Source organism: Sphingopyxis sp. JAI128 (genome assembly GCF_014207235.1).
In the GTDB taxonomy this organism is placed as follows: Bacteria; Pseudomonadota; Alphaproteobacteria; order Sphingomonadales; family Sphingomonadaceae; genus Sphingopyxis.
In genome coordinates, this window is the sequence record NZ_JACHDA010000007.1 from 1 (window position 1) to 110,492 (window position 110,492).

Annotated in this window: 119 protein-coding genes (1 of these 119 running past the window's edge); 64 read left to right on the forward strand and 55 right to left on the reverse strand. The window is 65.2% G+C overall.

All coding sequences use genetic code 11. From position 1 onward, the window contains the following. Positions 1–461: 461 nt before the first annotated feature. Entirely contained in the window at positions 462–1,172 is a 711-nt protein-coding gene (locus tag HDC35_RS15935) for a LuxR C-terminal-related transcriptional regulator (RefSeq protein WP_184648381.1), read from the reverse strand. Positions 1,173–1,728: 556 nt separating this feature from the next. Here HDC35_RS15935 and HDC35_RS15940 point away from each other — a divergent pair. The 5 genes from HDC35_RS15940 to HDC35_RS15960 all read left to right on the forward strand — a co-directional run bounded on the left by HDC35_RS15940 (position 1,729) and on the right by HDC35_RS15960 (position 9,274). Continuing rightward, a complete protein-coding gene (locus tag HDC35_RS15940; protein ID WP_184648382.1) occupies positions 1,729–2,244 on the forward strand; it encodes a hypothetical protein in 516 nt (171 codons plus the stop codon). Positions 2,245–2,392: 148 nt separating this feature from the next. Continuing rightward, a complete protein-coding gene (locus tag HDC35_RS15945; protein ID WP_184648383.1) occupies positions 2,393–3,154 on the forward strand; it encodes a molecular chaperone in 762 nt (253 codons plus the stop codon). 21 nt (positions 3,155–3,175) lie between these two features. Then, on the forward strand, positions 3,176–5,848 hold the full coding sequence (locus tag HDC35_RS15950) for a fimbrial biogenesis outer membrane usher protein (protein ID WP_184648384.1): 2,673 nt from the start codon (positions 3,176–3,178) through the stop codon (positions 5,846–5,848). Continuing rightward, a complete protein-coding gene (locus tag HDC35_RS15955; protein ID WP_184648385.1) occupies positions 5,841–6,782 on the forward strand; it encodes a hypothetical protein in 942 nt (313 codons plus the stop codon). The genes HDC35_RS15950 and HDC35_RS15955 overlap by 8 nt, the downstream gene beginning before the upstream one ends. A 221-nt stretch (positions 6,783–7,003) precedes the next feature. Next, positions 7,004–9,274 carry an FdhF/YdeP family oxidoreductase gene (locus tag HDC35_RS15960; protein ID WP_184648386.1) on the forward strand — a complete coding sequence of 757 codons (2,271 nt, stop codon included), beginning with the start codon at positions 7,004–7,006 and terminating at the stop codon, positions 9,272–9,274. Here HDC35_RS15960 and HDC35_RS15965 read toward each other — a convergent pair. Together HDC35_RS15965 and fdhD are read right to left on the reverse strand one after the other, a co-directional pair. Further along, entirely contained in the window at positions 9,271–9,780 is a 510-nt protein-coding gene (locus HDC35_RS15965; RefSeq protein ID WP_184648387.1) for a molybdenum cofactor guanylyltransferase, read from the reverse strand. The genes HDC35_RS15960 and HDC35_RS15965 overlap by 4 nt on opposite strands. After that, positions 9,777–10,568 (reverse strand): formate dehydrogenase accessory sulfurtransferase FdhD, encoded by a 792-nt coding sequence (gene fdhD / locus HDC35_RS15970; RefSeq protein ID WP_184648388.1) that lies wholly within the window; start codon positions 10,566–10,568, stop codon positions 9,777–9,779. The genes HDC35_RS15965 and fdhD overlap by 4 nt, the downstream gene beginning before the upstream one ends. Positions 10,569–11,076: 508 nt before the next feature. Between fdhD and HDC35_RS15975 the strand changes: the two genes are divergently transcribed. Together HDC35_RS15975 and HDC35_RS15980 are read left to right on the forward strand one after the other, a co-directional pair. Further along, positions 11,077–11,541 carry a hypothetical protein gene (locus HDC35_RS15975; RefSeq protein ID WP_184648389.1) on the forward strand — a complete coding sequence of 155 codons (465 nt, stop codon included), beginning with the start codon at positions 11,077–11,079 and terminating at the stop codon, positions 11,539–11,541. Further along, positions 11,534–12,349, forward strand: coding sequence for a ferredoxin--NADP reductase (locus tag HDC35_RS15980; RefSeq protein ID WP_184648390.1), 816 nt, complete (start codon positions 11,534–11,536; stop codon positions 12,347–12,349). Before HDC35_RS15975 ends, HDC35_RS15980 begins: the two co-directional genes overlap by 8 nt. 12 nt (positions 12,350–12,361) lie before the next feature. Here the strand turns inward: HDC35_RS15980 and HDC35_RS15985 are convergent, their stop codons facing one another. After that, positions 12,362–13,774, reverse strand: a complete 1,413-nt coding sequence (locus HDC35_RS15985) for a M20/M25/M40 family metallo-hydrolase (protein WP_184648391.1) — start codon at positions 13,772–13,774, stop codon at positions 12,362–12,364. Positions 13,775–13,896: 122 nt separating this feature from the next. Between HDC35_RS15985 and HDC35_RS15990 the strand changes: the two genes are divergently transcribed. From HDC35_RS15990 to HDC35_RS16005, 4 genes are all read left to right on the forward strand, one after another. Beyond that, positions 13,897–14,529: a lysophospholipid acyltransferase family protein gene (locus tag HDC35_RS15990; RefSeq protein WP_311770787.1), complete on the forward strand. Its 633-nt coding sequence runs from the start codon at positions 13,897–13,899 to the stop codon at positions 14,527–14,529. Beyond that, on the forward strand, positions 14,526–15,344 hold the full coding sequence (locus tag HDC35_RS15995) for a DUF1295 domain-containing protein (protein WP_184648392.1): 819 nt from the start codon (positions 14,526–14,528) through the stop codon (positions 15,342–15,344). The genes HDC35_RS15990 and HDC35_RS15995 overlap by 4 nt, the downstream gene beginning before the upstream one ends. Beyond that, positions 15,320–15,724 carry a ribose-phosphate pyrophosphokinase gene (locus HDC35_RS16000; protein ID WP_184648393.1) on the forward strand — a complete coding sequence of 135 codons (405 nt, stop codon included), beginning with the start codon at positions 15,320–15,322 and terminating at the stop codon, positions 15,722–15,724. Before HDC35_RS15995 ends, HDC35_RS16000 begins: the two co-directional genes overlap by 25 nt. 309 nt (positions 15,725–16,033) lie before the next feature. After that, positions 16,034–16,366 carry a hypothetical protein gene (locus HDC35_RS16005; protein WP_184648394.1) on the forward strand — a complete coding sequence of 111 codons (333 nt, stop codon included), beginning with the start codon at positions 16,034–16,036 and terminating at the stop codon, positions 16,364–16,366. 43 nt (positions 16,367–16,409) lie between these two features. Here the strand turns inward: HDC35_RS16005 and HDC35_RS16010 are convergent, their stop codons facing one another. Continuing rightward, positions 16,410–17,339, reverse strand: a complete 930-nt coding sequence (locus HDC35_RS16010) for an isopenicillin N synthase family oxygenase (protein WP_184648395.1) — start codon at positions 17,337–17,339, stop codon at positions 16,410–16,412. 132 nt (positions 17,340–17,471) lie between these two features. On the opposite strand from HDC35_RS16010, the gene HDC35_RS16015 reads away from it, so the two are divergent. Next, on the forward strand, positions 17,472–17,897 hold the full coding sequence (locus HDC35_RS16015) for an EVE domain-containing protein (RefSeq protein ID WP_184648396.1): 426 nt from the start codon (positions 17,472–17,474) through the stop codon (positions 17,895–17,897). A 12-nt stretch (positions 17,898–17,909) separates the two neighbouring features. Here the strand turns inward: HDC35_RS16015 and HDC35_RS16020 are convergent, their stop codons facing one another. From HDC35_RS16020 to HDC35_RS16055, 8 genes are all read right to left on the reverse strand, one after another. Beyond that, positions 17,910–18,236: a PilZ domain-containing protein gene (locus HDC35_RS16020; RefSeq protein WP_184648397.1), complete on the reverse strand. Its 327-nt coding sequence runs from the start codon at positions 18,234–18,236 to the stop codon at positions 17,910–17,912. Positions 18,237–18,322: 86 nt separating this feature from the next. Further along, complete coding sequence (locus tag HDC35_RS16025; RefSeq protein WP_184648398.1) at positions 18,323–18,910, reverse strand: SOS response-associated peptidase family protein; 588 nt, start codon at positions 18,908–18,910, stop codon at positions 18,323–18,325. Between the two features lie 53 nt (positions 18,911–18,963). After that, positions 18,964–19,137: a hypothetical protein gene (locus HDC35_RS16030; RefSeq protein WP_184648399.1), complete on the reverse strand. Its 174-nt coding sequence runs from the start codon at positions 19,135–19,137 to the stop codon at positions 18,964–18,966. A gap of 58 nt (positions 19,138–19,195) precedes the next feature. Further along, positions 19,196–19,597, reverse strand: coding sequence for an alternative ribosome rescue aminoacyl-tRNA hydrolase ArfB (gene arfB / locus HDC35_RS16035; protein WP_184648400.1), 402 nt, complete (start codon positions 19,595–19,597; stop codon positions 19,196–19,198). Beyond that, entirely contained in the window at positions 19,590–20,273 is a 684-nt protein-coding gene (locus HDC35_RS16040) for an RluA family pseudouridine synthase (protein WP_184648401.1), read from the reverse strand. Before HDC35_RS16040 ends, arfB begins: the two co-directional genes overlap by 8 nt. A gap of 143 nt (positions 20,274–20,416) precedes the next feature. Continuing rightward, complete coding sequence (locus tag HDC35_RS16045) at positions 20,417–20,914, reverse strand: hypothetical protein (RefSeq protein ID WP_184648402.1); 498 nt, start codon at positions 20,912–20,914, stop codon at positions 20,417–20,419. Between the two features lie 241 nt (positions 20,915–21,155). Further along, positions 21,156–21,752 (reverse strand): FMN-dependent NADH-azoreductase, encoded by a 597-nt coding sequence (locus tag HDC35_RS16050; protein ID WP_184648403.1) that lies wholly within the window; start codon positions 21,750–21,752, stop codon positions 21,156–21,158. A 124-nt stretch (positions 21,753–21,876) separates the two neighbouring features. After that, positions 21,877–22,575, reverse strand: a complete 699-nt coding sequence (locus HDC35_RS16055; protein ID WP_184648404.1) for a pirin family protein — start codon at positions 22,573–22,575, stop codon at positions 21,877–21,879. Positions 22,576–22,712: 137 nt separating this feature from the next. Here HDC35_RS16055 and HDC35_RS16060 point away from each other — a divergent pair, with 137 nt between their 5' ends. Then, on the forward strand, positions 22,713–23,660 hold the full coding sequence (locus HDC35_RS16060; RefSeq protein ID WP_184648405.1) for a LysR family transcriptional regulator: 948 nt from the start codon (positions 22,713–22,715) through the stop codon (positions 23,658–23,660). A 184-nt stretch (positions 23,661–23,844) separates the two neighbouring features. Continuing rightward, positions 23,845–24,552, forward strand: coding sequence for a response regulator transcription factor CtrA (ctrA, locus tag HDC35_RS16065; protein WP_184648406.1), 708 nt, complete (start codon positions 23,845–23,847; stop codon positions 24,550–24,552). An 83-nt stretch (positions 24,553–24,635) separates the two neighbouring features. On the opposite strand, the gene HDC35_RS16070 is transcribed toward ctrA, so the two are convergent. The 5 genes from HDC35_RS16070 to HDC35_RS16090 form a co-directional block, all read right to left on the reverse strand. Then, positions 24,636–25,091, reverse strand: coding sequence for a PilZ domain-containing protein (locus HDC35_RS16070; protein WP_184648407.1), 456 nt, complete (start codon positions 25,089–25,091; stop codon positions 24,636–24,638). Between the two features lie 151 nt (positions 25,092–25,242). Then, positions 25,243–25,731 (reverse strand): GAF domain-containing protein, encoded by a 489-nt coding sequence (locus HDC35_RS16075; protein ID WP_184648408.1) that lies wholly within the window; start codon positions 25,729–25,731, stop codon positions 25,243–25,245. Further along, positions 25,731–27,887 (reverse strand): prolyl oligopeptidase family protein, encoded by a 2,157-nt coding sequence (locus HDC35_RS16080; protein WP_184648409.1) that lies wholly within the window; start codon positions 27,885–27,887, stop codon positions 25,731–25,733. The genes HDC35_RS16075 and HDC35_RS16080 overlap by 1 nt, the downstream gene beginning before the upstream one ends. A 99-nt stretch (positions 27,888–27,986) precedes the next feature. Beyond that, positions 27,987–28,577, reverse strand: coding sequence for a hypothetical protein (locus tag HDC35_RS16085; RefSeq protein WP_184648410.1), 591 nt, complete (start codon positions 28,575–28,577; stop codon positions 27,987–27,989). Positions 28,578–28,771: 194 nt separating this feature from the next. Beyond that, on the reverse strand, positions 28,772–30,949 hold the full coding sequence (locus tag HDC35_RS16090; protein WP_184648411.1) for a S9 family peptidase: 2,178 nt from the start codon (positions 30,947–30,949) through the stop codon (positions 28,772–28,774). 129 nt (positions 30,950–31,078) lie between these two features. On the opposite strand from HDC35_RS16090, the gene pip reads away from it, so the two are divergent. Further along, positions 31,079–32,170, forward strand: a complete 1,092-nt coding sequence (gene pip / locus HDC35_RS16095; protein ID WP_184648412.1) for a prolyl aminopeptidase — start codon at positions 31,079–31,081, stop codon at positions 32,168–32,170. 7 nt (positions 32,171–32,177) lie between these two features. Here pip and HDC35_RS16100 read toward each other — a convergent pair whose 3' ends face one another. Together HDC35_RS16100 and HDC35_RS16105 are read right to left on the reverse strand one after the other, a co-directional pair. After that, positions 32,178–32,981: a hypothetical protein gene (locus HDC35_RS16100; RefSeq protein ID WP_184648413.1), complete on the reverse strand. Its 804-nt coding sequence runs from the start codon at positions 32,979–32,981 to the stop codon at positions 32,178–32,180. Between the two features lie 98 nt (positions 32,982–33,079). Further along, positions 33,080–33,907: a LytTR family DNA-binding domain-containing protein gene (locus HDC35_RS16105; protein WP_184648414.1), complete on the reverse strand. Its 828-nt coding sequence runs from the start codon at positions 33,905–33,907 to the stop codon at positions 33,080–33,082. A 271-nt stretch (positions 33,908–34,178) separates the two neighbouring features. Between HDC35_RS16105 and HDC35_RS16110 the strand changes: the two genes are divergently transcribed. Continuing rightward, the gene (locus HDC35_RS16110; protein WP_184648415.1) at positions 34,179–35,147 is read left to right on the forward strand and encodes an IS1595 family transposase; all 969 of its coding nucleotides are present in this window, start codon (positions 34,179–34,181) and stop codon (positions 35,145–35,147) included. Between the two features lie 138 nt (positions 35,148–35,285). Here the strand turns inward: HDC35_RS16110 and HDC35_RS16115 are convergent, their stop codons facing one another. Next, a complete protein-coding gene (locus HDC35_RS16115; RefSeq protein WP_184648416.1) occupies positions 35,286–36,077 on the reverse strand; it encodes a DUF3800 domain-containing protein in 792 nt (263 codons plus the stop codon). A gap of 141 nt (positions 36,078–36,218) precedes the next feature. Then, positions 36,219–37,193 carry a hypothetical protein gene (locus HDC35_RS16120; RefSeq protein ID WP_184648417.1) on the reverse strand — a complete coding sequence of 325 codons (975 nt, stop codon included), beginning with the start codon at positions 37,191–37,193 and terminating at the stop codon, positions 36,219–36,221. Positions 37,194–37,533: 340 nt separating this feature from the next. On the opposite strand from HDC35_RS16120, the gene HDC35_RS16125 reads away from it, so the two are divergent. The 12 genes from HDC35_RS16125 (at position 37,534) to HDC35_RS16180 (ending at position 46,044) form a co-directional block, all read left to right on the forward strand. Continuing rightward, positions 37,534–38,109, forward strand: a complete 576-nt coding sequence (locus HDC35_RS16125) for a hypothetical protein (protein WP_184648418.1) — start codon at positions 37,534–37,536, stop codon at positions 38,107–38,109. After that, positions 38,090–39,472, forward strand: coding sequence for a DNA-packaging protein (locus HDC35_RS16130; RefSeq protein ID WP_184648419.1), 1,383 nt, complete (start codon positions 38,090–38,092; stop codon positions 39,470–39,472). Before HDC35_RS16125 ends, HDC35_RS16130 begins: the two co-directional genes overlap by 20 nt. A gap of 60 nt (positions 39,473–39,532) precedes the next feature. Then, a complete protein-coding gene (locus HDC35_RS16135) occupies positions 39,533–39,877 on the forward strand; it encodes a hypothetical protein (RefSeq protein WP_184648420.1) in 345 nt (114 codons plus the stop codon). A 110-nt stretch (positions 39,878–39,987) separates the two neighbouring features. Beyond that, positions 39,988–41,094, forward strand: a complete 1,107-nt coding sequence (locus HDC35_RS16140; protein WP_184648421.1) for a phage portal protein — start codon at positions 39,988–39,990, stop codon at positions 41,092–41,094. A gap of 94 nt (positions 41,095–41,188) precedes the next feature. Beyond that, on the forward strand, positions 41,189–41,497 hold the full coding sequence (locus HDC35_RS16145) for a DUF6127 family protein (RefSeq protein WP_184648422.1): 309 nt from the start codon (positions 41,189–41,191) through the stop codon (positions 41,495–41,497). 2 nt (positions 41,498–41,499) lie between these two features. Beyond that, positions 41,500–41,934 carry an HK97 family phage prohead protease gene (locus HDC35_RS16150; RefSeq protein WP_184648423.1) on the forward strand — a complete coding sequence of 145 codons (435 nt, stop codon included), beginning with the start codon at positions 41,500–41,502 and terminating at the stop codon, positions 41,932–41,934. Positions 41,935–41,939: 5 nt separating this feature from the next. Beyond that, positions 41,940–43,079, forward strand: coding sequence for a phage major capsid protein (locus HDC35_RS16155; protein ID WP_184648424.1), 1,140 nt, complete (start codon positions 41,940–41,942; stop codon positions 43,077–43,079). Positions 43,080–43,176: 97 nt separating this feature from the next. After that, a complete protein-coding gene (locus tag HDC35_RS16160) occupies positions 43,177–44,643 on the forward strand; it encodes a tail fiber domain-containing protein (protein ID WP_184648425.1) in 1,467 nt (488 codons plus the stop codon). Beyond that, positions 44,640–44,804 carry a hypothetical protein gene (locus tag HDC35_RS16165; protein ID WP_184648426.1) on the forward strand — a complete coding sequence of 55 codons (165 nt, stop codon included), beginning with the start codon at positions 44,640–44,642 and terminating at the stop codon, positions 44,802–44,804. Before HDC35_RS16160 ends, HDC35_RS16165 begins: the two co-directional genes overlap by 4 nt. Before the next feature lie 24 nt (positions 44,805–44,828). Continuing rightward, the gene (locus tag HDC35_RS16170) at positions 44,829–45,110 is read left to right on the forward strand and encodes a hypothetical protein (protein WP_184648427.1); all 282 of its coding nucleotides are present in this window, start codon (positions 44,829–44,831) and stop codon (positions 45,108–45,110) included. Beyond that, on the forward strand, positions 45,107–45,655 hold the full coding sequence (locus HDC35_RS16175; RefSeq protein WP_184648428.1) for a hypothetical protein: 549 nt from the start codon (positions 45,107–45,109) through the stop codon (positions 45,653–45,655). The genes HDC35_RS16170 and HDC35_RS16175 overlap by 4 nt, the downstream gene beginning before the upstream one ends. Beyond that, the gene (locus HDC35_RS16180) at positions 45,652–46,044 is read left to right on the forward strand and encodes a DUF3168 domain-containing protein (protein ID WP_184648429.1); all 393 of its coding nucleotides are present in this window, start codon (positions 45,652–45,654) and stop codon (positions 46,042–46,044) included. The genes HDC35_RS16175 and HDC35_RS16180 overlap by 4 nt, the downstream gene beginning before the upstream one ends. A gap of 226 nt (positions 46,045–46,270) precedes the next feature. Here the strand turns inward: HDC35_RS16180 and HDC35_RS16185 are convergent, their stop codons facing one another. Beyond that, entirely contained in the window at positions 46,271–46,606 is a 336-nt protein-coding gene (locus HDC35_RS16185; RefSeq protein ID WP_184648430.1) for a hypothetical protein, read from the reverse strand. A 48-nt stretch (positions 46,607–46,654) separates the two neighbouring features. On the opposite strand from HDC35_RS16185, the gene HDC35_RS16190 reads away from it, so the two are divergent. From HDC35_RS16190 to HDC35_RS16240, 11 genes are all read left to right on the forward strand, one after another. Then, a complete protein-coding gene (locus HDC35_RS16190) occupies positions 46,655–47,062 on the forward strand; it encodes a phage tail tube protein (protein ID WP_058805317.1) in 408 nt (135 codons plus the stop codon). After that, entirely contained in the window at positions 47,059–47,385 is a 327-nt protein-coding gene (locus HDC35_RS16195) for a gene transfer agent family protein (protein WP_184648431.1), read from the forward strand. The genes HDC35_RS16190 and HDC35_RS16195 overlap by 4 nt, the downstream gene beginning before the upstream one ends. A gap of 1 nt (position 47,386) precedes the next feature. After that, positions 47,387–47,590, forward strand: a complete 204-nt coding sequence (locus tag HDC35_RS16200) for a phage tail assembly chaperone (RefSeq protein WP_184648432.1) — start codon at positions 47,387–47,389, stop codon at positions 47,588–47,590. Then, on the forward strand, positions 47,583–48,164 hold the full coding sequence (locus tag HDC35_RS16205) for a tail tape measure protein (protein WP_184648433.1): 582 nt from the start codon (positions 47,583–47,585) through the stop codon (positions 48,162–48,164). The genes HDC35_RS16200 and HDC35_RS16205 overlap by 8 nt, the downstream gene beginning before the upstream one ends. Next, entirely contained in the window at positions 48,164–50,488 is a 2,325-nt protein-coding gene (locus tag HDC35_RS16210) for a DUF2460 domain-containing protein (protein WP_184648434.1), read from the forward strand. The genes HDC35_RS16205 and HDC35_RS16210 overlap by 1 nt, the downstream gene beginning before the upstream one ends. Next, positions 50,482–51,303: a DUF2163 domain-containing protein gene (locus tag HDC35_RS16215; protein ID WP_184648435.1), complete on the forward strand. Its 822-nt coding sequence runs from the start codon at positions 50,482–50,484 to the stop codon at positions 51,301–51,303. Before HDC35_RS16210 ends, HDC35_RS16215 begins: the two co-directional genes overlap by 7 nt. 49 nt (positions 51,304–51,352) lie before the next feature. Beyond that, positions 51,353–51,709: a peptidoglycan endopeptidase gene (locus HDC35_RS16220; protein ID WP_184648572.1), complete on the forward strand. Its 357-nt coding sequence runs from the start codon at positions 51,353–51,355 to the stop codon at positions 51,707–51,709. Positions 51,710–51,720: 11 nt separating this feature from the next. After that, the gene (locus HDC35_RS16225; RefSeq protein ID WP_184648436.1) at positions 51,721–53,907 is read left to right on the forward strand and encodes a phage tail protein; all 2,187 of its coding nucleotides are present in this window, start codon (positions 51,721–51,723) and stop codon (positions 53,905–53,907) included. 4 nt (positions 53,908–53,911) lie between these two features. Beyond that, on the forward strand, positions 53,912–54,364 hold the full coding sequence (locus tag HDC35_RS16230) for a DUF2793 domain-containing protein (RefSeq protein WP_184648437.1): 453 nt from the start codon (positions 53,912–53,914) through the stop codon (positions 54,362–54,364). A gap of 130 nt (positions 54,365–54,494) precedes the next feature. Next, entirely contained in the window at positions 54,495–55,607 is a 1,113-nt protein-coding gene (locus HDC35_RS16235; RefSeq protein WP_184648438.1) for an OmpA family protein, read from the forward strand. Between the two features lie 231 nt (positions 55,608–55,838). Beyond that, the gene (locus tag HDC35_RS16240) at positions 55,839–56,279 is read left to right on the forward strand and encodes a biopolymer transporter ExbD (protein ID WP_184648439.1); all 441 of its coding nucleotides are present in this window, start codon (positions 55,839–55,841) and stop codon (positions 56,277–56,279) included. A gap of 22 nt (positions 56,280–56,301) precedes the next feature. On the opposite strand, the gene HDC35_RS16245 is transcribed toward HDC35_RS16240, so the two are convergent. Continuing rightward, the gene (locus HDC35_RS16245; protein ID WP_311770788.1) at positions 56,302–56,838 is read right to left on the reverse strand and encodes a DUF1993 domain-containing protein; all 537 of its coding nucleotides are present in this window, start codon (positions 56,836–56,838) and stop codon (positions 56,302–56,304) included. Between the two features lie 25 nt (positions 56,839–56,863). Further along, positions 56,864–58,663, reverse strand: a complete 1,800-nt coding sequence (locus HDC35_RS16250; protein ID WP_184648441.1) for an ABC transporter transmembrane domain-containing protein — start codon at positions 58,661–58,663, stop codon at positions 56,864–56,866. Between the two features lie 245 nt (positions 58,664–58,908). Between HDC35_RS16250 and HDC35_RS16255 the strand changes: the two genes are divergently transcribed. After that, the gene (locus HDC35_RS16255; RefSeq protein ID WP_184648442.1) at positions 58,909–60,129 is read left to right on the forward strand and encodes a polyhydroxyalkanoate depolymerase; all 1,221 of its coding nucleotides are present in this window, start codon (positions 58,909–58,911) and stop codon (positions 60,127–60,129) included. Between the two features lie 281 nt (positions 60,130–60,410). On the opposite strand, the gene HDC35_RS16260 is transcribed toward HDC35_RS16255, so the two are convergent. Further along, a complete protein-coding gene (locus tag HDC35_RS16260; protein ID WP_184648443.1) occupies positions 60,411–60,806 on the reverse strand; it encodes a YkvA family protein in 396 nt (131 codons plus the stop codon). A 24-nt stretch (positions 60,807–60,830) separates the two neighbouring features. On the opposite strand from HDC35_RS16260, the gene HDC35_RS16265 reads away from it, so the two are divergent. Continuing rightward, positions 60,831–61,823 (forward strand): dipeptide epimerase, encoded by a 993-nt coding sequence (locus HDC35_RS16265; protein WP_184648444.1) that lies wholly within the window; start codon positions 60,831–60,833, stop codon positions 61,821–61,823. Between the two features lie 103 nt (positions 61,824–61,926). Here the strand turns inward: HDC35_RS16265 and HDC35_RS16270 are convergent, their stop codons facing one another. Together HDC35_RS16270 and HDC35_RS16275 are read right to left on the reverse strand one after the other, a co-directional pair. Further along, positions 61,927–62,391 (reverse strand): pyridoxamine 5'-phosphate oxidase family protein, encoded by a 465-nt coding sequence (locus HDC35_RS16270; protein ID WP_184648445.1) that lies wholly within the window; start codon positions 62,389–62,391, stop codon positions 61,927–61,929. Positions 62,392–62,459: 68 nt separating this feature from the next. Next, positions 62,460–62,855: a VOC family protein gene (locus HDC35_RS16275; RefSeq protein ID WP_184648446.1), complete on the reverse strand. Its 396-nt coding sequence runs from the start codon at positions 62,853–62,855 to the stop codon at positions 62,460–62,462. Positions 62,856–62,938: 83 nt separating this feature from the next. On the opposite strand from HDC35_RS16275, the gene soxR reads away from it, so the two are divergent. Then, positions 62,939–63,409 (forward strand): redox-sensitive transcriptional activator SoxR, encoded by a 471-nt coding sequence (gene soxR, locus HDC35_RS16280; RefSeq protein WP_184648447.1) that lies wholly within the window; start codon positions 62,939–62,941, stop codon positions 63,407–63,409. A gap of 460 nt (positions 63,410–63,869) precedes the next feature. Here soxR and HDC35_RS16285 read toward each other — a convergent pair whose 3' ends face one another. The 8 genes from HDC35_RS16285 to HDC35_RS16320 all read right to left on the reverse strand — a co-directional run bounded on the left by HDC35_RS16285 (position 63,870) and on the right by HDC35_RS16320 (position 70,415). After that, entirely contained in the window at positions 63,870–64,157 is a 288-nt protein-coding gene (locus tag HDC35_RS16285; protein ID WP_184648448.1) for a putative quinol monooxygenase, read from the reverse strand. 12 nt (positions 64,158–64,169) lie between these two features. Further along, positions 64,170–64,760 (reverse strand): carboxymuconolactone decarboxylase family protein, encoded by a 591-nt coding sequence (locus tag HDC35_RS16290; RefSeq protein WP_184648449.1) that lies wholly within the window; start codon positions 64,758–64,760, stop codon positions 64,170–64,172. A 1-nt stretch (position 64,761) separates the two neighbouring features. Further along, positions 64,762–65,943, reverse strand: coding sequence for an acetyl-CoA C-acyltransferase (locus HDC35_RS16295; RefSeq protein ID WP_184648450.1), 1,182 nt, complete (start codon positions 65,941–65,943; stop codon positions 64,762–64,764). Positions 65,944–66,008: 65 nt separating this feature from the next. Beyond that, positions 66,009–66,467, reverse strand: coding sequence for a MaoC family dehydratase (locus HDC35_RS16300; RefSeq protein ID WP_184648451.1), 459 nt, complete (start codon positions 66,465–66,467; stop codon positions 66,009–66,011). A gap of 78 nt (positions 66,468–66,545) precedes the next feature. Next, entirely contained in the window at positions 66,546–67,760 is a 1,215-nt protein-coding gene (locus tag HDC35_RS16305; RefSeq protein ID WP_184648452.1) for a mechanosensitive ion channel family protein, read from the reverse strand. Between the two features lie 26 nt (positions 67,761–67,786). Continuing rightward, entirely contained in the window at positions 67,787–68,797 is a 1,011-nt protein-coding gene (locus HDC35_RS16310) for a DNA topoisomerase IB (protein WP_184648453.1), read from the reverse strand. Between the two features lie 78 nt (positions 68,798–68,875). Next, positions 68,876–70,258 carry a putative O-glycosylation ligase, exosortase A system-associated gene (locus tag HDC35_RS16315; RefSeq protein ID WP_184648454.1) on the reverse strand — a complete coding sequence of 461 codons (1,383 nt, stop codon included), beginning with the start codon at positions 70,256–70,258 and terminating at the stop codon, positions 68,876–68,878. Then, positions 70,251–70,415, reverse strand: coding sequence for a hypothetical protein (locus HDC35_RS16320; RefSeq protein ID WP_184648455.1), 165 nt, complete (start codon positions 70,413–70,415; stop codon positions 70,251–70,253). Before HDC35_RS16320 ends, HDC35_RS16315 begins: the two co-directional genes overlap by 8 nt. Positions 70,416–70,746: 331 nt before the next feature. Between HDC35_RS16320 and HDC35_RS16325 the strand changes: the two genes are divergently transcribed. Then, positions 70,747–71,955 carry a TIGR04063 family PEP-CTERM/XrtA system glycosyltransferase gene (locus HDC35_RS16325; protein ID WP_184648456.1) on the forward strand — a complete coding sequence of 403 codons (1,209 nt, stop codon included), beginning with the start codon at positions 70,747–70,749 and terminating at the stop codon, positions 71,953–71,955. Positions 71,956–72,029: 74 nt separating this feature from the next. Continuing rightward, positions 72,030–72,845, forward strand: coding sequence for a hypothetical protein (locus HDC35_RS16330; RefSeq protein ID WP_260397794.1), 816 nt, complete (start codon positions 72,030–72,032; stop codon positions 72,843–72,845). Here HDC35_RS16330 and HDC35_RS16335 read toward each other — a convergent pair. Together HDC35_RS16335 and HDC35_RS16340 are read right to left on the reverse strand one after the other, a co-directional pair. Beyond that, positions 72,842–73,168, reverse strand: coding sequence for a hypothetical protein (locus HDC35_RS16335; RefSeq protein ID WP_184648458.1), 327 nt, complete (start codon positions 73,166–73,168; stop codon positions 72,842–72,844). The two genes, HDC35_RS16330 and HDC35_RS16335, sit on opposite strands and share 4 nt — an antisense overlap. Then, entirely contained in the window at positions 73,165–73,428 is a 264-nt protein-coding gene (locus HDC35_RS16340) for a hypothetical protein (protein WP_184648582.1), read from the reverse strand. Before HDC35_RS16340 ends, HDC35_RS16335 begins: the two co-directional genes overlap by 4 nt. Positions 73,429–73,564: 136 nt before the next feature. Between HDC35_RS16340 and HDC35_RS16345 the strand changes: the two genes are divergently transcribed. Then, positions 73,565–74,239, forward strand: coding sequence for a helix-turn-helix transcriptional regulator (locus HDC35_RS16345; protein ID WP_184648459.1), 675 nt, complete (start codon positions 73,565–73,567; stop codon positions 74,237–74,239). Positions 74,240–74,294: 55 nt separating this feature from the next. Here the strand turns inward: HDC35_RS16345 and HDC35_RS16350 are convergent, their stop codons facing one another. Then, entirely contained in the window at positions 74,295–74,603 is a 309-nt protein-coding gene (locus HDC35_RS16350; RefSeq protein WP_184648460.1) for a hypothetical protein, read from the reverse strand. Between the two features lie 178 nt (positions 74,604–74,781). Here HDC35_RS16350 and HDC35_RS19885 point away from each other — a divergent pair, with 178 nt between their 5' ends. Together HDC35_RS19885 and aqpZ are read left to right on the forward strand one after the other, a co-directional pair. Further along, positions 74,782–76,068: a methyl-accepting chemotaxis protein gene (locus HDC35_RS19885; protein WP_184648461.1), complete on the forward strand. Its 1,287-nt coding sequence runs from the start codon at positions 74,782–74,784 to the stop codon at positions 76,066–76,068. A 113-nt stretch (positions 76,069–76,181) separates the two neighbouring features. After that, a complete protein-coding gene (gene aqpZ / locus HDC35_RS16360) occupies positions 76,182–76,907 on the forward strand; it encodes an aquaporin Z (RefSeq protein ID WP_184648462.1) in 726 nt (241 codons plus the stop codon). Positions 76,908–76,943: 36 nt separating this feature from the next. Here aqpZ and galU read toward each other — a convergent pair whose 3' ends face one another. From galU to HDC35_RS16390, 6 genes are all read right to left on the reverse strand, one after another. Beyond that, positions 76,944–77,807, reverse strand: coding sequence for a UTP--glucose-1-phosphate uridylyltransferase GalU (gene galU / locus HDC35_RS16365; RefSeq protein WP_184648463.1), 864 nt, complete (start codon positions 77,805–77,807; stop codon positions 76,944–76,946). 61 nt (positions 77,808–77,868) lie between these two features. Next, positions 77,869–78,369, reverse strand: coding sequence for an OmpA family protein (locus tag HDC35_RS16370; RefSeq protein WP_184648464.1), 501 nt, complete (start codon positions 78,367–78,369; stop codon positions 77,869–77,871). 27 nt (positions 78,370–78,396) lie between these two features. Beyond that, positions 78,397–79,620 (reverse strand): diguanylate cyclase, encoded by a 1,224-nt coding sequence (locus HDC35_RS16375; RefSeq protein ID WP_184648465.1) that lies wholly within the window; start codon positions 79,618–79,620, stop codon positions 78,397–78,399. Beyond that, the gene (locus HDC35_RS16380; RefSeq protein ID WP_184648466.1) at positions 79,617–80,153 is read right to left on the reverse strand and encodes a YfiR family protein; all 537 of its coding nucleotides are present in this window, start codon (positions 80,151–80,153) and stop codon (positions 79,617–79,619) included. Before HDC35_RS16380 ends, HDC35_RS16375 begins: the two co-directional genes overlap by 4 nt. A gap of 138 nt (positions 80,154–80,291) precedes the next feature. Next, on the reverse strand, positions 80,292–80,828 hold the full coding sequence (gene msrA, locus HDC35_RS16385) for a peptide-methionine (S)-S-oxide reductase MsrA (RefSeq protein WP_184648467.1): 537 nt from the start codon (positions 80,826–80,828) through the stop codon (positions 80,292–80,294). A 50-nt stretch (positions 80,829–80,878) separates the two neighbouring features. Beyond that, positions 80,879–81,805: a M48 family metalloprotease gene (locus HDC35_RS16390; protein ID WP_184648468.1), complete on the reverse strand. Its 927-nt coding sequence runs from the start codon at positions 81,803–81,805 to the stop codon at positions 80,879–80,881. A gap of 103 nt (positions 81,806–81,908) precedes the next feature. On the opposite strand from HDC35_RS16390, the gene HDC35_RS16395 reads away from it, so the two are divergent. From HDC35_RS16395 to rpsI, 4 genes are all read left to right on the forward strand, one after another. Continuing rightward, positions 81,909–82,958: a COX15/CtaA family protein gene (locus tag HDC35_RS16395; RefSeq protein WP_260397795.1), complete on the forward strand. Its 1,050-nt coding sequence runs from the start codon at positions 81,909–81,911 to the stop codon at positions 82,956–82,958. Continuing rightward, complete coding sequence (locus HDC35_RS16400; RefSeq protein ID WP_184648469.1) at positions 82,955–83,752, forward strand: hypothetical protein; 798 nt, start codon at positions 82,955–82,957, stop codon at positions 83,750–83,752. Before HDC35_RS16395 ends, HDC35_RS16400 begins: the two co-directional genes overlap by 4 nt. A gap of 181 nt (positions 83,753–83,933) precedes the next feature. Beyond that, positions 83,934–84,413 carry a 50S ribosomal protein L13 gene (rplM, locus tag HDC35_RS16405; protein ID WP_184648470.1) on the forward strand — a complete coding sequence of 160 codons (480 nt, stop codon included), beginning with the start codon at positions 83,934–83,936 and terminating at the stop codon, positions 84,411–84,413. Then, on the forward strand, positions 84,413–84,910 hold the full coding sequence (rpsI, locus tag HDC35_RS16410) for a 30S ribosomal protein S9 (RefSeq protein ID WP_184648471.1): 498 nt from the start codon (positions 84,413–84,415) through the stop codon (positions 84,908–84,910). The genes rplM and rpsI overlap by 1 nt, the downstream gene beginning before the upstream one ends. Before the next feature lie 463 nt (positions 84,911–85,373). On the opposite strand, the gene HDC35_RS16415 is transcribed toward rpsI, so the two are convergent. From HDC35_RS16415 to HDC35_RS16430, 4 genes are all read right to left on the reverse strand, one after another. Next, positions 85,374–86,417, reverse strand: a complete 1,044-nt coding sequence (locus tag HDC35_RS16415; RefSeq protein WP_184648472.1) for a phosphotransferase family protein — start codon at positions 86,415–86,417, stop codon at positions 85,374–85,376. Beyond that, complete coding sequence (locus HDC35_RS16420) at positions 86,414–87,520, reverse strand: hypothetical protein (protein WP_184648473.1); 1,107 nt, start codon at positions 87,518–87,520, stop codon at positions 86,414–86,416. The genes HDC35_RS16415 and HDC35_RS16420 overlap by 4 nt, the downstream gene beginning before the upstream one ends. Before the next feature lie 65 nt (positions 87,521–87,585). Beyond that, complete coding sequence (locus HDC35_RS16425) at positions 87,586–88,434, reverse strand: metallophosphoesterase (RefSeq protein ID WP_184648474.1); 849 nt, start codon at positions 88,432–88,434, stop codon at positions 87,586–87,588. After that, positions 88,431–89,261 carry a diacylglycerol kinase family protein gene (locus HDC35_RS16430; protein ID WP_184648475.1) on the reverse strand — a complete coding sequence of 277 codons (831 nt, stop codon included), beginning with the start codon at positions 89,259–89,261 and terminating at the stop codon, positions 88,431–88,433. Before HDC35_RS16430 ends, HDC35_RS16425 begins: the two co-directional genes overlap by 4 nt. Positions 89,262–89,382: 121 nt before the next feature. Here HDC35_RS16430 and HDC35_RS16435 point away from each other — a divergent pair, with 121 nt between their 5' ends. Genes HDC35_RS16435 through HDC35_RS16445 form a run of 3 tightly spaced genes read left to right on the forward strand, consistent with a single transcriptional unit; the run spans position 89,383 to position 91,861 of the window. Beyond that, positions 89,383–90,309 (forward strand): alpha/beta hydrolase, encoded by a 927-nt coding sequence (locus tag HDC35_RS16435; protein ID WP_260397796.1) that lies wholly within the window; start codon positions 89,383–89,385, stop codon positions 90,307–90,309. After that, positions 90,306–91,100, forward strand: a complete 795-nt coding sequence (locus HDC35_RS16440; protein ID WP_184648477.1) for a nucleotidyltransferase family protein — start codon at positions 90,306–90,308, stop codon at positions 91,098–91,100. The genes HDC35_RS16435 and HDC35_RS16440 overlap by 4 nt, the downstream gene beginning before the upstream one ends. After that, entirely contained in the window at positions 91,097–91,861 is a 765-nt protein-coding gene (locus HDC35_RS16445; protein ID WP_184648478.1) for a sugar phosphate nucleotidyltransferase, read from the forward strand. Before HDC35_RS16440 ends, HDC35_RS16445 begins: the two co-directional genes overlap by 4 nt. On the opposite strand, the gene HDC35_RS16450 is transcribed toward HDC35_RS16445, so the two are convergent. The 5 genes from HDC35_RS16450 to HDC35_RS16470 are packed head-to-tail and all read right to left on the reverse strand — an operon-like array spanning position 91,849 to position 96,773. Further along, positions 91,849–92,277 (reverse strand): HIT family protein, encoded by a 429-nt coding sequence (locus HDC35_RS16450; protein ID WP_184648479.1) that lies wholly within the window; start codon positions 92,275–92,277, stop codon positions 91,849–91,851. The two genes, HDC35_RS16445 and HDC35_RS16450, sit on opposite strands and share 13 nt — an antisense overlap. Then, positions 92,274–93,377, reverse strand: a complete 1,104-nt coding sequence (locus HDC35_RS16455) for a CDP-alcohol phosphatidyltransferase family protein (protein ID WP_184648480.1) — start codon at positions 93,375–93,377, stop codon at positions 92,274–92,276. The genes HDC35_RS16450 and HDC35_RS16455 overlap by 4 nt, the downstream gene beginning before the upstream one ends. After that, the gene (locus tag HDC35_RS16460; RefSeq protein ID WP_184648481.1) at positions 93,374–94,513 is read right to left on the reverse strand and encodes a hypothetical protein; all 1,140 of its coding nucleotides are present in this window, start codon (positions 94,511–94,513) and stop codon (positions 93,374–93,376) included. The genes HDC35_RS16455 and HDC35_RS16460 overlap by 4 nt, the downstream gene beginning before the upstream one ends. Further along, entirely contained in the window at positions 94,513–95,232 is a 720-nt protein-coding gene (locus tag HDC35_RS16465; RefSeq protein ID WP_184648482.1) for an HAD-IB family phosphatase, read from the reverse strand. Before HDC35_RS16465 ends, HDC35_RS16460 begins: the two co-directional genes overlap by 1 nt. Further along, complete coding sequence (locus tag HDC35_RS16470; protein WP_184648483.1) at positions 95,229–96,773, reverse strand: lipopolysaccharide biosynthesis protein; 1,545 nt, start codon at positions 96,771–96,773, stop codon at positions 95,229–95,231. The genes HDC35_RS16465 and HDC35_RS16470 overlap by 4 nt, the downstream gene beginning before the upstream one ends. Before the next feature lie 128 nt (positions 96,774–96,901). Here HDC35_RS16470 and HDC35_RS16475 point away from each other — a divergent pair, with 128 nt between their 5' ends. Genes HDC35_RS16475 through zapE form a run of 4 tightly spaced genes read left to right on the forward strand, consistent with a single transcriptional unit; the run spans position 96,902 to position 100,285 of the window. After that, positions 96,902–97,684: a succinate dehydrogenase iron-sulfur subunit gene (locus HDC35_RS16475; RefSeq protein WP_184648484.1), complete on the forward strand. Its 783-nt coding sequence runs from the start codon at positions 96,902–96,904 to the stop codon at positions 97,682–97,684. Beyond that, complete coding sequence (locus HDC35_RS16480) at positions 97,684–98,661, forward strand: MBL fold metallo-hydrolase (RefSeq protein ID WP_184648485.1); 978 nt, start codon at positions 97,684–97,686, stop codon at positions 98,659–98,661. Before HDC35_RS16475 ends, HDC35_RS16480 begins: the two co-directional genes overlap by 1 nt. Continuing rightward, a complete protein-coding gene (locus tag HDC35_RS16485; protein WP_184648486.1) occupies positions 98,658–99,149 on the forward strand; it encodes a PaaI family thioesterase in 492 nt (163 codons plus the stop codon). The genes HDC35_RS16480 and HDC35_RS16485 overlap by 4 nt, the downstream gene beginning before the upstream one ends. Continuing rightward, positions 99,146–100,285: a cell division protein ZapE gene (gene zapE, locus HDC35_RS16490; RefSeq protein ID WP_184648487.1), complete on the forward strand. Its 1,140-nt coding sequence runs from the start codon at positions 99,146–99,148 to the stop codon at positions 100,283–100,285. The genes HDC35_RS16485 and zapE overlap by 4 nt, the downstream gene beginning before the upstream one ends. Here the strand turns inward: zapE and HDC35_RS16495 are convergent. Next, positions 100,238–101,281: a hypothetical protein gene (locus HDC35_RS16495; protein WP_184648488.1), complete on the reverse strand. Its 1,044-nt coding sequence runs from the start codon at positions 101,279–101,281 to the stop codon at positions 100,238–100,240. The two genes, zapE and HDC35_RS16495, sit on opposite strands and share 48 nt — an antisense overlap. 389 nt (positions 101,282–101,670) lie before the next feature. On the opposite strand from HDC35_RS16495, the gene mdh reads away from it, so the two are divergent. The 6 genes from mdh to HDC35_RS16525 form a co-directional block, all read left to right on the forward strand. Continuing rightward, a complete protein-coding gene (gene mdh / locus HDC35_RS16500) occupies positions 101,671–102,633 on the forward strand; it encodes a malate dehydrogenase (protein WP_184648489.1) in 963 nt (320 codons plus the stop codon). A gap of 277 nt (positions 102,634–102,910) precedes the next feature. Continuing rightward, complete coding sequence (sucD, locus tag HDC35_RS16505; RefSeq protein ID WP_058801856.1) at positions 102,911–103,801, forward strand: succinate--CoA ligase subunit alpha; 891 nt, start codon at positions 102,911–102,913, stop codon at positions 103,799–103,801. Between the two features lie 85 nt (positions 103,802–103,886). Further along, the gene (locus HDC35_RS16510) at positions 103,887–106,709 is read left to right on the forward strand and encodes a 2-oxoglutarate dehydrogenase E1 component (RefSeq protein WP_184648490.1); all 2,823 of its coding nucleotides are present in this window, start codon (positions 103,887–103,889) and stop codon (positions 106,707–106,709) included. Positions 106,710–106,741: 32 nt separating this feature from the next. Then, positions 106,742–107,992: a 2-oxoglutarate dehydrogenase complex dihydrolipoyllysine-residue succinyltransferase gene (gene odhB, locus HDC35_RS16515; RefSeq protein WP_184648491.1), complete on the forward strand. Its 1,251-nt coding sequence runs from the start codon at positions 106,742–106,744 to the stop codon at positions 107,990–107,992. 41 nt (positions 107,993–108,033) lie between these two features. Further along, positions 108,034–109,446 carry a dihydrolipoyl dehydrogenase gene (gene lpdA, locus HDC35_RS16520; RefSeq protein ID WP_184648492.1) on the forward strand — a complete coding sequence of 471 codons (1,413 nt, stop codon included), beginning with the start codon at positions 108,034–108,036 and terminating at the stop codon, positions 109,444–109,446. A 22-nt stretch (positions 109,447–109,468) separates the two neighbouring features. Then, positions 109,469–110,492: the 5' portion of an amidohydrolase gene (locus tag HDC35_RS16525; RefSeq protein ID WP_260397798.1), read on the forward strand. It continues 317 nt past the right edge of the window; the window shows 1,024 of its 1,341 coding nt (coding positions 1–1,024); its start codon is at positions 109,469–109,471; its stop codon lies beyond the right edge, outside the window.

Below are 110,492 nucleotides of genomic sequence, written 5' to 3' on the forward strand. Positions count from 1 at the left end.
GACAAATCCCCGCGACCCATGACTGCCCCCCAAAAAGCAGTCTTGAATCAGAAGAAGGCCGGTTTGGGAATCCCTTTTGTCAACACGGCCTAATTAGACGGTTTTGAGCTTTGGGTAGGACCAAGTGAGACAGATGCTGACTGGTCGGTCAGGCCATCTGAACCTCAAACAACGATCATCCAGTTCTCATCTTCATCATCTTGGGTGCACCATTCTCCATTGCTCGCTACAGCGCGATATCGCTTCCGGTGGTACGCTGCCGTCCCTCGCTTCAAACTTGGGTGTCAGCTTTGGGGTGGTTAGCCGTCACAGCCAGCTCCCCCCTCGTCACTCCGGACTTGATCCGGGGTCCATGACTTCGACGCCGCGATGGATCCCGGATCAGGTCCGGGATGACGAAGCTAAATGAGCGCTCAGAATATTGCCGAACCGGGTTCGAAAACGGACCAGCGTCCAGCATGCTATCCCACGGCGTCGGCCACGTTCTTGGTTTCCACATTGTGATATTCGACGACGTTCGTGCGATTTGTTTCGCCTCCGCTGCACAAGCCTGCTTTCGCAACCTTTACTGCGGCCTGCGTCCGGTTGGCGACATCGAGGCGATTGAGCAAAGCGCGCACGCGGACTTTCACAGTGTTGACCGACGTGCGCTCCTCGCGTGCGATTTCCTTGTTGGACATGCCCGACCCCAGGTAACGCAGCAGCCGCCACTGCGAAGCGACCAATCCAGCATTCAAAATGTCGTTGCGTTCTTCAGAAAGGACGATGTCGTCGTGGTCGTCCAGACGCACCTCATGACCATGCGCGGACAAGCCGACAAGATGAGTGAGCGCGTGGCGCGAGAGGTTCAGACCGGTCAACGACATTCGCGCCTTCAGGTCCATCAACCGTGCCAGCAGCGGCGAATTGTGCCGGTCGCTCATCAAGATCCAGTGCGATTTCCGAAACGCCTCCGCGTTGGCAGCATCGCGTTGGATATCCTCGCCGTCATTGCCCGTGTCGACATAGATCACGATATCGGGGTCGAAGTTCAGCTCATCGCGCAAATTCGATGAAAGGATCGCGGCGGCCGCGACAATCGCGCCCGAACGACAATCGATGGCATCGGTAACCGCTTCGCGTAGAAGCGTTTCGCGGCACAGGACGAGCACGGAGTAGGTCGAGTCTAACATAAAGCCCCTCAGCTTATCGATCCGGCTGGGCAAACTGCGACCCGAGAGGTTTGCGCCAGATAGTTGGAGGCGGCGCCCCTGCGCCTAAACCCCCACCACTTTGACCAATGACTTGGTCATTTGGGGGCGCCGTCTTCAAAACGAATCGGAATTGTTCGCCCCAACTTTACACTTTACGCGATGTTAACGGCGAATCAAGGTTGCACAGACAGCAGACCGAAGCCGTAGCGGGACGGCATTTCTGATTTCGGCTGTTTCGCGACGCTGACCATCAGGAATGGATTCCAGTGGCTGCACCACGCTTTGGGACAGCGCTGATATCTTAAGTTCTAAAATCCCCCCACTTGGATAAGAGCCGGCTTGCCGGCGTGCAAGCCTGCGCCATCAGCGTCCCGCAGCGAATCCCCTGTTCCGATTTCCGTACGATTCTGGCGCGTTTAACTTGCAAATTGAGAGGCAAGGTGGGGCGACCAATGACAATAAGACCCCGCGACGTCGCTTGGCTGGTTTCGGCCATGTCTCTCTTTTTGTTAAAAAATGAGGAAAGGACTTGATCATGAAAAATGCAATCTTCCTGGCAGCGCTTCCGCTCGCCCTGGCGGCGGTTCCTGCTGCGGCGCAGGATTCGGAAAGCTATGCCATCAACCTCAGCGGCTCGGTCGCCAGCAATTGCGAACTCGTCCCTGAAGGATCGGGTTCGTACAATGTCGATATGCTCGACACCGGCAACCAGGGATCGCTGACCATTCTCTATTCGTGCAACTCTCCCTACACGGTGTCGCTGACGTCCTTGAATGGCGGCATGGAGCATCAGGAAAGCAGCGGCGCGGTGAACATCGACTATGATGTCGAATCGATCGGCTTCGGCAACGCCGGCGGCGTATCGAGCGTCAATTCGGCCGCGATCACCAGCCCGACCGTCATCGGCACCAACAATGATTGGGAAAATATCCTGACCAATGGTGGCGTCCGTACCGGAAACCTCGACCTCAGCTTCGACAGCCTTTCCGAATATGCGGTTGCCGGGACGTACGAAGACACGCTGACCATCACGCTGGCAGCAAATTATTGACGGTCCCCCCGGCTTCATGGCGGACGACCCCCCATGAGGCACCCGGTGCAGGTTGGATGGGGCTTTGCTCCATCCGGCCTGTGCTGGCGTTTGCGGGATCGCCGATACGGGAGTTCATTTGGGTCCAATCATTTGGGGGGAGGCCGGTTTGTTCAGGAAAATCTTCGCGTTCATTGCGGGAGCCGCCATACTGGCGGTCGGGACGCTGGTTCCGTTGGGAGCCTATGACCTCACGCCGATTGTCGTTCAGCTGCGGCCGAGTGGCGCCGCGTCGGCCCAGCAGATGACGATTACAAATTCGCATGAACAGCCGATCGCGATCGAGGTGAAAGCGTACAAGCGCGAGCAGCTTGCCGACGGAACCGACCGGCTGGTGCTCGAAACGCAAGATATTCTCATCACGCCGCCGCAAATGGTGATTGCGCCCAAATCCAGCCAGACCTTCAAGGTTCGCTGGGTAGGCGATCCCAGCCCGGAACGCGAGCTTGCCTACCGCATCGTGACCACCCAACTGCCCATCAAATTCAAATCCCGGAAAACGGGCGACACGACCGCCAATGTGAGTCTGGCCTATCGTTACGAGGCGGCATTATATGTGACGCCGCCGGGCAAGGTTCCCGATGCGTCACTCGCTCAAATACAGGAAACGACCGACAGTAGCGGCCAGACATGGCTCGAGCTGTCGATCAAGAATGATGGTAGCGCGCGCGCGCTGATCGACAAACCCACGCTGCTATTGCATTCGGCCGGGGGGAGCAGCGTAACGCTGACCGGGGCGCAATTGGCGGAGCTTCAAAACCTCAATGTTCTGGCCGGCAGCGAGCGCAAGGTTCGCCTTCCCTGGCCAGACAACCTGCCGCGCGGCCCGGTCACCGGCGAGCTTCAGAAAACCTACACGATCTTAAAGTGAGCGGGGCGCGATGGAACGGCCATGGGCGCGCAATTCGAGCCAACAAGAACGCCATGGCGACCGGACCGGACATTCAGAGCGTCCGCAGGCGTCGTCGCAATCGCGATCGGCCTTTACGTCGGCCCGCTCCATGCTGCGGTGGCGGAGGTCGACCAGAGCATCTCTGAAGTTGGCGACGATCTGAAAGTCGATCCCGCCGATATCGCAGACGCCAGCGACGGCGACCTCGATGTCGATGCATCGACCGACGACATCTACCGCCAAGTGTTCGGCACCGAACGCCCGACGCTCGGTCTCGGCGACTATGCGGTACAGATTTCGAACATCTATGTCGGCGATTTTGCGATCTCGCCCGGCCCCGCCGACAGCGGCAGTATCGAGGCCCGTTTCGTACGCGAGACGCTGGTGCCATTGATAGTGAACGAAAAGCGCGCGGCCTTCGAGGCGCTGGCCGACAATGCGAAAATCGTAAGTTTCGATGCGCTGCGCGATGCGGGCATCCAACTGCAGTTCGACAATGCACGGCTGGTGCTGCAGATCGACATACCGAACGAAATGCGAGGCGTTTCCGACTTATATATCCGATCGATCCGCCGACGCGACGAGCTTCAACGCATACCGCAAAGTCGCGTTTCGGGCTATGTCTCCGGCCGTGTGGGGCTGACGTTCGTCGAAGACGCGACCAGCGATATCGAAGGCCATTATCGGACCGTCGCCGACGTGGATGTTGCCATGAACATCCACGGCATCGCCGCCGAAGCCGAGTTTCGCTACGATGATCGCGCGCAACGAAAATTCAGGCGCGGCGACGTGCGGCTGACCTATGACGACCGCGCTTCGCTCATCCGGTACGAGGTGGGCGATTTGACGATCGGGCGGCGTCCGTTTCAACTGGCGCCGCGAATGGCCGGGGTTTCGGCGTTTAGAAAATATACCATCAACCCCTATCTCGATATTCGCCCGTCTCCCGAACAACAGTTTCAGCTTGAACGGGATGCGCGGGTCCAGGTTTTCGTGAACGGCGTTCCCACCCGCAGCTTCGACCTGGGGAGCGGACGCTATAATCTGCGCGGTTTTCCCCTGGTTTCATCGGCGGCGAACGATGTCGAGTTGTTGATTACCTACGCCAGCGGCGAAACCGAGCGCCTGCTGTTCCCAGCCTTTTTCGATATCGACCTGCTGAAGCCGGGGTTGCTCGATTTTGCGGTGAATGCCGGGGTGCCATTTCGCGACGAAGGCGGCGTACGGCGATACGACACGGGCAATTACAACATGACCGGCTATGTCCGCTATGGGATTTCAGAGGCGCTGACCCTTGGAGCAAATTGGGAGGGCGACCGGTATTTCAGCAATGTCGGCGTGGAAACGCTCTGGGCAACCCGGTTCGGCACATTTGCTTTCAATCTCGCGACCGACGTTCGCGTTCCGGGATTGGACAGCGGACGCGCCTCGCTCCAATATCGCTGGCGCGAGGGCGATCCGGCGCGCGACCGGACAATCGATGCGTCGCTGACGATGACGGGGCGCAATTTCCGGACCCTCAACAATATTACCGGCGGCGATTTTGTCGCCAAGCTGGCGCGGTTCCGGATCAGCCAGCGCGTGAGTACGCGCGGCCGCGCCCAAATATACGGAGCCTATGAAGACTATCGCGGTTTTCGCGACAGCTACAGCGTCGGCGTCAACTATCTCCATCAATTTCGCTTCGGCAACCTGTCGGGAAGCGTCGAGTATCGACGTACATCGGAGAAATCGGGACTGGGTTTCAGCGTGGGGATGACCATACCCTTCGGGCGCGCGTCGCTGACGGCATCGTTCGACAGCCAGGACAATAATGCGCGCGTTTTCTATAATCAGGTCGGGGCGAATGGCATCGGCAGCATGTCGCTCAACGCGGCCATCGAACGGCGCGATGGCGCCGACCGACAATTTGTCCGCGCATCCTATTTCGGCAACCGGTTCGAGGCCACAGCCGAACAGACGGCGCGCAACTATTTCTCGGATGGCGGCCGCGACCTGCGGAGCGACCTGACTTTCGGTACGGCGCTGGTGATGGCCGACGGCCATTTCGCACTCAGTCGGCCAGTCACCAACAGCTTTGCGATATTCGACGCCGACAGCGCTGCGGGTGATCATCAATTGTTCGTTGAGCCGCGGGTCGGTTTCGGTTCGGCCGATGTGACCTATTCGGGGAAGAGCGGCGCGCTGGGTCCAGCGGTGGTCACAACACTTACCCCCTATTTCAATCGCGCGATCCAGGTCGACGCCCCCGATGCGCCGGCCGGCAGCTCACTGGGCGGCGAAGTGTTCGTTCTTAATCCCGGCTATCGCAGCGGCTATTATATTACGGTCGGCAATGACCGGAATGTCTCGATCGTCGGCAATTTGACCGACCGTGATGGCGATGTCCTTGCGTATGTCGCGGGAGAGGCGGTGCTGCTCGACGGGAATGCGGAGAGCGCGGAACCCGATGCCGACACGCATATTCCGTTGTTCACCAACGCGGCAGGGCGGTTTTTCGTCGAAGGGGTCGAAGCGGGAAAAAGCTATCGACTTATGATCGATGTCGACGGGCGGACGATCAGCGCAACCGTAGCCGTACCTGAAGATGCCGAAGGAATTTTCCGGCTCGATACGCCGATCCGCTTTGACATGGACGCGGCCCGCCGCAGCGAGGAGAATGAAAATGAATAATCGATCTTGGGGCCCTTTGGCGATTATCGCATTGTTCGCGGCCAGCGGCGACGCGGCGCGCGCGCAGGATGTCATCGATGGAAGCGGGGGGCCGTGCCGCCTCGATCTAAGCCTGGCGGGCGGCGTCGATTGGTTGGGACCAGTCGGCCGCGGTTACGACATATTTTCCAAAGCCGAATCCTATGAAAGCGTCACGGTCGAAATTCGGCATAGCGGGGCAGCCTGCCGCTTTTTCCTGACGGGTTTTGACCGGTCGGCGGGTGGCAGGCCTTCCCTTGCCAACGGATCGAATGAACTTGTCTATGACGTGCTGCCGACCGCAAACGGTCCCTCGCTCTTGAGCCCCGACTATTTCGGGTCGCAACAATCGAGGATCGAGGGAATGTTTCCCGCGGGTTCGAGCGTGCAAGTCGTCGCATTGCTCGTCGCGATCCCTGCCGGGCAAATCGTCCGTAGCGGGCGCTATCAGGGACAGGCGATGCTGCGTCTCTTTTCGGATATCGAAGGCAACCCTCAACTCCAGGGGGAAGCTCCGTTGACGATCACGACGCGCGTGCCGTCCGCACTCGTGGTCAATTCCCCGGATTTCGGCGGCGGGGCACGCGAGACCAATATCGACCTAGGCGATTTGAACGGCGCTGCGGAGCGCGAGGTGCAATTCGAGATGCGAGCCAACGCTGACGTCAATATGAGTTTTCATTCGGCAAGCGGCGGCGTCCTCTCGCATGCGAATGGCGCGCCCGGCGTTCGGTACGAAGTTCTGGTTCGCGGCGCACCCGTCGATATCGCATCGCGCGACATGGTGATGTTGCCGTTCCGACCCGACGGGCTGGATTATGATATTCCGGTGCAATTTCGCGTTCCAGGTCAAGGCGCAAGCCGCGCCGCCGGTCAATATCACGACACCTTGACGATCACATTCAATGTACCGTGACCGACGCGGAACGGGATAGGCGCCATTTGCTGCCAGTCGGGCAATTGCCCGCTATCGGCCGCTGACCCTGGCTCGCGGCGGAACGTCCGCTCTCCGTGGGAGAAGGCGGGTTGGGAGAAGGCGGGCGGCTGGGCGGATCATGTCGGCCAAGTCGAGGCCGGTTCCATATTTTACCGGTAGCGATGGAAATGCCGGGGCGGCTATGCTTTACTCGGCGCGCAATGGCCGAGCAGACACCCCGGTACAAGACCTATGACAGCCCCGCCGGCGGTTGGGGCGCGGCGGCGGCGACCGCGAAGGTACTGATGGAGCAGAGCGTCGTCGGCAAGGGCTCGCGCGCGCTGCTCGCGATGAACCAGCCCGGCGGCTTCAAATGCCCGAGCTGCGCCTTTCCCGACGCGACCTGCACCAAGAAGCTCGAATTCTGCGAAAATGGCGCGAAGGCGCTCGCGCACGAGGCGACCAAATTCCGCGTGACGCGGGACTTCTTCGCGCAGCATAGCGTCGCCGAGTTGATGGAACGGTCGGACTATTGGCTCGAAATGCAGGGCCGGCTGACCGAGCCGATGCGCTATGACGCGGCGACAGATCATTATGTGCCGGTGAGTTGGAACGACGCCTTTGCGCTGATCGGCGAGCATCTGCGCGCGCTCGATGATCCGAATCAGGCCGAATTCTACACGTCGGGCCGCACCGCGAACGAGACCGCCTTCCTCTATTCGATCTTCGTGCGCGAATATGGCACCAACAATTTCCCCGACTGTTCGAACATGTGCCACGAACCGACGAGCCGCGGGCTGCCGCACTCGATCGGGGTCGGCAAGGGCACGGTGATCCTCGACGATTTCGAGCATGCCGAGGCCATTTTCCTGATCGGGCACAACGCCGGCACAAATGCGCCGCGGATGATGACCCCGCTGGTCGAGGCCCGGGGACGCGGGGTGCCGATCGTCGCGGTCAACCCGATGCCCGAGCGCGCGCTGATCAAGTTCACCGAGCCGCAGGACATCGTCCAGATGGCGACCTTCGGTTCGACCGACATCACCAGCGAATTCGTGCATATCAAGGTCGGCGGCGATCTCGCGCTGCTGAAGGGCATGATGAAGATATTGTTCGAGCGCGAGGCCGCGGGCGAAACGGTGCTCGACCATGATTTCATCGCCGAACATACGTCGGGGTTCGATGCGCTGCGCGCCGATATCGAGGCGCTGGACTGGCCCGACCTTGTTGCAGCGGCGGGGATCGACGAGTCGCAGATCCGACGCTGCGCCGAAATCTATATCCGTTCGAACGCGACGCTCATCTGCTACGGCATGGGCGTGACGCAGCATCAGCGGGGGTCGGAGCTCGTCCAGCAGATCGCGAACCTGCTACTGCTCAAGGGCAATTTCGGCAAACCCGGCGCGGGCATTTCGCCGATCCGCGGCCATTCGAACGTGCAGGGCGACCGCACCGTCGGGATCGACGAAAAGCCGGGGGAGGAATATCTCGACCGCGTCCGCGACGTGTTCGGTTTCGAACCGCCGCGCGGCGAGGGCCATCATGCCGTCGAATCGGTGGAGGCGATGCTCGCGGGCACGGCCAAGGTCTTCATCGGGCTCGGCGGCAATTTCGTCCGGGCGGTGCCCGACACCGACCGTTCCTATGCCGCGATGCGAAAGCTCGACCTCACCGTCGGCATCGCGACCAAGCTCAACCGCGGGCACCTCGTCCATGGCAGGGACGCGCTGATCCTCCCCGTCGTCGCGCGCTCCGAACGGATCGAAACCGCGAAGGGCGAGCAGTTCGTGACGATCGAGGATTCGATGTCGAACGTCACCGCCTCGCGCGGCGTGCTCGACCCCGCGAGCCCGCACCTGCTGCCCGAGACCGAGATCGTCTGCCGCATGGCGATGGCGGCGCTGCCCGACAGCAAGGTCGACTGGGCGCGCTATATCGACGATTATGGCCTGATCCGCGACAAGATCGCCGAGGTCTATCCCGCGCTCTACGAGGGATTTTCGGAACGCATCAAGGCGCCGATGGGGTTTCACCTCGACATACCGCCGCGCCGCCGCGTCTGGGCAACGCCGAACGGCAAGGCGAATTTCCTCCTGCTGCCGGGGCTTGCGGTCAATGCGCCGGTCGCCGATCCCGACATGCTGCGGCTCGCCACCGTACGTTCGCACGACCAGTTCAACACGACGATCTATAGCTATAACGACCGATATCGCGGCGTGTATAACGACCGGATGGTGCTGTTCATGAACGCCGACGACATCGCGGCGCGCGGGCTGGAGGCAGGCGCGAAGGTCGCGCTCGAAACGATCGGAACCGACGGCATCGCGCGGCGCGTCGACGGGCTCACGATCATCGACTATCCGATGTCGCGCGGATCGGTCGCCGGCTATTATCCCGAACTCAACCCGTTGATGCCGCTTGGCCTCTACGACAAGACAAGCGGCTGCCCCGCGGCGAAGTCGACTCCGGTGCGCGTCGTCGCGATGCGCTAGCCCGACAGCCGGGCGAGGTCGGCGGGACTGTTGATATTGGGCGGCACGAAATCGCACGTCACCGCGCGCGCGCCGATCCGCCGGGCAAAGGCGCGCACCGCCAGGTCGCGTTCGTCCTCCAGCATCGCCTGCAGCGTCGCCAGCGCCGGAACCGGCCACAGCCCGATCACCGGCTGGCTGTCCAGAAAGGCGGGCGCGGGTTCGAGCAGCGCGCGGAGGTCGGCGGGCAGGCGCACGCAATCGACCGATATCGTCAGCAATTGATCGAAGCCTCCCTCCGCCGCGTGGCCAAGTGCGCCCGCAAAGGCGCCGAGCGGTCCCATGTCGGGGCGCGGCCAGTCGGCAATCCCGCCGTCGCGGCCGACGATGACCAGCGCGTCACAGTGCAGGGCCAGCGCCGCCAGCGCATGGTCGAGCAATGTTCGCCCGTCCAGCGTCGCGAGCGCCTTGTCCGACCCGAAGCGGCGCGACCGCCCGCCCGCAAGCACCGCGCCGAGCGTCCTCATCCGATCATCCCGTGCGGGTCGCTTACGACCAGCGCCGAATCCGTCCGCGCCAGCGCGACGAGCGTCAGTCCCGCCGCCGCCCCGCGCTCCGCCGCAAGGCTCGTCGGCGCCGAAATGGTGACGAGCATCGGGCACCCCGCGCGCACCGTCTTTTCGACGAGTTCGTAACTGCATCGCGCCGACAAGAGGATAAAGCCCGCCCCCGGATCGACACCCGCGCGCGCCAGCGCGCCGATCAATTTATCGAGCGCATTGTGCCGCCCGACGTCCTCGCGCACGAGCCGGATCGCGCCGTCGGGCGAACAGAAAGCCGCGGCATGGACCGCGCCCGTCGCGCGGGCGAGCGGCTGGTGATCGCCGAGCGCCGCCAGCGCCGCCGCGATGGCGGCGCGGTCCGTGGCGATCCGGGCCGTGACGGCGGGCAGGGGGCGCAGCACCTCCTCGATATTCTCGATCCCGCAGAGGCCGCAGCTGCTCTCGCTCACCCGCTTGCGCGCGCGGTCCAGCGCGATGGCGTTCCGTTCGGGCGGCAGCCATATGCGCAGCGCCCAGCCGCCCTCGACAGGATGGATATCGACGCGGCCGATCTGGCCCGGCGCCTCGATCAGTCCCTCGCCGAGTGCGAAACCGACCGCATAATCCTCGAGATCGGCGGGGGTCGCCATCATCACCGCATAGCCGATGCCGCCGACCTCGACCGACACCGGCGCCTCGACGGCGATGCTCCGCGTCAGCTCCGCATCGCCGGGTTCGGCAAGGCCCAGGCGGCGGAGGGGGAAGGCGATCATTTCGCTGCTCATGCCTGCACGATAGCCCATCGGTATCGGCTTGTCGCGACCGCGTCGCGGCTGTGGCAGCATGGGGGCGGGCTTGCCGCCGCCTGCGACGCTGTCCAAAAGTCAGTAAAAGTCAGCCCTGTGCGCCGCCCGATTGGCGGCCGCGGGGATGCGGGGCGCGCCCGGCCGCGATCACATGAAAGAGCCGGAATGAAGGCTGGCATAGCCGGATATTGTAGGAAAGGCCTTTTTGCAGACGCCGGCTTTGGGCTGGATTCCAGCCGCTCCCCTTTTCCGTTCGCATCGAGCGAAGTCGAGACACCCGTCGCTGTGGCGCCTGGCCCGATGGGCATCGCGACCTTGCTCGATGCGAACGGGTTAGGGAGGAGCGGCGGTCGATAGCTGTCTTCCTCCAGAAGCGCGCCCCATCCTGTTCGGGCGGAATCTTTAATTGCAAATGACTCGCAATAACATATAAGCGCGCCCGCGCCGCGTCGTGCGTGCGCTGGAAAGGGATGCAATGTACGCCTTTGTCGATCGACCGGTCGAAAGCCTCTGCAACGGCGGGCGTTTCCTGCTGTGGGCGATGCGCGCGTGGGTTTCGGCGGCCGAGCGCGGCCAATGTCCGCCGGAGAGACTTTACCGCGGGTTTTCTGCGGTCGAGGCGCTGGGCGCGCTGCCCGATTTCCATATCGCGATGGCGCTGCTTGCCGGCGATGCGGTGGAAACGCTGGCGCTCGCGCCGATGCCATGCCTCCAGATTTCAGAGGATGAAGCAATTCTGCTTGGACTCTGGCGCGATTTTTCGCTTGAGAGCACCGCAAATGCCCATGCGACGCTGGCCCTGCTGGCCGCGGAACACCGCGTCGGCGCGATCGCGAGGGCTATGGGCGCCGCGGCCCATCGGCTGATCGCAGCGGGATTCGACATGCCGTCCCTCGCGGCCGGCACCACGACATATCAGGAAAGTCCAAGTGATGAGTGACCGTATTGCCGAAGCCGCAAAGCTCGCCCCCTCCGCCTCGCTGACGGTCGAAGAGGTGCGTTCGGTGCGCCACTGGAACGAGCATCTGTTCAGTTTCACCATCACGCGTCCGCCCAGCTTTCGTTTCCGTTCGGGCGAGTTCGTGATGATCGGCCTGCCCGGCGAGGGGCGCCCGCTGCTGCGCGCCTATTCGATCGCCAGCCCCGCTTATGCCGACGAGCTGGAATTCCTGTCGATCAAGGTGCCCGACGGCCCGCTGACCTCGCGGCTCCAGCTGATCCAGCCGGGCGACCCCGTCTATCTCGGCCGCAAGCCGACAGGGACGCTCGTCGCCGACGCGCTGCTGCCGGGCAAGCGGCTGTTCATGCTCTCGACCGGCACCGGGCTCGCGCCCTTCCTCAGCCTGGCGCGCGACCCGGACATCTATGAGCGGTTCAACCAGATCGTCATCGTGCATTGCGTGCGGCAAGTCAGCGACCTGGCCTTCCGCGACGAGCTGGAAAGCCAGCTCGCGGGCGATCCGCTGGTGCAGGACCAGGCGTTGCTGCAATTTCATTATCTGCCGACGGTGACGCGCGAGCCGTTCCGGACGACGGGTCGTATCGACGCGCTGATCGACGATGGGTCGCTCTTTGGCCACCCGCTCACCGGACCGACCGAGCTCGATCCCGAAAGCGACCGCATCATGATGTGCGGCAGCATGGCAATGATCCGCGACTTGCAGGCCCGCTTCGAGGAACTGGGCTTCAAGGAAGGGTCGAACGCGTCGCCGGGCGATTTCGTGATCGAGCGCGCATTCGTGGGCTGAGACCAGATCCCGTCAAGGCTTGTCGGCGTAGGCCTTCACCAGATCGAACATATAGTCGCGCCCGACATAGACCGAGCGGACTTCCATGCGTTCGTTGAGGCCGTGCGCGCCATTGCCATCGGGGTCGCCCCACATGCCGGGGATGCCATAGGTCGGGATGCCGACCGCGCCGAGGAAGGTGGCGTCGGTATAGCCGTTCGCCATCGACGGGATGACCTTCAGCCCCGGCCAATATTCGTCGACGAGTGTTTGCATCGGGCCGATGATTTTCGGGTCGAGCGGCGGCGCGGGCGGCGCGGGACGCTTGGGGGGCAATTGAGTGATCGTCACGCCGGGGTTGCCGATCACGCGCGCGAGTTCGTCCCGGATCGATTCGATGCTGTGCCCTGGAAATATGCGGCAGTTGATGTTCGCGCCCGCGCGCTGCGGCAGGGCGTTGGGGGCGTGGCCGCCGTCGAGCAGGGTCGCGACGCAGGTGGTGCGCAAATTGCTGTGGAGGAACGGGTCCTTGCCCACGATTGCCTCGGCCGCCTTGTCGGCGGGGTTTTTCGACAGCGCCACCATCGCCGCGCCCGTTTCGTCGCCGCGTGCCGCACCCGCTTCGGCAAAGAAGCGCCGCGTCGTGTCGGTCATCTCGACGGGGAATTCATGTTCCTCGATCTTGGTGATCGCGCGCGCGAGTTCGTAGATCGCATTGTCGGGCACCGGCGCCGAGCTGTGGCCGCCGGGGTTGCGCGTTTCGAGGCGGAAATTGGCGAAGGTCTTTTCGCCGACCTGCACCGACTGTCCCAGCATCTTGCCCTTGCCGTCGCTGTCGCCGCCGCCGCCTTCGTTCAAGGCAAATTCGGCGTCGATCAATTCGCGCCTGTTCGCGGCGAGCCATTCGACTCCGTTGAACGCGCCGTTGGTTTCCTCGCCGCAGGTCAGCGCCATCTTCACGGCGCGTTTGGGCTTGTAGCCCGCCTGCTGGAAGCGGATGAGCGTATCGACCCACACCGCCGCCTGCGCCTTGTCGTCGGCGGTGCCGCGACCATAGAAATAGCCATTTTCCTCGACCATCACAAAGGGATCGCGTTCCCAGTCGGCGCGCTTCGCCTCGACGACGTCGATATGCGCGACGAGCAGGATCGGCTTCGCGGTCTTGCTAGTGCCCGGATAGATGGCGACAAGGCCGCCTTCCTTCGGATTTTCGGGGGTCGCGAAGAGGGTAAGCTGGCTGCCGGGAATGCCCGCCGCCTTCAGCCGCGCCGCCATGCGTTCGGCGGCCAGCGTGCAGCTGCCCGACGACAGCGTCGTGTTGGTTTCGACCAGTTCCTTGTAGATTTCGCGAAAGGCAAGCTGGTCGGGGCGCGGCTGGACCTCGGCGGCGGTCGCGGGCGCCGCAAGCAGCAAGGCGGACGTCAGCAGCGCGGAAAATTTCCTCATCGATATTCCCCCATTTGGTTGTTGCTAGGGAGCAGAAAGATGGCGCTGCGGCAAGCCGCGATGCGCGCCCCCTTGCGCAGCGAAGGGCTTTGGCCCAATCCGGGCGGGGGAGAGGAGCCACAGTGACCAAGATCGATGACGACCCGCCGGGGTTGGTGGCGCGCGGCGTGCGCCGGTTGTTGCTCCTGCTCTACCGGATGCGCGGATGGAAGGCCGAAGGCGTCGTGCCCGAGCCGCGGCGGTTCGTGCTGATCGCCGCGCCGCACACGAGCAATTGGGACTTCGTCAATTTCCTGGGGCTCGCCGGCGACCTTGGGCTGAAACCGCATTTCATGGGGAAATTGTCGCTGTTCCGTTGGCCGCTCGCGCGGTTCATGAAACAGATGGGCGGCATCGCCATCGACCGGCGCGGCGGGACCAATGTCGTGCAGCAGATGGTCGATGAGTTCGCGCGGCGCGCCGAATTCATTCTGACCGTCGCGCCCGAAGGGACGCGCGGCAAGACGAAGAAATGGCGCACCGGATTCTACCAGATCGCAATGGCGGCGAAGGTGCCGATGGTCGTCGGCATCATGGATTATGGACGCAAGACCGGCGGGCTCGGCCCATCGATCTGGCCCAGCGGCGACTTTCGCGCCGACATGTTGAAGGTGCTGGAAATCTACAAGGGCTGCATCCCCAAATTTCCCGAGCGCGCCGTGCAGTCGATCGATGATATAGTCGGAGCCGACGAGGAACGGGATATGCGCGCATGAGTGACGTCCTATTGCTGCTTGCGACCAATTTCGCCGGATTGATCGGCGTCATCCTGATCCTGTGGGGTATCGCGGTCGTCATCCGCGACGTGTCGTTCATCGATGCCTTCTGGGCGTTCGGCATGGTGCTGCTCGCATGGGGCGCTGCATGGCAGGCGGGGTTCGACGCGCCGCATGCGACGCTGCTGCTGGGCCTCACGACCTTGTGGGGGCTGAGGCTCGCGGTCCACCTGACCCTACGCTGGGCGCGCGAAGGCGAGGATCCGCGCTACCGCAAGATCCTCGCGCACACGATGGAGAAGCGGAAATGGAGCTGGGCGAAGGCGGCGCTGCTCACCGTGTTTCTGACGCAGGCGCCGCTGCTGTTCGTCACCTGCCTGCCCGCGCAGATCGGCATCTGGGCGAGCGCCCGTGCGCCGCTGGAAAGCGTGGGGATCATCGGCTGGGTCGGCGCTGCCGCCGCGCTGATCGGCATCGCGTTCGAAAGCATCGGCGATGCGCAGCTCGATGCGTTTCGCAAGAATCCGGCGAACAAGGGCCGGGTGCTCGACACCGGCCTGTGGCGCTACACGCGCCACCCCAATTATTTCGGCGACGCGCTGGCCTGGTGGGGCATCTGGCTCGTCGTCCTCGACCTTGGCTCGGGGCCGGCGCTCGCGAGCCTGATCGGGCCGGTCTTCCTGACCTTCACGCTCACCAAATGGTCGGGCAAGGCGTTGCTGGAGAAGGGACTGCACAAGACGCGGCCAGATTATGCCGCCTATGTCGCGCGAACGTCCGGATTCATCCCATGGCCGCCAAAGACCAAGGCTTAGGTGGCGAGGAACGCCCCGCCGACGTATCGGCGCTGGGCGACGCGCCGCGCATCCGCGCGATCCTGACCGCGGCTGCGCGCGAGGGGCGCAGCGTCAGCTATTCGGAGCTGCTCGGCGATTTGGGCTTTCGTTTCACCCGGCCCAAGATGCGCGCGGTCTGCCGCACGCTCGAGGAGGTCGACCGCCTCTGCGCGCTGGACGGCGAACCCGACATGGCGGTGCTGGTGGTGCGCGAAAGCGACCGGCTGCCCGGACAGGGCTGGTGGGTTGGCGGAACGGCGCTTTTGCTTGGCTATGACGGGCCGTGGGAGGGCGCCGCGGCGGCACGGTTCATTCGCGAGCAACAGCAGGCGGTGTTCGATTATTGGGCGGGGCGATAGGCCGCTTCCGACGGGTTGCGGAGGTTCGAGGAACGCGCATCTGTCGCGACAATAATCGCTTGTTATCAATTCCTCGCTTAAACTGACTCGATGTGCGAGCCCACGTCCTCATTCCAGCGAGAAACTCCCGAATGGAAGGTCTGTCGGCACCTAATCCGGCTACTGTTAGAGCTGGATAACAACACACTTGAGGCTTTTGACGATGACGGCCGCTTGGGGTTCTATTCGGAGTTCAGCCACGATCAGAGCCCAATGAATTTTCTTGTCGACCTAGGAGTATTGGAGGGTGGTTGGGTTCGATGGAGATTAATGGAGCCGGACTTCGACCGTTGCGCTGATATACTGCATCAGTCGGCACCGTTTGATGGTGTTCTTCGCGCGTTGGTTTCGACAACGATTTACAATAATCTTCTGTCAGAAACGCCTCAGCCGTTCGAGCTACCCTTGGGTGCTCCATCATTTGGGAAACCCATAATCGGTCCGATTTTGGATAATTTGAAATCGCTAATGAGCGAGCTTGTCACGCTCGGATATGCGCGCCGAATTAATGGGCAAAATAGGGATGGTGAGCTCTATTGGTGGACGGCCCGGATGGAGCCTGCATTAATCGCTAATTATGCGCGCGGCTGGAATACGAACTGAACCGGCCCCAACGGCAGCTTCCCACCCCAAAGCGGAAATTAGCTTATTTCTTCAGCCCGATCTCACGTAGCCGTTCCTGCAGATAGTCGTCGGCGGTGATCGGCGTCGGGTAGAGGTTGGGATGTGCGGCGTCGATGCAGCTTTCGAGCGTCTCGATCGGATAGTCCGAACGGAAATGCAGGAAGAAGGGCATCGAGTAACGCGCGACGCTGGCGCGGCCTTCGTCGGGGTTGCGGACGCGGTGCGTGGTCGAGGGCAGCTTGTTGTTGGTCAGCCGCTGGAGCATGTCGCCGACATTGACCGCCATCGCGCCCGGCGGCGGCGAGACGGGAAGCCAGCTGCCGTCCTTGTCGAGGATTTCGAGGCCCGCTTCCTCGGCGCCAAGCAGCAGGGTGATCGTGTTGATATCCTCATGCGCTTCGGCGCGGATGCCCTTCGCGGGGGCTTCGACCGGCGGGTAATGGAGCAGGCGCATCACGCTGTTGCCGTCCTTCACCGTGTCGTCGAAGAAATCGGGGGCGAGGCCGAGGTAGCGCGCGATGCCCGAGAGCAGGCGCCCGCCCACACGGTCGAATTCGGCGAAGAGCTTGTCATAGGCGGTGCGAAAGCCCGCGACCTCGGCTGGCCAGACATTGTTCGGCTGCTGCGCGGCGAGAGGGTGGCCGGGGGGCAGGTCGCGGCCGACGTGCCAGAACTCCTTGAGGTCGACTTCCTTCGCGCCCTTGGCGATTTCGGTTCCGAAGGGGGTATAGCCGCGCGCGCCGCCGCCGCCGGGGATGTGATAGGCGCGCTTGACCTCCTCGGGCAGCGCGAAAAATTCCTTCGCCTTGGCCCAGGCTTCGTCGATCAGACGGGGGTCGATGCCATGGTCGGTGATCATCGCGAAGCCGAAGCGTTCGAACGATGCCCCGAAATCCCTCGCGAACTGGTCGGCGGGAAGCGACATCGAAATGACGGGTACGGCAGCGGTCATGAAAAATGCATCCATTCGATAAGGGCGGCACCCTTCGGGGCGCATATGAGTCGCGATTTAGGCGCTGCGGCGCGCGGGTTAAAGGGAAAAAGGCGGTTTCGCCACGTGCGTGGCTCGGCTAAGCCCGTGGCCATGGCAAAGCAATATTGGCTGATGAAATCCGAACCCGACGCTTATGCGTGGGACCAGCTTGTGCGTGAAGGCAAGGGCATGTGGGACGGCGTGCGCAACCACACCGCGAAGCTCAACATGATGGCGATGAAGAAGGGCGACGAGGCGCTCTTCTATCACAGCAATATCGGCAAGGAATGCGTCGGGATCATGGAGATCGTCGAGGAGCATTCGCCCGACCCGACCGCCGACGAGGGATCGCCCTGGGTGATCGTGCGCGTCGCCCCCGTGCGTGCGCTCAAGCATCCGGTGACGCTCGCGGCGATCAAGGCCGATCCCAAGCTCGCCGACATGGATCTGATCCGGCAATCGCGGCTGTCAGTCGGGCGCGTCACCCCCGCCGAGTGGAAACATATATTGAAAAAGTCGGAAAAGCCCGCGGACTGAACCCGCTCGCGCTTATTTCGCCAGCTTGGCCTTGAGATGGTCGGCGACCGAGGCGTGCAGCGGATTGACGAACTCGCAGCCGTAATTGTTGCCGTCCTGGCGGCGCACGACGGCCTGGACCGGTTGCAGCCCCGGCAGGTTCACCCAGATATGCTTGCCGATCGCCTGGCGCGAAAAGGTGAACATGCGAAAGCCGTTCGCCGACAGGTCGAACAGTTCGGCATCGAACGGATTGGAGCCGGCTTCGCGAAAGCGGGCGCGTCCGTCGATCGACGCGCGTTCGTCGCGTCGCGCCGACGCGGGCGCTTTCGTGGTTTCGAGGGTGCGATTTCCCAACATTCCTATGGTCCCGGCAATGCTCTTGATTCGCCCGTTCTTACGCCGCCGTTGGTTACCCCAAAGTGAAGGAATATGGTGAAATTCTCCTATAGCGGCGGCAGGTCGCCGACCGCCATCAAATGGCTGGGAAAGGGGACGACAAGCTGGGCCGCATCGCGCCATTCGGCAGTCAGCCAGCGCTCATGATCCTCGTCATGCAGGATCAGCGGCATCGCGCCGGGACCGAGGCGATCGAGCAGGCCGTTCGGATCGGTCGTCAGCATTGCGAAGCCCGGCCAATCTTCATTCTGGCGCTGGATGCCGGCGAAGGCGAATATCGCCCGGCCCGTAACCGATGCCCAGCGCTGGCGCCGCGCCCCCGCCGGTCCCGACCACAGGGCAAAGCTTGTCGCCGGGATCAGGCAACGCAGTTCGGGATGGCGCAGCGTGCCGATCCAGAAGGGGCTCGCGAGGTTGCGGACGGTGGCGACGGGCTCGACGCCCTGCGGCGGGGGCGGGACCCCCCACAGTTTCGGCCGCAGGTAGCGGCGCGAGCCGCCGCGGCTGTCGGGGACGATGACCGGGGCGGGACGCCCGGGCGCGACATAGTCGCCCGTCCACGGATCGTCGCCCGCATCGACGCCAAAGGCCGCAGCGACCGCGCGCGCCGGGGCATCGAGACGATAGAGGTTCATGCGGCTTGATCGCCGCGCGGCATCGGGCTGTCAATCGGCGCGGCGCGGCGGTTTTACTTGTCCCAGGGAGACTTGTCGGAGTCCGGTTCGGTTTCGCTGAAGCTGCCGCCTTCGGCGGCGCGGTCGGCCGCGACCATCACGCCCGCGCCCATCATGCTGCACCCGACAAAGCCGAGGATCGTCAGGCATCCGAGGCCCATCAGGATCGATTTCACCACTTCGGCCATCGCGCTGCTCCGTCGTTGTTCCGGCGGCAGGGATAAGAGGCGTGTGTGAAAATCGCGTTTACTGATCGGTCCTTACGCGGCCGCGGCCCGCCTTGATGCTGCTGCGCGCTTTCTTGCTATCGACGCGGCGGGCCTTGGCGGCCTTGCTCGGCTTGGTCTTGATTCGCTTTTCGGGACGCACGAGCGCGGCATCGATCAGCTCGTTCAGCCGCGCGCGGGCGTCGGCGCGGTTCGCTTCCTGGGTGCGGAAGCTGCGCGCAAGGATGACAAGCTCGCCCGCCGCGGTCATCCTGCTTCCCGCAAGCATCTTGAGGCGGCGATAGGCGTCGGGCGCGAGGCCGAGCGCGAACACATCGACGCGCAGCTGGCACGCGGTCGCGACTTTGTTGACGTTCTGGCCGCCCGGACCCGACCCGGCGAGAAACTTCTCGCTGATCGCGCTCTCGGGGATATCAGCCACGCGTGGGCTCCGCTCCCTCCGGCGCGGCAAAGCCCAGCGCGACGAAGCGGTCGGGGAAGGGAGCCTCGGCAATTACTGGCGGCTTGACGTCACGTTTTACCACCAGCCGTTCGGCGTGGAGCAGGGTGCGGGTTTTGGTGCCGCCGCGGCCATAGACGGGGTCGCCGACCAGCGGAAAGCCCAGCCCTTCGAGCGCGTGGACGCGCAGCTGGTGGGTGCGGCCGGTTTCGGGGCGAAAGCGCAGCAGGCTGCGGCCATCGACGACGCTCAGCTTTTCCCAATGCGAAATCGACGGTTTGCCTTTCGGGTCGCCGACCATCCGCCAGCCTTCCTCGGCGGTCGACACCTTGCTCAGAGGCAGGTTGATCGTGCCGCTGTCCGCATCGGGCACACCATCGACGATCGCGAGATATTGTTTTTCCACTTCGCGATCCTCGAACGCGCGGGTGAAACGCCCATGCGCCTTGGGATTGCGCGCCAGCAGCAGGCAGCCCGAGGTGTCGCGGTCGAGCCGATGGACCGCGAGCGGCCAGCGCTTGAAGCCGAACCGCAGGCTGTCGAGATGGTTTTCGAGGCTGAGGCTGCCGTCGCGCGGCGCGTCGACGGGAAGCCCCGCGGGCTTGTCGATGACGAGCGCCTCGCCGTCGAGGAAAAGGACATGATCTGAAAGGAGCATGGCGCGCTATAGGCGGGCCCGCGTTCAGTCGAAAGCGTAAACGTCGAACGTCGCGGAATCGGGGGTCGGCGATGCCTTGGCGGCTTAGGGGTGGTTAGCGGACATTCGTCTGTCGGTTTACGTTTGCGACCGCATCATCGATTTTAGCCATTTTTGACGTCGCAACGATAATCGTAGCGATTGGACAATTTATTGGTTGCGCCCTCATAATAGATAAACGCCGCTTTCTCATCCCAGTCGAGAATGCCGTTCTCATTTAGCGTGGCAATCCGCAGATCCTTCGTTTCGTTCGGGTAGCGAGCTCGATAGAGATGAAGCCCTCGCACTTTGTTCGTGGGCAACAGAAATACAGCACCCTCCAACCGTTGAGCGCCGCCTTCATACGTGGCTGTGCCGCTAGCATGCCAAAGTTCAGTCCCATCTTGTAAATATTTGCCAGTCAATCCTGCCTTAAAATCAACTTCCCTCGGTCTGTCCTTTGAATTTGGAATCGGGACCGAATGACCTTGTTGCAGCGCATTGAAAACGCAATGTAATTGGGCAGTTTCTGAGGCTGGTGAGGGTGGAAAAAGGTATCTCCCTCCCCAAAAAATCAACACCACGATTGCACCTAAGATCACGTATCTTGACAGTGCTTTCACCCTATAATTCCTCGAAGCTATCGCGCAGATATTTTAAACGAGACAGAGATTCCCCGATGTCCTTATCATGGCGTTGGATTTGGATGTCCACTATTGGTCGCTAATTGACATCGCGCTACGCGCTCAGCGGCGGTTCGCCCCTGCAACCAACCCGGCGGGAACGGTCCACGCCGGGCTGGAGCCACGCGCCGTCACTCGCGAGCCATGCGAAAGGAAAGGGCTCGGGAGACGGCGCCTCGGTTCAGGCTGCCTGCTTCAGTTCGCCGATCGCGGCGGTTGCGCGATTGAGCGCTTCGCCGTCCATCATCTGCCGATCGGCGGCGATGATCGTGACGTCGGTGAGGCCGACGAACCCGAGGACATGACGCAGATAGCCGGTCGCGAAATCATAATCGCTGCCGACCGGCACGCCGCCTGAGGCGACGACCAGATAGACCTTTTTGCCCTTCAGCAGGCCTTCGGGTCCGGTTTCGGTGTAGCGGAAGGTGCGGCGGGCGCGGGCGATCAGGTCGATCCAGGCCTTCAGCGAAGCGGGGATCGCGAAATTATAGACGGGCACGCCGATGACGATCATGTCGGCGGCTTCGAGTTCGGCGATCAGTTCGTCCGAGCCGGCGAGCAGCGCCTTTTGTTCGTCGCTGCGATCGGCTTCGTCGGTGAAATTGGCGCCGACCCAGCCTTCGGTGAGCAGCGCGGGCGGGGTGAGCGCGAGGTCGCGGTGCACGACATTGGCGCCATAGCCCTGCGAAATCAGCTGGTCGACAAGTTGGGCCGACAGCTGGCGCGTGGTCGAACCATCGTTGCGGGCGCTGGCATCGATACGAAGAATATTGGTCATGGCATTACTCCTTGGCTTTGACGGGAGGGGAGAGGCAGGGTGCCGCGAGCCATCCGTTTCCGGGGAGGCTCGCGGCGGGGTGGCCGCCGCCGGGGGAGGGGGAGGGCGGCGGCCCGGGGGCTGTTTAGAGGCTGTCCACGAGCACCAGTTCGGCATCGTCGATGGCCTCGACCTTGATCGTGCCGACATCGCGGAGCGCGATGCCGTCGCGAGGGTCGGCGTCCGCGCCATTGACCCGGATGCGTCCCTTGGCGGCGACGAGATAGGCGTGGCGTCCGCCTTCGAGGTCGTAGGAGACGCTCTCGCCGGCGTTTACCGTCGCCGCGGCGACGCGGGCGTTGGCGCGGATCGGCAGTGCATCATCGTCGCCCTCGATCCCGCTTGCGAGCGTCACGAACTGGCCCGAGCGATCATTCTTGGGAAACTGGCGCGCGCCCCAGCCGGGATTGCCGCCGTCCCGGTCGGGCATGATCCAGATCTGGAACAGCGTCGTTTCCTCATCCTCGAGGTTGAACTCGCTGTGCGTGACGCCGGTGCCCGCGCTCATCACCTGGACGTCGCCCGCTGCGGTGCGGCCGCTGTTGCCCATGCTGTCGCGGTGCGTGATCGCCCCGGTGCGGACATAGGTAATGATCTCCATGTCGCGGTGCGGGTGCGGCGGGAAACCCGACTGGGCGGCGATGGCGTCGTCGTTCCAGACGCGCAGCGCGCCCCAGCCCATCCGGTCGGGCTCGTAATAATTGGCGAAAGAAAAATGATGACGGGCGTCGAGCCAGCCATGGTCGGCGTGGCCCAGCGTGTCGAATTTGCGAATGTCGATCATCGGCCTTGTCCTTTCTTTGGTAGCCGCCCTGAGCCTTGGAGCCTGGCGGCGTTCATCTGTTGAAGACAAAATAGGCGCTTGGATCGTTTCGAAAATAGCGTAGATGGAAAACCATCGTTTCCAATCATGAGGTGTTCGTGGCGCTTCCCGATTATGAAGGCTGGGCCTGTTTCGTGGCCGTCGCCGATGGTGGCAGCTTTACCGCGGCGGCCGCCGCGCTCGGCCTGTCGAAGGCGAGCGTGTCGAAGGCGGTGACGCGGCTCGAGGCGTCGCTGGGTATCACGCTGCTGCACCGGAGCTCGCGCGTCGTCGCCGTGTCGACCGCGGGCGCGGGGCTGCTCGACGAGGCGCGGGCGATGGTCGCCGCGGCGACCGCGGCGACCGAGGCGGCGCGCGGCGACCGCGTCGACCTGGCGGGGCCGATCCGCCTCGCCGCGCCGATGAGCTTCGGGATCAAGGTGCTCGGCCCGCCCCTGGCAGCGTTCCTCGAACGGCATCCGGCGGTCGAGATCGAGGTGCTGCTGAGCGACGCGCGCAACGATCCGGTGGCCGAGGGGATCGACCTGACGCTGCGCATATCGCCGCTCGCCGATTCGAGCCTGCTCGCCCGCACGATCGCGCCGGTGACGGCGTCGGTGATCGCGAGCCCGGCCTATCTGGAGAAGCATGGAGAGCCGAAGCATCCGCTCGACCTCGCCGGCCACCGGCTGATCGGCTATGGTCACCGCCAGCGCGCGATGCCCCTCCATTTCCATCGCAAGGACGAGGAGGCGACCGTGCTGCCCACGGGGCCGCTGTTCGCAAACAACGGCGATGTCATGGTTCCGTTGATCGTCGCCGGGGTCGGGATTGCGGTGCTGCCGGACTTCATCGCCGCCGAAGCGCTGGCCTCGGGCGCGGTCGTCCCGATCCTGACCGACTGGTCGCTGCCGCAGTCGCACCTCCACTTGCTGTCGCCGCCGTCGCGGCTGCGTCCGGCGCGCGTCCGCGCGCTGTCGGACCATCTGGTCGATACGCTGAAAACGTCCTGTACCGGGGCACACGACCGATATCTGGCGCTTCACCATGATCCCAAAATGCCCTGACCGACTGTTGCAAATAGAGCGCGACTCGCGGACTTCTGCGGGTTAAATCAAAATTAACCTTTTCCCTTCATTAGTTTCGTGGTTAATGTTCCGGCAGTCCTGCAACGGGGGTTGATCGGTGACATCCCTGATAGTCATGCGATCGGTTCGCGGGATTATCGTGGGAACAATCAAGGGGTGCCCAATGCGCGTACTGCTGATCGAGGACGAGCCGACGACCGCGAAAGCGATCGACACGATGCTCACGACCGAAGGCTTCAACGTCTATACCACCGATCTGGGTGAGGAAGGCTTGGACCTGGGTAAGCTCTATGATTACGACATCATCCTGCTCGACCTGAACCTGCCCGACATGCACGGCTATGACGTGTTGAAAAAGCTCCGCACCGCCAAGGTGCAGACGCCGGTGCTGATCCTGTCGGGCGTTTCGGAAATGGATTCGAAGGTGCGCTCGTTCGGCTTTGGCGCCGACGATTATGTCACCAAGCCGTTCCACCGCGACGAACTGGTCGCCCGCATCCACGCGGTCGTCCGCCGCTCGAAAGGCCACAGCCAGAGCGTGATCAAGACGGGCAAGCTGGCGGTCAACCTCGACACCAAGACGGTCGAGGTCGATACCACGCGCGTACATCTGACCGGCAAGGAATATCAGATGCTCGAGCTGCTGAGCCTCCGCAAGGGCACGACGCTGACCAAGGAAATGTTCCTCAACCACCTTTACGGCGGGATGGACGAGCCCGAACTGAAGATCATCGACGTCTTCATCTGCAAGCTGCGCAAGAAACTCGCGCTGGCTTGCGGCGGCGAAAATTATATCGAAACGGTCTGGGGCCGCGGTTACGTCCTTCGCGATATCGACGACGAAGGCAATGAGGTGCGCCGCGTCGCCTGACGCGGAACATTTCACATAAGCTTACCGAGGGAAGCCGGCGCGGAGCGATCCGCGCCGGTTTTCCTTTGCGGGCCGTTGGTGTGCTACTGCGTCTTGTCGCGCCAGACGCTACGCCCGAAATGCGCGGGCTGTGCCGCGCCGAGGACAAGGCCCGGCCGACGCGCCGCGGCGGTCGGGGGCGGAATGATTTCGAATCCCGAAGCGACGGCATGCGATGCGGGCACGGCGCCGCCGTGCGCGGCGCGCAGCAGGCTGGTGTCGATCACGCGGTCGGTCTCGATCCCGAATTTCTTGTCGACGACCCAACGCACCGTGCCGAGCATCGGGTCGTGACCGGGCAGGAACAGGGTGATCCGTTCGCCGATATGCAAGAACGCGGGTCCCTGGCCGCCGATGCCGGTTTCGGAGACGTTGCGGATCGTGATGTCGAATTGCCCAAGTCGCGAGCAGGCGAGCGCCGCCTTCACCAGCCGCGACTGGCGCGGCTGACGCTTGTCGGAAGGGGGGGGAGAGGCCTGGGAAGCCTCGGGATTCGACATGCGCGACTCATCTCTGTCGCCCGACCCCCACGTCGACCGATTATTATGGTCCCGGTCCAACCGTAACCGGAGAAGGTAAATTTTCGTTATAAACGTTCGGTGACGATTGGGGCGCGGCGCGCTTTTGCGGCGCTGCCGCAATGCCGCCAGCCTATCCCGCGAGCGCGCTCGCGATCCGCGCGACGAGCGCCTCGGCGCCTGCCTGGTCGGCGGCGGTGAAGCGCGCGGGGCGCGGGCTGTCGAGGTCGAGCACGCCGACCAGCCGGTCGTCGGCGATCACCGGTACCACCAGTTCGCTGCGGCTGTCGGCGTCGCATGCGATATGCCCCGGAAAGGCGTGGACATCGTCGACGCGCTGGGTCGCGCGCAGCCGCGCGGCGGCGCCGCACACCCCTTTTTCGAGCGGGATGCGGATGCACGCCGCCTTGCCCTGAAACGGGCCCAGCACCAGTTCCGCCCCGTCGAACCGATAGAATCCCGCCCAGTTGAGGTCGGGGATTGCCTGCCAGACCAGCGCCGCGACATTCGCCATATTGGCGATGCCATCGGGCTCGCCCGCGACGAGCGCCGCCGCGGCGTCGCCCGCCTCGGCCCATAGTTCCGCGGGGTCGGTCGCGGCGAAGGAGAGGGCATAGCTCATTATTCGACGACCAGCCCGGTCCATTTGGCCGCAAACGCATATTTGTCGGCGGCCTCCGCGATGATCTTGTCGGTCGGCTTGCCGCTGCCGTGGCCGGCCCGCGTTTCGACGCGGATCAAATGCGGCTTGTCGCCCGCCTTCGCATGCTGGAGCGCGGCGGTATATTTGAAGCTGTGCCCCGGCACGACGCGGTCGTCGGTGTCGGCGGTGGTCACCAGCACCGCGGGATAGGCCGTGCCGTCCTTGATATTATGATAGGGCGAATAGGCGAGCAGGTTCTTGAAATCGGCTTCCTTCGACGGATAGCCATAATCGTCGACCCAATAGCGGCCCGCGGTGAAGCGGTCGAAGCGCAGCATGTCCATCACGCCAACCGCGGGCAGCGCCGCGGCGAACAGGTCGGGGCGCTGGTTGGTCACCGCGCCGACGAGCAGGCCGCCGTTCGACCCGCCCTCGATCGCGATCTGTCCCTTGCCCGCGATCCCCTCGGCGATCAGATATTCGCCCGCGGCGATGAAATCGTCGAAAACATTCTGCTTCTTGTCGAGCCGGCCCGCATCGTGCCACGCCTTGCCATATTCGCCGCCGCCGCGCAGATTCGCGATGGCGAGTACGCCGCCCTTGTCGACCCAGGCGAGCCGCGTGGGGGAGAAGCCCGGGGTCATCGACACGTTGAAGCCGCCATAGCCATAGAGCAGCGTCGGCGATCCCTTGCTGCGGTCGAGCCCCTTTTTCATCACGACGAACATCGGTACCTGGGTGCCGTCCTTCGATTTGTAGAATCGCTGCTCGACGCTGAAGTCATCGGGTTTGAAGGTCAGCTTGGGCTCGGCGAAAATCTCGCTCTTGCCCGTCGCGGTGTCGAAGCGGTAGATCGTCGTCGGCCGCGCGTAGCTGGAGAAGGCATAGAAGGTTTCGGGATCGCTCGACTTGCCGCCGAAGCCCGAGGCCGAACCGATGTCGGAGAGGTTGATCTTCGCCACCGGCTTGCCGTCGAGCGCGACCATGCGCGCCTCCGACTTGGCATCGCCGAGGTAGGAAAGGATGATGCGGTCGCCGACGCGCGACGCCCCGACCAGCGTGTCGGCGTTTTCTGCGACCAGCTGGGTCAGCTCGGCCGGATTCTTGATATCCATCGACACCAGCCGCTGGCGCGGCGCCCTCTTGTTGGTGAGGAAGGTGAATCGCGTGCCCGCGTTGGTCACATATTCCCAATTATTCGCGAAATCGTCGACCAGCGTGATCGGCTTTCCGGCACGCTTGCCAAGTGGATAGAGGGTGAGGCCATAGCGTTCGTCGGTGCCTTCGGAGCCGACAACGAGCAGATATTCGCCATCGTCGGTGACCACCGCGCTGTTGTTGAGCTTGGGTTTGTCGGGGGTGGCGTGGATCAGCACGTCTTCGCTCTGCGGCGTGCCGAGCTTGTGGAAATAGACGCTGTGATTTTCGTTGAGCGACTGGAAGGCTTCGCCCTCCTTTGGCTCGGGGAAGCGCGAATAATAGAAGCCGCTGCCGTCCTTCGCCCAGTCGAGCGCCGAGAATTTGACCCAGCGGATCATGTCGGGCAGGTCGCTTCCGGTCGCGACGTCCATCACACGCACGACGCGCCAGTCGGTGCCGCCGTCCTGCACCGAATAGAGGAGATATTTGCCGTCCTCCGACGGGGTCCATTCGGCGAGGGCGGTGGCACCGTCCTTGGCCCACAGATTCGGGTCGATGAGGATGCGCCCCTCGCCCTTCAGCCCTTCGCGGACATAAAGCACCGACTGCGGCTGCAGCCCGTCGTTGCGGCTGTAGAAATAGCGGTTGCCTGCCTTGGTCGGCAGGCCGAAGCGTTCATAATTGTAAAGCTCGGTCATCCGCGCCTTGAACGCGTCGCGACCGGGCAGCGTGTCGAGATAGGCGTCGGTGACCTTGTTCTGCGCCGCGACCCAGTCGGCGACCTTCGGATTGACGCGGACGTCGTCCTCGAGCCAGCGATAGGGATCGGCGACGTCGACGCCGAACTGCGGATCGACCGTATCGCCGCGCGGCGAGTCGGGATAGGCGATCGCAGGCGAGGTCGCCGATGCAGCGGCTTCAGCCGCCTGCGCAGCCGCCGGAGTCATGAAAAGGGCGACCAGCGCAAGCGGCGCGGACAGGGCTTTACGGGACATGGCAAGGCGATCCTCATGTGTCTGCGGAGAAATTATCGTGCGCCGATATGTAAGCATCGGCATGCGGCGGGCAAGGGGATTCGAGCCACCCCACCCGGCCTAGCTGCGTTGGGTGGCGATCCCCAGCCGGGCGAAATCGGCTTCGGTCTCGGCCAACGCGAGCATGCCGCTGCAAGCCCGCGCGCCCGGCGCGGGGCGGTGGCCGCTCCGAAACCGGCGCAACAGCGCGAGCGCCGCCAGCGTCGGGACATAGGGGCCGCGATTGCCGTCGGCGCGTAGCGTCCACCGCGCTTCGGCCGGATTGTTGCGGCTGTCGCGTCCGCCGACCAAGATATCCATCGCGCCGATGTCGCTGCCGAAGGGAATCAGTGTTTTTGCAACCGCGAGCAATGGCCGCGAGGCGGGGCGCAGGCTGGCGACCCAGCCAAGGCGGACGGGAATTGCGAGCAGGGCGAGGCCGAGATGCAGAATGGATAATTCCATGCCGGCGAAAAATTCCGCGCTGTCCCGCGGGTGGTAACGCCGGACGAGAAGATCCTGTTCGGGCGTGTCGCAGACGCTGGCCCAGCGCGTACCGACGCCCGGCATCCGCCAGCGGTGGAGCAGTCCCCAGCCGGGGACGTCGGTCCAGCGCCCGGCGCGCCAGACCCGGACCGGATGCCCGACATAGGACAGGATCGCGTGCACCACGGCGAGCCCGCGCGGGGCGCGGTTGCCGGGGAAGATGCCGATCCGGATGCGATCTATGCCTTGCCAGCCATCGGTCAGCGCGAGATATGAACCGCGCGGCGAAAACCGGGGCTCAGTTCATAGACCAAGCTTGCATTCCGTTCACAAGCTCAACGTCAGCTCACCACCGCCAAGCCGACGCGCGCCGGGGCACGCTATTTCGCCGCCGCATTCCCGGCCGGGCGCTTCCAGCCAGTCTTGTATTTTTCGAACCATGCGAGGATTGCCGAGGCCTTGGCGGCCGATTGCGAGGGGCGGGCGGCGATGCCGCCGTGGCTGGCGCCGGGCACCTCGACCAGGGCCGTCGGCACGCCGCGAAGGCGCAGTGCCGTGTAATATTGTTCGGATTCGCTGACCGGGGTGCGATAATCCTCGGCACCGACGACGACCATCGTCGGGGTCTCGACATTGCCGACCAGCGACAGCGGCGACAGCGACCAGTAGAGTTCGGGCTTTTCCCACGGCTGGGCGCCGAGCCAATAACGGCCGAAGAAGGCGGGGCCGTCGGCGGTCAGCGCCTGCGTCGTCCAGTTGATCACCGGCTTTTGCGTCACCGCCGCCTTGAACCGGTTGGTCTTCCCCACGATCCAGCTGGTGAGTACGCCGCCGCCCGACCCGCCGGTAACGAACAGCGCGTCGGGATCGGCGATGCCGAGGGCGATCGCGCGGTCGACGATCGAGATGAGGTCGAAATAATCATTGCCCGGATAGGCCTTGTCGATCTCTTGCGCGAAGGCCTCGCCATAGCTTGTCGAGCCGCGCGGGTTCGCAGAGAGCACGGCATATCCGGCGGCGGCGTAAAGCTGGTTGTCGGTCGAGAAATGCGGGCCGTAGGCAGTGAAGGGGCCACCGTGGATTTCGAGGATCAGCGGTACGCGCTGGCCCTCGACATAGCCGGGCGGGAGCGTCAGCCAGCCCTCGATCGTCTTGCCGTCGTGGCTGGAGGCGGTCGTGATCTTGCGCACCTCGCCGAGTGATTTCACCTCGCGCAGGCTGCGGTTGAGGTCGGTGAGGATGCGCGCGTCGCCGCCGCGCGCGAGCTGGACTTCGGCGGGGCGCGCCCAGGTGCCGCCGGTGAATGCGACCGCGCCGCCATCGGAAACGGTAAAGCTGCCGCCCGTATAAGGACGGTCCATCGCGCCGCCCGACAGCCCCTTGGCGACATCGCGGACAGCGCCGTCGAGGCCGATCCGTGCGACCTTCGTCTCGCCATGGTCGTCATATTGGGCATAAAGCGCGCGGCCATCGGCCGCCCACTGGATCGCATCGACGCTATAGTCCCAATTTTCGGCGATGGCGCGGCGGCCTGAGCCGTCGCGGTTCATCACATAGAGATTGGTGTTTTCATAAGCGCGGCCGGCATCGTCGAAGCCGAGATATGCGATCTTGCCGCCGTCGGGCGAGACAAGCGGATTGGCGTCGGGGCCATTGCGACCGGTGAGCGCGATGATGGTGCCGCGGGCGACGTCGAGCGCGTATATTTCGCTTTCGACCGGATCGCTTTCCCAGTCGGGCTGGCGGTTCGCGCTGAAATAGAGGGTGCGGCCATCGCGCGACCAGCTCAAGGGGCCGCCGTCATGATAGGGACCGAAGGTCAGCTGGCGCGGCGCGCCGCCGGTCGCGGGGACGAGGAAGATTTTTTCGAACCCCGGTTCGATATAGCCCTGCCCGTCGGCGCGGTAGGTGAGGAGGTCGCGAACCTCGAGCGGGTCGGCCCATTTCGCGCCCTCGGGCTTGTTTGCGGGGGCGCTGCCGAATTTCGGCCCGTCGTCCTTGACGAGCATCGTATAGGCGATCGAACGCCCGTCGGGCGACCAGGCGAGGCTCGACGGGCTGGTGGGCAGGCCGGTCAGGCGCACCGCTTCGCCACTGACTGTCCAGCGCACCCACAGCTGCGCGCTGCCGCCCTCGGTCGAGACATAGGCGAGGCGCTTGCCATCGGGCGACCAGCGCGGCGCGAACGCGTCGCCAGCGCGGGCGGCGACGGGCGTTTCCGCACCGGTCGCGGTGTCGATCAGCCAGATCGTGCTGACCGCGCGGTCGGTCATGATGTCGTTCGAGCGGCGGACATAAGCGATGTGGCGGCCGTCGGGGGCGATCTGTGGATCGGCGGCGATTGAAAGGTCAAAGAGATCGGCGCCGGTGAGGCGGCGTTCGGGGCCGGTGCGCGCGCTGCCCACGGCGGAGGCGGACATCGGGGCGGGGGAGGGCGTGGGCGCGGCGGCAGCGGGGTCCGATACGGGCGCGGTCTCGGGCGCCTCCTCCTGCTGTGCGCGGAGCGGCTGCGCCGCGAAGGCGAGAATGGCGGCTGAGAACAAGGCCGTTTTGCGCATGACATGCTTCCCCATTTTTCCGAAGTGCAGGGTCTGGACATTCGGGTGCGGGCGGTCAACTACCGATGGTTCGAGGAGTTGAGGTAGTCCGCGCGCGGGCGAATGAAGGGCGGCAGAAAGACTATGAACATGGATTTTTCGCAGTTGCAGGCGTCGAGCAAGATCGGCGACGACTGGGTCTATCCGCAGCCGCCCTGCCTGAATTTCGGCTGGCTGGAGGTCGATCGCGATCCGGCGCACCGGATTTACTGGGAAGAATATGGCAATCCCGACGGTGAGCCGGTGATGTTCCTGCACGGTGGCCCCGGCGGCGCCTGCGCCCCCGTGATGGCGCGATTCTTCGATCCCAAACGCTATCGCGTAATCCTGTTCGACCAGCGCGGTTGCGGCAAGAGCGAACCCAATGTCGCGACGGCCGGCCCGTCGGTGGCTTTAGCCAAGAACAGCACCGCCGACCTGATCGGCGATATCGAGAAACTGCGCGACAGGCTGGAGATTGCGGGGCCGATGCATGTGTTCGGGGGGAGTTGGGGGAGTACGCTCGCGATGGCCTATGCGATCGCGCACCCAGATCATACCGCGAGCCTGATCCTGCGCGGCATCTTTCTCGGCGCGGCGGAGGACCTGCGCTACCTTTATCAGGGCAATGCCGCGACGTGGGACAAGGATCCATACGGGCTGACCGAACCCGGTGCCTATATGAAATATCCGGACGAATGGGCGGCGCTGCTGTCGGTGCTGACCCCTGACGAACGCCGCGACGTGATGACATCCTATAAGACGATCTTCGACCATGTGCCCGCGAACGCGGCCGAAAAGGAGCGGCAGCAGCGCGCCGCGCTGATTTGGTCGTTGTGGGAGGGGGTGATTTCGAACATGATCCCCGAAACCGCCGACACGGGCAAGTTCGGCGAGGCCGATTTCGCGCTGTGTTTCGCGCAGATCGAGGCGCATTATTTCGCCAACGCGCTGTTCCTGCCGGCCGGGCATTTTTTCGACCATATCGACATTTTGGCATCGATCCCGGTGCATATCGTCCATGGGCGGTTCGACGAGGTGTGCCCGCTGGCGCAGGCGTCGAGGCTGGTCGCGGCGCTGACCGAAGCGGGCGCCGCGCCCGCGACCTATGTCGTGACCAACGCGGGACACAGCGCGATGGAGCGCGAGAATGCGCTGGCGCTGACCGCGATCATGGACGGGCTGCCGCCGATCGCCCTCTGACCCGCGGTCACCGCGCCTGACCGGACGCCGCGGGAGATCGTCGCGGCGCGCCGAGCGGCAGGCCCGCCGCCGGGCCCTGCCGCCGGAACCATTGCCCCGCGTCGATCACGCGGCGCGGCGCGGCCTTGCGCAGCGCGGCGTCGAGCAGCGCGCGATTTTTATAGCTGCCGATCACCATCACCCGCTTGCCGGGATGCGCGCGGACCGCCGCGAGCGCGCGGCCGGTCATGAAATCGTCCCAGCGCGCCTGCGCCTGCGCGAAGGCGGGGCCCGCGAGCGCGAAGCGCGCCGACTGCACGCCATCGGCGAGCGCGGCGGTCGTCGCATCCTGCACCTGCGCGGCGCCTTGCCAATAGGCGAGGAGGAAGGCGTCGACATCGGCCGCGAGGCGCGACAGCGCGGCGGCGCCGCCCGGATCGCGCCGTCGCATGGCGTCGAAGGCGGCGCCGGCTTCGCCCGAAATCGCCCCGAACAGCGCGCCGTCGGGCTCCATCGCCACCGTTTCGACCTCCATCGCTGCGAGCAGCGGCCAGATCACCGCCGGATATTCGGGGCGGCCAGGGGTCGCCGTGCGCCCGGCGAGTTCGTCGGCGCGGACCTCGAGGACGAGCACATCGGGGGCGAAGGCGCGGATCGCGGCGCCGAGATCGTCATAGCCGAACGCGGGCTCGCGCGGGTGGAGATCGTGGAGCGCGCCGACGACGAGCACCGCGTCTTTTGGCGGCGCGGGGGGCGGGGCGGCGGACGCCGGCCGCACGATGGCGGCCAGGATGGGACCGGCGAGCAAGGCGAATATATAGGCGGGGCGCATGGCGATAACCCTTTGCTGTGGCGTCCGCCGCATGGGGCATGCCGCGGTGCGCAAGCGAGGGTCGATCGGCAAGCGGGACCGCCGCTTCGCCAAGCGGGTCAGAGCGCAAGATGCGCGGCGACGTTTTCGCGATAGCGGCGGCTGAGGCGCAGCGTCTGCCCAGTGCAAAGCAGCAGGCTGGCATCGCCGCGGCCGAGGCGGCGCACCTCGCGCACCCGGTCGAGCCGCACGATCGCGCCGCGATGGACGCGCGCGAATTCGGCGCCGGGCAGTTCGGTGGCGAGCGCCGCGAGCGACCGGTCGGTGAGCAGGCTGCGTTCGCCCGCATGGACCTCGGCATAGTCGCCGGCCGCCGCGATCCAATCGATTTCGGCGAGCGGCACGCGGTGCAACCCGCCCGAAACGCGAATCCACAGCCCGTCGTCGCCCGCCGGTGTGGAGGCGGCCGCGGCGGCGGGCGTCGGCGCGCGCAGGCGGCGGCGCAGATGCGCGGCGGCGACCAGCGCCAGATAGGCAAAGGCGGCCTTGTCGACATTGGCGAGCAGTACCGGTTCGACCATGGCCCATCGGGTCGGGGCCTGCGCGCCGTAGATGGGCCGGAAGAGGAGGACGAAGAGCGCGACGTGCAGCGCGGTCGCGAGCGGATAACCCAAAATCCAGAGCGCCGCAGCGGCCCGGCGCGGCAGCCGTGCCGCGAGCAGCGCGTCGGCGGTCTTGAGCAGCAGCGGCGTCAGCAGCGCCCAGACCGAAAAGATCGCCGCCGTGTAGCCGAGCGTCGGCCACCAGTCCTGCGGCCGCCCGCGGTAAGCGGCGAAAACCTGTCCCTGCGCCGCGCTGGCGAGCGTGACGAGAGCCCAGAGCAGCGCGCCGGCGCCAATCGCGACGAGGCGCGCATCGGGTGTTCTTGCCTTGCCATCGTCGGTCATGCGCCGGTCATCCCGTTCGATCGGCGGGGCGCCCGTCGCGCCGGTCCGCCGGAAACCACGCCGCGCGGGACCGGCATGCGGGCCATCCCGAGCGCCTTTGCAGCCATAGAAGGGATGAATGCATGAGGAAAGGGGCAGGTCAGGGTGAAAATCACCATATAGGTTATTTCTATTGACATCGTCACGCTGTTATGGCACAAGTGTCGCGATTATGTAGTTTACAAACCCAACCGAAAGGGCTATAGAATGTGCATCAACGGAGCACATCACCATGTCGGTTCTTTCTTCCCCCTATTTCCATGACGAAGCCAAGGCTTTCGAGCATCTGGAAAGCATCGTTTGGGCTGACGGAGTTGTCTGCCCGCATTGCGGCGTGGTGGGTGGTCGGGTCTATGACCTGTCGGGCGTTCGCGGCAAGCCAACCCTGAAAAGCCCCGAGGGCGCGCTCCGTCACGGCCTCAAGAAATGTGGTGAGTGCCGCAAGCAGTTCACGGTGAAGGTGGGCACCGTGTTTGAACATGCCCGCATGCCGCTCCACAAGATGCTACAGGCCGTCCACCTGATTGCGTCGAGCAAGAAGGGTATCAGCGCCCACCAGCTTGGCCGCATCCTTGAGGTCCAGTACAAGACCGCTTGGTTCCTTGCCCACCGCATCCGCGAAGCCATGCGTTCGGGCGACCTCGCTGCCCCGTTCGGTTCTGGCGGTGGCGCTGTCGAGGTCGATGAAACCTATTTCGGCACCAAGGAAGGCCGTCGCGGCGCCAAGGCTGGCACGGCTCACAAGTTCGGCGTCATCGCCCTTGTGGACCGCGAGAGCGGCACCATGCGCTCGTTCACCTTTGACAAGTTCCGCGCCGACGAGGTTCACCCCATCGTCCTGAATAACATCGCCCGCGAAGCCCGTTTGATGACCGACGAAGCCAAGATGTATAAGAAGATTGGCCGCGAGTTCGCCGAGCATGGCACGACGCTCCACGGCGCTCGCCAGTATGTCGATTACAAGGATCGCACGATCCACACCAACACCGTTGAAGGTGCGTTCTCGATTTTCAAGCGCGGCATGAAGGGCGTCTATCAGCATTGCGGCGAACAGCATCTGCACCGCTACCTTGCAGAGTTCGAGTTCCGCTATAACACCCGTCAGGCGAACGGCATTGATGATCGCGGTCGGGCTGTTGCAGCGGTGCGGGGCATCGTTGGCAAGCGTCTGACGTATAGGAGTCCTGACGTCGAAGCGTAGAAAGTGATTCACTTTCAGTTGCTTGCAATGATGCCTAACGCCTTGACTTTCAGCACCATTTGACCTATATGGTGATTATTCCGCAAGGATGTAGATGGTACACTAATCCATCGAACGGGGCTGACGGCCCCGTTTTTGTTATGGGAGGTATTTCATCCCGTAGCCGTTCCTAGTCCCATCCCAGCTACGATCGTATTTGCGATCCCAAAGCAGGTCGCCGAACCGAGCCGAAAATGGCTTGCGAGGGGTGTCCTTATCCCGCAACAGCATAACTCTGTCGAAGCTTGGTTTCGCGTATAGATCGGCGATCTGAAGGCCGGTATTGTTGTGCTTCTTTTCGCGAAACTCGATGTCGAACGTCGTGAGTCGTGCCTTGAACCGCTCAGGGTCTTTCACAAATTGCGTTCCATTGGTGCAGGCTTCTGCGAAGTGCTTCGCCAGCGCTTTGTTCTTTTTGTCCTTCCGGCTTTCGGCGTAAACGTCGCCTCTACCGTTCACCCTCTCTAGGTACTGGACGTACTTCTCGGCCAGCACCTCCGCGCAATAGAGATAAGGTTCTTTCAACTGCCAATGTTGCTTACGAAGCATCGCGTGCTTGTCGATCACCACGGTGATGACTGTATGGGGAAGGGCGTCGAGATACGCGAACAGCCGGTCCTGAAACAAGGCCATCGTGGCGCCGTCCTTTAGACACTCAAAGTCGCCTTTTGCAGATAAAAAGTCGCTGCGATGAAGGACTGCCGGAGCCGCGTCGGGATCGGCGCGCGGGAAAAATTGGTGCTTGATCGCGTTGAGTTCAGGCGTCGCGTTGGCCGCAACGTCTGTGTGTGATATAACCACACCGGTAACCGCCAAATGCTGGTGATCCGGCAGGTGACAGCTAATAATATCGTCGGTGCCGCATTCATCGACATACATGCGATAGAGCATTCGGAAGTAGAGCCATGAACAGCCCAAAGAGTCAAATTGACAAGTTCAAGGAAGCTGCGCGCGACCTTGAGACTGACGATGATCCCAAGCGCTTTGACGAGCGCCTAGGGAAGCTGGTGAAGCATAAGCCGGTGACGAGACCTACTGAGACGTCAACTGGGCAGGGGTAAGCGCCTCTATCGCTAGTTGGGCAACGGATGGTGCTAGGTCGCCACTCTTAACCTTGGCCTGTAGGTATCCGGCAAATTTGCCGCCCTCGATGTAGTGGTCCTGCAACCACTCGCGGTAAGCCCCAAGGGCGCTAAGCGGGTAGCACCATGATTCTTGCGGGTTTGACTTGGCCTGAGGATGATCTGCGGGATAATTGTGAGGATACTTGATCCGGTCGCCGAAATCCGTCTCTAGGCCGTTCTCGCTCCAGAATTTGCCCCAATGGATTCCGATAGAAATATCAACGACGGTTTTCTCGCCGATCTGTGCGCCAGCAACGATAAGCTCATAAATGATGGTGTGGGCCTCATTGAAAACGTGAAAATAGCCGCGTGGGGCAGACTGATAATTGAGCGCTATCCGGTCATGCCACTTTTTGAAACGATCGGCACCTGTAGGATCATAGCCGACTTGGCTATAAATCATGTCCCTTAGCTTCGACCCGGCCAACAGGCGGAAATTGCGGCGCGCCTGCTCTTGGACGTTCGCGCCAGCGTCCATCGCATAGTATTCGAGGATCGCGAGGCAGACTTCCGCCGGATAACAAAAGTGGGCTTTCCCGCCGTGAACGATCTCGACGTGAGCGGTTTCAGCGACGAGATTGGACTCGTCGAGAATGGCCTTAATCTTCTTAATTCGAGGCTTTAGGTCTGACTCATTCCATTGTGAGCTGATCGTGCCGATATGGGCGTTCTCAACGCCGCAAAGCACCGCCAACCCGCGCTGGTTCAAATATGGGGTGCCGTTTGACAAGACGCCCATGCCTACGTCGCCAAAATCACCGGCCTTCTCGATGCCAAGGGCCAAAACCCCCTGCTTTGAGGTGATTTCCATTTGTGTCGATTTGGCTGCTAAGACATTGATCTTAATGCCAGAAGGGGTGATTTCCTTTGGTCCGTTTGTCAATTCATCGCTCCTGTTCCCGCACGTCTAAATTAGGGCCTGTGGCAGGGGAGTCCAGTCGTGTCTAAATCCGATCCGGCGACTATACAGCGCCGCCCATACGATCCGATGGGCCATGAACCATATCGGTTAAAATATCTTGACAAAGCGTGACGCTGCGTGTAGAGATTTCTACATCATGGCGAATCGCGTCCACCGTAAGGGACGCTCGTCAGTCAAGATGCTTGTGGGTTTGCAAACTACATAAACGCCACAAGTGTCACATCATGAAGAATTGCGATTCGGGCCGGCGCCCTTCCGTTTGCGGGAGGGTGTTCCGGCCCGAATGTTTTTGGAGGTGGCGATGGACGATGAGATCGGACCGCAGTGTAACGGGCCGCTTCAGATCAAGAAGACCAAGGCGAACGGATGGACCAAGGCGCGCCGCGCGGCGTTCCTGGCCGAGCTTGCCATGTCGTGCAACGTCCGCCGCGCCCATGGCGTGGCGGAGATGGCGCAGGGGAGTGCGTACCGGCTCCGTCGCCGCGATCCCCTGTTCGCGCGGCAATGGCAGGAAGCGCTGGAACTCGGTTACGAGCGGCTCGAAATGGCGCTGGTGCGCCGCGCGCTCGAAGCCGTCGACGAACTGGCGCTGGATGACGAGGGCAAGGAGCTGGTCGAGAAGATGACGGTCGCGCAGGCGATCACGCTGCTCCGCCAGCATCGTGCGAGCGTCGAGCGCGGCGCCGCCGTCGGACGCCGGTCACAGCCGCGCGAGGTGGCGACGCAGGAAGAAACCGACGCGGTGCTGTTCAAGCGGATCGCCATGGTGCTCCGCCAGCGGGCGCGACGCGCCGGGGAGGGCGGCGTCGCCGCGCTGCCGCCGCCCGGCGGCGACAAAGGCAAAGGGGACGCGCCCGATGCGCCGGCTGGCCGATGAGCTGAGCTCCGCCGCGATCGATGCGACCGATGCGTGGTCGCGCCGGATACGGACCGACGATTTCTGGGCATGGTGGGAGACGCTGACCGAGGCCGAGCGGCGGAACGTCCTGCGCGGGCTGAACGCTGCGCAAAAGCGCGAGTTCATCCGCCGCTGGTATGGATTCGAGAATGACGGCCAGCGCGAACCGCAGGGCGACTGGCGCGTCTGGTTGATCCAGGCGGGCCGCGGGTTCGGCAAGACGCGCGCGGGTTCGGAGTGGGTGAGCCAGGTTGCGCGCGATATCCCGGATGCCCGGATCGCGCTGGTGGCAGCAACGCATGCCGACGGCGTGCGCGTGATGATCGAGGGACCGAGCGGGCTGATCGCGGTGGCGCGCGACCATGAGCCGGCGCGCTGGGTCCGCGAACGGCGCGAGCTGCGTTTTGCGAGCGGCGCGGTGGCGACACTCTATTCGGCCGAGGCGGGCGAGGAGCTGCGCGGCCCCGAACATCATGTGGCGTGGTGCGACGAGCTGGCGAAATGGCGGCGCGGCGAGGCGGCGTGGGACAATCTGATGCTGGGAATGCGGCTCGGCGAACGGCCGCGCACATTGGTCACGACGACGCCGCGCAGCAATGCGGTGATGCGGCGGATCAAGGCGGTGCCGGGGATCGCGGAGACATTCGGCCGGACGCGCGACAATGTGCACCTGCCCGACAATTTCGTCGAGGCGATGCTGCTGAGTTACGGCGGGACGCGCCTTGGACGGCAGGAGCTCGATGGCGAATTGCTCGAGGATGTCGAGGGCGCGCTGTGGACGCGGGGGCTGATCGAGCGGTGCCGGGTTGGCGCGGACGCAACGGCCAAGCCGGTGCGCGTCGTGATCGGGGTCGATCCGCCCGCGACGAGCCGCGGCGACGCGTGCGGGATCGTGGTGGCGGCGCTGCTGCGCGACGGGAGGCTGGCGGTGGTCGAGGATGCGAGCGTCGAGAACCCGCCGCCCGCGGTGTGGGCGCAGGCGGTTGCGAGCGCGGCGGCGCGCTGGGGCGCCGACCGTGTGGTCGCCGAGAGCAATATGGGCGGCGAGATGGTCGAGAACACGCTGCGGCAGGCCGAGCTGACGCTGCCGGTGGTGCCGGTGCATGCGAGCGTCGGTAAGGCGCGCCGCGCCGAGCCGGTCGCGATCGCCTATGAGCGCGGGCGGGTGGTGCATGCGGGGGCGTTTGCGGCGCTGGAAGACCAGCTTTGCGGGTTGCAGGTGGGCGGCGGCTATGCGGGGCCGGGGCGCTCGCCCGATCGGGCGGATGCGTGCGTCTGGGCGCTGGCGGAACTGCTGGACGGGTTGAAGAGGGGGCGGGAGCCGGGAGTAAGGCGGGTTTGAGCTTTGCGGTTCCGGACGTTCAAGTTTACACGTGCGAAACGTCGATTTTGGGGGCAAGCGATGAAGTGCCTAAGCGTCGGAGAGAGTGTTTCAATCGAAGACGGCGTTGCGCAAATCGCTTTTGACCTTAGCGGCTCGCCTGCTGCCTACCTCATCATCTCAAGGCCGTGCGATCCAAGCGCGGCCGACGAGTTTTTCGGTCACGATCACTATCTGGAGATCAAGGACCAGCGTTACGGGAGCTACGGGCCAATTAGCGCGCTTGAGATCAGCGGCGCGTCCGGCTTTCGCATTCGCTTCAAGCACGATGTTCCGGATTTGAAGGATGAACTCTTTATCATCACGAGCGCCCCGATGTCGGACGCAATCATAGACCAACTGCGAGCTTTGGAACGTTCTGAATGAAGCGGGCGGCATATAGTTCCGAAAGAGTAGAATAGGCACGCCCCGGGTCGAGCCCGGGGTGACGTCAATTTAGAAGCGCGACGTCGCGGGCGCGATTGCAGGAGATCATCATGAACTGGTTTGGCCGCAAGGCCGCGCAGGGTGCTGCGCGGCCCGCTTTGTCGCGTGTCTATGGGAGCTGGTCGGCGCCTGCCCCGCTGAGCTGGGAGGCGCAGGTTCGCGAGGGCTATTTGTCCAATGCGATCGTGCAGCGGGCGGTGCGGCTTGTTGCCGAGGCCGCGGGATCGGCGCCGGTGGTGGCGAGCGATCCGGCGCTGGGCGCGCTCGTTGCGGCGACGTCGGGCGGGCAGGGGCTGGTCGAGACGCTGGCGTCGCAGCTGCTGCTCCACGGCAATGGCTATGTGCAGATACTGACCGATGGCGCGGGCGCGCCGGCGGAACTGTTCGCGCTGCGCCCCGAGCGGGTGACGGTCGAGGCCGACGCGCGCGGGTGGCCGGTGGCTTATCAGTACAAGGCCGGCGGGTCGGCGGCGGTGCTGCCCGCCGAGGATGGCGCGGGACGCGTCGCGGTCGTGCATGTGAAGGCGCTGCATCCGCTCGACGATCATTACGGCGCGGGGTGCCTGGGCGCAGCATCGGGCGCGATCGCGGCGCATAATGCCGCGGCGAAGTGGAATGCGGCGCTGCTGGAGAATGCGGCGCGGCCTTCGGGAGCGCTGGTGCACGATCCGGGCGACAAGGGGATGCCGTTGTCGGCCGAACAGGTCGACCGGCTGCGCGAGGAGCTGGCCGAGAGTTTTGCGGGCGGGACGAATGCGGGGCGGCCGTTGCTGCTGGAGGGCGGTTTGAAGTGGCAGGCCTTGTCGCTGTCGCCCGCCGAGATGGATTTCCTGGCGCTGAAGGATTCGAGCGCGCGCGAGATTGCGATGGCGTTCGGGGTGCCGCCGATGCTGCTCGGACTGCCGGGGGATGCGACCTATGCCAATTATCGCGAGGCGAACCGCGCGCTGTGGCGGCTGACGGTGCTGCCGCTCTGCGCGAAGATTTTGGGTGCGATTTCGCAAGGGTTGAGCGGGTGGTTCGATGGCGCCGAGCTGCGCGTCGACCTCGACCGGGTGCCGGCGCTGGTCGAGGACCGGATGGCGCTGTGGCGCGAGGTGTCGGGCGCGGGCTGGCTGACGGCGGACGAGAAGAAGGCGCTTTTGGGGGTGGGGTAGCCTGCGTCGTCACCCCGGACTTGAACCGGGGGCCATGACTTCGGCGCAGCTGTGGATCCCGGATCAAGGCCGGGATGACGAAGGAGTTACATAAATGGATGAAGACGAGGCGCTGGCGCGGTTGATCGCGCTGGCGGGGACGGGCGCGCCCGATGCGGCGCTGCTGCGCGCAGTCGTCGAGGAAGCGAGCGAACTGGGCGCGCGGCGCGCGCTGGCGCGGCTGGGGCTCGCCGACGAAGCGGCGCGCGACGATGTGAGCGATTTGCGCCAGCTGCTCGGCGCCTGGCGCGATGCGAAGAAGAGCGCGTGGAAGGCCGTGGTCGACTGGGCGGTGCGGTGCGGGCTGGCGCTTGTCGTGGTCGGGTTGGCGGTGAAGCTGGGACTGCCGGGGCTGCTGAAGTGAGCATGGCGGCGGAACAGGCCCTCGCCCGACCGCTCCCGCAAGCGGGAGGGGGTATCCGCTTTGGCGGTTACGCCTCGGTGTTCGACCGGGAGGATCGGGGCGGCGACATTGTGCGCGCGGGGGCGTTTGCCGCGAGTTTGCGCGAACGGCGCGTCGTGCCCTTGCTGTGGCAGCACCGGCCGGGGGCGGTGGTCGGTTCGATCGAGACATTGGCGGAAGATGCGCGGGGCTTACGCGTCGTGGCGCGGGTGACGCATCCGGTCGCGGCGAAGCTGGTCGCGCAGGGCGCGCTGACGGGGCTGAGCTTCGGGTATCGCGTGCGCGGCGCGCGGGGGGAGAGGCCGCGCGAACTGACGGCGCTCGACCTTGCCGAGGTGAGCTTGGTGGCGGCGCCGATGCAGCCGCTGGCGCGGGTGATTCAGGTGGTGAAGGAGTGACGGATATGGACGATATGGAAGTGAAGGCGGATGCGCTCGAGGGGGCATTCGATGCCGTGCTGGCGGCCGAGGCGGTCGACGAGTTGAAGGCGTCGGTGGCGGCGCTGAAGGCACAGGTCGAGCGCCAAGCCGTGACGGCGTCGCGCTTGCCGCTCGACGGGGCGAAGGCGGCCGATCCGGCGCGTGATGCCTTTGTCGAGCGATATCTGCGGCGCGGGATCGATGCCGGCGTCGAGATGAAGAGCCTGTCGGGGGCGAGCGGCGGCGAGGGCGGCTATGCGGTACCGCGCGAAATCGACGGCAGCATCGCCGCGACGCTGAAGGCGCTGTCGCCGATCCGGTCGATCGCGACGGTCGTGCAGACGGGGACGAGCGGCTATCGCAAGCTGGTCGCGACCGGATCGATGGGCGCGGGCTGGGTCGGCGAGAGTGCGGCGCGGCCCGAGACGGCGACGCGCGGCTTTGCCGAGATCGCGCCGCCGTCGGGCGAGCTTTACGCCAATCCGGCGGCGAGCCAGTCGATGCTCGACGATGCGATGTTCGATGTCGAGGCCTGGCTGGCCGAGGAGCTGGGGCGTGAATTCGCGGTCGCGGAAGGGGCGGCCTTCGTGACCGGCAACGGGACGAACCGGCCCAAGGGCTTTTTGACCTATGCGACGACGAACGAGGCCGACAGCGCGCGCGCGTTCGGGACGCTCCAGCATCTGGCGACCGGGACGGCGGGCGCCTTTCCCGCGTCGAACCCGCAGGACAAGCTGGTCGAGCTGGTCCATTCGCTGAAGGCGCCATACCGGCAGGGGGCGTGCTGGGTGATGAATAGCGACACGCTCGCCCGCATCCGCAAGTTCAAGACGAGCGACGGTGCCTTTATCTGGCAGCCGGGATTGGTCGAGGGGCAGGCGGCGACCTTGCTGGGTTACCCGGTGGTCGAAGCCGAGGATATGCCCGACGTCGCCGCGAACAGCCTGTCGATCGCCTTCGGCAATTTCGGCGCCGGATATCTGATCGCCGACCGCGGCGAGACGCGCATCTTGCGCGATCCGTTCAGCAACAAGCCCTTCGTGCATTTCTATGCAACAAAAAGGGTCGGCGGTGCGATCATCGATTCACAGGCCATCAAGCTGATGAAATTCGCCGCCGCCTAAATAGCCGGCGCGAGGGGCGCCCGGCCTTGCTCCCCCCCTTTCGGGCGGGCCGGGCGTCTATTTTTCCCCATTAGGATCAGGAAAGGATGGCGTTGCCATGCCGACCCCCTTTTTCGCCGACCTGGTACGCGAGCTGTGCCAGGAGGGCGGGACCGGACCGTTGACCCCGAACGGCGCGGTCCCCGGACATCGCCGCTTTGCCGGCACCGTGCCGCCCGGCACGTCGTTTCATTATGCCGTGGCGGGCATCGCCCATCCCGACGAATGGGAGGTCGGTTTGGGGCAGATCGACGGCGGCGGGCGACTGGTGCGGCAGAGCGTGTCGGCATCGTCGAACGGCGGTTCGCCGGTCGATTTCGCCGTCGGGCTGAAGACCCTCGCGCTGACCGTCGGTGCCGGGTGGTTCGCGAGCAGCGACACCGCCGCGGCGACAGCGAGCGCGAGCCTTGCGGCGCTTGGCATAGCGGTCGCGGGCAAGCAGCCGCTGTCCACCGGGCACGACCCCGCGTCCACGGGGGCCGAGGGCGACACGCTGACGGTGCGGCGCGGCGCCGGCTGGGTGAATATTCCGCTGACCGCACTGGCCTATCGCGATGCGGGCGGGACGGTCGTCGCGGGCGCCGCGCTGGGCGGGACGCCGGGAAGCGCCGCCGCCCCGTCCTTGAGCTTTGCCGCCGATCCGAACACCGGGCTGTTCAACCCCGAGGCCGATACGATCGGCTTTGCGGCGGGGGGCGCCGAACGGGCGCGGCTGACCGCGACGGGGCTGGGGATCGGCGGCACCGCGGCGCACGCAATGCATTTGCGCGGCGCGACGCCGACGACCTGCATCGAGGCGACGACCACCACCGGCACCGCGATCGGGGCGAAGGGCCCGCGGCTGCTGTTTCAGAGCAACAGCAATACCATAGGGAATGGCGGCGAGATCGTTTTTGCCGCGACCGGCGATACCGACGTCGAGCGCTGGGCCGCGATTTCGGGACATATCCTTACCAACACCGCGAGCGGCGCCTTTGGCGACCTGATCCTCGCGACGAAAGCGGCGGCGACCGATACGGTGCTGTCGCCGCGGCTGGTGATCCAGGCGTCGGGCGTCGTCCGGCCGGGAACCGACAATGCGCAAAACCTGGCCGCGGCATCCTATCGCTGGAACAACAGCTATTTCGGAGCCAGCCCGACGGTGACGTCCGACGCCCGCGAAAAAAGCTGGCAGGGGGCGGCGGACGCGCGCGAACTGCGCGCCGCCAGCCGCATCGCGGCGGAACTGGGCTTTTATCAATGGAACGATGCGATCGCCGAAAAGGGGGCGGGTGCGGCGCGGCGTCATTTCGGCGTGCGCGCGCAGACGGTGTGGGCGATCATGGCTGACGAGGGGCTGATCGACGCGATCGGCGCCGACGGCCGGCCGGGTACGACGCCCTATGCCTTTCTATGCTGGGACGAATGGACGGACGCGGCGGGCGGCGAAGGCGGCGACCGGTTCGGTATCCGCCCCGATCAGCTCGCCCTGTTCCTGATCGCCGCGCAGGAGCAGCGGCTGGCGGCGCTGGAGATGGCCGCATGATTACCGGGGCGGCGCTTGCGTCGCGGGCCATCGGCGACACCGCGCGGCGCGACCTTGCGAGCGAATGGGGCGGGCCCGAGCCGGGCGGCGAACGCAGCCCGTCGCAGCGCCGGCAGGTCGTCCGCGAGGCGGGCCGGCGCGTGACCGTGCGCAAACCCTGAACAAGGAGCGAGAAAGGAGCGGCGATGGCGATGATGGTGAAAGACCCCGGCGCGCGGATCGATTTCGAATTCGACTGGCACACCGCCTATCCCGGCGGTCAGGCGGTGGTCGCGAGCGACTGGGCGGTCGTGCCCGACGAAGCCGGCGGCGTCGTCGTGCCCGCGTCGGCGCATGACCTGTCGCAGGCGACGGCGACGCTGGCCGGCGGGATCGCGGGCCATGTCTACCGGATCACCAACCGGGTGACGATGAGCGACGGTCAGGTCGACGAACGATCGGTGACGATGCGGGTGGAGGAACGATGATGGCGACGAGTCCGATCCCCGGCGATGTGCCGGTGAGTCTGAACGAAGCGCGCGGCTGGTTGCGGCTGGGGCCGAGCATCGAGGATGCCGTGGTCGCGCAGCTGCTGCGCGCCGCGACGGGAATCTGCGAAGCCTATATCGGCCAATGGCTGATCGTGCGGACGGCGGAGGAGACGCTGCCGCTCCGCAGCGGCACGGCGCGCCCGACGGCGCGGCCGGTGATCGCGGCCGAGACCGTGACATTGCTGACGCGGGAAGGCGGCGAGACGGTGCTGGGCGCGGCGGATTACAAGTTGATACGCGAAGCGGGCGGCGCGGTGCAGCTGGTCGTCGCGGCGCCGGGCGAAGCCGATCGGGTACGGATCGCCTATCGCGCCGGGCTGGCGGACGGGGTCAACGCGGTTCCCGAGGCGATCCGGCAGGGGATCGTCCGCATGACACAGCATCTGTACGATGCGCGCGACGGCACGGGCGCGACGCCGCCCGCCGTGATCGCGGCGCTGTGGCAGCCGTGGCGTAGGCTGAGCCTGGGAGGCACGCGATGACCGGCGCCGAACGGGCGGTGCGCGCGAAGGCGCTGGCGCTGCTGACACAGGATGCCGAGCTGGCGGGGCTGGTGCATGGCATATTCGATGGCGTGCCGGCGCGGGCGAGCGCGCCCTATGTCAGCGTCGGCGCGGCCGAGGGCCGCGACTGGGGCACCAAGGACCGACCCGGGCGTGAAATAGGCCTGACGCTGGCGCTGGTCGGCGCGGGAAGCGGCATCGACGACTGCGCGGCGGCGCGGATCGAAGCGGTCGCCATGGGCCTGCGCGGCGCGGCGGACGAGTGGACGGTGGTCGGCGTGCGGACGATCCGGACGCGTTTCGGCTTTGCCCGCGACGGGGGGTGGCGGCACGAACTGGTGGTGCGGTGCCGATGCCTGGCTGGTTAGGGTGAGGTGGGTGACGCATGACCGGTTTCGACCGGTTGCGGACGTTCGATCCTCGCTGTGCCGCAGGCATGGGGAGGATATTCCACCCATCGTCATCCCGGACTTGATCCGGGATCCATCGCGGCGTCGAAGTCATGGACCCCCGATCAAGTCCGGGGTGACGAGGGGAAGCTGACTGTGACGGCTACCCACCCCAAAAGCGACGGGACGGGTGTCCAGCGCGGCCTCACTCGCCGGGAAGCGAGTTGTTTGCTTTGTAATCCTTGAACTTGTCGGTGAAATTGGCGTGATAATCGTCGACCTGCATGTCGGCATCCTCGGTCGCGACCTTTTCGGAATCGCCGCCCGAGCGGCCGAGCGCGATCACCGCCTTGTGAAAGGCGTCGCGTTCGGCGGTGCAGGCCGCCTTGAGCGCCAGTTCATATTCCGCCTCTTCCATCTTGGCTTCGAGCGACGCCTTCATGTGGTCGCGCAGGCATTTGGTGAAAGCGGCGCGCGTCGTGTCGACCGCGGCGGCCGGCGCCGGCGCCATGGCGGCCAGAAGCAATGTGGTGATCAGCATCCCGCGACTCCCCGTTACGCATGATTTTCTGTCCGAGGAGATTAGACGATGGCAATTGAAAATGGGAGCGCTTTTCTGCTCAAGGTCGGCGACGGCGGCGCCCCGCCGACCTATCAAACGGTGGCGGGATTGCGCACGACGCAATTGTCGGTGAACGGTGAGGCGGTCAACGTCACGACCAAGGATTCGGCCGGGTGGCGCGAGTTGTTGCCGGGCGCCGGCGTGCGGTCGGTTTCGGTGAGCGCGGCGGGCATTTTTACCGGGTCCGACGCCGAGGTGCGGCTGCGCGGCCACGCGCTAGCGGGTACGATCGACGATTATGAGCTGAGCTTTGAAAGCGGCGAGCGGATGCGCGGACGCTTCCTGGTCACGCGGCTGGACTATGCCGGCGATTATAACGGCGAGCGCAATTACACGCTGAACCTGGAATCGAGCGGCGCGGTGGCAAGCCTGTGAGCGCCCCGGCGAAAACGGGGGCCAATGCGCTGCGCGGCGAGGCGGAGCTGCGCGTCGGTGGATCGGTGCACGTCCTGCGCCCGAGTTTTGCCGCGCTGGTCGCGGCGGAAGCCGAGTTGGGGCCGCTGTTCGCGCTGGTCGAGCGCGCGGCCGACGGGCGGCTGGCGCTGGGCGAGCTGGCCGCGCTGTTCTGGCATTGCGTCCGGGACCGGCCCGAGGCGCTGACGCGCGACGCGCTGGGCGAGGCGATCGTGCAGCAGGGGCTGGCGGCAGCGACCCCCGCGCTGCGCCTGTTGCTGGGACAGATCTTGCAGGGACGCTGAGATGGAAGGCGATCGACTGGGCCCGGCGGCTGTCCGGCTGGCGGGCGTGATGGCGCGCGTCGCTGGCTGGCGGCCCGGAGAGTTCTGGGCGGCGACGCCGGCCGATGTGCGCGCGGCGCTGGGCGGGTGGGTCGAGGCGGACGATGCGGCGGGTTTCGACGGCGCCGCGCTGGCGGCGATGATGGAGAGGTTTCCCGATGGGTGACGAGGTCGATGACATGCTGGTTTCGGTGCGCGCCGATACGGGAGCGTTCCGGCGCGAGGTCGCCGCGCTGCGCAGCGAGCTGGAAGGATCGCTGGGGTCCGCCGCCGATGCCGGCGGCCGCGCGATCGAACGCGCGCTGACGCGGGCGATCGTCAGTGGCAAGATGGGGTTCGAGGATCTGAAGCGGCTCGCGCTGTCGGTGATGTCCGACATCGCGCGCGCGGCGATTTCGGCCGGCATCGGTGCGGCGATGGGCGGGGGCGGCGCGAGCGGCGGCGGGGGTGGTTTGCTGTCGCTCGGCGCCTCGATCGCGCAGGCGCTGTTCGGCGCGCCGGGGCGCGCGACCGGCGGGCCGGTGAGCGCGGGGCGCGCCTATCGCGTCGGCGAGCGCGGGCCCGAGCTGTTCGTGCCGACCGCGAGCGGACGGATCGAGACGGGGGGCGGCCAGCCGCGCAACATCGCGATCACGGTGAATGTGCATGGGCAGACGGGAAGCGAGCCGCAACGGCTGGCGCAAACGGGCCGGCAGCTGGCGCGCGCGGTGCGGCGCGCGGTCGCGAGCGGAGACGATTGATGGGTTGGGCGCTGCTCGCGGCGGCCGAGCCGCATCATCGCCAGGGTTGGCTCAAACGATTCGACCCGCGGTTCTGGACAGTCGATTTCGCGCGGCCGATGATGGCGAGCGTGACGTCGGACGCGCCGGCTTCGCTGCGCGTCGAGGCGGTCTTTTACCGGAAGGAGGATCTGGCGGGACTGATCTGGGAAAGCGAGGATCGCTGGGACCATCCCTTGCTTGCTTATGAAACGCGCCGCGATTTCCGGCACACGCAGCTGAGCTTTCGCTGGCGGTCGGGCGGGGTGAAGCCGCTCGATGCGCTGCATGGGCCGACGTTGACGATCGAGGGACGCGATGCGGCGGGGAACCCGCGCGCCTGGTATGTGCGGCTCTGGAACTATGCCCACGGGACGGCCGAGGATGCGGTCGTCAGCCTCGATTTCGACGCGCTGGACGGCGGGTATCTGTTGCCCGGCGAGGCCGACCCGGTGTGGGCGGGCGATATCGACCGGATGTTCGTCTCGCTGGTGCCGCCCGCCTATGACGGCGGTACGGGATCGCTGGCGGCGGCGGTCGAGGGCTGGGCCGAAATGAGCGATATCGCCGCGTCGGGGTCGGGATCGGTGCTGGCGATCGGCGATGTCGCGATGCCCGAGCATGGCGTGGGGATCGCGAGCGGTTATGACGACAGCTATCACCTGACCCCGGCGCGGCTGGTGCGGCAGGTGATCCAGCTCGGTTACCGCGGCGACATCGTCCATTATGTCGGGATGAGCCATTATATGCGGCTGGCCCTAGCGGGCGGCGAGTTGCGCGCGGACGTCGCGGGCGGCGCGATCAATAGGCCCTGCGCGGCGTGGCATGCGGGCTTCGCGGCGGCGTGCCGCGGCGCGGGGCTGGGAGTGATCTGGTCGCTCTCCTACGAATTGTTCGATGCCTATTGCCCCGGCGCGTGGAAACAGCGCGCGAGCGACGGTGCGCCGGCGCTGACCGGGTGGGACCCGCCGTCGGCGCTGCTGTCGCCCGCGAATGCGGGGGCGATGGGATATTTGCAGCTGGTCGCACGGGCGTTCGTCGCGATCGGCGTCGCGGCAGGCCTGCCGTCGAAATTCCAGGTGGGCGAGCCCTGGTGGTGGATCGCATCCGGGGGGCGCATCTGTGCCTATGACGCGGCAACGACGGCGACGCTGGGGGCTGCGAGCGTGGCGATCGCGGATGTGCGCGGTGCGCTCGACGCGCCGCAGCTCGCGATGCTCGACGCGCTGGGAGCGCTGCTGGCGGCGTCGACCGAGGCGCTGGTCGCGGCGGCGCGCGACGAAGCCGGCGAGGCGGGGCTGGTCAGCCATTTGCTCGTTTACCTTCCGACCGTGCTCGACCCGGCGGCGCCCGCGGTGCGCCGCGCCAATGTGCCGACGGGATGGGCGGCGCCCGCATTCGACGTGCTGCAGCTGGAGGATTATGACTGGGTGACCGGCGGGCGCGGTGCCGAGACGGCGGGTGCGCGGGCCGCGATGGCCGCGCGACTGGGCTATCCGATTGAGGATCAGCAGTATTTTTCCGGCTTCGTGCTGCTGCCCGAACAGCGGGGGCAGTGGGCGGCGATCGCCGAGGCCGCCGATGCGGTGCGGCGCGCGGGGGCCGCGCGCATCTTTATCTGGGCGTTGCCGCAGGTGGCGCGCGACGGGTTCGTGACCTTTGACGGGGAGGGCGAAGTGCAGGCTTTCGATCCGGTAGATTTCCCGATCGCGATCGGGCGCGAGGCGGTGGTCGTGACCGAATTTTCGACGCAGATCGTGGGGTCGCCCGCGGGACACGAGCAGCGCGCGAGCGAATGGGCCGAGGCGCGGATGCGGTACGATGCGGGACCGGGGGTCCGGTCCGAAGCCGATGTGCGGGCGCTGACCGATTTCTTTCGAGCGCGGCGCGGGGCGGCGCGCGCTTTCCGTTTCCGCGACCCGTTCGACAGCAGTTCGGCCGTCGATAACGGACCGCCGACGGCGGCCGACCAGATGCTTGGCACCGGCGACGGGGTGCGGCGGCAATTCGCGCTGGTCAAATATTATGGCAGCGGCGACGCGGAGCATCGGCGCAGCATTCGCCTGCCGGTCGCCGCGAGCGTGCGCGTGTCGGTCGACGGGATCGAGACGGCGGCGTTCCTTGTGACGGGCGAGGGCGAGATATCGCTCGACGTCGCGCCCGCACCGGGGGCGGCGGTCCGCGCGGGCTTCCTGTACGACGTGCCGGTGCGCTTTGCCGAGGACCGGCTGGAGACGAGCCGCGCGACTTTCCTGGCGGGCGAGGTGGCGAGCGTGCCGCTGGTCGAAGTGCGTGCGCCATGGTGATGGAGCGCGCGCCCGACTGGCTGCGCGACGAGCTGGTCACGCTGGCCTGGTGCTGGCGGCTGGCGCGGCGCGACGGGGTGACGATCGGGCTGACCTCGCACGACCGCGATCTGACGATGGGCGGCCTGCTGTATCGCGCGGCGCCGGGGATGAAGCCGTCGGCACTGGAGACGAGCGACAGCCTCGATGCGGCGACGATGGATCTGGAAGGCGCGGTGACGAGCGATGCGATTGCGGCGCGCGACCTCGACGCCGGGCGCTGGGACGGCGCCGAGCTCGAGCTGTTCGTCACCGACTGGAGCGCGCCGGACGTGGCGCCGGTGACGGTCGCGCGGGGATCGCTGGGCGCGATCGAACGGCGCGGGGCGGCTTTCGCGGCGGAGTTGCAGGGGGTGACGCGGCTGCTCGACCGGCCGGTGTGCCCCGCGACCTCGCCGTCGTGCCGGGCGATGCTGGGCGACCGGGCATGCCGCGTCGACCTGGCGCCGCGCACGCATATGCGGCGCGCGACGGCGGTCGATGGACGGATGGTGACGCTCGACGCGCCGGCCCCGGGGATCGCGTTCGGCGAGCTGATGTGGATGGAGGGCGGCAACTGCGGGCTCGCGAGCCCGGTGATCGCGGCCGAAGGCGCGGTGCTGCATCTGGCGGAGGTCCCGCCCTTTGCGCCGGCGGGGCCGGTGCGCGTGCGGCTGATCGAGGGATGCGACAAGCAGCTGGCGACGTGCCGCGACCGTTTTGCCAACGCGGTCAATTTTCGCGGCGAGGCGCACCTGCCGGGAAACGACCTGTTGACGCGCTATCCCGGTGGATGATGCGCGCTGCGACCTTTTGGCGAGACGGGCCTTTGCGGCCGCGCGGGGGATGATCGGCGTGCGGTTCCGGCCGCAGGGACGCGATCCCGCGACCGGGCTCGATTGCGTCGGGCTGGTCTGGGCCGCCTATGCGGCGGCGGGGTGCCCGCTCGACGCGCCGCGCGACTATCCGCTGCGCGGGTGGTGCCGGGAACGGATAGTCGCGGCGCTGGAGGCGGCGGGGTTCCGGATGGTGTCCGATGCGCGCGACGGCGATGCGGCGTTGATCGCGCTGCCCGCGGGTCAGTTCCATCTCGGTCTGATCGGGTGCGGACGGATGGTGCATGCGCACGCCGGGCTGCGGCGGGTGGTCGAAACGCCCGTGGATGCGCAGCTGCTCGCCGCGGCGCGCTGGCGGCTTTCTTGAAGGGAACGACAATGGCGACCTTGGTGCTGACGGTGGTCGGCGGAATAGTTGGCGGGCCGGTCGGCGCCGCGGTGGGTGCGGCGATCGGCCAGCAGGTCGATGCCGCGGTCTTCAAACCCAAGGGGCGCGAGGGGCCGCGGCTGGCCGACCTGAAAGTCCAGGCGTCGACCTATGGCCAGCAGATACCGCAATTGTTCGGGACGATGCGCGTCGCGGGGAGCGTCATCTGGGCGACCGACCTGATCGAACGCCGCGACAAGCGCGGCGGCGGCAAGGGGCGGCCGTCGGTGACCGAATATAGCTATGCCGTGTCGCTGGCGGTCGCGCTGTCGTCGCGACCCATTCGCGCGATCCGGCGGATCTGGGCCGACGGCAACCTGCTGCGCGGATCGAGCGGGACATTCCACGAGCGATGTACATTCCGCTGGTATGCCGGAAGCGAGGACCAACCGGTCGATCCGCTGATCGCGTCTGCGACCGGCATCGGATCGGCGAGTGCGTTCCGCGGGCTGGCCTATGCGGTTTTCGAGGAACTGGAGCTGGGCGGTTTCGGTAACCGGATTCCGTCGCTGACCTTCGAGATTGAGGCCGATGCCGGCGAGATCGACGCCGGGACGATCGGCGACCGGCTGCTCGGTGAAACAGGACGTTGCGGCGGAGCGTGGCGCTTTGCCGGCTATGCGGCATCGGGCGACCGCGCCCGAGATGCGCTGGCGCCGCTGTTCGATGCCGACCAGACCGGGCTGGTGTCGGGCCCCGATGCATGGCGCCTTGCGCCCGTCGCGCTGGCCGGCGTGCCGTTGGCGCTGGACGATTTTAGCGAAGCGCGGCGCGTCGAGGCAGCGATCGACCGGACCCAACAGACGCGTATGCCGCTGTCGGCGCTTCCGGGAACGATCCGGCTGCGTCACTATGAGCCCGGCCGCGATTACCAGCTGGGACAGCAGTCGAGCGCGGTCGCTGGCGGCGGGCTGCGCGAGGAACGGATCGACCTGCCCGCGGTGTTGCCGGCGGGGTCGGCGCGTGCGCTGGCGCTGGCGTTGGCGCGCGCGGCCGCCGACGGGCGCGAGACGATGATCTGGCGCGCCGACCTGGCGGCGCTGGCGCTGGCGGTCGGGCAGGTCGTGACGCTGGCGGACGGCAGCGGCTGGCGACTGGCCGGGCGGACCGTCCGGGGCAGCGAGCTTTTGCTCGAACTGAAGCGCCATCAACCGCTGCCTGCCCTAGACCTGCCCGCTGCTCACGGCGTTCCGGTCGCGGCGCCCGACTGGCCCGATGCCGTCGGCACGGTCCGCCTGTTCGACCTGCCCAATATCGCCATGCCGGCGGCGTCGGCGCCGCATATCCTGATCGCGGGGGGCGGCAGCAACGACGGCTGGCGCGGCGCCGACTGCTGGTTCGTGCCGGCGGCGGGCGCCGAACCGATCCCGGTCGGCTCGATCCGCCCGGCGGTTGCGCTGGGCGAGCTCGCCGAACCGCTTGCGGCGGCCAGCGATTGCCTGTTCGACATGGAGAATGCGGCGGTGGTTACCCTCGTCAATCCGGCGATGACGCTCGAATCGGTGGGCGACGCTGCGTTGCTGGGCGGGGCGAACCGCGCGATGATCGGCGGCGAGCTGATGCAATTCGGTATCGCCGAAGCCGTATCGCCGGGTGTGTGGCGCCTGTCGCGCCTGCTTCGCGGCCGCGCCGGAACCGCAGACGAAATGGCGCATGCGGCCGGAGATGCCTTTGTGCTGCTCGACGATTCGGCGTCTTTGGCGTTGCCCGCCGAACTGGCCCGATGGGCCGAGGGCGGCGACGCGACGCTGCAATGGATGCCGCGCGGCGGCGGTGCGTTGGCGGAGATCCCGGTGCCCGCCGCGGGACGGGCGCTCCGGCCGTTGGCACCCGTCCACGGCCGGGTCCGGGCCAATGGCGCGGGCGGGGTGACGATCGACTGGATCCGGCGTAGCCGCGCCGATGCGGGATGGCGCGACCATGTCGACCAGGCGCCGGGGGAGACGCGCGACGCCTGGCGCATCGCGCTGTCGCCCGCCGTGCCCGGGATCGGCCCGTGGGAGAGCGCGTCGTCCGCGTTGACCATCGATGCGGGCGACCTTGCGATGCTGCCGCCCGGATGCACGATCGATATCCGCCAGGCCGGCGACCTCGCCTTGTCGCCGCCCCTGTCCTTGCCGTTGACCTTAGAAGGATAAAGCCATGACCGACATGCCGGCCACGCCGCGCCTTGCGTTACCGCTGCTCGCCGTCGCGCAGGCGCAGAAGGAAGTTACGCACAATGAAGCGCTCGTCCTGCTCGACGCGCTGGTCCACGCCGCCGTGCTGGACGGGCCGCTCGCCGATCCGCCAGCCGATCCCGCCGAAGGACAATGCTGGATCGTCGGTTCCGATCCGACCGGCGCATGGTCGGGGCAGGCCACGGCGATCGCGTTCTGGAGTGCCGGTGGGTGGCGGTTCGCGGCGCCGCGGGCAGGCATGCGCGTGACGCGCCTGGCCGACGGCGCGCGGCTTCGATTCGAGGGCAGCCTGTGGACCGGACCCGCGACGATCGCGGCGCCCGCTGGCGGCTCGACAATAGATTCCGAAGCGCGTAACGTGATCGGTGCGTTGATTCTGCAACTCGAAGCGCAGGGTCTTCTGATTTCAGGCTGAATTTTCCGCCGTTTGGTATCGCGAGTGCGACTTTTTGGCAACAGATTGACGATTTGTTAGCTTGCACGGAACCAAAGCGGCGAGTAGGACGTCTGCCGAGACGTATATCTCAATTGAAAGGGGAATTATTATGAGGAAGCTTGCCGTCGCTGTGGCGTTGGCCTCCACCACCCTTGCGTCGCCGGTTCTGGCGCGCGACAACTCTTGGTATGTCGGAGTTGGTGCGGGCGTGATGATCGTCGAGGACATGGATCTCGACATCGGCACATTCGATAATGCCGGTACGCTCGACCATCGCGTCGGCTACGATGCCGAAGGCACCGTCGGTTATGACTTCGGCGGTTTCCGTGCGGAAGTCGAAGTCGGCTATCGCGAAGCCGACATCCAGTCGGGCAGCTTTAGCGCTCCTGGCATTCCGACCAATGCTGGCGGCACTGGCGTCTTCACTGGCTCGACCCCGCTCAACGGCGACACGAATGTCCTGAGCTTCATGGTCAACGGCCTGCTCGATTTCGGTGATGATGATGGCCTGCAGGGCTTCGTCGGCGGTGGTGTCGGTGTTGCCCGCGTGTCGGTCGAACCCGTTTTCGCCGGTCCGTTCCTTGACGATTCGGACACGGGCTTCGCCTGGCAGGCGATCGCCGGTGTCCGTGCTCCGCTGACCCGTAACTGGGACGTTGGCCTGAAGTATCGCTTCTTCAACGCCGACAACCTCGACCTGGTTGGCCAGAATGGCGACTATTCGGGTCGCTTCCGTTCGCACTCGCTGCTCGGTACGCTGACGTACAACTTCGGTGGCGCCGATCCCGAGCCGGTCGTGGCACCGCCGCCTCCGCCGCCGCCTCCGCCGCCGCCCCCGCCGCCCCCGCCGCCTCCGCCGGAAGTGGTGTGTGCGCCCGGACCGTACATCGTGTATTTCGACTGGGATCAGTCGAACATCACGCCGGAAGCGGCTTCGACGCTCGACAACGCGATCAGCGCCTACAACCGTGGCTGCACGGGTACGCAGGTCATGCTCGCCGGTCACGCCGACCGTTCGGGTTCGGCGACGTACAACGTCGGCCTGTCGAACCGTCGCAACGACGCAGTTCGCAGCTATCTGACCGCTCGCGGTATCTCGGATGGCTCGATCAGCGCGCAGGGCTTCGGCGAAACCCGTCCGGCCGTTGCAACCGCCGATGGCGTCCGCAACGACCAGAACCGTCGCGTGGAAATCACTTACGGTCCGAACTCGGGCATGTAAGAGCGGTTTCCATCCCGACAGGGACGGAACGAAAAAGAGGGGCGGTACCGCAAGGTACCGCCCTTTCTTTATGCGTGCGCTGTCGTCGGTGCCGACCGGCGCGAATTCGGATTTCGCTTGCTCATCGCTAAAGATGTTATACCATAACGTTGAGGGTGCGAGATGGTCTCGAACCCTCTTCCGGGGCGGATGCCCGGCGCATACGGGCATCCCTTTGCGGGGAGAGTGACGATGCAAAGACGCCGTAGCCTGTTCCATCGCAGCATTTTCCGGTCCGACCCCAGCGGCGGGCCCGATATCAATACGACGCCGCTGATCGACGTCATGCTGGTCATGCTGGTGATGTTTATCATTACCATCCCGCGGCCCACGCATAGCGTCGATGTGACTTTGCCGGGCGAGCCGCCGGCGAACAGCCGGATACTCCAAGAAAATCATGTGACCATCGACACCGCCGACGTAATCCGCTGGAACGACGAGGCGGTCGATCTGGCCCAGCTGGGCCTATTGGTCAAACAGGCGGCCGAGCGACCCGAGCCGGCAGCGATCCTGCTCGAACCCGAGGCGCAGGCGCGCTATCTGCGTGTCGACGAAGCGATCGGGGCGATCCGGCGCAACGGCGGGACCAAGCTCGCCTTTCCCGGCATCCACCAATATCGCGGACTGATCTGACGCGGGCGGCGCCCTCGGCCGATCAGGCGGCCGGGGCCGTGCCGGCGCGCAGGTAGCGCATCATATAGCCGACATAATCGGCCTTGCCGAGCGGGACGCCCATATGACGCATGATCGCGTAGGCCGTCGTGCGGTGGAAGAAGAACTGCGGCTGGGCCCAATCGCGGACATAGTCGAAGGCGCGCATGTCGAAGGTCATGCCATTGGGCAGCGTAAAGCTGACCATATGATCGGGATCGCTGCCCATGGCGTCGCGGTCGACCGTTTCGAGAATGGCGAGCGTCGCCGCGATCTGATCCTGCATTCCGGCGAAACCGGGCGCATCCTCGGCAAAGTCCGGGATGTCGAGCCCGGCGAGCCGCGCGAGCGGTTGCAGAGCCTGCGCGCAGCTGAAGCGGACCTGCGATGCGAGCGGGAACATGTCGGGGGCAAGCCGCGCGACGGCGAACTGCAATTCACCCACGGCATTTTCCTCGCCCCAGGTGCGCGCGCGCGCCAATTCGCCGGAGAGCGCGTTGAGGCCATTCTGCCACGCCGGTACGGTCAGGTCGTAAAGCATCGTCATATCCTTCGGTGGGTGGATGTCAGGCTGCGGCGAGACTGTCCTGGAACTGGAGCCGCGCGAGGCGCGCGTAAAGGCCGTCGGCGGCGACGAGCTCGTCATGCTTGCCTTCTTCGACGATCCGGCCCTCGTCCATCACGACGATGCGATCGGCGGCGCGGACTGTAGCGAGCCGGTGGGCGATGACGATCGTCGTGCGATCGTGCATCAGCGATTCGAGCGCATCCTGCACGAGCTTTTCGGACTCGGCATCGAGCGCCGAGGTCGCTTCGTCGAGCAACAGGAGCGGCGCGCGGCGCAGCAGCGCGCGGGCGATCGCGACGCGCTGTCGCTGGCCGCCCGACAGGCGGGCGCCGCCTTCGCCCATGAAGGTGTCGAGCCCCTGCGGCAGCTTGCGCAGAAACTCCTCCGCATTGGCGGCGCGCGCGGCCGCCCACAGATCGTCGTCGGTCGCATCCCAATTGCCGTAGCGCAAATTGTCGCGCGCCGAGGCGGCGAAGATCACCGTTTCCTGCGGCACCATCGCGATGCGCGTGCGAATGTCGGCGGGATCGGCATCGGTGAGCGGTACGCCGTCGAGGCGGACCTGCCCGCGCTGCGGATCGTAGAAGCGCTCGGCGAGCTGGAAGAGCGTCGATTTGCCAGCACCCGAGGGACCGACGATGGCCACTGTCTCGCGCGGACGGATCGCGAGGCTGAAATCGTGAAGCGCGGGCGCGTCGGGGCGGGTCGGATAATGGAATTCGACGTTCGCAAACTCGAGCGTCCCGACCGGCGGTTCGGGGAAGCGGCTCGGGTTGGCTGGCGGCGCGATCGTCGCTTCGGCGTTCAGCAATTCGCTCAGTCGTTCGGCCGCGCCGGCGGCGCGGAGAAGGTCGCCATAGACTTCGGTCAGCGCGCCGAAAGCGCCCGCGACGAGCCCCCCGGTAAGAACGAAGGCGGCGATGGTGCCGCCGGTGATCGTCCCTTGCGCGACCCCTTCGGCACCGTACCAGAGCAGGGTGGTAATCGCGCCGAACAGCAGGCCGATCACCGTCGCGGTGATGATCGCGCGCAGGCGGATCCGGCGTTTGGCGGTCGCGAAATTGGCCTCGACCGCCGCGGCGAAACGGTCGGCCTCGCGTGCCTCCTGCCCGAAGGCCTGGACGATCTTCATTGCCCCCATCTGTTCGGCGGTCGTTGCGCCGATATCGGCGACACGATCCTGACTGGTCCGCGAGACCTTCTGGAGCCGCCGCCCCAAGAGGACGATCGGGAGGATGATGACGGGGATGCCGAGCAGGATGCCCGCGGTGAGCCCCGGCGACAGGCTGAACAGATAGATGATGCCGCCGATCCCCATGACGGTGTTGCGCAAGGCCACCGAAACGGTGGTGCCGACGACCTGTTCGATGATTGCGGTATCCGAGGTCATCCGCGAGGCGATTTCGGACGGACGGTTTTCCTCGAAAAAACCGGGGGCGAGGCGCAGCAGGTTCCGTTGGACCGCCTGCCGGATGTCGGCGACGGTGCGCTCGCCGAGCCAGCTGACGAAATAGAAGCGCAGCGCCGTGGCGAGCGCAAGCGCGACGCAGATGGCGTAGAAAAGCCGGAAATGCGGTGCGACGTCGCCGCCGCCGGCGATGAAGCCGCTGTCGATCATCGCCTTGAACTGCCAGGGGATGGCGAGCGTCGCGAGCGCCGCGATGCCGAGCGCGATCGCGGCAATCACCAGTTGCAGCGGATAGCGGCTGGCATAATGCCACACCATGCGCAGGCTGCCGAGCTTGCGGCGGGGTTCGGCGGAGGCTTTCGCGTCGGAAAGATCGGGTTGGCTAGCCATCGCATCGGCCCTAGCAGCGCCGACCCTCGCGCTCAACGACGCAGAATGCGGCCTGGCTTCACGCGCTTTGAAGCAGCGCTGCAAGGGGGAGAGGCCATTACGCCGCGCCCCGCGACAATTATTCGCTTTCGTTACGCCCCGCAGCGATTTTGATGCATTGCACAATAAAATCGAGCCCCTAGACTGCCGGTCAAGGTGCCGGTGCCGACAGAGCGCCGCCGGGTTACGCAAGGAACGATCTGAAAATGCTGTATCACGCGTTTGACATGCAGAAAAATTGGCTTGCAGGCGCAAGTGCGCTCGCGACCGCGGGCGCCCAGGTCATGCAGCATCCGGCGAATCCGCTGGGTTATTTCAGTGGCAGCCCGATGTTCGCCTCCGCGCTCGAAGTCTTTGCGCATGCGGCGGCGCCGCGCGGCAAGCCCGGGTTCGAACTGTACGAGACCGTTGTCAATGGCGAGACGGTGCGCGTCACCGAGGCAATCGAGGCGCGCAAGCCGTTCGGCCAGCTCAAGCATTTCAAGCACAAGGGAACGAAGGATGCGCCCAAGTTGCTGATCGTTGCGCCGATGTCGGGCCATTATGCGACGCTGCTGCGCGGGACGGTCGAGCGGATGCTGCCCGACCATGATGTGTGGATCACCGATTGGCGCGATGCGCGCAACGTCCCGCTGGAAGCCGGCAAGTTCGACCTCGACGATTATGTCGACTATCTGATCGCGTGGCTCGAGCATATCGGGCCCGGCGCGCATATGCTGGCGGTGTGCCAGCCGTCGGTGCCCAGCCTCGCCGCCGCGGCGGTGATGGCCGCCGACAAGCATAAGTGCCGTCCAAGAACGCTCACGATGATGGGCGGGCCGATCGACACGCGCAAGGCGCCGACCGCGGTCAACGACCATGCGACGACGCGGCCCTATGCCTGGTTCCAGGAAAATGTGATCGCGACCGTTCCGGCCTGGTATCCGGGAGCCGGACGCCGCGTCTATCCCGGCTTCCTGCAGCTCGCCGGTTTCATGTCGATGAACCTTGGCAACCATATGATGAGCCATTGGGAGATGTTCAAACATCTGGTCGACGGCGATGGCGAGAGCGCCGACAAAACCAAGGAATTCTATGACGAATATCGCGCGGTGTGCGACATGACGGCGGAATTCTACCTCCAGACGGTCGATGTCGTGTTCCAGCGGCATTTGTTGCCCAAGGGCGAGATGACGCATCGCGGCCAGCCGGTCGATGTCGGCGCGATCGAGGATATCGCGATCCTCGCGATCGAGGGCGAGCGCGACGATATTTCGGGGATCGGCCAGACCAAGGCGGCGCTGACGATCGCCAAGGCGCTGCCCGCCGACAAGAAGAAATATCTGATGGCGAAGGGCGTCGGCCATTACGGCATTTTCAACGGTCGCAAATGGCGCGAGGAGATCGCGCCGCTGGTCGAGAAATGGATTCGCAGCAACGGTGGGTAAGGGCGGTCGTCCGAGGCATTGTCATTACGGACTTGAGCCGGGACGACGAAGGTCTGAAAGCGACGGGTAGCGGTCCTTAATCCTCCCTGTGCCGCAGGCATGGGGAGGTGGCAGCCCGCAGGGCTGACGGAGGGGCTAACGCGGCCCCTCCACCACTCGCTACGCGAGCGGTCCCCCTCCCCATCGCTGCGCGACAGGGAGGATTTGAGGTCGCTGACGAGTAATCGCGATCCTTTATTTCATGAGCAACGTCCGCTCCCCATCCCTAAGCGGCCGCGCCTTCAGTGCATGGGCGCGACCCTGACGCTCCAATAGACGATATACAGGATCGCCGCCCATGCGAGCAGAACCATTGCCATGCCGATCCGGCTCGACGGGCGTTCGCTCGCCGCTTCGGCCGCGGCGTGGAGTTCGCTCCATAGCACGCGCGGGATCAGGCGGCGGATCAAGACCAAGCCGGCGGGAACGAGGATCAGGTCGTCGATCCAGCCGAGCACCGGGATGAAATCGGGGACGAGGTCTATCGGCGAGAGCGCATAGGCGGCCACCGCGAGCGCGAGCAGCCGCGCGAGCCAGGGCGTGCGCGGGTCGCGGGCGGCGAGCCAGGCGGCGTGCGCCTCGATCGCGAGGCGGCGGCCGAGATCGGCGATATGTTCGGAAAGGGATTTACCCGGCATGGCCGACAGTCTTACTGGTCTGTCATGGCTATCCAACTGAAAAGCGCACGCGTCGAGCGTTGGCCCGTTGCGGGAAGCTTCGTCATCAGTCGCGGCGCCAAGGAGCATGTCGACGTCGTCGTCGCTCAAATCGAGGGCGAAGGCGAGGTCGGTCGCGGCGAGGGAACGCCGGTTTATTATCTGGGCGAGGATGCGACCGGATGTCGCGACGAGATTCTGCGAGTCGCGCCCTTCATCGAGGACATGGGCGCCGCCGAGGCGCGCGCGGCGGTGCAGGAAATGATGGCGGCGGGCGCGGCGCGCAACGCGCTCGACTGCGCGCTGTGGGACCTCGAGGCGAAGCAACGGGGCATGCGGCTGTGGCAACTCGCGGGGTGCGACGGCGCGCCGACCGCCCGGGTGACTGCCTTTACCATTTCGCTCGGCACCCCCGGCGCCATGGCCGAGCAGGCCGCCACTGCGGCAGCCGACGGATATCGGCTGCTGAAGGTCAAGCTGACGGGGGAGGGGGACCGGCTGCGTATCGCCGGCGTCCGCAAGGGCGCGCCCGACGCGCGGCTGATTGTCGACGCGAACGAAAGCTGGGGCGACGTCGATATCTTGAGCGAGGCCGAGGCACTCGCAGACATGGGTGTCGAGATGATCGAACAGCCGGTGCCGGTCGGCGCCGATGCGCTGCTCGATCCGATCTACGCGCCAATCCCCTTCATCGCCGACGAAAGCTGTCAAACCGCCACCGACGTCGCGCGGATCGGCGCCTTTTACGACGGGGTGAACATCAAGCTCGACAAGGCGGGCGGGCTGACCGAGGCGATGCGCCTTGCCGATGCAGCAGACGCGGCGGGGCTGTCCATCATGGTCGGGTGCATGCTGTGCACGAGCCTGGCGATCGCGCCGGCGTTCGTGCTTGCGCAGCGCGCACGCTGGGTCGACCTTGACGGTCCCGCGCTGCTCGAGCGCGACCGCGAGGGCGGGTTCGAGTTTCGCGAAGGGCGAATCGGGCCGCCGGTGGACTGACGGTGAGATCCGTTCGCATTGAGCGAAGTCGACATGCCTATCGGCCGTGTACGACTTCAGCGTGTCTGAACTTCGCTCGACACAAACGGATTTTCCGATTTTTTCAGAGCGCGACTTCGGCGTGCTTGCCGAGCTCGCCTTCCTTCATCGTCCATCCGGTTGCGAGCTTGAACATCCCCTTGATGCCGGGCTCGGCGGTCCAAATTTCGGCACTGTCGAGGTCGAAGCGGAGCAGGACGAGCTTCGGATCGTCCTTGCCGCCTTCGTACCAGGCCGCGATGCCGTTGTTCCACAGCTTGTCGAGCACCGCAGGGTCGGTTTCGCGGCGCAGCGTGCCCGCGATACAGGCGAAAAGGTCGTGACCCTTCGACGCGAATTGCGCCATGGCGGGCCCGCCGCCCGCGAGGCGGTTGTCGGCCGAAGTAAAGAACCAGACTGCGCTGTTAGCGTCCTTGTCCAGCTGTACGTTCATCGGAATATGATGGTCGCGCTCGCCCGTCGCGCCGAGCATGACGTAGGGGCTGTCGGCCAAGGCTTTCCAAAATTGCTGTTTGATATCGTCGCTCATCGAAAGGCTCCATTTCCGTTATCCCCCGATGACCCATCAACGCCGGAGTGCCGCACTCGTTGCCCCGTTCAGCGCCGGCGCGGCTCGGCATAGCTGACGACTTCATATTCGATGCCGTCGGGATCGAAGAAATAGAAGCGGCGGCCGGGTTCGTAATCGCCATGGTTGAAGGGCGTCAGGCCCACGGCTTTTACGCGCATCTCGATCGTGTCGAGATCGTCGACCTGCACCCCGACATGGTTGAGCGGCTCGCCCTTCGGATAGCGGGCGTCCCGATGCTCGCCGTCGGGGACGGTGTAGAGCGCGACATAGGCGGAATCGCTGCCGAGGTGGATCGTGCGCCCGCCGTCGCGCGCGGGGCCGCGCCAGCGTTCGTGCCAGCCAAAGATCGCCGAGAGGATTCCGGCGGTGCGATCGGGGTCGCTGACCGTCAGATTCACATGCTCGATGAAGGGATGCGTCACCTTGTTTCTCCTGATTCGCGTTGACGCGCGGTTTATGAAAGCTCAAGTCAGGTAGAGGTCAAGCGCAAGCAGGAGCGAAGACGATGCATCGGACCGACCTGATCGCGATCGGCGAACTCGCGGCGCGAACGGGCGTCGCGGTGTCGGCGATCCGTTTCTATGAGGCGAAGGGGCTGGTCGAGGCCTTGCGCACGCGCGGCGGGCAGCGGCGCTTCCTGCGCGCCGACATACGGCGCGTGTCATTCATCCTGATCGCGCAGCAACTAGGGCTCAGCCTTGAGGAGATCGCCGCCGAACTGGCGCGGTTGCCCGCCGGCCGAACGCCGAACGGCGCCGACTGGACGCGGATCAGCACGGGCCTGCGGGTGCGGATCGATGGTCAGATCGCGGCGCTTGAATGCACGCGCGAACTGCTCGACAATTGCATCGGCTGCGGCTGCCTTTCCCTCAAGAAATGCGGGCTGTATAATTGCGGCGACAAAGCGGCGCAGCGCGGGGCGGGGCCGCGTTATGTGCTGGGCGACCGGGCGGCAGAGATTGCAGAGGTGGGATGAGTAGAGTGTCGGCTTTGGGGTGGGGAGCCGTCACAGTCAGCCCCCCCCTCGTCACTCCGGACTTGATCCGGGGTCCATGACTTCGACGCCGCGACGGATCCCGGATCAAGTCCCAGATGACGATGAAATAAAGGATCGCGATTATTCGTCAGCGACCTCAAATCCTCCCTGTCGCGCAGCGATGGGGAGGGGGACCGCTCCGAAGCGAGGGGTAGAGGGGCCGCAGCGCCGCGCCATTTGCCCCTCCGTCAGCGCTTCGCGCTGCCACCTCCCCATGGCTTCGCCACAGGGAGGATCTTATGACAACTACCGGTCGTTCTCAGCCTTTCGTCACCCCAGACATGATCCGGGGTCGATCCGCCCTATCCCGCGCGCGCTGAGCAAGCGGTCTTGGATCCCGGTTCAAGTTCGGGATGACGAGCGTACAGGCTTGCAATCGCCCGCTTCCGCGCGTTTCTTCTCAAACCCCGCTCAGTTTCTCGATCTCCGGCGCCCCCGCCAGGCACGGACCCAGTTTCGCGCCCAGGCTGCGAAAATGATCCGACGCGCGATGGGCTTCAACTGCCGCCTCGTCGTCATAACATTCCAGCACCTTGTACACGCCCGCTTCGCCCGTGCGGAACAGCTTGTAATAGCTGTTGCCCGGTTCGTTCGCGGCGACGGCGGGCGCCAGTTCGGCGAACACGCCCTCGAATTCCGCTTCCTTGCCGGGCTGGACGCGCAGCGTGGCGATGATACCGATGGTCATGTTTCTGTCTCCTTAAAGCTGTTTGCGAAGATCGGGGTCGACGTCCCAGCCATCCTCGACCTGGACGCCGAAGCTGTTGAGGATCATCGATACCTGGGTATATTGGCCGACGGTCATGACGAGGTCCATGCGGCCCTTGTCGCCGAGCGGCGCGAGTGCGGCCCAGCTGGCGTTGGTCACGAAATGGTTGGTGGTAAGCTCGTCGGTCGCGCGGAGCATCGCGCGGTCGAGTTCGGTCCAGTCCTCTGCATCGGGACCGGCCTTGATGCGCGCGATCTCGTCTTCGGTCAGGCCGCAGTCGAGCCCGATGCGCTTGTGCTGCGTCCACTCATAGCCCGAGCGGCAGTTGTAGCCGGTGCGCAGGATGACGAGTTCGCGGTCCCGAGGAGACAGCGCATTGCGCCGCGACAGGATATAATTGCCCCAGCCGAGGAAGGCGGTGAGCGCCTTGGGCGCATGGGCAAGGGTGCGGAAGATGTTGAGAATCTTGCCGCCCCCGACCTTGCCCCCATCGGAGGCAAGGAAGGGTTCGAGCGCGACGCGCTGGTCGGCATCGAGCCGGTCCAAATCGACCGGCTCGATACGCGGTTTGTCCAGGCGCAAATCAGAAGACCTCGAACAGACCCGCCGCGCCCTGACCGCCGCCGATGCACATCGTGACGACGGCATATTTCACGCCGCGACGCTTGCCTTCGATCAGCGCGTGGCCGACGCAGCGCGAGCCGGTCATGCCGAAGGGGTGGCCGATCGAGATCGAGCCGCCGTTGACGTTGAGCAGATCGTTCGGGATGCCGAGCTTGTCGCGGCAGTAGAGCACCTGCACCGCGAAAGCTTCGTTGAGTTCCCAGAGGCCGATGTCGTCCATCTTGAGCTCGAAGCGTTCCAGCAGCTTCGGAATCGCGAAGACGGGGCCGATACCCATTTCGTCGGGTTCGGTGCCCGCGACCGCCATGCCGACATAGCGGCCGAGCGGCTGGAGCCCCCGTTTCTCGGCGACCTTGGCTTCCATCACGACGCACGCCGACGAACCGTCGGCAAGCTGGCTGGCGTTGCCCGCGGTGATCGTGTGGCCTTCGCCCATCACGGGCTTGAGGCTCGACAGCCCTTCGAGCGTCGTGTCGGGACGGTTGCACTCGTCCTTGTCGGCGACGACGTCCTTGAAGCTGACTTCCTTGGTTTCCTTGTTCACGACCGCCATCGTCGCCTTGCAGGCGACGATCTCGTCGTCATATTTGCCCGCGGCCTGAGCAGCGGCAGTGCGTTGCTGTGACTGGAGCGAATATTCGTCCTGCGCTTCGCGGCTGATATTGTAACGCTTGGCGACGACCTCGGCCGTGCCGATCATCGGCATATAGGTATCCTTGTGCATCGCGATCAGCTCGGCGTCGGTCTCGATGAACACCTTGCCGCTGCCGCTGACTTTCGAGATCGACTCGATGCCGCCGGCGACCGCGATGTCCTGGCGGTCGACGATGATCTGCTTTGCGGCGGTCGCGATCGTCATCAGGCCCGACGAACATTGGCGGTCGATCGACATGCCGGGGACGGTGACGGGCAGGCCGGCGCGCAGCGCGACGAGGCGGCCGATGTTCATCGTCTGCGAGCCCTGCTGCATCGCGGCGCCAAAGAGGACATCGTCGATCTCGCCGCCTTCGAGGCCGGCACGCTCGACCGCCGCGCGGACCGAATGGGCGCCCAGCGTCGGGGCGAGGGTGTTGTTGAACGAGCCGCGCGCCGCCTTGGTCAGCGGGGTACGGGCGGTGGAGACGATAACGGCGTCACGCATGATAGGAGTCCTTCTTTCTGAATCCGGTTATCTTAACGGGGGAGGTCGGCCGGTAAACTTATGCTTTAGACGAAGAACTGGCTGATCCATTCGGCGATCAGCGCGGGTTTTTCCTCACCTTCGATCTCGATCGTCACTTCGTTGGTCTGTTGCCACTGGCCGGGGCGTTTTTCTTCGAGCTCGAGCAGCTTCACATGGCTGCGCACGCGCTTGCCCGAGCGTACGGGGGCGAGGAAGCGGACCTTGTTGCCGCCATAGTTCACGCCCATCTTGACGCCCGCGATCTTCGGGCCGTCGGTCTTCTGGCCGAGCATCGGGATCAGCGACAGCGTCAGAAAGCCGTGCGCGATCGTGCCGCCGAAGGGCGTGAGCTTGGCCTTTTCCTCGTCGATATGAATGAACTGATGGTCGCCCGTCGCGTCGGCGAATTTGTCGATCATCGCCTGATCGACGAGCACCCATTCGGATGTGCCCAGATGCTCACCGACCTTGGCTTGCAGGTCCTGCGGCGTGATGGTGGCCATATCTGATCCCCTCCAATACTGGTTCGGGGCGCGTTCTAGGCCTCTCTTGCCGCGTTGCACAAGGGCCAAGGGCTTTAGCTAAGGCGCCGTAGCGTCAGCCTTCGGCGGCTTTGGCGTCTTCATCGTGACGCTTTCGGCATAGGGCAGAATCATCGTTCCGTCGGGCGCCGCGGTAAACGTCGTTTGCGTCGGATAGGCGAAGTCGTAGCCCGCCTTCGTCAGTTCGTCGAAAACGCCGATGCCAATCGCGGTGCGCGCGGCGATCACCTCGTTATAATCGTCGCTGTGGATATCGGCGACGAGTTCGAAATCGAGGCTCGAAGCGCCAAAGCCGATGAAGCTCGAGCGGACGAATTCATGTTTTTCGGCTTCGACCTGCGCCCGCAGCAGCGCCGGCAGCGCGCGCAGCATGTCGGGGGTCGTCTGATAGACGACGCCGATCGCGAACTGCACGCGGCGACGGTGGAGGTGGGCGTAATTGGTGATTTCCTTCGACAGGAGGTTGGTGTTCGAAATGACGAGCAGCTCGCCGTTCACCGATCGCAGATGCGTACTTTTGAGCCCGATCCGCTCGACGGTCGCAATGCTGTTGTCATATTTGATCGTCTCGCCAACGCGGAACGGGCGGTCGAAGATGATCGAAAGCGAGGCGAAGAGGTCGGAGAAAATGCCCTGCGCGGCAAGGCCGATCGCGATGCCGCCGATGCCGAGACCGGCGATCAGGCCGGTGACGTTGACGCCCATATTGTCGAGAATGACGATCGCGGCGACCGCGAACAATGCGACACTGATGAGCAGGCGGATGATGCCCATCGCGTTTGACAGGGTTTCGTTATGGCCTTCCGCGGCGCGGCGCTGGATCAACCCGAGGACGATTTCGCGCGCCCAGATCGCGACCTGCAGCACCACCGCTATCGTAAAGATGAACTGGAGGATGTTCATGATCAGCGCCGGGGGCTGCGCATAGCCTGCCACCAGACGGATGGCGATGATCGCGAGCACGACCGACTTGGTCTTGTAGATCACGCGGCCCACGATGTCGGTCAACGTGAACTGGCCCGGCGCGGATTGTGCGCGTTTCAGCGCAAAGCTGCGCACCATCGAGAGGAAGAGGTAGATGAGGAGGCCCGCACCGACCGCGATGCCGATCTGAAGCCAGTGACTGTTTACCCACGCGACACTGGCGTCCCACCATAGGCGCAGATCCTCGAGCGGGTTGCCGCGAGACGGGCTTTTGACGGCGGGAGCCTTCGCGGCGGCGGTCGTGGCGGCGGTCAGGATAGAGAAGGTCATGGGGGCCTTAGGGGTCCTCTTGCAAGTCAGGCGGAGCGGAGCAACGCCGCGGCATCGGGCGCGCGTTCCAGATAGGTCAAAAAACCGCGTTCGTAACGCGAAAGATATCGGGTCGCGCGCGGCAGCTTGCCGGCGGCGGCGGCAAAGTCCCCGCGTTCCTGGGCCGCGGCGAGCATCGCGGGGTGGATATAGGCCTTGCGCGCGATCGCCGGCGTGTTGCCGAGGCGGTCCGCGACATGTTCGAGCACCGCTTTCAGCATCGGGGGATCGGGGGCCTCGTAAAGGAAGGCGAAGGCCTCGACGCTCGCCGACCAGGTGCGGAAATGCTTGGCGCTGAATTCGTCACCCATCGCATCGCGAATATAGGCGTTCACATCGTCGGACGCGACCGAGCAGAGCCCGCTTTCATTCTCATATTGAAAGAGATTCTGGCCGGGTAGGTCCTGCAGCCGCCGGATCAGCGTCGTCAGGCTGCGATCGCTGATCATAACGTCGCGCTTCGCCCCGCCTTTGGCGACATATTTGAGGCGGAGCGTCTTGCCCGAGAGCTTGGCGTGGCGCTGGCGCAGGGTCGTGGCTCCGAAGCTGTTGTTGGCCGCGACATATTGTTCGTTCCCGATGCGCAGCGCGGCGAGATCGAGAAGGCGCACGACCGCCGCGACGACGCGTTCGGAACAGAGCGTCCGCCGTTTAAGGTCGTCGGCGAGGCGTGCGCGAAGGAGCGGCAGGGCGTGGCCGAATGCCGCGCAGCGGTCATATTTGTCGGCTTCGCGCGCCATGCGAAATTCGGGGTGGTAGCGATATTGCTTGCGCCCGCGCGCGTCGTAACCGGTCGCGAGGATGTGGCCATTGGGCGCGGGGCAGAACCAGGCATCCTCATAGGCGGGGGGGAGCGCGATCGCGTTGAGACGGTCAATCTCGTCGCGGTCGCGGATGATTTTTCCCTTCGCATCGCGATAGCGCCAGCCCACGCCCGATCGTTCCCGACTGATGCCGGGCAAATTGTCGTCGACATGGACAAGGCGCGGGGCGGGCATGGTGCAATAGCGTTCGGGCCGGGCGGATAGTTCCCCATCGTGTCATCGCCGCCTTCGGCTCGGCGGCGATGCAGGCGATCAGTTCGGAGCGGGCACCGGGTGGCGCGCCGGAACTTGCGCGGGGCGTGCGGTCAGCGGACGCCACCCCGCTTCCTTTTCGCGGCGGCGGCAATAGGTCGAGAGCCCCATTTCGAGCGCCAGCATCATGTAGATGAAAGGCTGGAAAGCGATGCCGACGAAAAGCGAACCGACCAGATAGACGACATGACCGTGCTGGAGCGCGGTCGCCAATGGCGCGATCCATTGTTCCTCTGCGCGCCGGGTCTTGAGGTAACGCCGCCTGATCCGTTCCATCTGTACCAGCCCGGCTGTGTGCAGCAAAAGCCACAGCGCAAGGCCGGGATATCCCTGTTCGCCGAGCATTTCGAAATAGCTCGAATGATAGGCGCGCGAATGTTCCTCATAAACCGTCGCTTCGGCATTTTGCGGTGCGTCGGGGTTATAGGCGCTCGCGGCCCTTTCGACGCGGACGCTGTTCTGGATATAGGCTTCGAACCCACCGCCGAACGGATTGTCCTTCGCATAGTCCCATGTCCACATCCACACGGCGACGCGTGTCGAGGCCGACTGGTCGGACTTGTGATCGCGGATTGTTTCCATGCGCTCGGTGAAGCTTTGCGGCAGGAAGGGGATCGCCGCGACGGCGAGCAGTCCGGCACCGGCGATATAGAGGAAACGGTGCTTCACCGCGCGCAGCGACAGCACCGCGAGCACGGCAAGGCAGACGAGTCCGGTGCGCGCCTGTGTGCCGACGGGCAGCAACATGCAGGCGAAGCAGAGCGCGAAGCAGAAGAGCGAGACGCGCCAGTCGGGCGGAAATATCGTGCCGTGACGGCGGTACCACAGGATCAGCGGGATGATCGCGATGCCGACGGTCGACATGATCGATCCTTCATACAGGCCGTAATTTTCATTGAGCAACAGCTGGAGCGTCCCGTAGCCGCCACCGCCCGCCGCGGTCTTGAGTCCGCCCGCGATCGCGATCGACGCTGCCGACAGCAGCATGATCAGCGTCAGCGATTCGATGCGAAGCTTGGTGCGCAGGGTCAGCGGCAGGAAGATCGCCCAGACCAGCGCCTTCCACACCCAACTCCATTTGTCCGCTGCCTCGACCGGGAAGTCGGCCTGAATCGTCGTCAGCCAGCAGTAGAAGAGCAGGGCGATCAGCAGGAATTGCCGTCCCGACCATCGCGTGTCGCGCTTGTCGTCGACCGCCAGCCAGCCGACGATCGCGAGCCCGAAAACGATCAGCGAGATCGGGATCGAGTTGATGAGAAAATAGCTCAAACGCTGGGGCGCGACGATGTCGATGTAACAAAAGCACAGCACGAACAGGAACGGCTTGCGGAAACCGACCCCGATGAAGGCGAAGAGAAAGGCGACGAACGCAATGTCACGCATCGGCGCGGCCATCCTCTTCGGCGGATTCGGCGTCGCGGCGCTGCTGCCACAGGAGGCGCGGGCTGACCTCGCGGTCGAGATCGTCGCGATAGAGCAGGCGCCATAACGCGATTGCCATCAGGACATGCGTCAGGCCAATGGAAAAATTGTCGACCATTGGAGGTCAGGATCCATGCACGACACGATCGAGGCGTCGAAATGGCGAAGATATCGACTTCGCGTGGTCGCCGCCGATGGTGGTTCCATCTGCAAGGCCGCGCGGAGACGAAGTCGAAGCCATTTCGACGTCCTTTCGGGATTCGATCGATTTTGTCCATGGCTGCGTCAGCGCGCCTTGGAATATATTCATATGCCTGCGTCTCGCTTCCTTGCCCCGAACAAAATCGCCTCAAACCTCGGACGCGTCGTTCACGGATACTGACCTCTTCCGTTGCCTAGACTATCGGGGTTGACGCGGCGTTAAGCCTTGTCTGCGAGAGAGCAGCATAATGACCAGAATATTGCACGTCCTCGATCATAGCCTGCCCGCGCACAGCGGCTACACCTTTCGCACGCGCGCACTGATGAAGGCGCAGGTCGCGAAAGGCTGGGCGGTCGCGGGGGTCACCGGCGTACGCCACCCCGAACCCGGCGCCGACGGCGAGACGGTCGACGGGCTGACCTTTTTTCGCACGCCGCCGATCGCGCCTGCGCGCGCGCCGATCCGCGAATGGCGCGAAATCGGGGCGCTGGCGACGCGTGTCGAGGCGCTGGTCGGCGAGTGGAAACCCGACCTGTTGCACGCGCATTCGCCCGTGCTGGACGGGCTTGCGGCGCTGCGCGCCGGCAGGAAACTCGGCATCCCGGTGATCTACGAAATCCGCGCTTTCTGGGAGGATGCGGCGGTCGGCAATGGCACCGGGCGCGAAGGGAGCCTGCGTTACCGGCTGACAAGGCGGCTTGAAACCCATGCGGCCCGATCGGCCGATGCGGTGGCGGTGATTTGCGAAGGGTTGCGCGGCGACCTGATCGTGCGCGGAATCGACCCCGCCAAGATCATCGTGTCGCCGAACGGCGTGGATCTCGATCTGTTCGGCGACCCCGCGCCGCGCGACGACGCCCTGGCCAAGGCGCTGGGACTTGCAACCGGCGATGCCGTGATCGGCTATATCGGCAGTTTTTACGATTATGAGGGGATCGACGACCTGATTGCGGCGATGCCTGCGCTCGTGGCGGCAGAACCGACGGCGCGGCTCCTGCTCGTCGGAGGCGGGCCGATGGAATCCGCCCTGAAATCGCAGGCCGCCGCGTCGTCCGCTGCGGCGCATATTCATTTCGTCGGCCGTGTCCCGCACGAGGAGGTCGAGCGTTATTATTCGCTGATCGATATCCTCGCCTACCCCCGCAAGAAGATGCGGCTGACCGATCTTGTCACGCCGCTGAAACCGCTCGAGGCGATGGCGCAGGGCAAGCTGGTCGCCGCGTCCGACGTCGGTGGTCACCGCGAACTGATCGAGGACGGCGTCACGGGCAGCCTGTTCGCTCCCGACGACCCCGCGGCGATCGCCGGCGCGCTGGCGGAGTTGCTCGGCGATCGGACAATCTGGCCCGAACGAAGGCGGACAGCGCGTATTTTTGTCGAAACGCATCGTAACTGGTCATCAAACATTTTACGTTACGAGCCGGTTTACCAGCGATTGCTGCGCGGCGCCGCGTGATGCAGGGTGTCGAGGTTATTGGGCCAATGGCGGGCCCCACGGATTTGGACGATATGGACGAAAGCAGCGAAAATTTGGACAGGGCTACGGCGACCGCGCTGATGCGCGCGCTCCGCCCCGCGATACCGGCGGTGATCGGTGCCGCGGCGCTGACCTTTCTGTTCGCGGCCGTGATGCCGATGTCGTGGGTCGCGGGGATCAGCTGGAATCTCTATCTTGATCGCCTGTCCGATTTTTTTGTTCCGCCGGTCGGCAACGCCGCGCGCCTGACGCTGGCCTTTGGCATGGCCGCGGTCGCCGCCATCTTTGCGGGGCTGGTGGCCTTGCTGATCGCGCAACCCGAAGCCGCCGGCCTGTCGTCGCTGCGCCGCCGTTTCCGGTCCGGCGCCGATGATGGGGCGAGCGACGACGACGGTCTGAATATTCTGGCGCGCCGCCGCCGCGTCGACCGGCACCCCGACGACGCCCCGCGCCCGCCGATTCGCGCGGGCCGCGACCTTCCCGCAGGAGGGCTCGGTCCGCTGCGCGCGAGCGCAACCGACGAAGCGGCGCAAGCCGATCCGCTGCCGGTTCTGTCGGACGCCGAAATCGTCGACGAACTCGTGCTTGCCGACCTCGCGCCCGTCGAGGACATGGAGCCCGGCGAAGAGCCTTGGTTGCAACCTGCCGAGATCGCGCCCGGGGCGATGCCCGACCCGACCGACCATTCGCTCGGCGCGATGGTTGCCCGTCTGGAAGCCGGTCTCGCGCGGCGGCGGCTGCCGCCCGCCGCTGCGACCGCCGCCATCCCCGTTCCCGAGGAGCTTGCCGATGGCGCCCCCGAGGTCGACTTTGCTCTGGAGGCCGCGCTCGGAACCCTCCAACGGATGACGCGGCAAGCGGTCGGCTAATCCTCGACGGTCAATATTTCGATCCCCAGCATATCGGGACCGGCGCCGCATTCGACCGCGACATCGGCAACGATATGGCCGGGAAGCGTCCATTCGATCGCCGACAGCCGATCATGAAGGGCCGCTCGCGCCGTCGCGACATCACCGAGAGCGAGTGTGCAGGGGAACAGGTGGCGCGCCCCGACGAAGCTGGCACTGGCCCATGGCCTGAACGTCGAAGCACCGAGCGTCGCTCCTTGCGGGAGTTCGCGCGCCAGCAAGGTGCGAAGGCGGCGGTGCGGACAACCCGGCCGCGGGGGCCGCGCGGGGGACCAGCGCATCATACCCGTGCCTCCTTTCCGGTCCGGCGGAAGGCGCGCGATCGGCGATCGCCTTGCGGAACGACGCGGCCGGCATGGCGGTCCGCGCGCCATTTGTTCATGAAATGTTCCGTACGGCAGATCACGTCGAGCCCGGGTTCGCGTCCGCCCCGCAGATCGCTGACCAGGCGTGGGTCGTGAACGGCCGCGCGGCCGAATACGCTCGGCGGCATGGAAGATTCCTTCAGGAAAACCTCGATCCGTTGTAACAGGCTGCGCTCCATATTTTCCTCCGTCACCGCGCTCGATACCGGGCGACTCACCCGATAGGATATTTCCTATTTGAAATCGAATTTCCTACTTGTCTAGGAAAAATCCTACTGCTAGAGACGAAATAGGAAGGACCAGCCGTTCACGATCATGACCGACTCTATCGAGGACCCGCGCGCGGCGCTTGACCGCCTCTTGATCGAAAAGGGGATCGATTATGCGCGCCTGTCCGAGGTGATCGGGCGCAATCCGGCCTATATCCAGCAATATATCAAGCGCGGTTCGCCGCGCCGGCTGGCCGAACAGGATCGCGCGCGTATCGCGGCCTATCTCGGCGTGTCCGAAGCCATGCTCGGCGGTCCGGTCCAGCGCGTCGCAACCCCGGCGCGCGGGCGCGGTCCCGGCGCCGCCATGATCCTTGTGCCCAAGCTCGCAATCGGCGCGTCGGCGGGCGCGGGGGCAAGCGTCGATGGCGAACCGGTCGAGGGCGAAGTCGCGTTCGATCCCCGATGGCTGCGCGACCTTGGCGCCGACCCGCGCGCGCTCAGCATCATCCGCGTCGAGGGCGATTCGATGGCGCCGACGCTGGACGACGGTGACGATATATTGGTCGATGGCGGGGATGCGGCGGCGCGGCTGCGCGACGGCATCTACGTGCTACGCATGGACGATGTGCTGATGGTGAAGCGCGTCGCGCGCGCGCCCGGCCAAGGCCGCATTTCTGTGATCAGCGACAATCCGCACTATCGCAGTTGGGACGACCTGCCGATGGGGGCGGTGCAGTTGGTCGGACGGGTGGTGTGGACGGGCCGGCGGGTGCGCTGATTTTTCAATCCGGGCCGAACGCGGCGCACAGGATCTCGCATTTGCCGACGGGCGGCTATTGGTAGGGCGCGGCCATTTCGGCCTCGATCTCATGGTCCAGCACCTCGGCGCGCCGGCATTGTTCGGCGTTGCCGCGCTGGCATTTTTCGGTGGCCTTGTCGCGATCGCGCGACAGCTTGCCAACGCGCTCCTCGCGCTTGCGCAACTCGCGGCCGCGATTGCGGTCGGCCTCATCCTGGCTCGTGGTCGACCAGTCGGCGACCTGGCCAACGGCTTTCACCGGGGCGGTAACGACCGTCTTGACCGTACTGACGCAGCCCGAAAGTAGGGGGACGGTCAGCGCAGCGACAATGATGATACGCATTTTCTTCTCCCTCGCGGCCCGCGCTTCATCGCATAGCCGGCACGCCCTGAACAGAAGATTGCGATGGACGGTCCATCGTTTCAGCCGGTGTCACAGCTTTGAAACAATTGGTTAAATTTGCCTTTACCAACCTTGTCTAGGTCGGGGCATCCGATCCTCTGCACCGCAAAGAGACAAAATGAGCCCCGTCGACCTAGTTCTTGCCCCGTCATCCGGACACTCGGCCGCTATCGGCGTCGACGCGCAATTGTCCGAGGTGATCGATGTATTTCGGGCGGATCCCGATCTGCGTATCCTTGCGGTGCTCGACTCCGCTCGCGTGCCGGTCGGGATCGTTCGCGAACGGCGAATTCGCGAACTTTTATTCTGTCCCTACTGGTTTTCGCTGATGCAGAATCCGACGATCGGAGGCTCGATCGCGTCGATGATCGAGCCTTGCCTGACCGCCGACGTGTCCGAAACAACGGCTAACCTGCTGCGGATGGTATCCGATTCGAAGCGCCATGACGGGCTGCTGCTCGTCGATGGCGGGCGCTTCGTGGAAACGCTCGACGGGACACAACTGGCGCGGCTTGCGATGCTGCGCGAAGTGGAAGTGGCGCAGGACCGCGCTGCGCGCGCCGCGCGGGTCGACGATGCGGGGTACCGATTCCAGCAGGACATCGCTGCGTTGACCGCTACGCTTTCCGACATGGCACGCGAGGTGGAAGGCGTCGCGCTCAAATTGTCCGCGCGTGCGCAGCAGACCGGGCGCGATGCGGTGTCCGTCGCGGGCGCGACGGCGCAAACCCTGACGGGCCTGCGCGAACTCGGCGATCGCGGGCAGGCGCTGGCCGGCTCGATGGCGCAGATCGTGGAGGATGGCGCGCGCGCCCGCGCGGTGCGGCGCGAGGCGCATCTGAAGGTGAAGCAGGCCGGCGAACGCGCGGAGGCGCTGAAGGCCGCGAGCCAGTCGATCGAACATATGCTGCGGCTGATCATCGACATGGCGAGCCGCACCAACATGCTGGCGCTCAACGCCGGGATCGAGGCGGCGCACGCTGGCGATGCCGGCCGCGGCTTTGCCGTCGTTGCAGCAGAGGTGAAGTCGCTCGCCAGCCAGACGCGGATCGCGGCGAGCGACATCACCCCCTATGTGAACCGGATCCGCGAGATCGTCGAACAGGTCGCGGCGGGATTTGCCGAGGTCGAGCGTGCGATCGATGCGAATAACGGCTTTTCGGACGCCATCGACCAAGCCGTCGATGGTCAGAGCGCAACGACGCTGGTGATCGCGAGCTATGTCGAACAGGCGGTCGCCGCCGGGCGCGAGGTCGATCAGCGCGTCCAGCATATCAGCCGCGGCGCGAATGCTGTGGGCGAAGGCGCCGAATCGCTCGGGCGCTTGTCCGCCGGGCTGACGCAGGCCGCGACATCGCTGCACCGGCGCGCGCGCCATTTCGTCGAGGCGGTTGCGGTCGCTTAACCGATTTGGGGTGAAACCCTGCCCCTATTCAACGGCTTGCCGCAGGTTCGCGTCATGCTAGGATGGCGGCGTGCCGGGGGCGTCGATGGCCGCCGGCGGGGAGGAGGGTCACCATGACGAATATCCAAAAGGGTCTGGCCGAGTTCATCGGCACATTCTGGCTTGTCTTCGGCGGCTGCGGGAGCGCGGTCCTCGCCGCGGCTTTTCCCGATGTCGGGATCGGGTTGCTGGGAGTTTCGCTCGCCTTTGGCCTTACCGTGGTCACGATGGCCTATGCGATCGGGCATATTTCGGGCTGCCATCTGAACCCCGCCGTGACGGTTGGCTTGTGGGCCGGGGGGCGTTTCGAGGCGCGCGACATTCCGCTTTATGTTGCCGCACAGGTGCTCGGGGCGGTCGTGGCGGCTTTCCTGCTGTTCTACGTCGCCAGCGGCAATCCCGCATATGATCTGGCGGCCAACGGCCTTGCTGCCAATGGTTTCGATGCCGGCTCGCCCGGCGGCTACGATGTGATTTCGGCCCTCACGATCGAAATCCTGCTCACCGCTTTCTTCCTCTGGATCATCATGGGGTCGACTGACGGGCGCGCGCCGGCAGGTTTCGCTCCGCTCGCGATCGGCCTCGCGCTGACGCTGATCCATCTTATCTCGATCCCGGTGACCAACACCTCGGTCAATCCGGCGCGCAGCACCGGGCCCGCGCTGGTTGTCGGCGGGCTCGCGTTCAAGCAATTGTGGCTGTTCTGGGTTGCGCCAATCGTCGGCGGCCTTATCGGCGGCGTGCTTTACAAGACGCTCGGCGCCGACAGTTTCCCGAAACCGAATATCGAAGGCGAATGATCTTCGGCCCGGCGGGGGCTGCAGCCTCCGCCGGCCCTATTTGAGCAGGTCGACTGCAAAGGCGCGGATGTCGTCAGCCATATCGGGGCGCCCGAGCGCGACGGCGAGATTAGCCTGAATATAGCCGGCCTTCGATCCGCAGTCATAGCGGGCGCCGTCGAAGGTCACGGCGTGGAAGGGCTGCGCGCCGATCATCGTCGCCATGGCGTCGGTGAGCTGGATTTCACCCCCCGCGCCCTTTTCCTGCCGTTCAAGGACGCGCATCACTTCGGGCTGCAGGATATAGCGGCCCGAAATGATGAGGTTCGACGGGGCGTTTTCGACCTTGGGTTTCTCGACCAGCCCGGTCACTTCGGTCAGCGCGTCGTCGCGCGCGCCCGGCGCGATAACGCCGTAGCTCGAGACCTGCTCGCGCGGGACTTCGAGAACGGAGATCAGGTTTCCGCCGACGCGATGGTAGGCATCGACCATCTGCTTCATGCAGCCGGGCGATCCGTGCATAAATTCGTCGGGCAGGAAGATTGCAAAGGGTTCGTCGCCGACGATGTCGCGCGCGCACCATATCGCATGACCGAGCCCGAGCGGTTCCTGCTGGCGGACATAGGCGCAGTTGCCGGGCCCGAGCCGCGTCGGTTCGAGCACGCTCAGATCCTTGCCGCGTTCAGACATCGTTTTTTCGAGTTCGAACGCGACGTCGAAATGGTCCTCGATCGCGCTCTTGCCGCGCCCTGTGACGAAGATCATCTGCTCGATCCCCGCCTCGCGCGCTTCATCGACCGCATATTGGATCAGCGGCCGGTCGACAATCGGCAGCATTTCCTTGGGAATCGCCTTGGTCGCAGGCAGGAAGCGCGTGCCGAGGCCGGCGACGGGAAATACGGCTTTGCGGATCGGTTTCATGCGCGGGACTTAGCCGCGAATTTGGCGAAGGAAAAGAGCCGTCGCGCCGCGCTTTGCGGCCTCACTCGGGGGCCACGATCACCACGACGCGGCGGTTGTCCTGGCGCCCCTCGGGCGTCGCGTTGCTCGACAGCGGCAGCGTTTCGCCGCGGCCGATGATCTGGTCAGCGGCGAAGCGCATGCCACTGGCCTGCATAGGTTCGGCAACAGCCTGCGCGCGTGCCTGGGACAAGGTCAGGTTATAGGCCGAGGTTCCGGTCGAATCGGTATGTCCCTCCACCCGGGCCGTCGTGATGCCCACCGAAACCAGCTTGGCTGCGATGTCGCCGATCCGCCGTTGTTGTTCGGAGGGTAGGGCGCTCTCGTTAGAAGGAAAGAGCAGCCGTTCGGGCATGCTCAACGACCAGCCCAGATCGGTTTCGACGAATCCCTGCGACCGGAGCACCGCGATTTGCGCCGGGGTGAATCCGGTGGGCGCCGGTAGGCTCTGGCAGGCCGCGAGCAGGGATGCGAAGGCGGCGAGGAGAAAATAGCGGATCTTTTTGGGGAAGGGGGCAGTCACGGTGGTCTCTCCACTTTTGCACTCAAGTCATCGGGAACGGCGGGTCATCTTGTCGGCATACATGGCGGCGTCGGCCGCGGTCAGCAGGGCGATTGCGTCGTCGCCATTGTCAGGAAAGATCGCAACACCCACGCTGACTGCCGGGCGATAGGTTTCATCGCCGGGCAACAGGATCGGTTCGGCGACACTCGTGCGGATGCGGGCGGCCAGCCCGTCCGGGCGTGTTTCATCGTCCAGTTCGACGATGACGATGAATTCGTCGCCCCCGATACGCGCGGCGAAATCGTCCTTGCGCAGGGTTTCCTTGATCCGGGCCGACAGCGCGATCAGCACGGCGTCGCCGGCGGCATGGCCGAAATTGTCGTTTGCCGCCTTGAAATTGTCCGCATCGATAAACAGCAAGGCAAAGCGGACGCCGCGGGTTTCCGCGGCCTGGATACGCTGTCCCAGTTGTTCGTCGAATGCGGCGCGATTGGGCATTTGGGTCAGCGTATCGTGCGAGGCACGATGCGCGAGCATCGCGCGCTCGCTTTCCATATGACCCTGCCAGCCCTGCAATTCGTCGAGCAGCGCGTTGATGTCGCCGCCCAGCCGGTCGAGTTCGGCTATGCCGAGCGGCTGGACGCGCTTGTCGAAGCGGCGGTGCAGGCGGACGTCATGCGCGACGGTTGCGATCTCGTTGAGCGGCTTCACCAGCTCATATTCGAAGCGCCGCGCAAGGAATATCGTGCCCAAAGCGGTGATCAGCAGGCAGCCGAGCCCCGCAAGCAGGCCGATACGGACATAGTCGATCAGCGTCGAACTGTCGCCCCATACCTCGATCGTCCCGATGACCGAACCGTTGCGCTGCACCGTCACCGCAAAGGGGCGCGGAAAGAAGATGCGGGTCAGGGTCGGGGCGGGATCGGCGGCGGGCGATGTCCATTGCGTGAGCGGGCGGCCGACATCGTCGAGAACGCGCAATCGCGCGATGCCGGGGATGTGGGTCAGCGGCTCGAGCCCTTCACGGACCGCCACGGGATCGTTGAAGACCAGGGCGGGTTCGACGCCATAGGCGCCGAGCTGAGCCGCCAATTCCATGTTCCGGTCGGCATAGCCGCGCAGCGCGGTGATCCCGGCAAGCAGGATGGTAAGCCCCGAAAGCGCGACCGCAAACAGGGTAATGCCGAAGTGAAAACGGGACAGCAGTTTCTGAAGCGTCGTGCGCGCGCCGATACGTTCGACAGGACGGTTGGCGAGGGGGCCGGTCATGACTCGCCCCCACCGATCCGCAGCACGCGCGGATCGATCCGCATGGGGCCGCGCCCGATCGCGTCAAGATTGACCGAAAAGCTGAGACTTGCGGGCCTGTTCTGCAGGCAGAACATCGCGCCATAGATACAGGCAGCATCGTCGTCGGTAATCGTCAGAACCGGACGGCCGCGGACCCACGCGATCAATTGGCGGCGATCGGCGACCGGCATCCGGCCGAGGAACAATATGTCGCAATCGGTTCGCAGCATTGCCGCGTCGGCCGACAGGCGGCGCACGACCACCGATGCCGTACCGGGGGCATCGGGAGCCATGCGTTCGGTCAGTCGCGGTGAGCCGACAAGGCACATCAGCCGGCCGGTCGCCGCCGATCCATCGGGCCAGCGGGCATAGCTGACGATTCCGCCGACCATGCGGTTGACGGCACGGGTCATCCCGTCAACGTTGTCCTCGACAATCGTCTGGCTTGCGGCCTGAACCGACATCTGGGGCGTTGTGATCAACGCACCGATCAGAAACAGCGAAGCCAGCACGCGGCAGCGACCCCCAAACTGCGTTTCAGGGGCATCCTGCCCCAACGAAGCGGCGTCCGCTAGCTAAAACGATTGGAAAGTCAATGAAAAGTGACGTCATGCGGCCATATTGCCACAGTCGCTCGACGGCAGTTTTTCCTATCCGGCGCGTAACCGGTCGCCGAAACCCTTGCGCAATTTGGCGAGCTTGGGCGGGATGACTGCCATGCAATAGGGATTGCGCTGACCTTCGCCTTCCCAATAGGCTTGGTGATAATCCTCTGCCGGATACCAGTCCGATGCGTTTTCTATCGTCGTGACGATCGGAGCGGGCCAATCGGCCGCTGCGCGGTCGATGCCGGCGCGCGCCGCGTCGGCCTGCGCGGCATCGAGCGGGAACAGCGCACTGCGATATTGCGTTCCGACATCGTTGCCCTGACGGTTGAGCGTCGTCGGATCGTGCGTCGCGAAATGGACGTCGAGCAGGTCGTCATAGGAAATGACCGCGGGATCGAAGGTGATGCGGATCGCTTCGGCGTGGCCGGTGTCGCCGCCGCACACCTGTTTATAGGTCGGGTTGGCGACATGGCCGCCGATGTAACCGCTTTCGATCGCTTCGACCCCCGCGAGCGACTGGAACACGGCTTCGGTGCACCAGAAGCAGCCTCCGGCGAAAATGGCGGTCTCTCGGGTCATGGGTCGATCCTTGTTCCGGGTGAATATTCCCAGATAGGATACGCCGAGCATCATTCCAAGGGCGGCAGCGCGTCGATCAGCGGCGGGCGCGCCGCCGGCCGGACGGTGCGCGATGCACGCATCGCCGCGATCTCGGATTCGATCGCGGCGATCCGTTTACTGCGCGGGGGGTGCGTCGCCGCGCGGAGGAGCGGGCGCTTGTGCCGGTTCCAGAACCGGATCGCGGCTTCGGGATCGTAGCCGGCGTCGGCCATCAGCCATACCGCCAATCGGTCGGCCTCGAGTTCGGTCGTGCGAACCCGAGCGGCGGAACGGTCCCCGGCCAAAAAGTCGCGGTGACGAAGAATATTATGCGCAAGTTCGTGCGCGACGACCGCTGCCAGTTCGTCGTCGTCGACGATCGACCGGGCGAGCTTGAGGGTCATGCGGACCAATATCCCGTTCGCCGTGGCTTGTGCGCCGTCAAGTTCGACGCGGAAGGCGCTCGCGCAGCCCGACACCGGCGCAATGGCGTAAACGCGTCCGGTGGTGTCGGAAACCGTCCACTGCGCGGCCGGGTCGAGCGTGTAGAGCTTAGCGATCGCCGTATCGATCCGGATCGTCGAACCGGCATCGGCCGTCGCAATCGGGTCGCCGTTTATCGCGGCAATCCGCGTGCCCCGGGTCAGTCCGGCGCGATCCGCGGGCGAGCCGGGGGCGATGGCGGCTATATATGGAGCGTCGCCGTCGCCATATGTCTTGCTCGCCGCGGCGCGGTCGCCGGGCTCGAATTGGCGGAGGTCGCCGAGTATCCATCCGGGTTGCGGCGCCACTTGGGGACACCAGCGCTCGCTCGCCGTGGTCAATCGATAGCCGACGGTCGCAAGGCGCGTCTCCTGCTCGGCGAGCCCGGAATAATAATCGGCACCGCTGGCGCCCGCCGCGGGAGACGTGACAAGCAGCAGAATGGCGGACAGGGATCGAAAGGGTCGCGGCATCGCGGCGACTTATCAATGTCCGGCTTTCGAGGCCATGAATTTCCCCGAACCGGTGGTTTCCCGCCCTTGCCTATCGTCCCCCAAGCGCCGATAGGGCGGGGCAATGATGCACGATCCTGCTCCGCCTGTCCCGTCCCGCCAAAATGCCCGTCCCGCCGCGCTCGCCCGCTGGCTCTGGGCGGTCGCGCTCCTCGTGATCGTCGTGGTAGGGGTTGGCGGGATCACGCGCCTGACTGAATCCGGGCTTTCGATCACCGAATGGCGCCCCGTTTCGGGCGTGATCCCGCCGACCACCGAGGCCGGCTGGGTCGCGGAGTTCGAGAAATACAAACAGATCCCGGAATATAAGGAAATCAACGCCGGTATGACGCTGGCCGGGTTCAAGGCGATTTTCTTCTGGGAATGGCTGCACCGCATCCTCGGCCGACTGGTCGGCATGGCGCTGGTCGTGCCGTTGATCTGGTATGCCTGGCGGCGCGCCATCCCGGCAGGCTATGGACTGCGCCTGTTTGCGCTTGCCGCGCTTGTCGGGCTGCAAGGGGCGATTGGCTGGTGGATGGTCGCATCGGGGCTCGAATATCGGACCGACGTCAGCCATTTCCGCCTTGCAACGCACCTGCTGACCGCGCTGTTCCTGCTTGCGGGCCTCGTCTGGACCGCCCGCGATCTCGGCGCGCTGGCGCGCAGTTCTGCATCGCGGCCGGCGCGTCTGACCGGCCCGGCCACGGGCGTCGTCGCCATCCTGTTCGTCCAGTTGCTGCTGGGGGCATGGGTCGCGGGGCTGAACGCAGGCTATGTTGCCAGCAGTTGGCCGCTGATGAACGACCATTTCGTTCCCGAGGGGATCGACTGGACCGGAGGCGCGTGGCTCGCGCTGACCAACGATCCCTTTCTCCTTCACTTCCTGCATCGTTGGTGGTCGTGGATCGCGGCGCTGGCGTTGCTGTTGCTCGCGCGGACCTTGGCGCGGCGTGGCGCACGCGGTGAAGCGCGGCTGTTGGTCATGATCGTCACGGCGCAGATGCTGCTCGGTATCTGGACCGTCGTGTCCGGGGTTTCGATGTGGATCGCGGTGATGCACCAGGTCACGGGCGCGATCCTCGTCGCGATTACGGCGGCAGCGCTGCATCGATTGGGCCGCGCGGCGACATGACCCCAGCGGGCGCCTTGTTCGGCGCGCTGTTGCTGCTTGCGGCCGAACCCTTGCCGTCGGGCGATGCCGCTCCGACGGCGATGACCCATTTTCGTTTCGCCCCGCCGGTCGATCGGCCGATGACCTATCGCGTGACGACGCGCCGGATCGATCGCGACGGGGCGCTGATCAATTTTGCGCTCGTCTATGCCTTGCAATGGGAGCGGTTGGGACGCGGTTTCAGGCTTCAGGCCGTGTTGCAGCGGATCGATTCCGATGCCCGGCCGGAGGTCACGCGCGCGCTGACCTTGATGCTGGAACCGCTGGTCGGCCAGGAGATATCCTACCTCGTGGCGCCCGGCGGGAGCCGCGTCGATCTGGTCGATCCCGATGGTTTGTGGGAACGGGTGACCGCGCGGATCGAGGCGGCCGGGGCCGCGGGCGGGCGGAGCGAAGCGCGACAACTCGCGCAAATCGTCGCCGCGCTTCCCGAAGCCGAGCGCGACCGGCTGGCAACCGCCGACATTCGCGCGCTGATCGCCCCCGCCAACGAGGCAATTCCCACCGCGGCGGAGGGCGCCGGCGCGAGCGTTTCGATGCGGCACGATGGTTCACGCCAGACCTTTGCGAAGGTCGAACGCGAACCGGCAGCCGCCGGCGCCGCCGGGTCGCTGGAAATCGATAATTTGTGGACCGTCGATGCTGCCACCGGCCTGGTTGTCAGCGAGCATCGGCAAAGCTGGATCGTCGAACCGGATGGCAACGGGCGAAGGCTTGTCGAGGAGCGTGTGCGGGCCCTCGAACCCGCGCCCTGACTTTAAGGGTATCATGATACCCGTCAGCAAAGCCGCGCAATGCTTGACTTTCGATGCCGATTTCGTCATTGGCCCGCTCCGAAGCGCCGCTGCGTCCGTCCGGACAGGCGGCGCGGTTTGTTTGGGGCGCCCGGTGCGGTTATCGGGATGGCTCCGGTCCATATCTGTCAAGGAGCGTGCCATGAAGGCGCTGACCAAGACGACCGTTTCGGCGAATGCCGCCACGGTCGAAAAGAAATGGGTGCTGATCGACGCCGAAGGCCTTGTCGTGGGCCGGGTTGCATCGATCATCGCCAACATCCTGCGCGGCAAGCACAAGCCGTCGTTCACCCCGCACGTCGATTGCGGTGACAATGTCATCGTCATCAACGCCGAAAAGGTGGCGTTCACTGGCAACAAGCTGCAGGACAAGCGTTATTACAAGCACACCGGCTATGCCGGCGGCATCAAGGAAACGAGCCCGGCGAAAATCCTCGAAGGCCGTTTCCCCGAGCGCGTGCTGGAAAAGGCCGTCGAACGCATGATCCCGCGCGGTCCGCTCGGCCGTCAGCAGATGCGCAACCTGCGCATCTTTGCAGGCAGCGAACATCCGCATGAAGGGCAGAACCCCGAAGTGATCGACGTCGCGTCGATGAACCGCAAGAACAAGGTGGGTGCATAATGGCTGACGAACAGACCATGACCGATCTCAAGGATCTCGCCGGCGCCGTCGAAGGCACCGTCGCCGCGCCGGTTTCGACCACGCCGCTGCGCGAAAAGATCGTCGACAAGCAGGGCCGCGCCTATGCGACCGGTCGCCGCAAGGACGCCGTCGCCCGCGTGTGGCTCAAGCCCGGCACGGGCAAGATCACCATCAACGGCCGCGACCAGGAAGTCTATCTCGCGCGTCCGACGCTGCGTCTCGTCATCAACCAGCCCTTCGGTCTGACCGAACGCGTTGGCCAGTATGACGTGATCGCGACCGTCAAGGGCGGCGGCCTCTCGGGCCAGGCGGGCGCCGTGCTGCACGGCATCGCGCAGGCGCTGACCCGCTTCGAGCCGGCGCTTCGCGGCCCGGTGAAAGCGGCAGGCTTCCTGACCCGCGACAGCCGCGCGGTCGAGCGTAAGAAGTACGGCAAGGCGAAGGCCCGCCGTAGCTTCCAGTTCTCGAAGCGCTGATACACTTTTTCCGTCGACGGACGGAGAAGGAAGGGCGGTCCGGCGACGGGCCGCCCTTTTTCGTGGTTTTGGGGTGACAGGCAGCCCGTGGCGCTGTCCAAAGGTCAGGAAAGGTCAGCCTTGTGCGCCCCACGATTGGCCGCCGCGGGGATGCGGGACGCGCCCGGCCCATCACCGCGCCAACCGGCGGGCAACGCTTTTATCTACCGTCTGAAAGAGCCGGGATGAAGGCTGGCATAGCGGGATATTGTAGGAAAGGCCTTTTTTGCAGGCGTCGGACTGGGCGTGTGAGCTGCCACATCAATACTCGGCGTCCCCCGCGAAAGCGGCACTCAGGGGCGTGTCGGCCCACCCCACGCTGGGTTCCCGCTTTCACGGGCATGACAAAAGTCATAAAGATCGGGACCGCGACCAGGGGCAGAACCCGGACGGTCGCAATCGGCCATTCCAGAGGGTCCTGACACTAGAGCAGTTCCAGACTCTCCAGCGTCAGCGCCTGCCGCGCCGGGCGTTCGGCCATCACCGCGAACATCTCATCGCCTCTTGTCGTGCGCTCGACGCTCATCGAGGCGAAGACCGCCATGAAATAGCCGCTGAGTGCGCCGACCCGATAGTCGGTCCACAGGCCGGCAGCGTCGGGGGCGATGCCGCGCCGTTCGAGCGCCGCGATCCAATGGTCGAACGCCGGCCGGTCCGCCGCGGCGCGTTCGAACGGGTCGGCAATGCTCGTCCCGACGAGATAGGCGAGGTCGGTCGCGCCGCTGCCGCGCCCGAGTGTCTGCCAGTCGACGAGCCAGCAGCTCTCGCCATCGGGCGCAAACAGGATATTGTCGATCCGGAGGTCGCCATGGACGATCGTCCGCGCCGAACCCTGCCGCGCGAGATAGGAGTCGAGCCGTTCGGCGATCCCCGCGCCGAGGTCGAGCACCTCGGGTTCGAGTCGCTCCGCATAGCGTTCGCGAAAGCCGGCGTAGAGCTGTGGAAACAGCGCGCGGATCACGTCGCCATTGTCGCGCGCAAGCCAGGGCAGGTCATCGAGCCGCGGATCGTTCCATAGCAGCGCGTGCAGCCCCGCCGCGGCCTCGATGCACGGAGCGAGTCCCGTAAGCCCCAGCCCCGCCAGCTGGTCGCCCTGCCGCGCGGGCGCGAGATCGGAGAGGATGACGATGAAATCGACGTCGTCCTCGGCAATTTCGGCATGGTAACAAGCGGGGGCGGCGACCCCGCTTCCGGCGGCGAGCTCGCGATACCAGTTCACTTCCTTGACATAGGTGCCCGTAAGCTTTGCGATATGGCGGCTCGCCTCGTCGTGGCTCGGGCATTTGGCGACGACTGTGGCGGGCGCATTCACATCGCGCGTCCAGTCGAGCGTCAGACGAAAGCTGTCGCACATCTGCCCGGTGCCGACCTTGGCGGCAGTGAAACCGCGCAGCGCTTCGGCATCCTGCCCCAGCGCCTTGGCCAGCCAGGCGGGCGACATCGCCTCGGGCGCGGTCGGGAAGCTCAAGGGGCGGGGTCCATCGGCCCGGTCAGGCCGGTCGGCACATGCGGACCGACGAACAATTGTTCGAGCACGCCGATACCGCGATGCGCGGTGCCGCCGTCGACGAATTCGGCGGTCACCAGCGCCTGGATATGGATCGCCAGCGGTGTGCCCCAGCCGCGCTCGGCCTCGGCAAGCGTGTCATGTGCCACAGCGAGGTCGGGGCCATGGTCGAGGCCATGGCCCCAGACCGGATGCGTATAGCCGAGGCCGCTCATCGCGAAGACCGGCCCGCTCGGGGTGAGCGTCAGCGTGCATCCGTGCCCCAGATCGGCGGTCATGCGCGCGATGCGGCGCGTACCCGGCACCCATTGGATTGCGAAATCGGCGTCGGCGAAATGCTGCTGGGTCCCGTTCTTGCTGTTCTCGCTGTCGCGGGCGACTACGCCGCGGCGGTTCCACGGATTGCCCGCGCCGTCGTCGTTGCTGTGAAAGAAGAGCGAGCGGTCCTTGAAATTGCACGGCGTCCACAGCCAGAAGAACTGGTTGAAATTGCCCTCCGGCGGCGGCTGCGGTTCGCTGGCCCCGACGGGGCGCACGCCCCAGCTGCGGTCGCGCGTCCCGCTCCACCCGTCGCCAAGCTCGACGCGCTCGCCATCCACCGACAGCCACCCCGACCAGCTGCCATTCTGGGTCATGCGCGTATAATCCATAAACAGGCGCGTGCCGTTGCGGCGGGTGAAGCGCGGCTCCTCGATCGGGAAATGGCGGCCCATGAAGCGGAGTTTGCCCTCGACCGGACCGTCGTTCGGCGAGATATGGAGGGTCAGCACCTGGAGCGGGATGTCGATGTCGAGGGTGATCGGGCCGACAGACAGGTTGAGCCGCTCGCCGCCCGAGCGGCGGCTGGCGCGCAGATTATATTGGATGCCGTTCAGGATGACGCAGAAGCTCGCATCGGCGATGCCGAGCTGGGGATAGAACCCCATCGCCGCGGCGAAAAACACCGATCCGTCGGGGCTGTAGCCGTTGAAGAAATAGCGGTCGTAAAAGTTGCGGTCGGTCCCGGCGAACGCAATCGGTTCGCTGGTCTGGTGCAACGGAAAATCGTCGCCTCTGGTCAGCATATGTCCTCATCCCGTTTTTTCTTGCAACGTAACGGGATGCCCAAATGCGTCAATGGGGCGCGGCGTCAATGCACCGGCGGATCGACCGGCGGCACCGCGGCAACCGGGGCGACCGGCTCGCCCGGCGCGCGTGGGGGCTGCGCATCGGCCGGTATATCGGTGATCTGCATGGCGGGCGTCGGGACGTGATCGAGGTTGCGCACGCGCACATCAATGCCCGCGCCATCGACGATGAGGTCGTTGAAGCTAGGCGGGGTCGAGCGGATGCGCTGCGACAGCGTTCCCGCGCCGATCATGCGAACGGGGCCGGCCGCTGTGTCCTTCCGCAGATCGAAAGCATCGTGAACATGCCCCGTCAGTACGGCAGCGACCCCGCGCCTAGCCAGTTCGGCGAGCGCGCGCTCACCACCGCGGGTCAGCGCGCGCCCTTTCGTGCCCGCTTCGACGAGAGGATGGTGCGCGGTGACCAATATCGTCGTACCCGGCGGCTGCGTGTCGATCGCGCCAAGCGTTTTTTCCAAGGCTCGCGCTGTGACCCACCCCTTTGACCAGTCGAGCCGCCACTGCGCGCGGGCCGTGGTCTTGAGCGGGACAACCGCGACGTCCGCAAGGTCGAGCTCGCGCTCGACCAGCCGCTCGATCCCGCGAATGCGGCGATAGGGGAAGAAAAAGCGCTCGAACGGATTGAAATAGGGCAGGTCGTGATTCCCGACCTCGACGGTCACCGGCACGTCGAGCGCGCCGATCCAGTCGCATGCTGCGGCAAATTCGCGGCTGCGCGCGCGCATGGTGAGGTCGCCGGTAATCAACACCGCATCGGGGCGTTCGCGGCGCACGCAATCTTCGAACCAGGCGAGCGCGGCGCGGTCTTCGAGCCCGAAATGGAGGTCGCTGATATGGAAAAGCCGTGTCATGCCGTCGCGATGAAATCCACGGCACTGGTTCCGAGGTCGAATCGCGCGGGCGAGGCCGTTTCGCCCAGTTCGCCGTCATATTCGAGGCTGATCGGCGCGGTGCTTTCGAGGATGATCGTTTCTCCGGACGCGATTGCCTCGCTCGGCCCATCGCGAAAGTCGCCGCCGAGCCAGGCAAGGCCGTGGCGCAGCACATCCGCTGTCCCCTCGGTCAATATCCCGTCGGCGCGGATGCCGGAGGCCGTGGGGGTGAGGATGATCGCGGGGTAGGCTGCGTCATGGCCGGAAACCGCGACGCCCGGTGCGTTCGCCATCGCGTCGAGCGCTTCGGGCGCTGCGCGGCTCGCTTCGATCAACCCGTCCTGTCGCATCGTTTCGCGTACCTCGGCCCAGCGCGTCGCCGGACCCGCAACGATCGTGATATAGGCCTCGGCCGCGTCGGACCGGATCGTCGGAATGGCGGTGCGGCGACAATCGCCCTGCATTGCGTCGGACAGAATGGCCGGGGCAGGCCGGTCACCGTGCAATTTCTTCGACAGGAGATTGAGCGTGCCGCCCGGCAGCGGCAGGATCGCTCCGTCCCAACCTGCGATCTTCGTGGCGGCGGCGTTGATTGTCCCGTCTCCCGTCCACACGATCAGCAGGTCGATCCCCTGCCGCGTCAATTCCGCAGCGTCCGGTATCGCGTCGTCGGGGAGCGCGAAGACCGCAACAAGGGGCGCGCCGTGGCTGCGGCAGGTTTCGGCGAGCTCGGCAAGGACCGCGTCGTCGTGACTGCCGCTCTGGCTGTTGCAGACGAGGGCCGGGCGGGAGAAAGGACTGGTCATCACCCCGTCTTACGCGCGAACGCCAAAAAGGTCGCGGCCCTTGGGCGCAGCCGTCTTGTTCGGCGCAGCACTGCCCTGTAGGGCGCAGGGGATGGCGGGGTCGGTTTCCAAAGGACGGCGTTTGATCAAATTCCTCTTCATTGTGGTGCTGCTTGTGCTGCTGTTCGGGGGTGGCGCCAGGATGATCGTCGCGGGCGGCGCCAAATCGCTCAACATGGCCGACAAATTGCTTGGGCAGGGCGATGGCGCCCGGCTGCTGCTCGCCGACCAGCCCTATGGCCGGGGTCCGCGCCAGTCGCTCGACATCTGGGTTCCCGACAGCCTCAACGAGGGCGATCGCCTTCCGGTGGTCGTCTTCTTCTATGGCGGCGGCTGGGACAGCGGCGAACGGGGCAGCTACGGGTTCGTCGGGCGGGCGCTGGCACGGCAGGGCTTTGTCGTCGTGATCCCCGACTACCGGCTGGTGCCCAAGGCGCATTGGCCCGATTTCATCGAGGATAGTGCCGCGGCGACCGCGTGGACGCACGAGCATATCGCAAAGCTCGGCGGCGATCCCGGCCGGATCGCGCTGATGGGCCATTCGGCGGGCGCCTATAATGCCGCGATGCTCGCGCTCGACCCGCAATGGCTGCGGGCTGCGAAGAGCGACCCGTCGATCATTCGCGGCGTGGTCGGGCTAGCGGGACCCTATGATTTCCTGCCGCTCGAAAAAGGCGGCCGGGGCGACCGGGCGATGGGCAAGGTCAGGCCCGCCGAACGGACGCAGCCGATCCACTTCGCGCGCGGCGACGCGCCGCCGCTGTGGCTTGCGACCGGCGACGAGGACGAGGTGGTGCGCCCGCGCAACAGCCGGAATCTGGCCGCGGCGATCGAGCGTGCGGGCGGCTCGGCGGCGCTGCGCATCTATCCGGGCATGGGGCACACCGGCATCGTCATGGCGCTGGCCGCGCCCTTCCGGAATCGCGGGCCGGTGCTTGAAGAGGCGACCGATTTCCTGCGCGGCGTCACGGCGCGGCGCGTCGCGTCCGCGACCAAGGCCGCACAATGAACGGGCCGATTCCGGCGATCATATTGGCGGGCAGCCGCCCCGGCCCCGATCCGTTGCTGATGGACAGCAGCGTATCGACCAAGGCGCTGCTGTCCATCGCGGGGCGAGCGATGCTCGTTCATGTTGCAGCGGCGCTCCGCGCTTCGCCCGAAGTCGGTGCGATCACGGTCCTTGGGCAAAACAGCGCGGGACTCGCCGCCGAACCGGGGCTGGCGGGCTTTGCCGACCTGCATTTCGTCGATTCGGGACAGGGGATCAGCAGCTCGCTCGCCGCCGCGCTGCCGCCGGGCGACGATCCGCTGCTTGTCACGACGGCCGACAATGTGCTGCTGACGCCGAAGATGGTCGCCGAGTTCCTGCGCGGCGCCGGCGACAGCGACGTCGCGGTGGCGATGGTGGAACGCGATGTTCTGCTCGCTCGCTATCCGCAGTCGAAGCGGACCTGGCTGAAATTCCGGTCCGGCTGGTGGTCGGGCGCGAACATGTTCTACCTGCGTGGGCGCCGCGTGCTGCCCTTGCTCGATTTCTGGGGGCGCATCGAACGCGACCGCAAGAAGGGGCTGAAGATCGTCGCGGCTTTCGGGCCATGGTTGCTCGTGGGTGCGCTGCTTCGCCTTTTCACGATCCAGCAAGGCGTCGCGCGCGCCGGGCTTCGCTTCGGGCTAAAGGCGAAAATCGTGCCGATGTCCGAGCCCGAAGCGTGCATCGACGCCGACAAGCCCGCCGACATCGACCTCATCGAAGCGATATTTGCCGCGCGCCGCGAAGCGGCTATAGGCCAGCCGCTATGAGCATCGACAAAGCCATCATCCTGTCGGCCGGGCAGGGCTCGCGCCTGCTGCCGCTGACCCGCGACATCCCCAAATGCCTGATCGAGCTCAACGGCCGCAGCCTCATCAGCTGGCAGGTCGCGGCGCTCGTCGCGAACGGCATCAAGGATATTGTCGTCGTCACCGGTTTCCGTACCGAACGTGTCGAGGATCATGCGCTGCAACTCTATCGCGATACCGGCGCGCGGATCCGTACCCTGTTCAATCCCTTCTTTCAGGTCGCCGACAATCTGGGCACCTGCTGGATCGCGCGCGAGGAGATGGACCGTAATTTCATCATCCTCAACGGCGACACCATCGTCTCGGACGAGATCGTCGCGAAGCTGATCGAAGGCGCGAGCGAGCCCATCAACGTCACCGTCGACGTCAAGGCCGACTATGACGACGATGATATGAAGGTGAACCGCGACCAGGAAGGCCGCCTGCATCACATCGGCAAGCGGCTGCTGCCCCCCGACACCAATGCCGAATCGATCGGCATGCTGGCCTTCGTCGGTGACGGGCCGTCGATCTTTCGCAATCAGGTGGACCAGATGATGCGCACCCCCGACGGGGTCGAGCGCTGGTATCTGCGCGCGATCGACATCATCGCGAAGGGCAACCGTGTCGGCACCGTGTCGATCGAGGGACTCGAATGGCAGGAAGTCGACTTCCCGCAGGATGTCGAAGCTGCCGATGCGCTCACCGCGAAATGGGCCGCCGAGGGCCGCTACGCGAAATAGGGTTTGAGCCAGCCGGCGAGAGCCGCGACCTGCGCGTCGGCGAGTTTCACCGCCTGGCCCAGATCGGGCTGCCCCGGCCAGCCGGCGTCGGGCACCGTCAGGCCTGCACCCGAGCGTTCGCCCTCATAGCGGGGCAGGACGTGGAAATGAACGTGCGGGTCGACCATCATCAGCATCAGATAGTTGATCTTTGCATAGCCGACCGCTTGGCCCAGCGCGGCCTCTATCGCCGCGGTCGCGGTCTTGAGTTCGGCATGCGCTTCGGCCGGCAGGTCGCCGAACGCGGTCGCGTCCGATTTCGCCGCGAGCACCAGCGCGCCGAGCGTCGGCTGCGCGGGGCGCAGCAGCACCACCCAATGATCATATTCGGCAATCAACGTTGCCGGATGGCCGAATTTCGCGATCGTCTCGTTCATGCGTCTTCCATCCAGCTGATGATCGGGCGGCCCGACCGTTTCACCGCATAAGCCTGCACCAGGCGGACCGCATGGACGAGCAGCGAGATGACGGTCCACCACGCCAGCGCGATCAGCCCGAGATCGGGGCGTCCGGCGAGGGTCGCGAAGAAGAGGATCGCGATATTCGGGTTTCGCCGTGCGGTGATCAGGCGAAACTGGCTGTCGAACTTTTGCCAGACATGGATGTCCATGCCGAAGTCCTTGATGAACAAGCCCTCGATCACGCGCTGGAGGATATAGCCCGCGACGACAGCGAGCATCACCAGCAGGAAGGTCTGGTTCGAGAGCGCCAGCCCCCATGTGCCGAGCCCGACGCCCCAGAAATACCACCAGAAGGGCGGGTGGATCAGGTCGACGCCATGGTCGGCGACATTGCCCCATTTCGACGAGGTGATCGTGCAGCGCGCGAGCTTTCCATCAACCGTGTCGAGCACCATGAAGACGAAGCCCGCGAGCATGCCGGTCCAATAATGGCCGTAAGCAAAGAGGTAGGTAGCATAGACGCACAGGGCGGCGCCGATCGCGGTGACCATGTTCGGGGTCATGCCGATGCCCGCCGCGCCCCGCGTCAGCCACAGCGCGAGTTCGGGCCAGAGATATTTCGTCAGGGCGTCGGTGACGCCCTTATAGGCGCCGAAATAGCTTTTCCGTTCGATCTCGCGCCGCGTTTCCGGGGTCAGCCGCTGCACGAACGGACAGTCGAGCTTGCGTAGCTGGCGGTTATAGATTTGCGGGTCGGCGCGATAGTCGACGATCGTCAACGCGGCGCGATGCCCAGCAATGTCTTCGGGACGCAAGCCGCCGGTCAGATGGGCCATCACGAGCGCATCGCCGTCCATCAGGACCGTATTGGGCAGCGTCACGATATGACGCAGCCAGACCGGGTCGAAGACATAGTCGAGGTTGGCGTAGAGATGTGCGCCCGATGGCGGGGACGCGTCGGGCAAGCCTTCCGCACGGGCCAGCCGGCGCAGGCGTTCGGCGTTGGACATGCCCCAAAGCGGCGTCGGGTTGTCGCCGATCGGTGTCAAGGCGGGCGGGGCGGACGCGTCGATCATTGGCCGCTCTTATCCTTCCCGGCGCCCATTGCAAGGAAGCGCGAAATCGCTTCGGCTCCGCGCCGCGCCGCGCCGGCGGGATCGCCGCCGATCGATTCGGCCAGCCTGTCGCATTGCGCGGCCGAATAGAGCGCGTGCCGCGCGGGCGCCTGATCGAGTGCATCGGGCAATTGGGCCAGGTCGTCCAGGACGTCGCCCAGCGTCCAGAAAAGATAATCGGGATCACCGACCCAGTCGACGCGATGCGCATTGAGGAACAGGCAAGGCCGCGGAGTGCCGAGGAATTCGTAAACCTGGCTGCTGACGTCGCCAAGATAGATATCGGCGCCGCTCGTATAGCTCATGTCGAAAAGCCGGTCGGATTGCAGGTCGACCAAAATCTTGCCGGCTATGGCAAGCCGTTGCACCGCGTCGCGTGCGGCCTCGCCCGCTTCCGCAAACAGGCGGACATGCGGCGCGACCACCAGATTGTAGCGGTCCTGCGCCGCGAACCAAGCGATGATGTCGCGCCCGAACCGATCCCATGACGACAGTCCGCGATGGAAATGCGGTGCATAAAGGACGGTAGGACGACCGTTATCGAACAAGGGTTCGCGTATCTTCTGCAGTCGCGCCATGAGGTCGAGTTTCACATAACCGTTGACCGCATAATGGCCCGGGCGGATCGTCCCCGCTTTGAGCAGGCGCTGTTCGCTCTTTTCGCCGGCGACCAGCACAAAGTCGAAATGGCGGTCGCGCGGGTCGAGCATGATCGCGCGATCGCCGGCACCGTGCGGCGTGAAGATCAGGCGCGTGCGCTGCGAAAGGAAGTGGCGGACCGCGGTCGTTGTTCGTTCGGGAACCACGATTGCGTCGAATTGACGCAGGAAGCCCAGCGCCCCGAACAGGATCGGCAAGCGTGGGTGGCGAATGAGCGCGCGGTCGCGGAGCCAGCGGCTGATCCCCCTTTGCCCCAGCAACGTGACGCGCGGGGCGAAGCCCGGGTAAGCATGGACCACCTGATCGACCATGCGCAGATGGTCCGCGCTTGCGACCGCCACTTCGATCTGATGGCCATCGACCGCCATTTCGGCGGCGATGGGAAGAGCGTGGAATATCTGATGGGGTTCGCCGATGAACAGGAAAAGAATGCGCATTACCGGGCCCCAATCACCGCGTCCGCCGTGGCGTCCTCGAAATCCGCCGTTCGCCAGCCATGCAGCGCCGCGCGCCGAATAAATTTCTCGCCGCGCCCGATCAGCCAGGGTTCGTTTGCGAGCGCGAAGGTCGGGGCGTCGCTGGCGTGATCCGAATAGGCGCGAATATGGGCCGGTCCGCCTTGCGCATTGGCTTCCAGCCATTCGGCGACGCGCCGTGCCTTTTCTTCGCCATAGCAATTGGGCCCATCGAGCTCGGCCAGCCAGTTTCCGGCCGCATCGCGGCGATGCCGCGACGCGACGATTGCGTCGAAGTCGAGCGCGTCGGCGATCGCGGTGGCGTAGAATTCGGGCGCAGCCGTCGCCATGAGCAGGCGATAACCTTCGGCGCGGTCGCGTGCGATGCGCGCAGCGGCGCCGGGGGGCACATCGCGCGGTACGCGCCATGCGGCAAAATGCGCTGCCAGCCTTTCGGCGCGGGCCGGCGAGATGCTGGAGCCGAGCATCAGGCGGATGGCAGCCGGTTTGAACCGGTCGCGTCCGTAGAGGCGGAGCGCATAGCCGATCATCAGGGCTGCCAGCGCGGGCAGCCGCAGCAGGCGCCACGGCATCTCACGCCATGCCGCCCAAAGCAGGAACAGGGTAAAGGTCGGTTTGCGCAGCACCGTGCGGTCGAGATCGTAGATCGCAATGCGTGCTGAAGGTACGGTGTGGGTCATGTGCCGTCGCTTTCCACCAATCGCAATCGGCGGGCGGTTTTGCCCAGCGACGCGCGATCGGCGAATGGCAAGGCGAAACGCATCGCCAGCCAGACCGAAGCGATGGCAATCAGCACGATCAGCGGCAGCGAAAATACATCGGGCAGCCGGTCGACCAGTATCGTCAAAACCCCCGCAGCCAGGGTGATCGCGCCGGCGCGGACGGCGACCGCGGGGAACTGGGCATCGAACGGGTGAAGTTTGTCGGTAACCGCAAGCTGGAGCATCGGAATGCCCGCCATCGTAACGACCCCGATTGCGGTGGCCAAGGTGACGCCGGTCAGCGGGTCGAGATGGCCGACGATCAGCCACCCGGCACCGACTGCAAGCCCGACGCCGAAGATACTGGCGGTCAATTGCTGGCTGAAGGCGGCAACGACTTGCAGCACCGGGGCGGCGATGCCGAGGACGGCCTCTGCGGCGCGGGCGAAAAGCAGGATGACGAGGGCGGCCTGCGCGGCCTGCGCCTGTTCGCCGAACAGCCCCAGCAGCGACGCGCTGCCCGCAGCGAGGACCGCGGCGAGCGGGAGCGTGATCGCCGAGATCAGCCGCGTCGCATAGGCATAGATGTCGGCGACCTGGCGCCGGTCTTCGCGCTCGGCGCTCGCGGCGAGGGGGGCCATGACATAGACAAAGGCAATCCTGACCAGCTGGACGACGCTCGACAGCTTGCGCGCGATGGTGAACAGTCCCGCGGCGGCGGCCCCCGCAGCGCCCGGCAGCAGCAGGTTGAGGACCAGCGCGGGGGCGTCGCCGAACAGCCGTGCGATGATATTCGAAGGCAGGATCGACAGCCCCGCCCAGAAGGTGTTGCGCGCGGTCTCGGTCGCCCGGGGCACGCGCCACAGGTCGGCGAAATTATAATAGCGGGCGAGCAACCGGATGCAGAGGACCGCGGTGATTGCCAGCGAGCAGAGGTGCGCGATGAACAGGCCTTTGAGTCCCAGTCCGCCCACGAAGAACAGGCCGGCGAATATCAGGCGGATCACCTGTTCCCACACGATCCGCAGCCGGATTTCGGCACCGAAGACCATGCGCGCGCGCAGCGCAGAGGTCGCGATTTCGACAAAAGCCCATAGCGGCAGGGCCCAGACAAAGATCTGGATCGCGGGCGTGACGAGCGCGCGATCCTTTTGCGCGACGTTGAGCAGTGGGCCAAGGTCGGCGGCAAACAGCGCGATCAGCGCCGCGACGATCAGGCAGGGGCCGACGCCAAAGATTATCGCGGTGCGCAGCGCGGCCGCCGCTTCGGCATCGCTCGCCGATTGCGGCACTGTACGCTGCATCGCGCTGGTCATGCCGGTGTCGAAGATGTTTTCCAGCAGGTTGATCGTCGCCCACAGTACCGCATAGAGGCCATAGCCCGCGAGGCCGAACATCAGCACGTAAAGCGGCTGTGCGACGATCTCCACAACTGCGCCGAGCCGTGCCAATACGGTCGTGCCGAGCCCGCGCGCGACGCTGCGGCTGGTAACGGCGGGTTGGGCGGCGTCTTCGCTCATCGCTGCGCACCTAGCGGCTCACCCGCCGCGCCGCCAGCGGCTTTCGCGCATTTTGCGCGTCTTCACCCCCTTGCCGCCCACGGCAATCGGGGCTAGGCAGCGCGCAATTGCATAGGGAACCCCGCGATATGGCTCAATTCGTCCTGCCCAAGAACAGCCGCCCGCAAAAGACGGGCAAGGTCCACAAGGCCGAGGGCGCCACGGCAGTGAAGAAATTCAAAGTCTATCGCTATGATCCCGACAGCGGCCAGAATCCGCGCTTCGATACGTTCGAGATCGACACCGAAAAATGCGGCCCGATGGTGCTCGACGCGCTGATCAAGATGAAGAGCGAACAGGATTCGACGCTGACCTTCCGCCGGTCTTGCCGCGAGGGCATTTGCGGCAGCTGTTCGATGAACATGAATGGCAAGAACGGGCTCGCCTGCACGACCGCGATCGAGGATCTGAAGGGCGACGTCACGATCACCCCGCTGCCGGCGATGGATGTGATCAAGGACCTCGTCCCCGACTTCACCCATTTCTATGCGCAATATGCGTCGATCGAGCCCTGGCTGAAGACCAAGACGACGACGCCGAGTGGCAAGGAACGGCTTCAGTCGCCCGAGCAGCGCGAAAAGCTCGACGGCCTCTATGAGTGCATCCTTTGCGCCTGCTGCTCGACAAGCTGCCCCAGCTATTGGTGGAACAGCGACAAGTTTCTTGGCCCCGCGATCCTGCTTCAGGCCTATCGCTGGCTTGCCGACAGCCGCGACGAAATGACCGGCGAGCGGCTCGACGAACTCGAAGATCCGTTCCGGCTCTATCGCTGTCACACGATCATGAATTGCGCCAACGCATGTCCGAAGGGGCTGAGCCCGGCGCGCGCGATTGCCGAGATCAAGAAACTGGAAGCCGAGCGGCACGTCTGATGCGCAGGGCGCTGGCGGCACTCGCTGCGCTGGCGCTCGCCTCCTGTGCGACCCCCATCGAGCCTGGACCCGTCGCGGAACTGCCGGGCGCCGTTGCGCTTGGCGATGCGACCTGGCTCGTGCCGGGAGGGTTCGAGCCTGGCCGTTCGCCCGATGGAAACAGCGTCATTCTGAGGGGCAGTGCGGGCGCGGTCCTTGTCGATACGGGGCGTCACGCCAGCCACAGCGAAGCGGTCTCCCGCGCTCTTGGCGCACTTGACCTGCCGCTCGCCGCGATCGTCAACACGCACTGGCATCTCGACCATGTCAGCGGCAATTTGCCGCTCAAGGCAGTGCATCCGGATGTGCGGGTCTATGGAACTTCGGCGGTCGAGGGGGCGCTCACCGGCTTTCTCGCAAGCAGCGCGGCGTCGTCGCGCAAGGCGCTCGCTGCGGGCCAGATTCCTGCCGCCGCGGTTCCCGATGTCGAGGGTGACCTGCAAACGATCGGGCGCGGTTCCGAACTCCGGCCGGATATCGTCATCGACACGCCGCACGACATCGTCTTTGCCGGCCGGGCCCTGTCGTTGCGGATCGCCCATCATGCGGTGACCGAGCGCGACCTCTGGATTTACGACGTCGCGGCGCGGCGCGCGATCGTCGGCGATCTGGTCACGCTTCCCGTGCCCTTTTTCGACACGGCCTGTCCCGAAAGCTGGCTGGCGGCGCTGGGCGAGGTCGCGCGATCGGGGGCGCAGCAGATCGTGCCCGGGCACGGGCCGGTCATGGATCGGCGCGGCTTTGCACGCTGGCGTACGGCCTTTGGCGATTTTATCGCTTGCGCGCGCGGGTCACGCGCGCTTGAGAGTTGTTCGGCGGGCTGGGTTTCCGGTGCCGCCGAATGGATCGGTCAGGACAGCGCCCGCGCCAAAGCGATGGCCGATCACTATGGCGAGCGGATACGCTCGAAGAAATTGGACGGATTTTGCAAGGCATGAATGACGGGATCGAGGATCCGAAGCGCCGCGACCATTTTAGCGCCGAAGAGCTGGACGGCGGCTGGTTGAGCTGGGACCTCAAGGATCCCACGCGTTTCAATAGCTTCATCGAACCGCTGACGGTTCGTGTCGAGGCGCCGACCGAAGACGGGCGCCCGCGTGCCCGCGTGCGCATGCTGCCCGAACGCAAGCACAGCAATCTCGGCGACAATGTCCACGGCGCGGTGACCCTCGCGCTCGTCGATATCGCGCTGTTCGCGGCTTCGCACCAGTTCGGATCGCTCAACGCGGGTCATTCGGTCACGCTCGACCTGTCGACCCAGTTCGTCGGTGCGGGACGGGTCGGCGAGCCGCTTGACGCCGTTGTCGAACTTGTCCGCGAAACCGGCCGGCTGATCTTCCTGCGCGGGCTGGTCGTACAGGGCGAGGGCGACGGTCATATCGTGCTGAGTTTCGCCGGAACGATCCGCAAGGCCAGCGCGAAGTGACCACGGTTCTTGCGGCCTATGACGCCCTTGTCGCGGGGGGTGAGTTGCGTCCCGACGTCGAACAGCGTGCTGCGGCGGCGCGGCTCGATGCGTTACAGGGTGAACTGGAGGCGGTGCCCAAGCGCGGCAGCCTTCTCTGGCGTCTGGCGGGCCGCAAGCCGGCGGCGCTGCGCGGCGTCTATCTGTGGGGTGCGGTCGGCCGCGGCAAGTCGATGCTGATGGATCTGTTCTACGACCAGCTTTCGATCGAGCGGAAACGGCGCGTCCATTTCCATGCCTTCATGCTCGACGTCCATGCCCGGATGCGCGAGGTGCGGAAGAGCGAAAGCGGCGACCCGATTCCGCTCGTGGCCGAGGCGCTGGCCGAGAATGTCCGCTGTCTCGCCTTCGACGAAATGGTCGTGAACAACAGCGCCGACGCGATGATCCTGTCGCGCCTGTTCACCGCGCTGATCGACCGCGGACTGACGATGGTCGCGACATCGAACCGGCCGCCGCAGGATCTCTACAAGGATGGGCTCAACCGCGAGCATTTCCTGCCCTTCATCGCGCTGGTCGAGGATCGGCTGGACGTGATGGGGCTCAACGGCCCGACCGATTACCGGCGCGACCGGCTGGGCGATGGCGCGCGCTGGTTCGTGCCCGCCGACGATGCCGCCAGCGCGGCGCTGTCCGCTGCCTTCTTCCGCCTGACCGACTATCCGCCCGAGGATCGCGCGCATGTGCCGACGCTCGATCTCGACGTCGGCGGCGGGCGGACATTGCATGTGCCGAAGGCGCTGAAGGGCGTTGCGGTCTTTTCGTTCAAGAAATTGTGCGGCGAAGCGCGCGGGGCGTCGGACTATCTGGCGGTCGCGCGGCATTTCCACACCGTCATCCTCGTCGGCATCCCCCGCATGGGGCCGGAGAACCGCAATGAGGCGGCGCGCTTCGTGACGCTGATCGATGCGCTTTACGAATATAAGGTCAAGCTGCTTGCCAGCGCGGCGGCGGCGACCGACCAGCTTTATGTCGCAGGCGACGGCGCGTTCGAATTCGAGCGCACGGCGAGCCGCCTCGCCGAAATGCAGTCGGACGATTATCTGGCATTAGGCCATGGCCAGGAGGATGCCGCCCGCGATTTTCCCCCAGCGTGACGTGTTGGCAGTGACATAGGCGAGACTGCGGACGTAGCGCACCTCGTGGGCCAGATGGCCCACAGCCTGTTCGGCGCTACGGCGCAGAGTTCGCAAGGGGCGCGGTTCGGGCAGCCTGATCGATCCCGGTCGTGGCGGCGGTGCGGGCAGGTCGGCGAAGCCGCCGTTGGTAACGCGGCGGTCGGCGGCGACCGCCTGGCACAGCGCCTCCATCCGCGCGATCGCGAGGCGGTTGGCAACAGCGCGGTCGCGGCTCAACAGCTCGAAGCTGTGGCTGAAGGCCGAGAATTGGATCGCCTTGCTCGCCGCCGCATGATCGAGCGCGTCGCGCATTTCTTCTTCGGACATGGCGCAGAGCTGCGCCGGGCGAAAGCTGTCGGCGCGGTCCATCAGGCCGCTGACGGGGACTTCGCAAACGCCATGGTGGGTTCGCATCCCGATGTTTCCGGGGTCGAGCACGATGTCGCAACCCCGGCCGACATAGGCGCCGTTGAAGCTGCTGTCATAAGCGAAGCCAAGCGCGGCGAGCGCGCGCAGCGTGTCGTCGTTGGCGCCGAAATTGCCGGCGCGAAAGGCGACGGGATCGGGCGCGCCGGCGCGCACCAGCATATCGGCGGCAAGCCCGATGAGCTTTTTCTGCGCGCCGAGAGGGAAGTCGCCGATGTTGCGCCCATTCAGCCGCCCGACGGGGTTGAAGCGCGCGAAGGCGAGCCATTCGGTGTGGATGTGGAGCTGGACTTCGTGCCCGCGCGCGACGATCGGGGCGACGATGTCGCGCACGATCGACGGTCCGTGGACGAGTGCGGGCATCGGATCTACGAAGAAGACCCCGGTCAGACCATAGCGTTCGAGCAAGTCCATCTGGAAATGGATCCCGAAATCGCCGTCGCGGCAGCGGCCGAGGATCGAGCTTTCGAAATTGGCGCGCGCGTCAAGGCCCCGTTGATAGAGGCCCGCCGACAATTCGGTGTCGAAGCTGATGATCGCACGCGTCACGCCTTGCGCGTAACAAAGTGGAGATAAGGGAGGGTTAATGGATGATTGCGGCGTGCCGCAGCCGTCGCGGCGGCGCAATATCCCATCCTTTGGTGCAGCTTTACGACCGGCCGGTCGCAGGAGACGATATGATCGTCCCCGCGGATGGCAGCGAAGAGGGTATCACCAACCAGCCGGAATGTCGTCGGCGCGTGAGCTGTCGCGCCGCATTATTGTTATTGCGAACTATTATCAAAGAAAGGCGGTTTTTCGTTCTTTTGGCGGTTGTTTCGTTACGGGAATCGGCGTAGGGGCGTCGCCAGTCTTGGGACCGGAGCGGAGCTTTAGCCCGTGCTCCCGCCGGTCTGTGAACCAATTGCCGGGCTTGCCAGAAGGGAGTGCCGCGCGCCATGGGACGCAAGAAGATCGCTTTGATCGGAGCCGGGAATATCGGCGGAACGCTGGCGCTGCTCGCCGCGCAGAAGGAACTCGGCGATGTCGTCCTGTTCGACGTCGTCGAAGGCGTGCCGCAGGGCAAGGCGCTCGACCTGTCGCAGGTCGGCCCGATCGCGGGCTTCGACGCGAAGATCACCGGCTCGAACGACTATAAGGATATCGCGGGCGCCGACGTCATCATCGTCACCGCCGGTGTCGCCCGCAAGCCGGGCATGAGCCGCGACGATTTGCTCGGCATCAACCTCAAGGTCATGAAGGCCGTCGGCGAAGGCATCAAGGCCAACGCGCCCGACGCGTTCGTCATCTGCATCACCAACCCGCTGGACGCGATGGTCTGGGCCCTCCGTGAATTCTCGGGCCTGCCGCACAACAAGGTCGTCGGCATGGCCGGCGTGCTCGACTCGGCGCGCTTCAGCCACTTCATCGCCGACGAATTCGACGTGTCGGTGAAGGATGTGAACACCTTCGTGCTCGGCGGCCACGGCGACACGATGGTCCCCGTCGTGCGTTACTCGACCGTCAACGGCATCCCCGTTCCCGACCTCGTCAAGATGGGCCTGTCGTCGCAGGACAAGATCGACGCGATCGTCAAGCGCACGCGCGGCGGCGGCGGCGAGATCGTCGCGCTGCTCGGCACCGGCTCGGCCTTCTATGCCCCTGCTGCAAGCGGCATCGCGATGGCCGAAGCCTATCTGGGCGACCAGAAGCGCATCCTGCCTTGCGCCGCCTATGTCGACGGCCAGTACGGCCTCGACGGTCTGTACGTCGGCGTGCCGGTGCTGATCGGTGCCGGCGGCGTCGAGACGATCGTCGAAATCGAACTCGACGATGCCGACAAGGCGGGCCTGCAGGTCTCGGTCGATGCGGTCAAGGAACTGCTCGACGCTTGCAAGAACCTGGATTCGTCGCTGGCGTGAATCTGACGAGCGGTCTTTTCTCTTTATGGTGCGTTCTCTTGGGCGCAGCTCCCGGGTTGATCGCGCTCCGTTTCATAAACTGGAAAAGATCGCTCCTCATCGTCGGTATTTGGTTTCTCGCCTCGGTCGCGCTTCTTTGGCGGATCGGCTTGGGACCACATGGATATATATTATACGCTTTTGCTCTGTTCTGGCTGGGTTGTTTCGCTGGTTTTATAGCGACGCTCATCCGATGTTTTTCAGGAGCAAAAGCGCTATTGCGTAGAAAGCAAAATTCATGAGCATCCTCATCGACAAGAATACCAAGGTCATCACGCAAGGGATGACCGGCGCCACCGGCACCTTCCACACCGAACAGGCGCTTGCCTATGGCACGCAGATGGTCGGCGGCGTGACGCCGGGCAAGGGCGGCACGACGCACATCGGCCTGCCGATGTTCAACACGGTCGAAGAAGCGAAGCATGCGACGGGCGCGACCGCGTCGGTCATCTATGTGCCGCCGCCGTTCGCCGCGGACTCGATCCTTGAGGCGATCGACGCCGAGGTCGAGCTGATCGTCTGCATTACCGAGGGCATTCCGGTGCTCGACATGGTGAAGGTAAAGCGCGCGCTTTCGGGTTCGAAGTCGCGTCTGATCGGCCCGAACTGCCCCGGCGTGCTGACCCCCGAAGAGTGCAAGATCGGCATCATGCCCGGCAACATCTTCAAAAAGGGCAGCGTCGGCGTCGTCTCGCGCTCGGGCACGCTCACCTATGAAGCCGTGTTCCAGACCTCGAACGTCGGGCTCGGCCAGACCACCGCGGTGGGTATCGGCGGCGACCCGGTCAACGGCACCAACTTCATCGACGTGCTCGAGCTTTTCCTTGCTGACGAAGCGACCAAGTCGATCATCATGATCGGCGAAATCGGCGGCGACGCCGAAGAACAGGCGGCGCAGTTCCTGATCGACGAAGCGAAGCGCGGTCGCAAGAAACCGATGGCCGGCTTCATCGCGGGCCGCACCGCGCCTCCGGGGCGCCGCATGGGCCACGCCGGCGCGATCGTGTCGGGCGGCAAGGGCGACGCCGAAAGCAAGATCGCGGCGATGGAAGCGGCGGGCATCAAGGTGTCGGCGAGCCCGTCGGAACTCGGCACGACGCTCGCCGAAGTGCTGAAAGAGCGCGTCTGATTCAAGTCCCCGCCGGCGGCTGTCGTTGCTGGCGGGGATTTGATCCCCACATAAGAACCACCCCTACCTCCCCGTGGAAAAGCAGATGAACCTCGAACGACAAAGCTTCGACATCGACGAGCCGCAGGCCGGCCCCAGCTGGGCGCCGAAGAACTGGCCGCTGATCGACAGCGACGACCTGACCGCCGCGCTCGATCCGCAGCAGATGCAAGTCGCGGTGAAGGCCGCCGCCGCCAAGGCAGGTGCCGCGCTGTCGAACGCGGAGGTGGAGCGCGCGGCGGACGATTCGATCCGCGCGATGATGCTGATCCGCACCTATCGTGTTCGCGGTCATCTTGCTGCCAATCTCGATCCGCTCGGCCTCAGCCAGCGCGAGCTGCCCGCCGACCTGACCCCCGAATATCACGGTTTCATCGGCGCCGATCTGGATCGCCCGGTTTACATCGGCGGGACGCTCGGCCTCGAAAAGGCGACTATTCGCGAGATCGTCGCGATCCTGCGTGCCAATTATTGCGGCAACGTCGGCCTCGAATATATGCACATCGCCGATCTGAAGGAGCGCCAGTTCCTGCAGGAACGGATGGAAGGCGCCGACAAGATCATCGAATTTTCGGTCGAAGGCAAACGCGCCATCCTGAACAAGGTGATCGAGGCCGAGGAATGGGAAAAATTCCTCGCCAAGAAATATGTCGGTACCAAGCGCTTCGGCCTCGACGGCGGCGAATCGATGATCCCGGCGATGGAAGCGATCATCAAATATGGCGGCCAATATGGCGTGCGCGAAATCGTGTACGGCATGGCGCACCGCGGGCGACTCAACATGCTCGCGAACGTCATGGCGAAGCCGTACAAGATCATCTTCCACGAATTCGCCGGCGGCAGCGCGAACCCCGACGACATCGGCGGCTCGGGCGACGTCAAATATCACCTTGGCACCTCGACCGACCGCGAGTTCGGCGGCGCGTCGGTGCATATGTCGCTCGTCCCCAACCCCTCGCATCTCGAAGCGGTCGACCCGGTCGTGCTCGGCAAGGTGCGCGCGCAGCAGGTTGTGCGCGACGATCTTCAAAAGCATGAGCAGGTGCTGCCGGTGCTGATCCACGGTGACGCCGCGTTTGCGGGGCAGGGGATCGTCTGGGAATGCCTCGGCTTTTCGGGCATTCGCGGCTACAACACCGGCGGCTGCATCCACTTCATCGTCAACAACCAGATCGGTTTTACGACCAGCCCGCAATTCGCGCGCTCGTCGCCCTATCCGTCGGACGTGGCGAAGGGCGTGATGGCGCCGATCCTGCACGTCAACGGCGACGATCCCGAAGCGGTGACCTTTGCATGCAAGCTCGCGATCGATTTCCGCCAGCAGTTCAAGCGCGACGTCGTGATCGATATGTGGTGCTACCGCCGCTTTGGCCACAATGAGGGCGACGAGCCTTCGTTCACCCAGCCCTTGATGTACGCCAGCATCCGGAAGCATCCGCCGGTGTCGCAGCTGTGCGCCGCGAAGCTCGAAGGTGAAGGCGTGATCGACGCCGGCTGGGCGGATGCGCGCCGCGCCGAATTCGCCGCGCGGCTCGAAGGCGATTTCGAGGCGGCGAAGAGCTACAAGCCCAACAAGGCCGACTGGTTCGCCGGCCGCTGGTCGGGGCTCCACGCCCCCGCCGACCCCGAAAATGCGCGTCGCAACATTGCGACCGGGGTGTCGGAAAAACTGTTCGACGCGATCGGCCGCACGCTGACGACGATCCCCGCCGACGTCGAGGTGCACAAGACGTTGCGCCGCGTGATCGACGCGCGTGGCGCCATGTTCGCCGACAAGAGCGACGGCGAGGTGTTCGACTGGGCGACCGCCGAAAGCCTCGCCTTCGGCACCTTGCTCAGCGAAGGCTATCAGGTGCGCCTGTCGGGCCAGGATTCGGGTCGCGGGACCTTCAGCCAACGCCACGCCGTGTGGGTCGACCAGAAGAGCGAGGAAAAATATGTCCCGCTCACCACCGTTCCGCACGGCCGGTTCGAAGTGCTCGACAGCCCGCTCTCCGAATATGGCGTGCTCGGCTTCGAATATGGCTATGCGATGGCCGATCCGAAAAGCCTGGTGCTATGGGAAGCGCAGTTCGGCGATTTTGCCAACGGCGCGCAGATCATGATCGACCAGTTCATCGCGTCGGGCGAGGCGAAATGGCTGCGCGCCAACGGCCTCGTGATGCTGCTGCCTCATGGCTATGAAGGGCAGGGACCCGAACATAGCTCGGCGCGCCTCGAACGCTTCCTCCAACTGTGCGCGGGCGATAATATCCAGGTGTGCAATATTTCGACCCCGTCGAACTATTTCCACGTCCTGCGCCGCCAGATGCTGCGTCCGTTCCGCAAACCGCTGATCATCATGACGCCCAAGTCGCTGCTCCGTCACAAGCTGGCGGTGTCGCAGCGTTCGGACTTTATCGGCGACGCGCATTTCCGCCGCATCATGTCGGACCGCACGCCGCCCGAGGACAAGGACATCAAGCGTGTCGTACTCTGTTCGGGCAAGGTCGGCTATGACCTGATGGAAGCGCGCGACGCCGCGGGACTCGCCGACACCACAGTGATCCGCATCGAGCAGCTCTACCCCTTCCCCGGCGAGCCGCTGGCGGTGCGCCTGAAGCGCATGCCGAAGCTCGAAGAGGTGGTCTGGGCGCAGGAAGAGCCGCGCAACAACGGCGCTTGGTTCTTCGTCAACGAACTGATCGAGGATGCGCTGATAGAAGCGGGCAAGTCGGGCATGCGCCCGCGCTATGCCGGTCGCGCCGCCGCCGCCTCGCCCGCGACGGGACTGATGAGCCGCCACCAGACCGAACAGTCGGCGCTCGTCGCCGACGCACTCGGCCTGTCGGTTCGCGCCGAAATCCGCCGTACCAAGAACAAAGCCTGAGCCCAGAGCCTAATCCCCAAGGAACTGCACCTATGAGCACCGAAGTCAAAGTCCCCACGCTGGGCGAAAGCGTTACCGAAGCGACGATCGGCGAATGGCTGAAGAAGCCCGGCGAAGCCGTGGCGCTCGACGAGCCGATCGCGAGCCTTGAGACCGACAAGGTCGCGGTCGAAGTCCCGTCGCCCGTCGCGGGCGTGATGGGCCAGCAGCTCGCCGCGGTGGGCGACACGGTCAATGTCGGTGCGGCGATCGCGACGATCGAAGCTGGTGGTGCCGCCGCGGCTCCGGCGCCCGCCGCTGCCGCGCCTGCACCCGCACCTGCTGCGAAGGCCGAAGCCGCTGCGCCGGTGCCCGCCGCGACTGCGGCCCCGGCTGCCGAGGGCGTCGACACCGTTACGACCATGTCGCCCGCGGTTCGCCGCCTCGTGCTCGAGCATGGCGTCGACCCGACAAAGATCCAGGGCAGCGGCAAGGATGGCCGCCTGACCAAGGAAGATGTGCTTGCCGCCGCGAACAACGCGCCCGCGGCCCCTCCGGCTCCGGCGGCTGCCGCCGCCGCACCTGTCGCCAGCGGCACCCCGGGCCGTCACGAAGAGCGCGTCAAGATGACGCGCATGCGCCAGACGATCGCCAAGCGGCTGAAGTCGGCGCAGGACACTGCCGCGATGCTGACGACGTTCAACGACGTCGACATGTCGGCGGTGATGGCGACGCGCGACAAATATCGCGAAAGCTTCGAAAAGAAGCATGGCGTGCGCCTCGGCTTCATGAGCTTCTTCACCAAGGCGGTAGCACTCGCCGCGCATGACATCCCGGCGGTCAACGCACGGATCGACGGCGACGAAATCGTCTATCACGATTATCTCGACGTCTCGGTCGCGGTCAGCGCGCCGAACGGCCTCGTGGTCCCCGTCGTGCGCAACGCCGACAGCCTGTCGTTCGCCGACATCGAAAAGGCGATCGCCGACCTCGGCAAGCGCGCCAAGGAGGGCACGCTGACGATCGACGACATGACCGGCGGCACCTTCACCATCTCGAACGGCGGCGTGTTCGGCGGTCTGATGTCGACCCCGATCATCAACCCGCCGCAGTCGGCGGTGCTCGGCCTCCATCGCATCGAGGATCGCCCGGTCGTGCGAAACGGCGAGATCGTGATCCGCCCGATGATGTATCTCGCGATGAGCTACGACCATCGCCTGATCGATGGCCGCGAGGCGGTGACCTTCCTCAAGACGATCAAGGAAGCGATCGAGGATCCGACGCGCCTGCTGATCGATCTCTGACGATATTTCTCCCCGTCCCCCGAGGGGTAAAGGAACGATAAATGGCTGATTACGACTACGACGTCCTTGTCATCGGTGCCGGCCCCGGCGGTTATGTCGCGGCGATCCGCGCGGCGCAGTTGGGCCTCAAGACCGCGTGCGCCGAAGGGCGCGAGACGCTGGGCGGCACCTGCCTCAACGTCGGCTGCATCCCGTCGAAGGCGATGCTCCACGCGTCCGAATATTTCGAGGCGGCGGCCGGCGGCGCGATGGCGGCGATGGGCATCAAGGTGAAGCCCGAGCTCGACCTTGGCACCATGCACGGCCAGCGCAAGGATGCGGTCAAGGGCCTGACCGGCGGCATCGAATTCCTGTTCAAGAAGAACAAGATCGACTGGCTGAAAGGCTATGCGCAGTTCGTCTCGAAAGACAGCGTCGAGGTCGCGGGCAAGACCTATCGCGCCAAGAATATCATCATCGCGACCGGATCGTCGGTGACCCCCCTTCCCGGCGTCGAAGTCGATAACGACAAGCAGATCATCGTCGATTCGACCGGCGCGCTCGAACTCGCGAAGGTTCCCGGCCATATGGTCGTCATCGGCGGCGGCGTGATCGGGCTCGAACTCGGCAGCGTGTGGCGCCGCCTCGGCGCCAAGGTCACGGTCGTCGAATTTCTCGACCAGATCCTGCCCGGCATGGACGGCGACGTCCGCAAGGAAGCGAACAAGATTTTCAAGAAGCAGGGCGTGGAATTCAAGCTCAAGACCAAGGTCACGTCGGCTGAGGTCAAGGGCAAGAAGGCCGTGCTGACGCTCGAACCCGCTGGCGGCGGTGATGCCGAAACGCTCGAAGCCGATGTGGTTCTCGTCTCGATCGGCCGCCGTCCGAACACCGACGGCCTTGGTCTCGACAAGGCCGGCCTTGCGGTCAATCCGCGCGGCCAGATCGAAACCGACCATGATTTCGCAACGCAGGTCCCCGGCATCTGGGCGATCGGCGATGTGATTCCCGGCCCGATGCTCGCGCACAAGGCCGAGGACGAGGGCATCGCCTGCGCCGAGAATATCGCCGGGCTTACCGGTATCGTGAACCACGACGTCATCCCGTCGGTGGTCTACACCTGGCCCGAAATCGCGGGCGTCGGCCTGACCGAAGAGCAGGCTATCGAGAAGGCGGGTGGGGAAAAGGGCGCGGTCAAGGTCGGCAAGTTCCCGATGCTCGCGAACAGCCGCGCCAAGACCAATCATGAGCCCGACGGCTTTGTGAAAGTCATCGCGGACGCCAAGACCGACCGTGTGCTCGGCGTCTGGTGTATCGCGAGCGTCGCGGGCACGATGATCGCGCAGGCCGCGCAGGCGATGGAATTCGGCGCGACGTCGGAAGACATCGCCTATACCTGCCACGCGCATCCGACGCACAGCGAAGCGATCAAGGAAGCCGCGATGGCGGTGACGGGCAAACCGATTCACACCTGACGAAACGATAATGGGGGAGAATATGATGGCGAAGCACGGGCTCTGGGCAGCGGCTTCGCTGGCCCTCTCCCTCGTCGCGACCAGCGCGCAGGCGGCGCCCGATCTCGGTGCCGCCAATGCGCGGCTGACCGCGCTGCTCGACAAGAATTACCCCGCGCTGGACGCAATCTACAAGGACCTGCACCAGCACCCCGAGCTGGGGATGCAGGAGGTGCGCACGGCGGGCATGCTCGCGCAGCATCTGCGCAAGGCTGGCTTCACCGTGACCGAGAAGGTCGGCGGGACCGGAGTCGTCGGCGTGCTCAGGAATGGCGAGGGGCCGACGATCCTTGTGCGCGCCGACATGGACGCGCTGCCGATGGAGGAAAAGACCGGGCTTGCCTGGTCGAGCAAGGCGCGCGCGACCTATGAGGGCAAGGATGTGCCGGTGATGCACGCGTGCGGCCACGACACGCATGTCGCCTATCTGGTCGGCGTCGCGCAGGCCTTGAGCGCGATGCGCGATAGTTGGTCGGGCACCGTGGTTCTCATTGGCCAGCCCGCCGAAGAACCGCTGACCGGTGCGCGCGCAATGCTCGACGACGGGCTGTTCGAGCGCTTCCCGAAACCCGATTTCGGTTTTGCTGCGCATGTCACCAATCTTCCGGCCGGCGTCGTCGCGATCAAGGCGGGAGCCTCCTCGTCGGCATCGGACAGCTATTCGATCACTTTTCACGGGCGCGGCGGACACGGATCGATGCCCGCCGCAACGATCGACCCAATCCCGATCGCGGCGCGATTCGTCACCGATACGCAGGTGGTGATCAGCCGCGAGAAGGACCCGGCGGCGTTCGGCGTGCTGACGATCGGCGCGATCAACGCAGGCAGCGCGCCGAACATCATCCCCGATAGCGCGGAGGTGAAGGTCAATTTGCGTTCGCAATCGCCCGAAGTGCGAAAATTGCTCCAGGACGGCACCGCGCGCGTTGCGAAGTCGGCGGCCGCGATGGGCGGGGCGCCCGAGCCGACGATCCGCTATCTCGGCGGGACGGGCATCATGACGAATG

Coding starts and splice junctions, on each gene's coding strand:
- HDC35_RS15935 (WP_184648381.1), bottom strand. CDS start 1,172: ATGTTAGACTCGACCTACTCCGTGCTCGTCCTGTGCCGCGAAACGCTT.
- HDC35_RS15940 (WP_184648382.1), top strand. CDS start 1,729: ATGAAAAATGCAATCTTCCTGGCAGCGCTTCCGCTCGCCCTGGCGGCG.
- HDC35_RS15950 (WP_184648384.1), top strand. CDS start 3,176: ATGGGCGCGCAATTCGAGCCAACAAGAACGCCATGGCGACCGGACCGG.
- HDC35_RS15955 (WP_184648385.1), top strand. CDS start 5,841: ATGAATAATCGATCTTGGGGCCCTTTGGCGATTATCGCATTGTTCGCG.
- HDC35_RS15960 (WP_184648386.1), top strand. CDS start 7,004: ATGGCCGAGCAGACACCCCGGTACAAGACCTATGACAGCCCCGCCGGC.
- HDC35_RS15965 (WP_184648387.1), bottom strand. CDS start 9,780: ATGAGGACGCTCGGCGCGGTGCTTGCGGGCGGGCGGTCGCGCCGCTTC.
- fdhD (WP_184648388.1), bottom strand. CDS start 10,568: ATGATCGCCTTCCCCCTCCGCCGCCTGGGCCTTGCCGAACCCGGCGAT.
- HDC35_RS15975 (WP_184648389.1), top strand. CDS start 11,077: ATGTACGCCTTTGTCGATCGACCGGTCGAAAGCCTCTGCAACGGCGGG.
- HDC35_RS15980 (WP_184648390.1), top strand. CDS start 11,534: ATGAGTGACCGTATTGCCGAAGCCGCAAAGCTCGCCCCCTCCGCCTCG.
- HDC35_RS15985 (WP_184648391.1), bottom strand. CDS start 13,774: ATGAGGAAATTTTCCGCGCTGCTGACGTCCGCCTTGCTGCTTGCGGCG.
- HDC35_RS15995 (WP_184648392.1), top strand. CDS start 14,526: ATGAGTGACGTCCTATTGCTGCTTGCGACCAATTTCGCCGGATTGATC.
- HDC35_RS16000 (WP_184648393.1), top strand. CDS start 15,320: ATGGCCGCCAAAGACCAAGGCTTAGGTGGCGAGGAACGCCCCGCCGAC.
- HDC35_RS16005 (WP_184648394.1), top strand. CDS start 16,034: ATGGAGCCGGACTTCGACCGTTGCGCTGATATACTGCATCAGTCGGCA.
- HDC35_RS16010 (WP_184648395.1), bottom strand. CDS start 17,339: ATGACCGCTGCCGTACCCGTCATTTCGATGTCGCTTCCCGCCGACCAG.
- HDC35_RS16015 (WP_184648396.1), top strand. CDS start 17,472: ATGGCAAAGCAATATTGGCTGATGAAATCCGAACCCGACGCTTATGCG.
- HDC35_RS16020 (WP_184648397.1), bottom strand. CDS start 18,236: ATGTTGGGAAATCGCACCCTCGAAACCACGAAAGCGCCCGCGTCGGCG.
- HDC35_RS16025 (WP_184648398.1), bottom strand. CDS start 18,910: ATGAACCTCTATCGTCTCGATGCCCCGGCGCGCGCGGTCGCTGCGGCC.
- HDC35_RS16030 (WP_184648399.1), bottom strand. CDS start 19,137: ATGGCCGAAGTGGTGAAATCGATCCTGATGGGCCTCGGATGCCTGACG.
- HDC35_RS16040 (WP_184648401.1), bottom strand. CDS start 20,273: ATGCTCCTTTCAGATCATGTCCTTTTCCTCGACGGCGAGGCGCTCGTC.
- HDC35_RS16050 (WP_184648403.1), bottom strand. CDS start 21,752: ATGACCAATATTCTTCGTATCGATGCCAGCGCCCGCAACGATGGTTCG.
- HDC35_RS16055 (WP_184648404.1), bottom strand. CDS start 22,575: ATGATCGACATTCGCAAATTCGACACGCTGGGCCACGCCGACCATGGC.
- ctrA (WP_184648406.1), top strand. CDS start 23,845: ATGCGCGTACTGCTGATCGAGGACGAGCCGACGACCGCGAAAGCGATC.
- HDC35_RS16070 (WP_184648407.1), bottom strand. CDS start 25,091: ATGTCGAATCCCGAGGCTTCCCAGGCCTCTCCCCCCCCTTCCGACAAG.
- HDC35_RS16075 (WP_184648408.1), bottom strand. CDS start 25,731: ATGAGCTATGCCCTCTCCTTCGCCGCGACCGACCCCGCGGAACTATGG.
- HDC35_RS16080 (WP_184648409.1), bottom strand. CDS start 27,887: ATGTCCCGTAAAGCCCTGTCCGCGCCGCTTGCGCTGGTCGCCCTTTTC.
- HDC35_RS16090 (WP_184648411.1), bottom strand. CDS start 30,949: ATGCGCAAAACGGCCTTGTTCTCAGCCGCCATTCTCGCCTTCGCGGCG.
- pip (WP_184648412.1), top strand. CDS start 31,079: ATGGATTTTTCGCAGTTGCAGGCGTCGAGCAAGATCGGCGACGACTGG.
- HDC35_RS16100 (WP_184648413.1), bottom strand. CDS start 32,981: ATGCGCCCCGCCTATATATTCGCCTTGCTCGCCGGTCCCATCCTGGCC.
- HDC35_RS16105 (WP_184648414.1), bottom strand. CDS start 33,907: ATGACCGACGATGGCAAGGCAAGAACACCCGATGCGCGCCTCGTCGCG.
- HDC35_RS16110 (WP_184648415.1), top strand. CDS start 34,179: ATGTCGGTTCTTTCTTCCCCCTATTTCCATGACGAAGCCAAGGCTTTC.
- HDC35_RS16115 (WP_184648416.1), bottom strand. CDS start 36,077: ATGCTCTATCGCATGTATGTCGATGAATGCGGCACCGACGATATTATT.
- HDC35_RS16125 (WP_184648418.1), top strand. CDS start 37,534: ATGGACGATGAGATCGGACCGCAGTGTAACGGGCCGCTTCAGATCAAG.
- HDC35_RS16130 (WP_184648419.1), top strand. CDS start 38,090: ATGCGCCGGCTGGCCGATGAGCTGAGCTCCGCCGCGATCGATGCGACC.
- HDC35_RS16135 (WP_184648420.1), top strand. CDS start 39,533: ATGAAGTGCCTAAGCGTCGGAGAGAGTGTTTCAATCGAAGACGGCGTT.
- HDC35_RS16140 (WP_184648421.1), top strand. CDS start 39,988: ATGAACTGGTTTGGCCGCAAGGCCGCGCAGGGTGCTGCGCGGCCCGCT.
- HDC35_RS16145 (WP_184648422.1), top strand. CDS start 41,189: ATGGATGAAGACGAGGCGCTGGCGCGGTTGATCGCGCTGGCGGGGACG.
- HDC35_RS16150 (WP_184648423.1), top strand. CDS start 41,500: ATGGCGGCGGAACAGGCCCTCGCCCGACCGCTCCCGCAAGCGGGAGGG.
- HDC35_RS16155 (WP_184648424.1), top strand. CDS start 41,940: ATGGACGATATGGAAGTGAAGGCGGATGCGCTCGAGGGGGCATTCGAT.
- HDC35_RS16160 (WP_184648425.1), top strand. CDS start 43,177: ATGCCGACCCCCTTTTTCGCCGACCTGGTACGCGAGCTGTGCCAGGAG.
- HDC35_RS16165 (WP_184648426.1), top strand. CDS start 44,640: ATGATTACCGGGGCGGCGCTTGCGTCGCGGGCCATCGGCGACACCGCG.
- HDC35_RS16170 (WP_184648427.1), top strand. CDS start 44,829: ATGGCGATGATGGTGAAAGACCCCGGCGCGCGGATCGATTTCGAATTC.
- HDC35_RS16175 (WP_184648428.1), top strand. CDS start 45,107: ATGATGGCGACGAGTCCGATCCCCGGCGATGTGCCGGTGAGTCTGAAC.
- HDC35_RS16180 (WP_184648429.1), top strand. CDS start 45,652: ATGACCGGCGCCGAACGGGCGGTGCGCGCGAAGGCGCTGGCGCTGCTG.
- HDC35_RS16185 (WP_184648430.1), bottom strand. CDS start 46,606: ATGCTGATCACCACATTGCTTCTGGCCGCCATGGCGCCGGCGCCGGCC.
- HDC35_RS16190 (WP_058805317.1), top strand. CDS start 46,655: ATGGCAATTGAAAATGGGAGCGCTTTTCTGCTCAAGGTCGGCGACGGC.
- HDC35_RS16200 (WP_184648432.1), top strand. CDS start 47,387: ATGGAAGGCGATCGACTGGGCCCGGCGGCTGTCCGGCTGGCGGGCGTG.
- HDC35_RS16205 (WP_184648433.1), top strand. CDS start 47,583: ATGGGTGACGAGGTCGATGACATGCTGGTTTCGGTGCGCGCCGATACG.
- HDC35_RS16210 (WP_184648434.1), top strand. CDS start 48,164: ATGGGTTGGGCGCTGCTCGCGGCGGCCGAGCCGCATCATCGCCAGGGT.
- HDC35_RS16215 (WP_184648435.1), top strand. CDS start 50,482: ATGGTGATGGAGCGCGCGCCCGACTGGCTGCGCGACGAGCTGGTCACG.
- HDC35_RS16220 (WP_184648572.1), top strand. CDS start 51,353: ATGATCGGCGTGCGGTTCCGGCCGCAGGGACGCGATCCCGCGACCGGG.
- HDC35_RS16225 (WP_184648436.1), top strand. CDS start 51,721: ATGGCGACCTTGGTGCTGACGGTGGTCGGCGGAATAGTTGGCGGGCCG.
- HDC35_RS16230 (WP_184648437.1), top strand. CDS start 53,912: ATGACCGACATGCCGGCCACGCCGCGCCTTGCGTTACCGCTGCTCGCC.
- HDC35_RS16235 (WP_184648438.1), top strand. CDS start 54,495: ATGAGGAAGCTTGCCGTCGCTGTGGCGTTGGCCTCCACCACCCTTGCG.
- HDC35_RS16240 (WP_184648439.1), top strand. CDS start 55,839: ATGCAAAGACGCCGTAGCCTGTTCCATCGCAGCATTTTCCGGTCCGAC.
- HDC35_RS16245 (WP_311770788.1), bottom strand. CDS start 56,838: ATGCTTTACGACCTGACCGTACCGGCGTGGCAGAATGGCCTCAACGCG.
- HDC35_RS16250 (WP_184648441.1), bottom strand. CDS start 58,663: ATGGCTAGCCAACCCGATCTTTCCGACGCGAAAGCCTCCGCCGAACCC.
- HDC35_RS16255 (WP_184648442.1), top strand. CDS start 58,909: ATGCTGTATCACGCGTTTGACATGCAGAAAAATTGGCTTGCAGGCGCA.
- HDC35_RS16260 (WP_184648443.1), bottom strand. CDS start 60,806: ATGCCGGGTAAATCCCTTTCCGAACATATCGCCGATCTCGGCCGCCGC.
- HDC35_RS16265 (WP_184648444.1), top strand. CDS start 60,831: ATGGCTATCCAACTGAAAAGCGCACGCGTCGAGCGTTGGCCCGTTGCG.
- HDC35_RS16270 (WP_184648445.1), bottom strand. CDS start 62,391: ATGAGCGACGATATCAAACAGCAATTTTGGAAAGCCTTGGCCGACAGC.
- soxR (WP_184648447.1), top strand. CDS start 62,939: ATGCATCGGACCGACCTGATCGCGATCGGCGAACTCGCGGCGCGAACG.
- HDC35_RS16285 (WP_184648448.1), bottom strand. CDS start 64,157: ATGACCATCGGTATCATCGCCACGCTGCGCGTCCAGCCCGGCAAGGAA.
- HDC35_RS16295 (WP_184648450.1), bottom strand. CDS start 65,943: ATGCGTGACGCCGTTATCGTCTCCACCGCCCGTACCCCGCTGACCAAG.
- HDC35_RS16300 (WP_184648451.1), bottom strand. CDS start 66,467: ATGGCCACCATCACGCCGCAGGACCTGCAAGCCAAGGTCGGTGAGCAT.
- HDC35_RS16305 (WP_184648452.1), bottom strand. CDS start 67,760: ATGACCTTCTCTATCCTGACCGCCGCCACGACCGCCGCCGCGAAGGCT.
- HDC35_RS16310 (WP_184648453.1), bottom strand. CDS start 68,797: ATGCCCGCCCCGCGCCTTGTCCATGTCGACGACAATTTGCCCGGCATC.
- HDC35_RS16315 (WP_184648454.1), bottom strand. CDS start 70,258: ATGCGTGACATTGCGTTCGTCGCCTTTCTCTTCGCCTTCATCGGGGTC.
- HDC35_RS16320 (WP_184648455.1), bottom strand. CDS start 70,415: ATGGTCGACAATTTTTCCATTGGCCTGACGCATGTCCTGATGGCAATC.
- HDC35_RS16325 (WP_184648456.1), top strand. CDS start 70,747: ATGACCAGAATATTGCACGTCCTCGATCATAGCCTGCCCGCGCACAGC.
- HDC35_RS16335 (WP_184648458.1), bottom strand. CDS start 73,168: ATGATGCGCTGGTCCCCCGCGCGGCCCCCGCGGCCGGGTTGTCCGCAC.
- HDC35_RS16340 (WP_184648582.1), bottom strand. CDS start 73,428: ATGGAGCGCAGCCTGTTACAACGGATCGAGGTTTTCCTGAAGGAATCT.
- HDC35_RS16345 (WP_184648459.1), top strand. CDS start 73,565: ATGACCGACTCTATCGAGGACCCGCGCGCGGCGCTTGACCGCCTCTTG.
- HDC35_RS16350 (WP_184648460.1), bottom strand. CDS start 74,603: ATGCGTATCATCATTGTCGCTGCGCTGACCGTCCCCCTACTTTCGGGC.
- HDC35_RS19885 (WP_184648461.1), top strand. CDS start 74,782: ATGAGCCCCGTCGACCTAGTTCTTGCCCCGTCATCCGGACACTCGGCC.
- aqpZ (WP_184648462.1), top strand. CDS start 76,182: ATGACGAATATCCAAAAGGGTCTGGCCGAGTTCATCGGCACATTCTGG.
- galU (WP_184648463.1), bottom strand. CDS start 77,807: ATGAAACCGATCCGCAAAGCCGTATTTCCCGTCGCCGGCCTCGGCACG.
- HDC35_RS16375 (WP_184648465.1), bottom strand. CDS start 79,620: ATGACCGGCCCCCTCGCCAACCGTCCTGTCGAACGTATCGGCGCGCGC.
- msrA (WP_184648467.1), bottom strand. CDS start 80,828: ATGACCCGAGAGACCGCCATTTTCGCCGGAGGCTGCTTCTGGTGCACC.
- HDC35_RS16390 (WP_184648468.1), bottom strand. CDS start 81,805: ATGCCGCGACCCTTTCGATCCCTGTCCGCCATTCTGCTGCTTGTCACG.
- HDC35_RS16395 (WP_260397795.1), top strand. CDS start 81,909: ATGATGCACGATCCTGCTCCGCCTGTCCCGTCCCGCCAAAATGCCCGT.
- HDC35_RS16400 (WP_184648469.1), top strand. CDS start 82,955: ATGACCCCAGCGGGCGCCTTGTTCGGCGCGCTGTTGCTGCTTGCGGCC.
- rplM (WP_184648470.1), top strand. CDS start 83,934: ATGAAGGCGCTGACCAAGACGACCGTTTCGGCGAATGCCGCCACGGTC.
- rpsI (WP_184648471.1), top strand. CDS start 84,413: ATGGCTGACGAACAGACCATGACCGATCTCAAGGATCTCGCCGGCGCC.
- HDC35_RS16420 (WP_184648473.1), bottom strand. CDS start 87,520: ATGCTGACCAGAGGCGACGATTTTCCGTTGCACCAGACCAGCGAACCG.
- HDC35_RS16425 (WP_184648474.1), bottom strand. CDS start 88,434: ATGACACGGCTTTTCCATATCAGCGACCTCCATTTCGGGCTCGAAGAC.
- HDC35_RS16430 (WP_184648475.1), bottom strand. CDS start 89,261: ATGACCAGTCCTTTCTCCCGCCCGGCCCTCGTCTGCAACAGCCAGAGC.
- HDC35_RS16440 (WP_184648477.1), top strand. CDS start 90,306: ATGAACGGGCCGATTCCGGCGATCATATTGGCGGGCAGCCGCCCCGGC.
- HDC35_RS16445 (WP_184648478.1), top strand. CDS start 91,097: ATGAGCATCGACAAAGCCATCATCCTGTCGGCCGGGCAGGGCTCGCGC.
- HDC35_RS16450 (WP_184648479.1), bottom strand. CDS start 92,277: ATGAACGAGACGATCGCGAAATTCGGCCATCCGGCAACGTTGATTGCC.
- HDC35_RS16455 (WP_184648480.1), bottom strand. CDS start 93,377: ATGATCGACGCGTCCGCCCCGCCCGCCTTGACACCGATCGGCGACAAC.
- HDC35_RS16460 (WP_184648481.1), bottom strand. CDS start 94,513: ATGCGCATTCTTTTCCTGTTCATCGGCGAACCCCATCAGATATTCCAC.
- HDC35_RS16465 (WP_184648482.1), bottom strand. CDS start 95,232: ATGACCCACACCGTACCTTCAGCACGCATTGCGATCTACGATCTCGAC.
- HDC35_RS16470 (WP_184648483.1), bottom strand. CDS start 96,773: ATGAGCGAAGACGCCGCCCAACCCGCCGTTACCAGCCGCAGCGTCGCG.
- HDC35_RS16475 (WP_184648484.1), top strand. CDS start 96,902: ATGGCTCAATTCGTCCTGCCCAAGAACAGCCGCCCGCAAAAGACGGGC.
- HDC35_RS16480 (WP_184648485.1), top strand. CDS start 97,684: ATGCGCAGGGCGCTGGCGGCACTCGCTGCGCTGGCGCTCGCCTCCTGT.
- HDC35_RS16485 (WP_184648486.1), top strand. CDS start 98,658: ATGAATGACGGGATCGAGGATCCGAAGCGCCGCGACCATTTTAGCGCC.
- mdh (WP_184648489.1), top strand. CDS start 101,671: ATGGGACGCAAGAAGATCGCTTTGATCGGAGCCGGGAATATCGGCGGA.
- sucD (WP_058801856.1), top strand. CDS start 102,911: ATGAGCATCCTCATCGACAAGAATACCAAGGTCATCACGCAAGGGATG.
- HDC35_RS16510 (WP_184648490.1), top strand. CDS start 103,887: ATGAACCTCGAACGACAAAGCTTCGACATCGACGAGCCGCAGGCCGGC.
- odhB (WP_184648491.1), top strand. CDS start 106,742: ATGAGCACCGAAGTCAAAGTCCCCACGCTGGGCGAAAGCGTTACCGAA.
- lpdA (WP_184648492.1), top strand. CDS start 108,034: ATGGCTGATTACGACTACGACGTCCTTGTCATCGGTGCCGGCCCCGGC.